Here is a 113,865-nt window from a genome sequence, read left to right on the forward strand (position 1 = left end):
CCCGGAGGCGGGCGGCGCCACCAGCGGCACCGTACCGACGGAGTGCCCGGCCGGGTTCTTCGTGGGCGGGCACCCGTGGCTGGAGCGGTACCTGACCGTCTCCTCCGACGGCTGCGCCGCGACCGGCACCAGCGGGGCGTGGCACAGCCTCACCGGGTCCTCCGGCGGCTGGCGGCAGGTCGAGTTCGACCTCGGCGCGTACGCCGGGAAGACCGCCGAGATCTCGATCAGCTACGTCACCGACCCGAGCACCGGCGGACGCGGCGTGCTGGCCGACCAGGCCGCGCTCGTCGTCGGCGGCACGGTGACCGGCACCGAGGGCTTCGAGGCCTCGCTGGGCGCCTGGCAGGTCGCGGGGCCGCCCCCGGGCAGCCCGGCCCTCCGCAAGGACTGGGCCCGCACCGGCACCCTGTTCCGCACCTACGGAGCCGTCACCACGGCCGACACCGTCCTGCTCGGCTTCGGCCTGGAACACCTCACCTCGGCGGCCGACCGGGCGGCTCTGGTGAGGAAGGCGCTGCGTGCCCTGGACGAGTGACCCGGCGGGTCGGCAGCGGCTGATGTCCTGTAGCGAAATCGGGTGATCCATCCCGTCGTCGCCGGGCGGTCCGTACCCCTACTGACGGGTACGGACCGCCATGCCGTGTATGGGCCGTCTCGATGTCACCCACGAGGCGTCGGAGAGGTAGGGTCGTAGGCGGTCGGGGACATCCCAAACACAGCTCGCCGGCACATCGGGCCGGCGTACCAACGAGGAGATCGGTTCGTGACGATCCGCGTAGGCATCAACGGCTTCGGCCGCATCGGTCGTAACTACTTCCGCGCGCTGCTGGAGCAGGGTGCAGACATCGAGATCGTGGCTGTCAACGACCTGGGTGACACCGCGACCACCGCTCACCTGCTGAAGTACGACACCATCCTCGGCCGCCTCAAGCAGGAGGTTACGCACACCGAGGACACCATCACCGTCGGCGACAAGACCGTCAAGGTCCTCTCCGAGCGCAACCCGGCCGAGATCCCCTGGGGCGAGCTGGGCGTCGACATCGTCATCGAGTCGACCGGCATCTTCACCAAGAAGGAAGACGCCGAGAAGCACATCACCGGCGGCGCCAAGAAGGTCATCATCTCCGCCCCGGCGAAGAACGAAGACGTCACCATCGTGATGGGCGTCAACCACGACACGTACGACCCGGCGAACCACCACGTCATCTCCAACGCCTCCTGCACCACCAACTGCGTGGCGCCGATGGCGAAGGTGCTCGACGAGAACTTCGGCATCGTCAAGGGCCTGATGACGACGGTGCACGCGTACACGAACGACCAGCGCATCCTGGACTTCCCGCACAAGGACCTGCGCCGCGCCCGTGCCGCCGCCGAGAACATCATCCCGACCACCACCGGCGCCGCCAAGGCCACCGCCCTGGTCCTGCCGCAGCTCAAGGGCAAGCTGGACGGCATGGCCATGCGCGTCCCGGTCCCCACCGGCTCCGTCACCGACCTGGTGGTCGAGCTCTCCCGCGAGGTCACCAAGGAAGAGGTCAACGCCGCCTTCCAGAAGGCCGCCGAGGGCGAGCTGAAGGGCTACCTCGAGTACACGGAGGACGCGATCGTCTCCTCCGACATCGTCAACGCCCCGGCGTCCTGCACCTTCGACTCCTCCCTGACCATGGTCCAGGAGGGCAAGAACGTGAAGGTCATCGGCTGGTACGACAACGAGTGGGGCTACTCCAACCGCCTCGTCGACCTGACGGTCTTCGTCGGCAACCAGCTCTGATCGCCTGACAGCAGGCATCTCGATGCGGTAGCAGGGCTCGGGCAGCGCAGGGTCGCGCTGTCCGGGCCCTGCCTCGCGTCCAGCACCACCAGCCCTCGTAGGATCACGAGCGATCAAGAGCCCCGGGAGCCTCTGCATGAAGACGATCGACGAACTCCTCTCCGACGGCGTGACGGGCAAGCGTGTCTTCGTCCGCGCCGATCTCAACGTGCCGCTGGACGGCACCACCATCACCGACGACGGCCGCATCCGCGCCGTGCTGCCCACCGTCAAGGCCCTCGCCGACGCGGGCGCGCGCGTGATCGTCGCCTCCCACCTGGGCCGCCCCAAGGGCGCCCCGGACCCGGCGTTCTCCCTGGCCCCGGCCGCCCAGCGCCTCGGTGAGCTGCTCGGCGCCGACGTCGCCTTCGCCGAGGACACGGTCGGCAGCTCCGCCGAGGCCGTCGTCTCCGGCCTCGCCGACGGCCGGGTCGCGGTCATCGAGAACCTGCGCTTCAACGCCGGTGAGACGTCCAAGGACGACGCCGAGCGCGCCGCCTTCGCCGACCGGCTGGCCGGCCTCGCCGACGTGTACGTGGGCGACGGCTTCGGCGCGGTGCACCGCAAGCACGCCTCGGTCTTCGACCTGCCCAAGCGACTGCCGCACTACGCCGGGTACCTCATCGCCACCGAGGTCGGTGTCCTGAAGAAGCTCACCGAGGACGTCAAGCGGCCCTACGTGGTCGCCCTCGGCGGCGCCAAGGTCTCCGACAAGCTCGCCGTCATCGACCAGCTGCTCGGCAAGGCCGACCGGCTGCTCATCGGCGGCGGCATGGCGTACACCTTCCTCAAGGCCAAGGGCTACGAGGTCGGCATCTCCCTCCTGCAGGAGGACCAGATCCCGGTCGTCACCGAGTACATCGAGCGCGCGGAGAAGAGCGGCGTCGAGCTGGTCCTCCCCGTCGACGTCCTGGTGTCGACCGAGTTCCCGGACCTGAAGACCAAGGCTCCGGCCAACCCCACCACCGTCGCCGCGGACGCCATCCCGGCCGACCAGGAGGGTCTCGACATCGGTCCCGAGACCCGCAAGCTGTACGCCTCGAAGCTCGCCGACGCGGCCACCGTGTTCTGGAACGGCCCCATGGGCGTCTTCGAGCACCCCGACTACGCCGAGGGCACCAAGGCGGTCGCCCAGGCCCTCGTCGGCGCCGACGGCTTCACCGTGGTCGGCGGCGGCGACTCCGCCGCGGCCGTCCGTACCCTCGGCTTCGACGAAAACGCATTCGGCCACATCTCGACCGGTGGCGGCGCCTCCCTCGAATACCTCGAGGGCAAGACGCTCCCCGGCCTCGCCGCACTGGAGGACTGACCCTCAATGAGTACCCGCACGCCGCTGATGGCGGGCAACTGGAAGATGAACCTCAACCACCTGGAGGCCATCGCCCACGTCCAGAAGCTCGCCTTCGCCCTGGCCGACAAGGACTACGAGGCCGTCGAGGTCGCCGTCCTGCCGCCGTTCACCGACCTGCGCTCCGTGCAGACCCTCGTCGACGGGGACAAGCTGCGGATCAAGTACGGCGCCCAGGACATCTCCGCCCACGACGGCGGCGCCTACACCGGCGAGATCTCCGGCCCGATGCTGGCCAAGCTGAAGTGCACCTATGTGGCGATCGGCCACTCCGAGCGGCGCCAGTACCACGCGGAGACCGACGAGCTGGTGAACGCCAAGGTCAAGGCGGCCTACAAGCACGGCCTGACCCCGATCCTGTGCGTCGGTGAGGAGCTGGAGGTCCGCGAGGCCGGCAACCACGTCCCGCACACCCTCGCCCAGGTCGAGGGCGGCCTGAAGGACCTCCCGGCCGAGCAGGCCGAGACCGTCGTGATCGCCTACGAGCCGGTGTGGGCCATCGGCACCGGCAAGGTCTGCGGCGCCGAGGACGCCCAGGAGGTCTGCGCGGCCATCCGCGGCAAGATCGCCGAGCTGTACTCGCAGGAGGTCGCCGACAAGGTCCGCATCCAGTACGGCGGCTCGGTCAAGTCCGGCAACGTCGCCGAGATCATGGCGCAGGCCGACATCGACGGCGCCCTGGTCGGCGGCGCCTCGCTGGACGCCGACGAGTTCGTCAAGATCGTCCGCTTCCGCGACCAGTGAGTATGCGCTAGCGGCGATACGTCGTACCCTTGCGGGGGCATGGTGGCCCACTCCACCGTGCCCCCGTCGTCCATCCGCATCCGAGGAAGTTGGTCCAGCCGTGGTTCTGGGGTTCTCCATCACCCTGCTCGTCTTCAGCCTGCTGCTGATGCTGCTGGTGCTGATGCACAAGGGGAAGGGCGGCGGCCTCTCCGACATGTTCGGTGGCGGCATGCAGTCCTCCGTCGGTGGCTCCTCGGTCGCCGAGCGCAACCTCGACCGGATCACCGTGGTGGTCGGTCTGCTCTGGGTCGCGTGCATCGTCGTGCTCGGGCTGCTGATGAAGGCCAACAACTGAAACGGTGACGCGCACGCGGCACGCACTTCTTCCCGTAAGGCCCCATGTTCGGGTCCGCGCTCCACGGCGCGGCCTATCATGGGGCCTGCGCCGTCGCAGCGGGCTCCGTGTAACTCCGCTCACTGGACGCGCGTTGGGCCTTACGTAGACTGAGGCGCTCGCAGCGAAGCGGAACGCCGACTCGCTTCGCGGCACCATCACGCAGGGAGTAACGACCGTGGCAAGTGGCAACGCGATCCGAGGAAGCCGGGTCGGGGCGGGGCCGATGGGCGAGGCCGAGCGCGGCGAGTCCGCGCCCCGTCTGCGCGTCTCCTTCTGGTGCTCCAACGGACACGAAACCCAGCCGAGTTTCGCCAGCGATGCGCAGGTGCCCGAGACCTGGGACTGCCCGCGCTGCGGCTTCCCGGCCGGGCAGGACCGGGACAACCCGCCGGACCCTCCGCGCATCGAGCCGTACAAGACGCACCTGGCGTACGTGCGCGAGCGGCGCAGCGACGCGGACGGCGAGGCGATCCTCGCCGAGGCGCTCGCCAAACTGCGGGGCGAGATCTAGGAATTGGACACCGGCCGGGCACCATGTGGGCGCCTGGCCGGACACGGTCCGGCCACCTCTGGCCACCTCCGGCCGGCGCCGAGCGCCGCCGTCCTCCTCGTCCGGTCGCCGCCGTCCTGATCAATTAGGTTGGGACCGGCAGCAGGGACAGGCACGAGAGAAGGCTGAAGCCCACATGAACGCAGACGGCCGTACCAGGCTCAACCAGACGCCCGAGTGGACCGCGCTGGCCAAGCACCGCGAGGAACTCGGCGAGACGCACCTGCGCGAGCTGTTCGCCGCCGAACCGGGCCGCGGTACCGGCTACACCCTCCGGGTCGGCGACCTGTATGTCGACTACTCCAAGCACCTCGTCACCGACGAGACGCTGCGGCTGCTGCGCGAGCTGGCCGCCGCCACCGACGTCTTCGGCCTGCGCGACGCCATGTTCCGCGGCGAGAAGATCAACGTCACCGAGAACCGGGCCGTCCTGCACACCGCGCTGCGCGCCCCGCGGGACGCGGTGATCGAGGTCGACGGCGAGAACGTGGTGCCGAAGGTGCACGCCGTCCTCGACAAGATGGCCGACTTCGCCGAGCGGGTCCGCTCCGGCGCGTGGACCGGCCACACCGGCAAGCGCATCAGGAACGTCGTCAACGTCGGCATCGGCGGCTCCGACCTCGGCCCGGCCATGGCGTACGAGGTCCTGCGCGCCTTCACCGACCGCGACCTGACCGTCCGCTTCGTCTCCAACGTCGACGGCGCCGACCTGCACGAGGCCACCCGCGACCTGGACCCGGCCGAGACGCTGTTCATCATCGCCTCCAAGACCTTCACCACGATCGAGACGGTCACCAACGCCACCTCCGCGCGCAGCTGGCTGCTGAGCGCCCTCGGTGACCGGGCCGCCGTCGCCAGGCACTTCGTGGCCCTGTCCACGAACGCCGAGAAGGTCGCCGAGTTCGGCATCGACCCGGCCAACATGTTCGAGTTCTGGGACTGGGTCGGCGGCCGCTACTCCTACGACTCGGCGATCGGCCTGTCGTTGATGATCGCCATCGGCCCGGCCCGCTTCCGGGAGATGCTCGACGGCTTCCGCCTCGTCGACGAGCACTTCCGCACCGCGCCCGCCGAGTCCAACGTGCCGCTGCTGCTGGGCCTGCTGGGCGTCTGGTACGGCAACTTCCTGGGCGCCCAGTCGCACGCGGTGCTGCCGTACTCGCACTACCTGTCGAAGTTCACCGCCTACCTCCAGCAGCTCGACATGGAGTCCAACGGCAAGTACGTCGGCCGGGACGGGCGCGAGGTCGACTGGCAGACCGGACCGGTCGTGTGGGGCACGCCCGGCACCAACGGGCAGCACGCCTACTACCAGCTCATCCACCAGGGCACCAAGCTGATCCCGGCCGACTTCATCGGGTTCGCCGAGCCGGTGGCCGAGCTGAGCGACGAGCTGAAGGCGCAGCACGACCTGCTGATGGCCAACTTCTTCGCCCAGACCCAGGCACTGGCCTTCGGCAAGACGCCGGACGAGGTGCGGGCGGAAGGGGTGCCCGAGGAACTGGTCCCCCACAAGACTTTCAAGGGCAACCACCCGACGACCACCGTCCTCGCGCGCGAGCTGACGCCGTCGGTCCTCGGCCAGCTCGTCGCCCTGTACGAGCACAAGGTGTTCGTGCAGGGCGCGGTGTGGAACATCGACTCCTTCGACCAGTGGGGCGTCGAGCTGGGCAAGGTGCTGGCCAAGCGGGTCGAGCCGGCGCTGACCGAGGGCGCCGGCGTGCCCGGCCTGGACGCCTCCACCCGGGCCCTGGTCGCCGCCTACCGGGAGTTGCGCGGCCGCGCGTGATGGGAGAGGGCCTCCCTGTGTAGACTCCCCGCGATCATGTCGCCATGACTCGGGGGAGGGCAACGTGGCTCGTTCGCCAGGGAGTTGGACGGGTGGAGACCTGACGGCGCGGGATCTGCTGCGCCCCGGGCGCGCGGCCCGCGCCGTGTTCCATCCGGTGTGGATCCCGGATGCGCTCGACCCGTCGATCGAGCGCCTCAAGCGGGTGCGGCTGATCGCCGGGACGATCGCGGCCGTCGGCGTCTACACCTACGTCGAGGGCGGCTTCGCCTTCGAGGAGATGCTGGAGAACATGCTGACGGCCTCCGCCGTCCTGCTGTTCATCACGCCGCTCACGGTCGGCGTGATGCTGTGGGTGTGGCGGCGCGGCGGCACGGTGCGGGCGCTGCGGACGCCGCTGCTCAACTCGCTGAAGCTGCTGCTGCTCTTCGTGGGCACCATCGTGCTCACGGTGTACCTGCTCCGCTCGGCGTCCCGCGCCGGCATGTTCGTGCTGGTGCTCGCGCCCCTGGCGTTCTGGCTGCTCGCCTTCGTGGCCCGCGGTGCCGTGTGCGTGTCCGGGAACTTCTTCGGCACCGCCGGTGTCCACCGCTGTCTGCCGCCGCTGCTCGCGACGGTGACGACCTGGCTGATGGCGCTCCCCGACCTGCTCACCGGCGATCTGCACGGCCTCGGTCTGACCTTGGGCATCGTCTTCATCCTGGGCGCGCCGGTCACGGTCACCGGCATCGCGCTGCTGGAGACCGGGCGGCTCAGGCGCCGGTACGGCATCCTGCTGGCGGCCCATCCGGCGATCCAGCCGCCGCTGCCGGGCCCGCCCCCGCCGATGCCGCCGACGGCACCGCCGTACCTGCCGCCGCAGGGGAACCCGTACGGCCACCCGTACGCGCCTCCGCGAAACGCCTACGGCCGGAATCCGTACGACCCGAGCCCGTACAGCCAGAATCCGTACAACCAGAGCCCGTACAACCAGAGCCCGTACAGCCAGAACCCCTACGACCCGGACTGCCGCTGACCGTCCGGCACGGTCACGCCACCGCGCTCAGCGTGTCCGCCGGCTGGCGCCGGGCCGCGCGGGACGCCGGCAGGGCGGACAGCGCCACCGCGCCGAGCACCGCGCCCGCGCCGAGGGCGAGCAGCAGCGCGGGGGAGGGGCTCCGGGCGATCCCGGCGCCGATGCCGCCGGAGGCGCCCTGCGCGTCGATCAGCCAGTGCGCGAGCGGAAACTTCGTGGCCGGCGTCGCCAAGGACCAGTTCGGCAAGTCGATCGGCGAGGACGCGGACTTCTTCCCCTTCCCGGCCGTCGAGGGCGGCGAGGCGCCCGTGGTCAGCGGCGGCGACGCGCCCGTCGTGCTGAAGGACGGCAGGCCTTCTGGAACACCGTGCTGATCTCGGTGCCGACCACGGTGCTGGTCGTGGTCGTCGCGGCGCTCGCCGGGTACGCCTTCGCCTGGCTGGACTTCCCCGGCCGCGACGCGGTCTTCCTGGTCGTGGTGGCGCTGCTGGTGGTGCCCGTGCAGATCGGCCTGCTGCCGGTGGCCGAACTCTTCGGCCGGCTGGGCCTGTTCGGCACGATCCCGGGGGTGGTGCTCTTCCACGTCGCCTGCGGGCTGCCGTTCGCCGTGTTCCTGCTGCGGAACTACTTCTCCGAGATGCCGAAGGAGATGCTGGAGGCCGCGCGGACGGACGGCGGCAGCGAGTGGGGATCTTCACCCGGCTCGTGCTCCCGGTGGGCCGGCCGGCCATCGCCAGCCTCGCCATCTCCCAGTTCCTGTGGGTGTGGAACGACATGCTGGTCGCCCTGCTGTTCGCGGACAGCTCCGCGCAGCCGCTGCCCGTGGAACTCCAGTCGCAGATCCGCCGGTTCGGCAGCGACATCGACGTCCTGGCACCGGGGGCGTTCCTGTCGCTGATCGTCCCGGTGGCCGTGTTCTTCGCGTTCCAGCGGCACTTCGGGCAGGGGGTGATGGCGGGGTCGGTGAAGTAGGGGGCTCCGGGAGTCTCTCGCCCCCGCCGCCCCTGCCCGTCCCGTCCCCTGGGGGCGGCGCCCCCAGACCCCCGCTTCGGCCTGGACGGCCTCGTCCTCAAACCCCCCAGAGGGGGTGCCCCCAGACGGGCTGGTATGCCGGCCCCTCCGGGGCTTGAGGAGCCGGGGGCGGGGGTGGAACACCTCTATGCGGACGCCGGTGGGTACAGGTCCCGTGGCAGCTGCGACGCCGCCGCCGCGTCCAGGAGCCACAGGGTGCGGGACCGCCCCCGCGCCCCCGCCGCCGGGGCCTGGATCTCGCCCGCCCCGGACAGGGCGATCGCCGCCGCCCGGGCCTTGTCCTCGCCGGCCGCCAGGAGCCATACCTCCCGGGCGGCGCGGATGGCCGGGAGGGTGAGCGTCACCCGGGTCGGCGGCGGCTTGGGGGAGCCGTGGACGCCGACCACCGCGCGCTCGGTCTCGCGGACCGCCGGCAGTTCCGGGAAGAGAGAGGCGACGTGCGTGTCCGGGCCCACACCGAGCAGCAGGACGTCGAAGGACGGCACCGGCGCGTGGTTCTCGGGCGCCGAGGCCCGGGCCAGCTCCTCGGCGTACGCCGCCGCCGCGGCGTCCACGTCGTCGCCGTGCGGCCCGTCCGACGCCGGCATCGCATGCACCCGCTCCGGGTCCAGCGGCACCGAGTCGAGCAGCGCCTCGCGGGCCTGCGTGACATTGCGCTCCGGATCGCCCTCCGGCAGGAACCGCTCGTCGCCCCACCACAGGTCCAGCCGGCTCCAGTCGACGGCGTCCCGGGCCGGCGAGGCCGCGAGCGCCGCCAGCAGGCCGTTGCCGTTGCGGCCGCCCGTCAGCACCACGGACGCCGAACCCCGGGAGGCCTGCGCGTCCACGATCTTGGTGAGCAGGCGGGCCGCGGCGGCCTGCGCCATCAGGTCCTTGTCGCGGTGCACGACCAGCTGGGGGGTGTGCGTGCTCACTTCGCCGCCGCCTTCCTCACCGGTGCCTCCTCCTGCGCCGCGTCCTTCGCGGGAGCTTTCGCAGCCGTCTCGACGGGAGCGGGGACCGCGACGGGTTCGCCCCCCGGGCCCCCGGGCCCTCCGGGTTCTCCTTTGGCGCTCGCGTCACCCGAACCCGCGTTCAACCGGTCCACGCCGTACCGCAGCGCCGACGCATAGGTGTCGTCCGGGTCGAGGCGCCGCAGCTCCTCCGCGATCAGCTCCGCGGTGTCCCGGCGCTTGAGCGCCACCGCGCGGTTCGGCTGGCCCTGGATGGAGAGATTGGCGAGGGTGCCGTCCCCCCGGTCCAGGACGATCGGGCCGCAGTCCGTGTCCAGGCGGACCGCCGTCAGGCCGGGCCCGGCGGACACCGACCGCCGCACGGGCACGTCCAGCCGGTCCGCGAGCCACATCGCCAGCAGCTCGCAGCTCGGGTTGAACTCCTCGCCCTCCACCTCGACGCCCTGCACCTCGCAGGCCACCTGGTCCAGGGCCGCCGCCAGCATCGAGCGCCACGGCGTGATCCGGGTCCAGGACAGGTCGGTGTCGCCGGGCGTGTAGGTGCCGGCGCGGGCGATCAGTTCCTCCACCGGCTGCTCGCAGGCGTAGGTGTCGGTGACCCTGCGCTGCGCCAGCGAGCCCAGCGGGTCGCTGGCCGGGTCCAGCGGCGCGTTCACCGGCCACCACACCACCACCGGCGCGTCCGGCAGGAGGAGGGGCAGGACCACCGACTGGGCGTGGTCGACCACCTCGCCGTGCAGCCGCAGCACCACCGTCTCGCCGGTACTGGCGTCCGCGCCGAGGCGCACCTCGGCGTCCAGCCGCGACTGCGTACGGTCCCGGGGCGAGCGGGAGACCCGCTTGATGACGACGAGCGTGCGCGAGGGATGCTCGTGCGAGGCGTCGCTCGCCGCCTTCAGCGCGTCGTAGGCGTTCTCCTCGTCCGTGACGACGACCAGGGTGAGCACCATGCCGATGGCCGGCGTGCCGATGGCCCGCCGCCCCTGCACCAGCGCTTTGTTGATCTTGCTGGCCGTGGTGTCCGTGAGGTCGATCTTCATGGCCGGCGCCAGCTCCGTCCGTCTCGCTCGAGCATGTCGTCCGCCTCGACGGGTCCCCACGTCCCGGCCGGATACCGGGCCGGCGTGCCGTGCCGGTCCCAGTACTCCTCGATCGGGTCGAGGATCTTCCAGGACAGCTCGACCTCCTCGGTGCGCGGGAAGAGGTTCGCGTCGCCGAGCAGCACGTCGAGGATGAGGCGCTCGTACGCCTCCGGGCTGGACTCGGTGAACGACTCGCCGTAGGCGAAGTCCATCGACACGTCCCGGATCTCCATCGAGGTGCCCGGCACCTTGGAGCCGAAGCGGACGGTGACGCCCTCGTCCGGCTGGACCCGGATGACGATCGCGTTCTGGCCCAGCTCCTCCGTCGCCGTGGTGTCGAAGGGGGAGTGCGGAGCGCGCTGGAGGACGACCGCGATCTCCGTCACCCGGCGGCCCAGCCGCTTGCCGGTGCGCAGGTAGAAGGGGACGCCCGCCCAGCGGCGGTTGTCGATCGCCAGCTTGATCGCCGCGTAGGTGTCGGTCTTCGACCTCGGGTCGATGCCCTCCTCGTCGAGGTAGCCGATGACCTTCGCTCCGCCCTGCCAGCCGGCCGCGTACTGGGCGCGTACGGTGTCCCGGCCCAGGTCCTTCGGCAGCCGGACCGCGCCGAGCACCTTGGTCTTCTCCGCGGCCAGCGCGTCCGCGTCGAAGGAGGACGGCTCCTCCATGGCGGTCAGCGCCAGGAGCTGGAGCAGGTGGTTCTGGATGACGTCCCGGGCGGCGCCGATGCCGTCGTAGTAGCCGGCCCGGCCGCCGATGCCGATGTCCTCGGCCATGGTGATCTGCACGTGGTCGACGTACGAGCGGTTCCAGATCGGCTCGAACATCGTGTTGGCGAAGCGCAGCGCCAGGATGTTCTGGACGGTCTCCTTGCCCAGGTAGTGGTCGATACGGAAGACCTGGTCCGGGGCGAAGACCTCGTGGACGATGGAGTTCAGCTCCTCGGCCGACCTCAGGTCGTGGCCGAACGGCTTCTCGATCACCGCGCGCCGCCAGGAACCGCCCGACTGGTCGGCCAGCCCGTGCTTCTTCAGCTGCTGGATCACCACGGGGAAGGACTTCGGCGGCACGGACAGGTAGAAGGCGAAGTTGCCGCCCGTGCCCTGCGCCTTGTCCAACTCCTCGATGGTGCCGCGCAGCCGCCGGAACGCCTCGTCGTCGTCGAAGGTGCCCTGGACGAAGCGCATCCCCTGGATGAGCTGCTGCCAGACCTCCTCGCGGAACGGGGTGCGGGAGTGCTCCTTGACGGCGTCGTGCACGACCTGGGCGAAGTCCTCGTGCTCCCAGTCGCGGCGGGCGAAGCCGACGAGTGAGAAGCCCGGCGGCAGCAGACCCCGGTTGGCGAGGTCGTACACGGCGGGCATGAGCTTCTTGCGAGACAGATCGCCCGTGACGCCGAAGATGACCAGACCCGACGGCCCCGCGATACGCGGGAGCCGTCGGTCTGCGGGGTCACGCAGCGGGTTGCTGCTTGACAAATTGTCAGCCCTCCGAGGGAGCGAGGCGCTTCAGCTCCGCCTCGGTCGACTTCAGCAGGTCGTTCCAGGACGCCTCGAACTTCTCGACGCCCTCTTCCTCCAGGAGCCGGACCACCTCGTCGTAGGCGATCCCGAGCTTCTCGACCGCGTCGAGGTCGGCGCGGGCCTGCTCGTAGGTCCCGGCGACGGTGTCGCCGGTGATCTCGCCGTGGTCCTCGGTGGCCAGCAGGGTGGCCTCCGGCATGGTGTTCACCGTGTTCGGCGCCACCAGGTCGGTGACGTACATGGTGTCGCTGTACGCCTTGTCCTTCACGCCGGTCGACGCCCACAGCGGGCGCTGCCTGTTGGCGCCCGCCTTCTCCAGCTCGGCCCAGCGGTCGGAGGCGAAGACCTCCTCGTAGGCCTGGTAGGCCAGGCGCGCGTTGGCGACGGCGGCCTTGCCGCGCAGAGCCTTGGCCTCGTCGGTGCCGAGCGCGTCGATCCGCTTGTCGATCTCGGTGTCCACGCGGGACACGAAGAAGGACGCCACGGAGTGGATCTGCGACAGGTCCAGCCCGCGCTCCTTGGCCTTCTCCAGACCGGTCATGAACGCGTCCATGACCTTGCGGTAGCGCTCCAGCGAGAAGATCAGCGTGACGTTGACGCTGATGCCGTTGCCGATCGTCTCGGCGATCGCGGGCAGGCCCGCCTCGGTGGCCGGGATCTTGATGAAGGTGTTGGGCCGGTCCACCAGCCAGGCCAGCTGCCGGGCCTCGGCGACGGTCGCCTTGGTGTTGTGCGCCAGGCGCGGGTCGACCTCGATGGAGACCCGGCCGTCCTTGCCCCCGGTGGCGTCGTACACCGGGCGCAGGATGTCGGCGGCGTCCCGGACGTCCGCCGTGGTGATCATGCGGATGGCCTCCTCGACGGTCACCTTGCGGGCCGCGAGGTCGGACAGCTGCTGGTCGTAGCCGTCGCCCTGGGAGATCGCCTTCTGGAAGATCGTCGGGTTGGTGGTGACGCCCACGACGTGCTGCTGGTCGATCAGCTCGGCGAGGTTGCCGGACGTGATCCGCTTGCGGGACAGGTCGTCCAGCCAGATCGCGACGCCTTCATCGGAGAGGCGCTTGAGTGCGTCTGTCATGGAATATGCATCTCCTACGTGTCGTATACGAGCGTCAGCGCTGGGCCGCGGCGATCGATTCCTTCGCCTTCTCGGCGACGTTCTCGGCGGTGAAGCCGAACTTCTCGAAGAGCACCTTGCCGTCGGCGGAGGCACCGAAGTGCTCCAGCGAAACGATGCGGCCGGCGTCCCCCACGTACTTGTGCCAGGTCAGACCCACGCCTGCCTCGACCGCGACACGAGCCCTCACGGACGGCGGCAGAACGCTGTCCCGGTACCCCTGGTCCTGCTCCTCGAACCACTCCACGCACGGCATCGACACCACGCGGGTGGGCACACCGTCGGCCTGGAGCCGCTCGCGCGCCTCGACGGCGACGTGCACCTCGGAGCCGGTGGCGATGAGGATCGCCTGCGGCGCGGCGTTCTGCCCGGAGGGCCCTTCGGCCTCGAACAGTACGTAGCCGCCCTTGGCCGCGTCGTCGTTCGGCTCGTACGTCGGCACGCCCTGCCGGGTGAGCGCCAGACCGTGCGGGGTGCCCTTGCCGAACTCCTTGGTCCAGCGCTGGAGGATCTCGCGCCAGGCGATCGCGGTCTCGTTGGCGTCGGCCGGGCGGACGACGTTCAGGCCCGGGATGGCGCGCAGCGAGGCCAGGTGCTCCACCGGCTGGTGGGTCGGGCCGTCCTCGCCCAGGCCGATGGAGTCGTGCGTCCACACGTACGTCACCGGCAGGTGCATCAGCGCCGACAGCCGCACCGCGTTGCGCATGTAGTCGGAGAACACCAGGAAGGTGCCGCCGTAGACGCGGGTGTTGCCGTGCAGCGCGATGCCGTTCATCTCCGCGGCCATCGCGTGCTCGCGGATGCCGAAGTGGATGGTGCGGCCGTACGGGTCCGCCTCCGGCAGCGGGTTGTCCGCCGGGAGGAAGGAGCTGGTCTTGTCGATCGTGGTGTTGTTCGAGCCGGCCAGGTCGGCGGAGCCGCCCCACAGCTCGGGGATCACCGCGCCGAGCGCCTGGAGCACCTTGCCGGACGCGGCGCGCGTGGCGACGCCCTTGCCCGTCTCGAAGACCGGGATCTTCTCCGCCCAGCCGGTGGGCAGCCCGCCCTTGGCGACCCGGTCGTACTCGGCGGCGCGCTCGGGGTTGTTGTCCCGCCACTGCTGGAAGGACTTCTCCCACACGGCGCGCGCGGCCCGGCCCCGGTCCAGCGCCTGCCGGGTGTGGGCGAGGACGTCGTCGGCCACCTCGAAGGACTTGGCCGGGTCGAAGCCGAGGACGCGCTTGGTGGCCGCGACCTCGTCCTCGCCGAGGGCCGAGCCGTGAGCGGCCTCGGTGTTCTGCGCGTTCGGGGCCGGCCAGGCGATGATCGAGCGCATGGCGATGAAGGACGGCCTGTCCGTGACCTTCTTCGCCTCCTGGATCGCGTCGTAGATCGCGTTCGGGTCCAGGTCGCCGTCCGGCTTCGGGGCGACGCGCTGCACGTGCCAGCCGTAGGCCTCGTACCGCTTGACCGTGTCCTCGGACACAGCGGTCTCGGTGTCGCCCTCGATCGAGATGTGGTTGTCGTCCCACAGCAGGACCAGGTTGCCGAGCTTCTGGTGGCCGGCCATCGAGGACGCCTCGGCGGAGATGCCCTCCTGGAGGCAGCCGTCACCGGCGATGCAGTAGATGAAGTGGTCGAACGGGGACTCGCCGACCGGCGCCTCCGGGTCGAACAGGCCGCGCTCGTAGCGGGCGGCCATCGCCATGCCGACGGCGTTGGCGACACCCTGGCCCAGCGGGCCGGTGGTGGTCTCCACGCCGGTGGTGTGGCCGTACTCGGGGTGGCCCGGGGTCTTCGAGCCCCAGGTCCGGAAGGACTTCAGGTCGTCCAGCTCCAGGCCGAAGCCGGCCAGGTACAGCTGGGTGTAGAGGGTCAGGGACGAGTGGCCGGCGGACAGCACGAAGCGGTCGCGCCCGACCCAGTCCGCGTCGGCGGGGTCGTGCCGCATCACCTTCTGGAAGAGGGTGTAGGCGGCTGGCGCCAGGCTCATCGCCGTACCCGGATGGCCGTTGCCGACCTTCTGTACGGCGTCGGCGGCCAGGACGCGGGCGGTGTCGACGGCCCGGCGGTCCAGTTCGGTCCACTCGAGGTCTGTGGTGGTCGGCTTGGTGCTCACCCTGAGTCAGGGCTCCTCTCCACATGTCGGATGCCGGTGCGTGTGGGCACCCACCGGCTGCCGGCGTTTGCGCATCGGCCGGCCGCTGCTGAGCCTACCCCCGTAAGTACGTGCGTTTTTCCCCCGGAATCCAGACTGCCGGGAGTCTTCGGAGTCCGCCTCCCGACTGGGCGAAACGGCATTCGGCAAGTGAATACGCAGGCGCTCATCTGACCGCTCATTCGACTCCCTGTACGCACGTCGGAGCACGCCCGCCAACACGACCCCACCCCCGCGAAGGGCGGGGTATGGGCAACGTCTAAAGTGGCGTGGTACGCGCGAGCCCCATTACCGCCGCTTCACACGGGGGGCTTGCTGGGATGTCTCTGTCAGGGGTGTGCGTGACGGCCGTTGAATCCCGTCCTGCGGGGGTTATCGGGACGAGCCAGAGCCCGAGTCACCGGCCGTTCGGGGCCCGTGTCAAGGCGTTCGTGGCGCTGACCAAGCCGCGGATCATCGAGCTTCTGCTGATCACCACCGTTCCGGTGATGTTCCTCGCCGAACAGGGCGTGCCGGACATGAAGCTGGTGCTGCTGACCTGTATCGGCGGCTACCTCTCCGCGGGCGGCGCCAACGCGCTCAACATGTACATCGACCGTGACATCGACGCCCTGATGGAGCGCACCTCGCAGCGCCCCCTGGTCACCGGGATGGTCAGCCCCCGCGAGTGCCTGGTCTTCGGCATCGCCCTCGCGGTGGTCTCGACGCTCCTGTTCGGCCTGACCGTCAACTGGCTGTCGGCCTGGCTGTCCCTCGGCGCCCTCCTCTTCTACGTCGTCGTCTACACGATGATCCTCAAGCGCCGCACCTCGCAGAACATCGTCTGGGGCGGCATCGCCGGCTGTCTGCCGGTCCTCATCGGCTGGTCGGCGGTGACCAACTCGATGTCCTGGGCGCCGGTCGTGCTGTTCCTGGTGATGTTCTTCTGGACGCCGCCGCACTACTGGCCGCTGTCCATGAAGGTGAAGGACGACTACGCGCGCGTGGGCGTGCCGATGCTCCCGGTGATCGCCTCCAACAAGGTCGTCGCCAAGCAGATCGTGATCTACAGCTGGGTGATGGTCGCGGTGTCCCTGCTGCTCACCCCGCTCGGCTACACCGGCTGGTTCTACACGGCGGTCGCCCTGCTGGCCGGCGGCATGTGGCTGTGGGAGGCGCACGGGCTGCAGAACCGCGCCAAGGCCGAGGTGACGGGCGCCAAGCTCAAGGAGATGCGGCTGTTCCACTGGTCGATCACCTACGTGTCGGTCCTGTTCCTGGCGGTCGCGGTGGACCCGTTCCTGCGCTGAGACACCCCTTCCCCGGCGGGCGGGGTGCGTGGCCAAGGCCACGCACCCCGCCCGTCGCCGTTTGATCTACCCGTCGGTAGCATCCTGACCATGGCAGACACGCAGCAGGTTGACGCGAAGGCCGAGCGCGAGGTGGCCCGACTGGCCCGGCGGATCGGCTCCTTCTCCAAGGCCCACGGCGGCGCCGAGGGCCAGGTGTCCTACCTCGGCCAGCGCGGCGCCCGGATCGTGCTCGTCGGCGAGGACGGCGGCTGGGGAGACGTGGTCGCGTCCTCGTACGCGATCGCCGAGAAGGCGGTGGAGAAGTCCGGGATCACCGTCCACGAGGCGTTCGACGGCGACTTCGCGGCGAAGGTGCGCACCGGGCCGTACGAGTGGTCGCGCATGGCGGGCATCCAGGTCGGCGGCCCGAGCAACACCTGACACCCGGTTCACCCGTTAGGACCGTAGGGGGCCGTGGCGGCACGGCCCGAGGAGACGGTCCAGTCACGGGGAGCCCGGATGATCGAAACGCCGTCCCTGGTGGACCAGTACTGCCACGGCGTACTGAGAACGGAGCTGGGCCTCGGCACCTTCGAGGCCCAGCTGGCCCGCACCGAGGGCCCGCCCGCGCCGGGCACCACCCTGTTCGACACCCAGACCGGGTTCGCGGTGCGCCGCTGGTGCCCGCCGCTGCTCGGCCTGGAGCCGCACTGCCCGCCCGCCCGCTATCTCGCCCGGCGCCGTGAACTGGGCGTCATGGAGGCCGACCGCAGGCTGCTGCGCGGCAGCGGCATCACCACCTACCTGGTCGACACGGGCCTGTCCGGGGACCTGACCGGGCCCGCCGAGCTGGCCGCGGCCGCGGCCGCCGACGCCCACGAGATCGTGCGCCTGGAACTGCTCGCCGAGCAGGTCGCCGACACCTCCGGCACCGTGGAGTCCTTCCTCGCCAACCTCGCCGAGGCGGTGCACGCGGCCGCGGCGCACGCCGTCGCCTTCACCTCCGTCGCCGGTGCCCGGCACGGCCTCGCCCTCGCCCCCGAGCCGCCGGGCGCCGGTGAGGTGCGGGGCGCCGCCGGGCGCTGGCTGGCCGGGCGCGAGGTCGGCGGGGAGCTGAGCGACCCGGTGCTGCTGCGCCACCTGCTGTGGATCGCCGTCGCCTCCAACCTCCCGCTCCAGCTGCACGCCGGGCTCGGCGAGCCGGGTCTGCGCATCGACCGCACCGACCCCGTCCTGCTCACCGACTTCGTCCGGGCCACCGCCGGACTCGGCACCGACCTGGTCCTGCTGCACGGCTACCCGTACCACCGGCACGCGGCCCACCTCGCCGGCGTCTTCTCGCACGTCTACGCCGACTCGGGCGCCGCCCTGGTGCGCACCGGCGCCCGTGCGGCGACCGTCCTCGCGGAGATCCTGGAGCTGGCCCCGTTCGGCAAGATCCTGTTCTCCAGCGGCGCCCAGGGCCTGCCCGAGCTGCACGTGGTGGGGGCCCGCCTGTTCCGCGAGGCCCTCGGCCGGGTGCTCGGCACCTGGGTGGCCGAGGGGGCGTGGTCCCTGGGCGACGCGCAACGGGTGGCCGGGATGATCGCGTCGGGGAACGCGGGCAGGGTGTACGGCCTTCACTGAGCTGCGGAGCGGGCGCACGGCCGGCCTGTGCGGCGGGTGTACGGGCGGGGCCGGGGTGCGGAGACTGGGCGGATGACGCCGACCGATGCCTTGCTCGACCGCTTCCTCACGGGCCTCGCACCGCTCGCCCCCGTCGCCGTCTGGGCGCACGGTTCGCTGGCGGGCGGCGACTATCAGGAGGGCCGCAGCGACCTCGACCTGATCGCCGTCCTGAAGCGTCCGGTGACGGCGCGCACCGCGTGGCGGGTGGGCGTGCTGCACGCGGGCCTGCGCGGAGCACCGCGGGCGGACCGGCTGCACTGCACGTATCTGACCCCGGCCACCGCGGCCGGCGCCGCGCGGCGGCATCTCACCTGGGCGCACGGGCGGCTCCTCAGGCGGCCGGTCACCCCCGTGGCCCGCCGTGAACTGCACGGATTCGGGCGTGTCCTGCACGGGGCGCGGCCCGCGGGGCTGCTGCCGCCGGTGCCGGACGAGGAGCTGGCCGGCTTCGTCGTCCGCGACCAGCGCGACTTCTGGCGGCCGGCCGTGCGCCGCCCGCACCTGTGGCGGCAGGAGGTCTGGGTCGACATGGGCCTGCTGACGTTCGCCCGCGCCACCGTCACCGTGCGCGAGAACCGGCTCGTCTCCAAGCGGGAGGCGCTGGCGGAACTGCCCGGACTGGGGGCGCCCGGCGCCGTCGTCGAGGACATCCGGCGGCGCCGCTACGGCGACCCCGCCCCGCCCACCGGGGAGTGGACCGCGCGCCGGGCCGAGCTGACCAGGGCCTACCTGGGACCGGCCATCGACGCGCTGGTGGCCTCGTACGACGGCTGAGCAGCCGCCCCCGGGAGCGGCGCCCCGGACGCGACCGGCGCCTCGGGGCGCTCGCGCAGCGACAGGACCACCAGCAGCACCGCGACCCAGGTCACGGCGGAGCCGAACATGTGCAGGCCGACCAGGACCTCCGGCAGGTCCGTGAAGTACTGCACGTATCCGATGACGCCCTGCGCGAGCAGGACCAGGAACAGGTCACGGGTGCGGGCCAGCGGCCCCTTGGGCGCGTCGACGGCCTTGAGCACGAACCACAGGGCGAACGTCAGCGTCACCACGACCCACGCCAGCACGGCGTGCACCTTGCTGACCGTCTCCCAGTCCACCGGCATCCGCGGGACCTCGCTGGAGTCGCCCGCGTGCGGACCGGCGCCGGTGACCACCGTGCCGACCAGGATCAGCAGCACCGAGGCGGCGACCAGAACCCACACCAGCTGCTGCACGGACCGGCCCACCAGCGGGCGCGGTGCCGCGTCGCCCTCCCGGGCGCGCTGCCACATCACCGTGGCGACGGCGATGAGCGCCGAGGTCGCCACGAAGTGGGCCGCGACCGTGTACGGGTTGAGTCCGACGAGCACCACGATGCCGCCGAGGACGGCGTTGCTCATCACGATCCAGAACTGCGCCCAGCCCAGCCGGGTCAGCCCGCGCCGGTACGGCTTGGTCGAGCGGGCGGCGATGATCGCCCAGCCGACCGCGGCGCACAGCACGTACGTCAGCAGGCGGTTGCCGAACTCGATGGCGCCGTGCAGGCCCATCTCGCGGGTGGCGGTGAGCGAGTCGTCGGTGCACTTGGGCCACGTCGGGCAGCCCAGGCCCGAGCCGGTCAGCCGGACGGCGCCGCCGGTGACGACGATGACCACCGCCATGACGAGCGCGGTGAGGGCCGCCCGCCGGACCGTCCGGGGGTCCGGCGTCCAGCGGGCGGCGATGAAGGCTAGGGGGTTGCGCACGGCGGCTGCGGCTCCGGCGCGGGTCTGGTTCGGCACGCGCTCCATGGTAGGCGGGGGCTTGTGCACGCTTTCACGAGGGTCGTCCATCGCGGGCTCTCCCGGTTCCCACGGCTCCTACAGCTCCCACGGCTCCCAGAGCTCCCGCTACTCCCAGCGGAAGAACTTCCCGGCCGCCGCCAGTCCGGCGACCGCCCACACGGCGAGGATCCCGAGGTCGCCCCAGGGCATCCCGGCGCCGTGCTGGAGCACGTCCCGCAGCCCGTCCGACAGGGCGGAGATGGGCAGCAGGCCCAGCACCGACTGCGCCGCGTCCGGGAACTTCGCCAGCGGGACGATGACGCCGCCGCCCACGAGCAGCAGCAGGAAGACCAGGTTGGCGGCGGCCAGCGTGGCCTCAGCCCTGAGCGTGCCCGCCATCAGCAGGCCGAGGCCGGAGAAGGCCGCCGTGCCGAGGACCAGCAGGAGCAGGACGGTGAACGGGTCGCCCTGCGGGGACCAGCCCAGCGCGAAGGCGATCACCGTCAGCAGCAGGACCTGGAGCACCTCGGTGACCAGGACGGACAGCGTCTTGGCGGTCATCAGGCCCCAGCGGGGCAGCGGCGAGGAGGCCAGCCGCTTCAGCACCCCGTACCGGCGCTCGAAGCCGGTCGCGATGGCCTGCCCGGTGAACGCCGTCGACATCACGGCGAGCGCCAGGACGCCCGGGGTGAGGAAGTCCACGGCCTCGCCGGCGCCGGTGTCGACGATGTCCACCGAGCTGAAGAGGACCAGCAGCAGCGTCGGAATGATCACCGTCAGCAGCAGCTGCTCGCCGTTGCGCAGCAGCATCCGCGTCTCCAGGGCGGCCTGGGCGGCGATCATGCGGGGGAAGGGCGCGGCGCCGGGCCTCGGCGCGTGGGTCCCCGTACCGGTGGTGGTCACGAGCGCAGCTCCTTGCCGGTCAGCTCCAGGAAGACGTCTTCCAGGGTGTGCCGCTCCACCGAGATCCGGTCCGGCATCACCCCGTGCTGGGCGCACCACGACGTCACCGTCGCGAGCAGTTGCGGGTCGACCTTGCCGGCGACCCGGTAGGACCCCGGCGTCAGCTCGGCGGCCGAGCAGTCGGCGGGCAGCGCCTTGAGCAGCGAGCCGATCTCCAGCCCGGGCCGGCCGGAGAACCGCAGGGTGTTCTCCGCGCCGCCGCGGCATAGCTCCTCCGGGGAGCCCTGGGCGACCACCCGGCCCGCGTCGATGATGGCGACGTCGTCGGCGAGCTGCTCGGCCTCGTCCATGTAGTGGGTGGTGAGGATCACCGAGACCCCGTCGGTGCGCAGGTCCCGGACCAGGTCCCAGGTGGCGCGGCGGGCCTGCGGGTCGAGACCCGCGGTCGGCTCGTCCAGGAAGACCAGCTCCGGGCGGCCGACCACGGCCATGGCGAGCGCGAGCCGCTGCTGCTGGCCGCCGGAGAGCCGGCGGTACGCGGTCCGGCCGCAGGAGCCGAGCCCGAGCCGCTCGATCAGGGCGTCCACGTCCAGCGGGTGCGCGTGCAGCTTCGCCATGTGCCGGAGCATCTCGTCGGCCCGCGCGCCGGAGTACACACCGCCGGACTGGAGCATCACGCCGATCCGGGGCCGCAGCCGGTCCGGCTCGCGTACCGGGTCCAGGCCCAGGACGCGCACCGTGCCGGAGTCCGGCCGCCGGTACCCCTCGCAGGTCTCGACCGTGGTCGTCTTGCCCGCCCCGTTGGGGCCGAGGACGGCGGTGACTCCCGCCCGGGCCACCAGGTCGAGGCCGTCCACCGCGGTCTTCGTGCCGTACCGCTTCACCAGGGCCTGGACCTGGACCACGGGCTCGCTTCGCATGGGTCACGAGTCTAGGGAGGGACGCGGCCCCTCAGGCGTGGGGGTGCGCGACGCCCTCCCCGCGGGGGCGGTGCAGCGGCAGCCACCGCTCGGCGTAGGCCACCGCGTCCGCCACCGGGAACAGCCGGGCGACGGCCGCGCCGACCGTGCCGCGGACGACGGGCCGGTCCCGTTCGAAGTCGTGGCCCAGCTCGTCGAAGCGCTCGGAGCTGATCGACACCTCGGTCACCCGCTCCCAGCCGTACGGCCCGGGCCGGACCACTTCGACCAGGGGGGAGCCGATCCGGTACTCGGCCAGGTGGAAGCTCGTGCAGCTGCCGTAGCCGACGCCCAGCAGCAGCACCCGGGCGCCCAGCCGCTCCAGCCGGGCCAGCGGGCTGCGCTCCCCGAGCCGGCAGTCGGTGGCGTGACCCTCGACGATCTCCGCCGCGCCCGGGCCGACCGCCGCGAAGGAGGTCTGCGGATGTGCGCTGCGCAGCGCGCCCGGCCAGGTGCGCACGGTCTCCGGTACGACGCCGACCCCGCGGGTGGGGGTGGTCCGGGGGTCGTACGGGGGCATCGCGGTCCGGATCGTGTCCCACCACTCCTCGGGCACCGGCGGCTGCCGCCACAGCGCCGGGTCGGAGAGGTCGCCGGTCTGGGTGGGGACGACCAGGGTGCCGTCCGGGCCGAGGGCGTCCAGCAGGCCCCGGACCACCGCGACGGGCCCGCCGCACACCCAGCCGAGGGAGCGGAGGGAGGAGTGGACCAGGAGGATCTCACCCGATCGGACGCCCAGCGCGCGCAGCTCGGCGGCGAGGGTGCCGCGGGTCACAAGAGGGCCGGTCGGAGGGGGTGCGGACATGGTCAGGGAGTCTTCCGGAGCGCGTCGCGACGCGCCACCTGTTTGATCGATCAGTGATCGTTTCCCCAGGTCAGATTAGGTTTACCTAAGTGATGCACGGCACCATCGGGCCGTTCGGGCGCCGCTTGCCCGGGTCCGATGAATTACGCAACAATGGCGTTGTGAAAAACGTCGGCGAGGCACCCCACGAGGAGCTCGCGACCGGTGAGCGGTCCACCCGCAACCGCGTCGCGCGATCCATCCTGGACCACGGGCCGTCGACCGTCGCCGAACTCGCCGGGCGCCTCGGCCTCACCCAGGCCGCCGTCCGCCGGCACCTCGACGCGCTGGTCACCGACGGCGTCGTGGAGGCCCGCGACCGCCGGGTCTACGGCACGCGCACGCGCGGGCGGCCCGCGAAGGTGTTCGCGCTGACCGACTGCGGACGGGACGCCTTCGACCAGTCCTACGACAAGCTCGCCGTGGACGCCCTGCGCTGGATCGCCGAGCAGGAGGGCGGGGAGCAGGCGGTCGCCGCCTTCGCCCGGGCCCGGATCTCCGCCCAGGCGGGCGCCTACCGCAGGGCCGTCGAGGCCGCCGCCCCGGGGCAGCGGACGGAAGCGCTGGCCAAGGCCCTGAGCGCGGACGGGTACGCTGCCACTGCGCGCAGCGCGCCCCGGCCCCAGCAGGGCGAACAGCTCTGCCAGCACCACTGCCCGGTCGCCCACGTCGCCGAACAGTTCCCGCAGCTGTGCGAGGCCGAGACGGAATTTTTCGCCGAGCTGCTCGGTACGCATGTGCAGCGGCTGGCGACCATCGCCCACGGCGACGGCGTCTGCACGACGTTTATCCCGAAGACTTCCAAGACACCCACGAAGACCCACACCGCTTCTGCAAGCACGGCCGGGAGGAACCCCGCATGACTCTCCCCACGGAGACTGCCCACCCTGAGCTCGAGGGCCTGGGCAAGTACGAATACGGCTGGGCCGACTCCGACGAGGCCGGTGCGTCGGCGCGTCGCGGTCTGAACCAGGACGTCGTCCGGGACATCTCCGCGAAGAAGAGCGAGCCGGAGTGGATGACCAAGCTCCGGCTCAAGGGCCTGCGGCTCTTCGAGAAGAAGCCCATGCCGAACTGGGGCTCGGACCTGTCGGGCATCGACTTCGACAACATCAAGTACTTCGTGCGCTCCACGGAGAAGCAGGCGGAGTCCTGGGAGGACCTGCCCGAGGACATCAAGAACACCTACGACAAGCTGGGCATCCCCGAGGCCGAGAAGCAGCGCCTCGTCGCCGGTGTCGCCGCCCAGTACGAGTCGGAGGTCGTCTACCACCAGATCCGCGAGGACCTGGAGGAGCAGGGCGTCATCTTCCTGGACACCGACACCGCGCTGAAGGAGCACCCGGAGCTCTTCAAGGAGTACTTCGGCACGGTCATCCCGGCCGGTGACAACAAGTTCGCCGCGCTGAACACCGCGGTGTGGTCCGGCGGCTCCTTCATCTACGTCCCGCCGGGCGTCCACGTGGAGATCCCGCTCCAGGCCTACTTCCGGATCAACACCGAGAACATGGGCCAGTTCGAGCGGACCCTGATCATCGTCGACGAGGGCGCCTACGTGCACTACGTCGAGGGCTGCACGGCGCCGATCTACAAGTCGGACTCGCTGCACTCCGCGGTCGTCGAGATCATCGTCAAGAAGAACGCCCGCTGCCGTTACACGACCATCCAGAACTGGTCGAACAACGTCTACAACCTGGTCACCAAGCGCGCCGTGGCCTACGAGGGCGCGACCATGGAGTGGGTCGACGGCAACATCGGCTCCAAGGTGACGATGAAGTACCCGGCCGTCTACCTGATGGGCGAGCACGCCAAGGGCGAGACCCTGTCCATCGCCTTCGCCGGCGAGGGCCAGCACCAGGACGCGGGCGCCAAGATGGTCCACATGGCCCCGAACACCTCGTCCAACATCGTCTCCAAGTCGGTGGCCCGCGGCGGCGGCCGTACGTCGTACCGCGGCCTGATCGAGATCGGCGAGGGCGCCCCGGGCGCCAAGTCCAACGTGCTCTGCGACGCGCTGCTGGTCGACACGATCTCCCGCTCCGACACCTACCCCTACGTGGACGTCCGCGAGGACGACGTGTCCATGGGCCACGAGGCGACCGTCTCCAAGGTCTCCGAGGACCAGCTCTTCTACCTGATGAGCCGCGGCCTGAGCGAGGACGAGGCGATGGCGATGATCGTGCGCGGCTTCGTCGAGCCGATCGCCAAGGAACTGCCGATGGAGTACGCGCTCGAACTCAACCGGCTGATCGAGCTGCAGATGGAGGGCGCGGTCGGCTGACCGCCCGCCGTCCCTCCCATCAAGCCCCTTACGTAACGGAAAGTGAGCACTACGACAGCCATGGCTGAGGCTCAGAACTCCCCCACTTCCGGCTCCGCTCCGGCGGGGGGAACCCCGCCGGTGGGCTCCACCACCGCCGGTGCGATCGCGGTGGCCGCCGAGGCGGAGTCGACCGTAGCGACGCGCATGAGCGCGCCCCCGTCCTTCGACGTGGCCGACTTCCCGGTCCCGCACGGCCGCGAGGAGGAATGGCGGTTCACGCCGCTGGAGCGGCTGCGCGGCCTGCACGACGGCACCGCCACCGCCACCGGCGAGGGCGTCAAGGTCGCCGTCGAGGCTCCCGAGGGCGTCACGGTCGAGACCGTCGGCCGCGACGACGCCCGGGTCGGCAAGGCCGGCACCCCGGTGGACCGCGTCGCCGCCCAGGCGTACTCGGCCTTCGCGCAGGCTTCGGTCGTGACCGTCCCCAAGGAGACCGTCCTCACCGAGCCCATCCGCGTCGCGGTGCACGGCGAGGGCGGCACCGCCTACGGCCACCAGGTCATCGAGCTGGGCGCCTTCGCCGAGGCCGTCGTGGTCATCGACCACACCGGTGACGCGGTGCTCGCCGCCAACGTCGACTACGTCCTCGGCGACGGCGCCAAGCTCACCGTCGTCTCCGTCCAGGACTGGGACGACAAGGCCGTGCACGTGGGGCAGCACAACGCGCTGATCGGCCGCGACGCCTCCTTCAAGTCGGTCGTCGTCACCTTCGGCGGCGATCTGGTCCGGCTGCACCCGCGCGTGCAGTACGCCGGTCCCGGTGGCGAGGCCGAGCTGTTCGGCCTGTACTTCACCGACGCCGGCCAGCACCAGGAGCACCGCCTCCTGGTCGACCACAACGTCCCGCACTGCAAGTCGAACGTCGTCTACAAGGGCGCGCTCCAGGGCGACGACGCGCACGCGGTGTGGATCGGCGACGTGCTCATCGAGGCCAAGGCCGAGGGCACCGACACGTACGAGATGAACCGCAACCTCGTGCTGACCGACGGCGCCCGCGTCGACTCGGTCCCCAACCTGGAGATCGAGACCGGCGAAATCGTCGGCGCCGGCCACGCCAGCGCCACCGGCCGTTTCGACGACGAGCAGCTCTTCTACCTGATGGCCCGCGGCATCCCGGAGCTGGAGGCCCGCCGGCTGGTGGTCCGCGGCTTCTTCGCCGAACTGGTCCAGCAGATCGGTGTCCCGGACATCGAGGAGCGCCTGATCGCCAAGATCGAGCAGGAGCTGGAGGCGTCGGTCGCATGACCTTCGTACGTGTCTGCGGAGCGGGCGAGCTGGAGGAGGACACCCCGAAGCGGGTGGAACTCGACGGCACGCCGATCTCCGTCGTGCGGACCGAGGGCGAGATCTTCGCGATCCACGACATCTGCTCGCACGCGAACGTCTCGCTCGCCGAGGGCGAGGTCGACGACTGCCACATCGAGTGCTGGCTGCACGGCTCGCGCTTCGACCTCCGGTCCGGCAAGCCCGACGCCCTCCCGGCGACGCGCCCCGTCCCCGTATACCCCGTAAAGATCGAAGGGGACGACGTGCTCGTCTCCCTCACCCAGGAGTCCTGAGGCACCCATGGCAACGCTTGAAATCCGAGACCTGCACGTCACCGTCGAGGCCGACAACGCCACGAAGGAAATCCTCAAGGGCGTCGACCTCACCGTGAAGCAGGGCGAGACGCACGCCATCATGGGCCCCAACGGCTCGGGCAAGTCGACCCTCGCCTACTCGCTCGCGGGTCACCCCAAGTACACGATCACCAGCGGCACCGTCACCCTCGACGGCGAGGACGTCCTGGAGATGTCCGTCGACGAGCGCGCCCGCGCCGGCCTGTTCCTCGCCATGCAGTACCCGGTCGAGGTCCCCGGCGTCTCGGTCTCCAACTTCCTGCGCACCTCCGCCACCGCCATCCGCGGTGAGGCCCCCAAGCTGCGTACCTGGGTGAAGGAGGTCAAGGAGGCCATGGAGCGCCTCAACATGGACCCCGCCTTCGCCGAGCGCAACGTCAACGAGGGCTTCTCCGGCGGTGAGAAGAAGCGCCACGAGATCCTCCAGCTGGAGCTGCTCAAGCCGAAGATCGCGGTCCTCGACGAGACCGACTCCGGTCTGGACGTCGACGCCCTGCGCGTGGTGTCGGAGGGCGTCAACCGCGTCCGCGAGACCGGCGAGGTCGGCACCCTGCTGATCACGCACTACACGCGCATCCTGCGCTACATCAAGCCGGACCACGTCCACGTCTTCGCCGCGGGCCGCATCGCCGAGTCCGGCGGTCCCGAGCTGGCCGACAAGCTGGAGGCCGAGGGCTACGAGGCATACACGAAGGGCGGCCCCGTGAGCGGAGCGAACTCAGGGGAGGATGTCGCGTGACACAGCTGCCGGGCCTCCTCGACACCGAGGCGATCCGCAAGGACTTCCCGATCCTGGACCGCGAGGTCCACGACGGGCGGAAGCTCGTGTATCTGGACAACGCGGCGACCAGTCAGAAGCCGCGCCAGGTGCTGGACGCACTCAGTGAGTACTACGAGCAGCACAACGCCAACGTCCACCGTGGCGTGCACGTCCTCGCCGAGGAGGCCACGGCGCTGTACGAGGGCGCGCGCGACAAGGTCGCGGAGTTCATCAACGCGCCCTCGCGCGACGAGGTGATCTTCACCAAGAACGCCTCGGAGTCGCTCAACCTCGTGGCGAACATGCTCGGCTGGGCCGACGAGCCCTACCGGGTGGACTCCGACACCGAGATCGTCATCACGGAGATGGAGCACCACTCCAACATCGTGCCGTGGCAGCTGCTCGCGCAGCGCACCGGCGCGAAGCTCCGCTGGTTCGGTCTGACGGACGACGGCCGACTGGACCTGTCGAACATCGACGAGGTCATCACGGAGAAGACCAAGATCGTCTCCTTCGTGCTGGTCTCCAACATCCTGGGCACCCAGAACCCGGTCGAGGCGATCGTGCGCCGCGCCCAGGAGGTCGGCGCGCTGCTCTGCGTCGACGCCTCCCAGGCCGCGCCGCACATGCCGGTGGACGTGCAGGCCCTCCAGGCCGACTTCGTGGCCTTCACCGGCCACAAGATGTGCGGTCCGACCGGTATCGGCGTCCTGTGGGGCCGCCAGGAGCTGCTGGAGGACCTGCCGCCCTTCCTCGGCGGCGGCGAGATGATCGAGACCGTCTCGATGCACTCCTCGACCTACGCCCCGGCACCCCACAAGTTCGAGGCGGGCACGCCCCCGGTCGCGCAGGCGGTCGGCCTGGGTGCGGCGATCGACTACCTCCAGTCGATCGGCATGGACAAGATCCTCGCCCATGAGCACGCGCTCACCGAGTACGCGGTGAAGCGGCTGCTGGAGGTCCCGGACCTGCGCATCATCGGCCCCGCGACGGCCGAGGAGCGCGGCGCGGCGATCTCCTTCGCCCTCGGCGACATCCACCCGCACGACGTGGGCCAGGTCCTCGACGAGCTGGGCATCGCGGTCCGGGTGGGCCACCACTGCGCCCGCCCCGTCTGCCTGCGGTACGGAATTCCTGCGACCACGCGAGCGTCGTTCTATCTGTACTCCACGCCGGCGGAGATCGACGCGCTCGTCGACGGCCTGGAGCACGTACGGAACTTCTTCGGCTGAGGGGCGTGCTGAACGGTGAAACTGGATTCCATGTACCAGGAAGTCATCCTGGACCACTACAAGAACCCGCACGGGCGGGGCTTGCGGGATGGCGACGCCGAGGTGCACCACGTGAACCCGACGTGCGGCGACGAGATCACCCTTCGCGTGAAGTACGACGGCACCACGATCAGTGACGTGTCGTACGAGGGCCAGGGCTGCTCGATCAGCCAGGCCAGCGCCTCCGTGCTGAACGAGCTCCTGGTCGGCAAGGAAGTGACCGAGGCGCGGAAGATCCAGGAGACCTTCCTGGAGCTGATGCAGTCCAAGGGCAAGATCGAGCCCGACGACGCGATGGAGGACATCCTGGAGGACGCGGTCGCGTTCGCCGGGGTGTCCAAGTACCCGGCCCGGGTCAAGTGCGCCCTGCTGAGCTGGATGGCCTGGAAGGACGCGACGTCCCAGGCGCTGGACGGCGCCGACGCCGAGAAGGAGACGGCATGAGCGAGACCGTGGAGATGAAGCCGGCCTCGGAGGAGGAGCTCCGCGAGGCCCTGATGGACGTCGTCGACCCCGAGCTGGGCATCGACGTCGTCAACCTGGGCCTGATCTACGGCATCCACGTCGACGACGCGAACATCGCGACCGTCGACATGACCCTGACCTCGGCGGCCTGTCCGCTGACCGACGTCATCGAGGACCAGGCCAAGTCCGCCACGGACGGCCTGGTCAGCGAGTTGCGCATCAACTGGGTCTGGATGCCGCCGTGGGGTCCGGACAAGATCACGGACGACGGGCGCGAGCAGCTGCGGGCGCTCGGGTTCAACGTCTGAGACGACGGTTCACGGGAACGGCGGCACCGGTGGGTGCCGCCGTTCCGCTGTGTCGGGCCGCCGCTTTATGTACGCTCGTACACATGGGATACCTGCTCCTGGCCGGAGCCATCGCCGCAGAGGTCGCCGCGACCACCGCCATGAAGTACAGCCACGGCTTCAGCAGACTGATCCCGTCCCTGCTGACGGCGCTGGGCTACATCGTCTCCTTCGCGCTGCTCGCCCAGACCCTGAAGACCGTCGCGGTGGGCACGGCGTACGCCATCTGGGCCGGCGTCGGCACCGCCGCGATCGCGACCATCGGCGTGGTCTTCCTGGGAGAGGGCATGACGGCGGTGAAGGCCACGGGGATCGCCCTGATCATCATCGGCGTCGTGGTCCTCAATCTGGGCGGGGGCCACTGATGTCGCCCCGCCGCTACGACCCGGAGCGCCGCCGGCGCATCATCGACGCGGCGATCCGGGTGGTGGGCGCCAAGGGCATCGCCGGCCTCAGCCACCGCACGGTGGCCGCGGAGGCCGACGTGCCGCTGGGCTCCACGACGTACCACTTCGCGACCCTCGACGACCTGCTGGTGGCCGCGCTGCGGCAGGCGAACGAGGGCTTCGCGAAGATCGTCGCACAGCACCCGGCCCTGGCGGACCCGGAGGCCGACCTCGCCGGTGAACTCGCCCGCGTCCTGGGCGAGTGGCTGGCCGGCGACCGCGAGGGCGTGGAGCTGGAGTACGAGCTGTACCTGGCCGCCCTGCGCCGCCCCGCCCTGCGCCCCGTGGCCGCCGAGTGGTGCGAGGGCGTCACCGACCTGCTCGCCCGGCGCACGGGCCCGGTGACGGCGCGGGCGCTGGTGGCCCTGATGGACGGGATCTGCTTGCAGGTGCTGCTGACGGACAGCCCGTACGACGAGGGGTACGCGCGCGAGATGCTGGCGCGGGTGATGGGCGGCGCGCGCCCGTCGGCCGGAGCACCGGCCGACTGATCATCGAACGCCCCGGCGCGGCGCACTCGCCGGCGCGACCGGCGCCCCGCATCCGACGGCCGCGGGTGTCGCCGTCCGCCCGGGGCAGCTGCGGGCGCCGTCCGTGCGGGATGGTCGTGGGCGCTGTCCGCATGGGGCGGTCGTGGGTGCCGTCCGCATGGGGCGGTAGCGGGCGTCGTTCCCTCCGGGTGGCTGCGAGGGCCGTCCGTGCGGGATGGTCGTGGGAGCCGTCCGCATGGGGTGGTCGTGGGTGCTGTCCGCATGGGGCGGTCGTGGGTGCCGTCCGCATGGGGCGGTAGCGGGCGTCGTTCCCTCCGGGTGGCTGCGAGGGCCGTCCGTGCGGGATGGTCGTGGGCGCTGTCCGCATGGGGCGGTCGTGGGAGCCGTCCGCATGGGGCGGTCGTGGGTGCTGTCCGCATGGGGTGGTCGTGGGTGCTGTCCGCATGGGGCGGTAGCGGGCGCCGTTCCCGCCAGGCTGTCGCGGGCGCCGTCTCCGCCGGGCTGTCGCGGGCGCCGTCCCGGGAACCGCCCCCCGGGGCTGCTCCCTTCGGACCCGCCCGGCACGTGAGACGCCCCGTGGCCCGGTTCGCCCAGGACGCCTCCCGCCGGTTAGGTTGCCCTCATGACCGACACGACTGCTTCCCGCACCACCGGTGCCGTGGCCGCCGGCCTCGCCACGATCGCCGCCGACGGCACCGTCCTGGACACCTGGTTCCCCGCCCCCGAGCTCGTCGCCGAGCCCGGCCCGTCCGGCACGGAACGGCTCTCCGCCGAGCAGGCCGCGGAGCTGATCGGCGGCGGCGCGACCGCGGCGATCGGCCCGGACGCCCGCCGGGGCGTCGAGGTGGTCGCGGTCCGCACGGTCATCGCCTCCCTGGCTGAGAAGCCGATCGACGCGCACGACGTCTACCTGCGCCTGCACCTGCTCTCGCACCGCCTGGTCAAGCCGCACGGCCAGAGCCTGGACGGCATCTTCGCCCACCTCGCCAACGTCGCCTGGACCTCTCTCGGCCCGGTCGCCGTCGACGACATCGAGAAGGTCCGCCTCAACGCGCGTGCCGAGGGCCTGCACCTCCAGGTCACCTCGATCGACAAGTTCCCGCGCATGACCGACTACGTGCTGCCCAAGGGCGTCCGCATCGCCGACGCCGACCGGGTCCGCCTCGGGGCGCACCTCGGCGAGGGCACCACCGTGATGCACGAGGGCTTCGTCAACTTCAACGCCGGCACGCTGGGCACGTCGATGGTCGAGGGCCGCATCTCCGCGGGCGTCGTGGTCGGCGACGGCTCGGACATCGGCGGCGGTGCCTCGACCATGGGCACCCTGTCCGGCGGCGGCAACGTGATCATCTCCATCGGTGAGCGCTGCCTGGTCGGCGCCGAGGCGGGCGTCGGCATCGCGCTCGGCGACGAGTGCGTGGTCGAGGCCGGCCTGTACGTCACCGCCGGCACCCGCGTCACGATGCCCGACGGCCAGATCGTCAAGGCCCGCGAGCTGTCCGGCGCCTCCAACATCCTGTACCGCCGCAACTCGGTCACGGGCACGGTGGAGGCCCGCCCGAACAACGCGGTGTGGGGCGGGCTGAACGAGATCCTGCACAGCCACAACTGATCACCGGCGGCCGGGTGCGCCGGCCGCCCCGTCGATCAGCGGTTCCGGCACGGTCCGGACGCGAGCGGCCCCGTCGGCGGCGGGGCCGCTTTCGCCTTTTCGGCCGTGACCGACGGCCGGCGGGCAGATTCCCGAGGCGGACCGTGACCTCGCGGTGGTTTTGACAGATGAACAGGTGGACGCAGGGTCCGATCAGACGCCGAACCGATGAGACGAGGGCCGGGTATGGCTGGGACGACGAACGAGCGGGCGCGGGCCGTGGCGCGGTGGCTGACCGGGGCGGGGGCGGCGGCTCTCGTGTGCTGGCTCCCGGTGGGGGCCGCGCACGCCGACGAGACGAACACCGCCTCGCACAACGGGCCCCGGGTCGGCCTGGTCAACGTCAACATCGGGCAGATCGACGACCCGGCGGAGGACGTGCTGGAGCACGCGCTGCTGCTGGGTGGCAGCCACAGCTGGCAGTAGCGTCCCCCGGATCTGGCGCCCACTGATCTGGCGCCCACCCGAAGGGGCCCACCCGGATCGGGCGTCCTCCTCCCCGATCAGGCGGCCACCAGCCGCTCGTACGCCGCCCGGAGACCGGCCGTGGTCTCCGGGCCGGCCGGTCGCAGCGGGGCGCGGACCGGTCCCGCGGGCAGGCCCAGGTCGTTGAGGAGGGCCTTGGCCGTGACCGTTCCCGGCAGGCCCGACGCCATCATCGCCTCGATCAGTTCGGACGCCCGCAACTGGAGCCGGGCCGCCTCCGCGGTGCGGCCCGCCGCGAAGGCGCCCAGGATGGCGTGGACGCGGTCCGGTACGACGTTCGCCACCGTGCTCACCCAGCCCGTGCCGCCCGTCGCGTACAGCCCGAGCGCGTGTTCGTCGCAGCCCGCGTAGTACGCCAGCTCCGTGCGGGCCAGCACCCGCTGGGCGCCCAGGACGTCGTACGAGCAGTCCTTCACCGCCACGACCCTCGGGTGCTCGGCGAGCCGGACCATCGTGTCCGGCTCGATGCGGGTGCCGGTGCGGCCCGGGATGTCGTACAGCATGACCGGCAGGCCGGACGCCTCCGCGACGTCCAGGAAGTGCGCCTCCAGCGCGTCCTGCGGGGGCTTGCTGTAGTACGGCGCCACCACCAGCAGGCCGTCGGCGCCGGACTTCTCCGCCGCCAGGGCCAGTTCCACGGTGTGCCGGGTGTCGGCCGTGCCCACCCCGGCCACCAGCGACACCTTGTCGCCGACCGCTTCCCGCACCGCCGTGATCAGTGCCGCCTTCTCGGCGTCCGTCGTCGTCGGCGACTCGCCCGTCGTGCCCGAGAGGACCAGCCCGTCGCAGCCGCGCTCCACCAGACCGGCGGCCAGCCGCTGGGCGCCGTCGAGGTCCAGGGCGCCCTCCTCGGTGAACGGCGTGATCATGGCGCAGAGGGAGCGGCCGAAGGGGGCGGCGCCGGGGCGGTGGTGCGTCGTCATGGACGTAGTGTCGGCAGAGCCATCGGTGAACTTAATTCTGCTACGAGCTGTTGTTAAGCGATGCTGAGCGGTGGGTGGGCGGGGTAGCGCCGGCCGACCGGGGTACCCGGGCGTTCCGAACCCGAGAGGAGGCGGAACACCGTGACCGGGACCATGGACACCAGGCCACCCGTGCACGACGAACACCACTCCGTGGGCGAACTCGTCGGGCAGGCCACCGAACAGCTCTCGCGGCTCGTGCGTCAGGAAGTGGCCCTCGCGAAGGCGGAACTGACCGCGAAGGGGCGGCGCGCCGGGCGTGGCGGCGGGCTGCTGGGCGCAGCGGGCGCCATCGCGTACGTCGGTCTGATCGCCCTGGCCGGCACGGCCACCGCCGCACTCTCGCTGGCGCTGCCCGTCTGGGCCGCGGCACTCATCGTGACGGCGGTGCTCTTCCTGGTCGCGGGCGTGCTGGCGATGGCCGGCCGTGCGCAGTTGCGCCGTGCCGCGCCCCCCACGCCCGAGGAGACCCTCGGCAGCGTCAGGGCCGATGTGGAGGAGATCAAGGAAAGGGCGTACCGATGACGGACGCGACGAGTGGGGACAGCACGCGGTCCGGCTCCTCTGCGGAGCCGGCGGCCGCGGGCGGGGCCAAGGGCCCCGACGAGCTGCGGCGGCAGATCGAGCAGACCCGCAGCCAGCTCGGCGACACGGTCGAGGAACTGGCCGGCATGGCGGACGTCAAGGGCCGCGCCAAGGCCCGTGCCGCCGACCTCAAGGACAAGGCCGGCGCGCTGACCGTGCAGCTGAAGAGTTCCGCCGCGCACGCCGGGCACACCGTGCAGGAGCGGGCGGGCCGGGCCGGTCACGCCGTGCAGCACCGGGCCGGGCGCGCGGGACACGGCGGCCGGCACAAGGCGGGCCGGGCCGGGCACGGCACCGTCCAGCACGACGCGCCGGGACCCGTGCACAGTGCCGTCCGGGCGGGGCGCGGCAGCCCTCGGACCCTGCTCGTCGCCGGGGCGGCCGCCGGCGCCGTCGTCGCCGCCGGTGTGCTGTGGCGGCGGCGCCACGGCCACCACTGAGCCGATCCCGCCCGCGCAAGGGGCCCCGGAACGCCGGGGCCCTTCGCGGTGCCCGGGAACCGGCCGCCGGAACACGGCGCCGGAAAGGCTTTGACCGGGCTTGACCTCAACCAAAGTCGAGGTCGGAGAGTGGTGCGCGCACACGACGATCACCGACCCGTGGAGGCCGGCATGACCCGCCGTACCGACGCACACCCCGACCTCGTCCGCCCGGACGTCGAGGCGCCCTTCTTCAGCACCTGGAACGTGGGCACCCCCGAACGCCGGCGCCGGGCCGTCGAGGCGATCGCCCGCACCTGGGAGAACCGCCCGTGGCCGACAGCCGGCCTGAAGAGCTACCACGTCTACGCCGGGCACGACGGCCGGACGCTCCTGCACCACTCCCAGTGGGAGACCGAGCAGGTCTACGAGGCCTTCTTCAAGACCCACCGGCAGGAGCGCAACGACGAGATCGACACGGCCGTGCCGGACATCGAGCGGCTGTGGCTCGGCCGGTACCGGCACCACCGCAGCCACCAGCGCGCGGCCGGGGACGACCGGACCGCGGGCGTGGTCGTCACCGTGCGGATCGACTTCGCACCGGAGGCGGCCGGGCGGCGCTCCGACTGGATCGACGCCGTCCTCAAGGCACTCGCCGACGACCGGGAGAACCACTCCGGCCTGATCGCCGCCCACTTCCACCTGAGCACCGACGGCAGCCACGTCCTCAACTACGCGGAGTGGGTGGACGCCGACGCCCACGAGCGGTCGCTGGCCGCGCCGTCGACCGCATCGTGGGAGCGGGTCCGGACGTTCCCGGGCCTGACGGGCAGCACCGTCGGCCGGTACGACCACGCCCTCGGCCTGGTGCCCGACTGAACCCGCTGCTCACGGGACGCACCCGCCCCCACGGAGGCGACCGCTACGGACGGAACCGCAGCACCTGCGGGTCGTGGTCGCTGATCTGGTCGTGGAACTCCGCGTTGACGTGCACGCTGTCGTAGGAGAAGTTCCCGCCGCGGCGGATCGACGGGCTGATCAGGATCTGGTCGAGAACCTGGCTGTTGCCCTGGTAGACGTACGAATAACGTTCGCTCGGCGGCAGGGACTTGACGGCCGACCACAGCGCGCCGCCGTCCTCCAGCAGGCGGGTCGTCCCGGAGAACTCGAAGTCGTTGATGTCGCCGAGGGCGATGACGTCCGCGTTCTTCTGAACGCCGAGTATCTCCTTGACGAAGGCGTTCACGGACTTCGCCTGGAGGTGGCGCTGCGTCTCCGAACCGCGCGTCGGCGGCTGGTACTGGGAGGTCAGGGACTGGTCGCCGCCCTTGGAGGCGAAGTGGTTGGCGATCAGGAAGACCGTCCGGCCCCGGAAGACGAACTCGCCGGCCAGCGGCTTGCGGCTGTTCTCCCAGGCAGGGTCGGCGGGGTCGACACGGCCCGGAGAGGCCGTCAGCGCCGCCTTGCCGCGCACCTCCGTCACCCCGGTGGCCGTCGTCGCGTCGCCGCCCGGGCGGTCGGTGAAGGAGACCCGGTCCGGATTGAACAGGAACACCTGGCGGATGTTGCCGCCGGGCTGGCCGCCGTCGGCCTTGTCCACCGGGTCGACGCCGCGCCACTCGTAGCGCGGGCCGCCGGCCGCCACGATCGCGTCGATCAGCTCGGCCATCGTCCGGTCCGCGGCCACCGTGCCGTCGTCCTTCGCGCCGCTGTTGTCCTGGATCTCCTCCAGCGACACGATGTCGGGCGAGGCGAGGTTGTGCACGATCGCGGCGGCGTGCGCGGCGAAGGTCCCGTCGGACGGGTCGAGGTTCTCGACGTTGTACGTCGCCACCGCCAGCTCGCCGTGCCGCTGCTCGCGCGTCGTCTCCCGCTCCAGGCCGCCCTCGCGCAGGGTGCCGAGCTCGTTCGCGACCAGTGTGTAGCCGCCGTACTGGCTGAAGTCCAGCGGGCCGGCGGTGGTCCCGGCGAGGGTGTCGCCCACGTGCGCGTCGGGGAAGTCGGCCGCCCTGCCCAGCGTCTGGATCTGGATCCGGCCGGTGTTCTGGGAGTCGTAGGAGCCGTAGACGGTGCCGCCGCGGCGGTTGCGGTGCTCCCACGGCTTCACCGTCACCCACAGCTCGGTGTACGGGTCGGTGGCGCCGACCACGCGGGCGTCGGCGACCTCGACGTTCATGCCCTCCAGCGACTCGTAGTAGTCCAGGGCGTACGTGCGCGGGCGCAACGGCAGGTGGTTGACGGAGCCGTTCGCGGACTCGTCCCCGGCGGGGGCGTAGGCGCGCGGCACCGACCGGGCGCGGATCGCCGTGGCCGCCGGGACCGGGTTGCCGCTGGAGACGACCGTCGCCGTCGGGCGGGTGATCTCGGTCAGCGACTGGTTCCCGGACGAGGTGCCGCCGGGGACGTACTCCGTCACCGTGCCGGAGACGGTGACCGCGTCGCCGGTGGCGACCTTCGGCGTGGAGCCGGTGTAGACGAAGACGCCCTCGCTGGTCGCCGGGTCGGCGTCCGGGGCCGGGTCCTGGATCCAGAAGCCCCTGGAGGAGCCGTAGGTGCGCACGCCGGTGACGATTCCGGCCACGTCCGTGACCTGCTTCCCGGCGTACGGGGAGATCCGGGTGGTGCCCTGGATGTCATGGATGCGCACGGCGTCGGCGGCGTGCGCGGGGGAGGTGACGGCGATCGTGGACGCGGAACAGACGGCGGCGACGGTGAGCGCGGCGAGGCGCGCGGACGGCTTGGTCGGCAAGGGGATCCCTCCGGGGACGTGACGGAGCGCCGGGACGAGGGCGGGACGCGGATGAGACGTCCTGGTGCGTGGGGCGCGAGGGGCGGTCGTGCCGTCGGGAACCTGAGTGAACACTTGTCCCCCCGCTTTCTACGCGCGTCAATCTCCTGTGTGGCCACGCCTGTTGTCAAGGTTTCGGCCATGTACGACGGCTGACGGGGAGATGAACCGGGCGGCATGGGTGGAAACCCGTCTAGGCTGAGCGGCTGAAGCCGTACGGCGTCCGGATGGCCGTACGGCGGTCAAGGCGTGCGCGAGGAGAAACAGCCGATGTCAGACAGCTCCACCCTGCCGCCGGTGCGGCTGCACCCCGAAGCGGAGCTGGCCCGGGACGCCCTGTCCACCCCGCTGCTGTCCCGCGCCGCCCGGCTCGCCCGCTGGGCCGGGCCGGACACCCGCGTCGACGCCGGGGGCGGGCTCGTGGAGGAGCAGCTTCCCGCGGCGGCCGAGGTGCTCGGACTCACCGGCGAGGACGCCGCGGCGTACGCGAGCGAGGCCTGGCGGGTCGCGGTGGACACCGGGCTCGTCGAGATCGTGGACGAGGAGGAGGGGACCGTCACGGCCGGCGAGGACCTCGCCCTGCTCACCGGCGGCTCCCCGCAGGAGGTGCTGGGCGTGTGGCTCGCCGCCCTGGACACGGTGGTCTCCGACGCGAGCGTGCCCGACCTCGGCGGCCTGGTCGACGCGATCGCCGAGGGCGACGGCGAGCTGGACCTGTCCTCCCTCGACTGGGACCCGGAGGCCGAGGCGGAGTTCCTCGACGGAGTGCTCGGCAACCTGTACCTGCTCACCGTCGGCGAGGACGGCCCCGAGGACACCGCGGTGCCGCTGCCGGCGCTGGCCGCCTCCGTGCTCGTGCCCAGCGACATGGGCGAGCCCACCAACGACGTGCTGGAGCAGGTGTCCGACGCGATGATGCGGCTGGACGACCAGTTCCGGCTGCTGGAGCCGATCGGCCTCGTCGCCTACCAGCCGGTCGACGAGGCCCTGATGGCCGACGCCGACGAGGAGCCCGCGGCGCCCGTCGACGACACCGACGTCTCCCGCTACGGCATGGTGCGGCTGACCCCGCTCGGCCTGTACGGGCTGCGGGCCCGCCTCCAGGAGGCCGGGTTCACGGCACCCGCGGTCGGCGACCTCGTCGACAAGGACGCCGACGCGCTGCTCGACGGCACGGCCGCCTACCCGTCGGCGGCGGCCCACGCCGAGACCGAGCAGTGGCTGGCCGGCCGCGAGCCCCTCGCCGCCGCCCGGGACCTGCTGGCGGCGGCGCGCGGCTCGGACGCCGGGGCGCCGCTGCGCCGGCTGCGCTGCCAGCAGGCGCTCTCCCTGGTCGGTGCCGACGCCGAGCCCGCGCTGCGCGAAGTCCTCGACGACTCCGAACTGGGCGGGCTGGCCCGGGTCTGGCTCACCGAGCACGGCGCCCGGGACGTGCCCGCCCCGCCGGAGGCCATGATCTTCTGGCTGACCATCGACACGGTGGCCGCGCAGCTCGCCGCCGAGGGCAACTCCGAGGAACTGCGCGCCCTGGTCGAGGGCCTCGCCCGGCAGCACAGCGGCTTCTTCGACACCGCGTGGCGCGTCGACCACCCGGCCACCGCGGACGTCCTGGAGGCGATGGGCCGGCTGCACCCGGACAAGAAGATCGCCAAGGAGGCCCGCAAGGCGGCCTTCAAGGCCCGGTCCCAGCAGGGGGGTTGAGCGACCAGGGCCGCGGGCGCCGGCACGCGGCGGTTCCGTAGGCGCCGGCGCCTGGTCGGCTACGGGTGTGCGTCGGCGGGCCGCGGGCGGTATGCGTCCGCACGCGGCCCGGATCGTACGCGTGGGTGGGCGGGCGCGTGGGCGGGTGCTCGGCGAGCCGATCCGCTCGGCGAGCCGGCCCGCGGGGCGGACGGCTCAGCGGGCTCGTGGCGTGGGCGGCCGGGTGTGTCCGGGGGGCGGGCCGGATTCACGGAAGCGGGCCCGGGGGCGTCGACCGGCGTTCAACCGGTGTTCAGCGCGGGGCGGGACGGTGTCGCCGACCGAGGTCCGCCACCCTCCACGGCCCGCCCACCGTCACAGGAGAAACCATGTCGCTCACCCGCAGGGACTTCGCCGGACGAACCGCGCTCTCCGGCGCCGGTGTCGCACTGGCGGGCAGCGTCGGCGCCCTCGCCTCCGCTCCCCAGGCGCTGGCCTCCACGGACACCGAGAGCGTGGGGGAGGACCACGGGCACGGCCGCGGGCACGGCCATGATCACGGGGTCGGCTACGGGCCGCTGCTGCCCGACCCGGACGGCATCCTCGCCCTGCCCGCCGGGTTCTCGTACCGCATCCTCACCCACTGCGGCAGGACCAGGCTGGAGTCCGGCGAGTTCACCCCCGCGGAGCACGACGGCACCGCCGCCTTCGACGGTCCGCGCGGCACCACCCTCCTGGTCAACAACCACGAGATGGACGGCCCCCGCTCCGGCCACGAGCACCCCGTCCCGCTCGCCGAGGGCCTCGTCTACGACCCCGCCGCCCCCGGCGGCTGCACCGTCGTCGAGGTGCGCCCCGACGGCCACGTCGCCGAATGGGTCGGCATCGCCGGCACCGCCAACAACTGCGCGGGCGGCTCCACCCCGTGGGGCACCTGGCTGACCTGCGAGGAGAACGCCGACCGGGCCGGCGAGAACGGCATGACCAAGGACCACGGCTACGTCTTCGAGGTCGACCCCGCCGACCGCCGCGCCAACCGCGACCCGAAGCCGCTGAAGTTCTTCGGCCGCTTCGAGCACGAGGCCGTCGTCATCGACCCCGGGCGCGGCCACGCCTACCTCACCGAGGACGCCGACGAGCCCAACGGCCTGTTCTACCGCTGGACCCCGCCGCGGGGCTTCGCCTACGGCCACCGCAGGCTGCGCGCCCTCGCCGACGACGCCGGCGTCCTCCAGGCACCCCGGTGCTTCGACTCCGGCGGCCGGTACGTCGACGACCTCTCCCGGGCCACGAGGACCGGCACCGTGTACGGCGTCGACTGGATCGACGTGCCCGACCGGGACGCCCGCACGGTCGCGGTCCGCGAGCAGTTCGGCCCTGGCGAGGTCACCCGGGCCCGCAAGCTGGAGGGCATGTGGTGGGGCGACGGCGGCGCCTACATCGTCTCCTCCTACGCCCGCGAGGAGGACAGCCCCGGCCGGCCGCAGGACGGCCAGGTCTGGTTCTACGACCCCAGGCGCCGCACCCTCACCCTGAAGGTCCTCCTCGGCGCCAACCCAGACCCGGCCGAGGACGGGCACTTCGACGGCCCGGACAACATCACCGTCTCTCCGTACGGCGGCCTGGTCGTCGCCGAGGACGGGGACGGCGTCCAGCACCTGTTCGGCGCCACCGACAGCGGCCGCACCTACCCCATCGCCCGCAACGAGCTGAACATCGGCACCGAGGAGGAGCCGGAGTACAGCGAGTTCACCGGCGTCACCTTCTCGCCCGACGGCCGCACCCTGTACGCCAACATCCAGGAACCGGGCATCATGCTCGCCATCACCGGGCCGTGGAAGCGGCAGAAGCGCCGGTAGCCGCGCAGAAGCTGACGGCGAATTAATTCGCTCGCCCGTCCCGGGGCCGCCCTTTTAGAGTGATGCACGTCCAGGTGCGAAGGCAGGACCTACTTCCACTGATAATGGGGCGGTCGCGGGTTCGAGTCCCGCCACCGGCACGACGCGCCGGTGTAGCTCAGGGGTCAGAGCACCACGTCGGTTCCGCCGGCCTCGATCTCTGGACACCACAATTCCATGCACCTCCCGGTGCGCAGGCTGCGGCTCCTTCTCTGCCAAAGAATCCAGGCCGCCGCCGACTTGATCTCGGGAGGCGCAGCATTTGGTGGGTGCCCGGTGCGCAGGCAGCGGATACTTCAGGACCGGATCCTTCACAGGGGTGCGGGTTCGAATCCCGTCACCGGCCCCGGGGCCGGTGTGGCGGAAGCGGAAGACGCGTCCGGCTTTTCTCCGCCGCCGACTCCGTCCTCGGGCACCTTCCTTCTGCTGTGCCTCCCTCCGAAAGGAATTCGGGGGAATTCACCATGGCGCGTTTCAACACCAAGGCCGCGAAGGCGCAGCCCGCTTCCCGCGTGACATCGACGGGGCGGATGCTGCGCACCTACGAGGGAGGCCGGGGCCGTGAGCGGGACGAGCGCTCCGAGCTGTTCCTGCTCGCCGTCGGGAACTTCGTGACGCAGGAGACCTTCTACGAGACCGGCGCCCACCGCGACGACCGCTTCGCGCGGCTGGTGCGCGAGCTGGCGGTCGCCGACCCGTCCTGGACGGCCGGTCTGCTGGGCTGGCTGCGCGGCGAGGGCAATCTGCGCACCGCCTCGATCGTGGGCGCCGCCGAGTACGTCAAGGCCCGCCTGGACGCCGGCGCCACCGACGGTCCCGCCAACCGGCAGGTCGTCGCCTCCGTCCTGCAGCGGCCCGACGAGCCCGGCGAACTGCTGGCCCACTGGACCGCGACGTACGGACGCGCCGTGCCCAAGCCGGTCAAGCGGGGCGTCGCCGACGCCGTACGGCGGCTCTACCACGCCAAGTCGCTGCTGAAGTACGACACCGCGTCCAAGGGCTACCGCTTCGGTGACATCCTCAACCTGGTGCACGCGTCGCCGGACCCGGACAAGCCGTGGCAGGGCGAGCTGTTCCAGTACGCCCTCGACCGCCGGCACCACCCGGACACGGCGGTGCCGCCCGCGTCGAACCGCGTCCTGACCGCGCACCGCGAGCTGATGGCGCTGCCCGTCGGGGAGCGCCGGGCGGTCGTCACGGCACCCGACGGCGCCGAGCGGCTCGCGGCGGCCGGGATCACCTGGGAGATGCTGGCGGGCTGGCTCCAGGGTCCGATGGACCGGGCGGCCTGGGAGGCGGTGATCCCGTCCATGGGGACGATGGCGCTGGTGCGCAACCTGAGGAACTTCGACGAGGCCGGGGTCCGCGACGAGGTCGCGGCGCAGGTGGCGGCGAGGATCAGCGACCCGGCGCAGGTGGCGCGCTCGCGGCAGTTCCCGTTCCGGTACCTGGCCGCGTACCGGCACGCGCCGTCGCTGCGCTGGTCGTACCCGCTGGAGCAGGCGCTCGGCCACTCGCTGGCCAACGTGCCCGCGCTGCCCGGCCGGACGCTGGTCCTGGTGGACCGCTCGGGCTCGATGTTCTACTCGCGCCTGTCGGACCGCTCGGAGCTGAACCGGGCCGACGCGGCGGCGGTCTTCGGCACGGCGCTGGCGCTGCGGGCGGCGAAGGCGGACCTCGTGGAGTTCGGGACGTCGAGCAACCGGGTGCCGTTCCGCCGGGGCGAGTCGGTGCTGAGGGTCCTGGAGCGCTTCGGCGACCTGGGCGGCACCGACACCACCGAGGCGGTGCGGCGCCACTACCGGAAGCACGACCGGGTGCTGATCGTCACCGACGAGCAGTACGCGTACAGCCGCCACGGCGACCCGACCGAGCAGGTACCGGCCGACGTGCCGGTCTACACCTGGAACCTGGCCGGGTACCGAGCGGGCCACGGTCCGTCGGGTACGGCGAACCGGCACACCTTCGGCGGCCTGTCGGACGCGGCCTTCCGCATGGTTCCGCTGCTGGAGTCGGCCCGGGACGCGGACTGGCCCTGGGCGGTCTGAACGCGGCGGCCCGCATCCCCGAGGGGTGCGGGTCCGCCGCGCTTGCGGCTACAGGGCCTGGGCGGCCGGCTTCACCATGCCGCGGACGGTGCGGGACTTCACGAAGTCGCCCATCGCGGTCATCTCCCACTCGCCGGAGAACTGACGGATCAGCTTCGCCATCATCACGCCCGTCTGCGGTTCGGCGCTGGTGAGGTCGAAGCGGACCAGTTCCTCGCCGGTGGCTCCGTCCAGGAGACGGCAGTAGGCCTTGGCGACCTCGGTGAACTTCTGGCCCGAGAAGGAGTTGACCGTGAAGACCAGGCCGGTGACCTCCTGCGGGAGCCGGCCGAGGTCGACGGTGATCACCTCGTCGTCGCCGCCGCCCTCGCCGGTGAGATTGTCGCCGGAGTGGCGGATGGCGCCGCCCACGATCTGGAGCTTGCCGAAGTAGCAGCTGTCGATGTGGTTGCGCTGCGGGCCGTAGGCGATGACCGAGGCGTCCAGGTCGATGTCCTTGCCGCGGTAGGCCGGCTCCCAGCCGAGGCCCATCTGGACCGAGGACAGGACCGGGCGGCCGCCCTTGACGAGGGAGACGGTCTGGTTCTTCTGGAGGCTGACCCGGCCCTTGTCCAGGTTGATCTTTCCGGCGCCCGGGGCGGGGGCGACCGGAGGGGCGGCGGGCGGCGCCGCGGTGACGGGCGGGGCCGGCGACGGGGCGGTGGCCGGCTGCGGCGGGGCCGCCTGCTGGGCCGGGGCGGCGGGCTGGGCCGGGGTGGCTGGCTCCTCCTCCACCGAGACGCCGAAGTCGGTGGCGATGCCGGCCAGGCCGTTGGCGTAGCCCTGGCCCACCGCCCGGGCCTTCCAGGCGCCGTTGCGGAGGTAGATCTCCACGATCACCAGGGCCGTCTCGGTGCCGAGCTGCGGGGGCGTGAAGGCGGCCAGCACGCTGTTGTCGTCGGCGTTGCGGATGGTGGCGGTGGGTTCGATGCCCTGGAAGGTCTGGCCGGCGGCGTCCGGGCTGGCGGTGACGACGATCTTCTCGATGCCCGGGGGGACGGCGGCGGTGTCGACCGTGATCGCGTCCGGGGCCGTGCCGCCGCCGGAGCGGTGGGTCACGCCCGGGCCGGCGGGCTGGTTGTAGAAGATGAAGTCGTCGTCGGAGCGCACCTTGCCGTCGGCGGTGAGCAGCAGGCCCGATACGTCTAGCCGCACAGGGGCGGTGACGTCCACCGTCACGCGGGCGGCGGAGAGAGGGATGTTCGAGCCGGGGGTCATAGCTGTCATGCCCCGTGAACGAGCGAGGGCGTTTTACCGTTCCCTTACCCGGCGGCCATTCGGGTTTCCGTGCGGGTGGGGGCGGTGCGGGTGGTGCGGGTCAGGGGGGATTCCGCCCCCGCCGCCCCTGCCCGTCCCCGGGGCTCCGCCCCGGACCCCGTTGTCGGCCTGGACGGCCTCGTCCTCGAACGCCGGACGGGCCGAGGGCCCGTGCCGTGGCTACTCCGGGACCACCACGATCTTGCGGCCCACCCCTGCCGCGAACTGTTCCGGGGCCTGCGGGTAGCGGTCCAGGGGGATGCGGTCGCTGATGAAGACGTCGGGGTTCAGGACGCCGTTCGCGAAGAGTTCCGCCGCGCGCTCGTAGCTGTGCAGGACCGCCATCGAACCCGTGATCGTGATCTCCTGGTTGTAGATGCGGTAGGGATCGATGGTCACGCGGTCGCGTAGTCGGCCACCCCGAACTGGAGGAAGGTGCCGGCCCGGGCGACCTGGTCCGGACCGTCCTGGATCGCCGCCGCGTTGCCCGTCGCGTCGATCACCACGTCCCAGCCCTGGGGGCGGTCCAGCTCGTCGGCGTTCGCCGCCGCCGACGAGACCCCGAGCGCGCGTGCCGTCTCCAGGCGGGCCGGGTTGATGTCGACCACGTCCACGCTCGCCGCGCCCGTGCGCTTGGCCAGTTCCAGCATCATCAGGCCCATCGTCCCCGAGCCGTAGATCAGGACGTGGGCGCCGAGACGGGACTGCAGGACGTCGTACCCCCGGACCGCGCAGGACAGGGGCTCGATCAGGGCCGCGTCCTGGGTGCGGACGTGCTCGCCTGGGTCTTGACCTCGCCGACCGCCGGGTCGGGCGTGGTCAGGCCGTGCTCGCGGGAGATGCCGTTGGCGCCGATGTACGCCAGGTCGACGACGAAGCCGGCCAGCATCTTCGTCGTCCAGTGGTCGACGGTGGCGAGCGTGCCCGAACGGACCGTCCGCCGAGCAGGAGCACGGAGGCGTCACCGGACTCGGCGAGCGCGCCCGCGACCGGCAGGGACGCGGTGACCACGGTCAGCTGCCGGTCCCGGGGGAGTGCCTCGGCGATGAGCTGGGGGGTGAAGCCCTCGTCGACGAAGACCGTCTCGGCGTCGCCGAGCAGGTCGGCCGCCGCGGCGGCGATCCGGCGCTTGTCGGGCACATGGCTGGTGGCGCGGAAGGCGAGGGTCGTCTCGAACCCGGCGCTCTCCACGGGATAGGCGCCGCCGTGGGTGCGGCGGACCAGGCCGTGGTCCTCCAGGGCGCGCAGATCGCGTCGTACGGTTTCCTTGGCCACACCCAGTTCGGCCGCGAGCGCGGTGACGTCGACCGAGCCGGTGGCGCGGGCGAGCCGCACGATCTCCCGCCGACGGTCCTCCGCCGTCCTCGGTCCCATCGCCTGCACCCGCCTTTCCGCCTGCGTGCCCGTTCGGGCCCGGTGTGGCCCATGGGGGAGGTTCTACAGCGGCGGTGCGGCTCTGACCAGGTCTGTTGCGGGGTCGATGCTGCCCGTTCGGGCCCGTTCCGGTCGGCGGGTGACCGGCGCGGACCTGGGGCGCGGCGGTGCGGGGCGTGGGTCCGGGCGCCGGCGGTGCCCGAACGGGGTGGCGGACGGGCCTGTTCGCTGCCCGTCCGCCTCTTCGCGTGGACGACTTTCGGTCAGTACGGCCAGATCGGCGGGTCGGTCACGAAGTGCCCGCCGAGGCAGGCGTGCGCCGGGTCGTCCGGGTCCAGCTCGCCCTGTTCGGCGATGAGCTTCTCGGCGTACGGCTCGGAGTCGTCCTGCGGCTCGTAGCCGAGCGCCCGCGCGGAGCCGAGGTCCCACCACAGGCGGGTGTTGGCGGAGGAGCCGTAGACGACGGTGTGTCCGACGTTCTCGGCGGTCAGGGCGGCGTGGAGGAGCCGGGCGCCGTCGGCCGGGCTCATCCACACCGAGAGCATGCGCACGCTGGTCGGCTCGGGGAAGCAGGAGCCGATGCGGACGGAGACGGTCTCCACCTGGTGCTTGTCCCAGTAGAACTGGGCGAGGTCCTCGCCGAAGGACTTGGACAGGCCGTAGAAGGTGTCGGGGCGGCGCGGGGTGTCCACCGGGATGAGCGGGTCGTCCCCCTGGGGCCGGGGGGTGTAACCGACGGCGTGGTTGGAGGAGGCGAAGACGATGCGGCGCACGCCTTCCTCGCGGGCCGCCTCGTAGAGGTGGTAGGTGCCCTCGATGTTCGCCTTGAGGATCTTCTCGAAGGGGGCTTCCAGGGAGATGCCCGCGAGGTGGATGATCGCGTCGACACCCCGGACCGCCTCGCGCACGGCGGCCCGGTCGGCGAGGTCCGCGGTGATCGCGTCCGGTTCGCCCTCGATCGGGCGCAGGTCGAGCAGGCGCAGGTGGTAGCCGAAGGCGGGAAGCAGGTTCCGCATCAGGCTGCCGAGGCCGCCGGCGGCGCCGGTGAGCAGAACGGTGCGGGGTGCGGGCATCCTCGGGTCTCCTTGACTCGCCGGCCGTACGTCCGGGTGGCGCGTGCGCCCAGGCGTACGTCCGAGTGCGCGTACGTCCATGTGCACATACGCCATTCATATGCGTGGACACGCTAAGAGGGGCGGGGTGACCCGTCAAGTGTCCCGCGGAAGCGGTCGATCCGCACGTGTGGCGCGCGCGGGTGCGCTTGACCGGCCGCGGCGGGGCGGCTTAGCGTGAGGCTGTTCAGAAATGTGGACGCAGGTCATGAATATGGAAATGGGAGAGTCCGTGACGTCAGCCCCGCCAGCCCCGCTCGCCGCCCGGCTCACCGTCCCCAGCGGGCCGCTCTTCTTCCCCGTCACGGCCTACGGCCCCGGCGGCGGGGTCGACCTCGACGTCTACCGCGCCCATGTGCGCCAGGGGGTGGACGCGGGAGCCGCCGCCGTGTTCGCCTGCTGCGGCACCGGGGAGTTCCACGCGCTCACGCCCGAGGAGTTCCAGGACTGCGTGCGCGCGGCCGTCGCGGAGACGGCCGGCCGGGTGCCCGTGGTCGCGGGCACCGGCTACGGCACCGCGCTCGCCGTCCGCTACGCCCGCCTCGCCGCCGAGGCCGGGGCGGACGGGCTGCTCGCCATGCCGCCGTACCTGGTCGCCGCGGGCCAGCAGGGGCTGCTGCGGCACTACCGCGAGGTGGCCGCGGCCACGCCCCTGCCGGTGATCGTCTACCAGCGCGACAACGCCGTGTTCACCCCCGCCACCGTCGTCGAACTGGCCCGCACGGACGGGATCGCCGGCCTGAAGGACGGGCTCGGCGACCTCGGCCTCATGCAGCGGATCGTCAGCGCGGTGCGCACCGAGGCCCCCGGTGACTTCCTGTACTTCAACGGGCTGCCGACCGCCGAGCAGACGCAGCCCGCCTACCGCGCCCTCGGCGTCCCGCTCTACTCGTCCGCGGTGTTCTGCTTCGCCCCCGGCATCGCCCTCGCCTTCCACCGGGCGCTGCGCGACGGCGACGAGGCCACCGTCCAGCGGCTGCTGGACGGCTTCTTCCGGCCGCTGGCCGAACTGCGCGCCCGGGGCCGCGGCTACGCCGTCTCCCTGGTCAAGGCCGGGGTGCGGCTGCGCGGTCTCGACGTGGGAGAGGTGCGTCCCCCGCTGCACGAGCCCGCCGAGGAGCACGTCAAGCAGCTCGCGCAGATCATCGAGCGCGGCCACGCGCTGACCGGGGAGGGCGCGTGAAGGCCTCGGCGTTCGTCTACCCCTGGGACGTCAACGGGGACCCGGAGGCGGCGCAGTCCATCGCCGCGACCGGCGTCCGGCAGGCGACACTCGCCGCCGCCTACCACTCCACCCGCGCGCTCACCCCCCGCCACCCGCGCCACCGCGTCGTCACCGCCGAGTACGCGGCCGTCCTCTACCCGCCCGGCCCCCGCTGGGCGGAACGGGAGCTGCGCCCGTACCCGGCAGGCGACTGGGCGCCCGGCGACGCCTACGCGCAGGCCGCCGCCGCGCTCGCGGACGCCGGCCTCGAGGTGCACACCTGGGTGGTGCTCGCGCACAACTCCCGCCTGGGCGCCGACCACCCGCACACCTCGGTCGTCAACGCCTACGGCGACCGCTACCCCTGGGCGCCCTGCATCGCGCAGCCCGCCACGCGCGCGTACCTGGTGGACCTGGCCGCCGAGGCGGCGGTGCGGCCCGGGGCGCGCGGCACCGAACTGGAGTCCCTCGGCTGGTACGGGCTCGCCCACCTGCACGCCCATGACAAGACCGGCGGCGTCGGACTCGGCGACGCCGGGCAGTACCTGATGTCGCTGTGCTTCTGCCCGGACTGCCGCGCGGGGTACGGCGAGCGGGGCCTGGACCCCGGCGAACTGGCCGCCGCCGTACGGGAGGCACTGGAGCCGGTGTGGCGCGGGGCGCCGTCCGACGGGGGCTGGGCCGGGGTGGAGAAGCTCCTCGGCCGGACGCGGGCGGGCGCCACGCGCGCGTGGCGGGACGACACCGCCCGCACGCTCCAGGAGGCGGCCGTCGCCGCGGTCCGCGCCGCCGCGCCCGACGGTTTCCAGGTGCTGCTGCACGCCGACCCGGTGTCGTACCACTGCGGCGCCAACGCCGGTGTCGACCCGGCGCACATCCTGTCCGTCGCGGACGGGGTCGTCGTGCCCTGCACCGGTGGCGCGGGCCTGCTGGCACCGTTCGCCGAGCAGGGCCGCGAGGGGGCCGTGCTCGCCGCCAACCTCACCATCGTCTCCGGGATGGGCGGCAGCCCCGGCACCCTCGCCGCCGACGCGGCACACGCGCGTGCGCTCGGGGCGACCGAACTGCGGCTGTATCACGCCGGGCTGGCGTCGGACGGCGACCTGGCGGCGGTGCGGTCGGCGCTGGCCGGGGGCTGAGCCGACGACCCCGCCGCCGTCACCGCGGCCGTCACCAGCAGGGCCAGGCCGGTGGCGGGCAGCAGCAGCGGCAGGGCGACCGTCTCCACCAGCGCCGCACCGGCGGCCAGGCCGAGCACGTTCGGCGCGAACACCAGCGTGTTGGCGGTGGCCGTGACCCGGCCCAGCAGCGGCTCCGGCGTGTGGTGCTGCACGGCGGTCGGCGTGGCGATCAACACCGCGGGCAGCCCCGCGCCGATCGCCGCGCCGGCCGCCAGCGCCACCGCCTCCGACGGCACCGCCCGCACCGCCACCGCCACGGACAGCAGCGCGATCCCGCACGCCGCGAACCGCCGCCCGCCCAGCCGCCGCAGTCCCGGCCCGGCCAGCAGGCCGGCCGCCACCGACCCGGCGCCCTGGACGGCGTACAGCACACCGGCGTAGGCGGGGGAGCGGCCGAGGGCGTCGACGACGGCGTAGGCGGTGGCGCCGTGGACGCCCGCGCAGAGCATCGTGGCGCCGCCCGCGAGGACCAGCGGGCGCAGCCGGGGGTGGCCCCACAGGTACCGGGCGCCCTCGGCCGTCCGCGTCCGCCAGTGCGCCGCGGGCCGCTGCGGCCGGGCCTCGCGGACCCGTAGCGCCGCGTACACGCCCGTGGCCAGCACGAACGTGGCCGCGTCGAGCAATGCCACACCCGCGCCGCCGTACGCCGCGTACACGCCCGCTCCGGCGAGCGGCGCCAGCAGCTTCATGCCCTCGTTGGCGGTCGTGCGCAGCCCGTTGAAGTCACCGAGCCGCCGCTTGTCGACGGCCGTGGCGACGAGCGCCGACTCGGCCGCGTCGTGGACGACGCCCGCGGCGCCGTACCCGAACAGCACCGCGAACAGCAGCCAGAGGCGGCCCGCCGAGTCGACGGCGAGGAGGGCGAGCACGAGGCCGGCCGGCAGCAGGTTCAGGCCGATCAGCAGAGGCTTGCGGCGGACCCGGTCGGCGAGCGTGCCCAGCGCCGGTCCGGCCAGGGCCGGCGCCCACAGGGCGAGCGTGCACAGCGCGGCCAGTCCGTCCGAGCCGGTGAGATCCTTCGCCCGCATGCCGGACGCCAGCCACAGCGCCGACGTGCCGAAACCGGAGACCAGCACCCCGGTGAGACACAGGCCCGCGGTGCGGTCGCGCAGCACACGGGCCACCGTCCAGGTCGTCGTTCGTGTCGTCGTCATACCTGGTCAGCGTTGCCCTGAGGAGGGTGCCCCGGGATCGGGCAGGTGCCCGAGAAACCCGCCGCGCGACCGATGACTTCTCCGGGCGCGGTCGGTCTACCTCCCAGGAGAGCACCCCAGGAGACCACCCGAGAGTCCCAGGAGAGCCCCAGAAGCGCGTCCCGCGAGAGCGCCTCAGGAGAGCACCTGAGGCCCCTGGGAGCATCCCGGCAGACCGACCCGCCCGGCGAGGAGCAGCAATGACGACCGACCAGCCCTTCGACACCCTCGACCTCGGCCCGCAGGCGCGTGCCGTCGCCCGCCTCGCGGACGGCGTCCCCGACGCCCGGCTCACCGACCCCACGCCCTGCCCCGGGATGACGGTGCGCAACCTGCTCGGTCACCTGGTCCACCTGGCCGCCGCCTTCCGCGACGCCGGACGCAAGGACCTGGGCGTCACCACCGACACCAGCCCCGAGGCGGCCGTGCCCGACATCGGGCCCGGCTGGCGCGAAGAGCTGCCGAAGGTGCTCGACGAGCTGGCCGAGGCATGGCGGGACCCGGCCGCCTGGACCGGCATGACCCGGGCCGGCGGCGTGGACCTGCCCGGCGAGGTCGCCGGTGCCGTCGCGGCCGACGAACTGGTGATCCACGGCTGGGACCTGGCCCGCGCGACCGGCCAGGACCACACCCCGGACCCGGCCGCACTCCAGGCCGCGTACGGACTCCTCCTCGCGTCGGCCGCGGAACCGGAGCGGGACGGCGGCATGTTCGGGCCCGTCGTCCCCGTCCCCGACGACGCGCCCCTGCTGGACCGCGCGGTGGGGCTGAGCGGACGGGACCCCCGCTGGACCCGGTGACACGGGGCCGCCGGGAGCCCCGCGGGAGAAAGCCCTTTCAACTTCCTTTGCCAGAACCATTGACGAACCGTCGCGCCGCTCCTACGTTCATCGCGTCGTACTCCGTACGTCATATATGAGACGCGATACGCGATATCCGAGAGGCGCGCATGACCTCTGTGCCCACGCCGATCCCCTCCCGCACGCAGTACGTGCTGGAGGAGATCAAACGCCGCATCCTCACCGGGCAGTTGACGCCGGGACAGGCCCTGGTCGAGACCGAGCTGGCCGCACGGTTCGGGGTGTCCAAGACCCCGGTGCGCGAGGCGCTCAAGACCCTGGCCGGCACCGGGCTGGTCGTGATGAGCCAGTACAAGGGCGCCACGGTGCGCATGGTGGACGCGGACATGGCGCGCGAGGTCTACGACGTGCGGCTGCTCCTGGAGCCGGAGGCGCTGCGGCGCGCGGTCCGGCGCGGCGCCGCCCTGGACGCCGCCCGTGACGCGCTGACCCGGGCCGACCGGGCCACCGACACCGCGGAACGCTCCCTCGCCAACCGCGAGTTCCACCGCGCCCTGTACGTGCCCTGCGGCAACCCGCTGCTCGGCCGGATGCTCGACGAGGTCCGCGACCAGGCGGCCCTGGTCTCCGCCGTCGCCTGGGCCGCCGACCCCTCCTGGGAGCGGGAGGCGCGCGAGCACCAGGAGATCCTGCGGCTGGCCCTCGCCGGCGACGCGGACGGCGCCGCGCGCGCCCTCTACGCGCACATCGCGTCGTTCGTCGAACGGGCCTTCCCCGAAGCGGACACCGTGGTCGGGGAAGCCCAGGAAGAGGACGGTCCGGCATGACAACGACGTTCGAGTCCCAGCGGGCGGCCCTGGCCGACGTGGTGGCGATCCCGGTGACCCCGTTCGCCGAGGACGGCTCCGTCGACCCCGGCACCTACCGGGCCCTGCTGCGCCGCCTGCTCGACGGGGGCATCACCACCCTCACCCCGAACGGCAACACCGGCGAGTTCTACGCCCTCACCCCGGCCGAGCGCCGCCTCGTCACCGAGCTGACGGCCGAGGAGGCCGGCGACCGGGCGGCCGTCCTGGTCGGCGTCGGCCACGACGTGCCGACGGCCGTCGCCTCCGCGCGGCACGCCCGCGAGCAGGGCGCCCAGATGGTGATGGTCCACCAGCCCGTCCACCCGTACGTCTCCCAGGGCGGCTGGGTCGACTACCACCGCGCAATCGCCGAGGCCGTCCCCGGGCTGGGCGTGGTCCCCTACGTCCGCAACCCCCGGCTCACCGGCGCCCGCCTCGCCGAACTCGCCGACGCCTGCCCCAACGTCATCGGTGTGAAGTACGCCGTCCCGGACGCCGCGCGGTTCGCCGCCTTCGCCCGCGACGCCGGACTGGACCGCTTCGTCTGGGTCGCCGGACTCGCCGAGCCGTACGCCCCCTCGTACTTCTCCGCCGGCGCCACCGGCTTCACCTCCGGGCTGGTGAACGTCGCCCCGGCCGTCTCGCGGAACATGATCGAGGCCCTCCGGGCCGGCGACTACCCGGCCGCCATGAAGGTCTGGGAGCAGATCCGCCGCTTCGAGGAACTGCGCGCCGAGGACGGCTCCGCGAACAACGTCACCGTCGTCAAGGAGGCGCTGGCCGCGCTCGGCCTGTGCCGCCGGGACGTGCGCCCGCCGAGCAAGCCGCTGCCCGAGGACGCGCGGACCGAGGTCGCCGCCATCGCCGCCGGGTGGTCGATATGAAGTCACCCGAGCAGCTGCGCAGCCACCAGTGGTACGGCACGGACGGACTGCGCTCCTTCAGCCACCGCGCCCGCACCCGCCAGCTCGGCTACCTGCCCGAGGAGCACCTCGGCAAGCCGGTCGTCGCGATCCTCAACACCTGGTCCGACATCAACCCCTGCCACGTCCACCTCCGCGACCGCGCCCAGGCCGTCAAGCGGGGCGTGTGGCAGGCGGGCGGCTTCCCGCTGGAGTTCCCGGTCTCCACGCTCAGCGAGACCTTCCAGAAGCCGACCCCCATGCTCTACCGCAACATGCTGGCCATGGAGACCGAGGAGCTGCTGCGCTCCTACCCGGTCGACGGCGCCGTCCTGCTGGGCGGCTGCGACAAGTCCACGCCCGCCCTGCTGATGGGCGCCGCCTCCGCCGACCTGCCCACCGTCTTCGTGCCCGCCGGCCCCATGCTCCCCGGCCACTGGCGCGGCGAGACCCTCGGCTCCGGCACCGACATGTGGAAGTACTGGGACGACAAACGGGCCGGCCTCATCGGCGACTGCGAGATGCAGGAGCTGGAGAGCGGCCTGGCCCGCTCGCCCGGCCACTGCATGACGATGGGCACCGCCTCCACCCTGACCGCCGCCGCCGAGGCCCTCGGCGTCACGGTGCCGGGCGCCTCCAGCATCCCGGCGGTCGACTCCGGGCACGACCGGATGGCCGCGAAGGCGGGCCTGACGATCGTCGACCTGATCCGCAAGGACCGCAGGCTCGGCCACATCCTCACCGCCGAGGCCTTCGAGGACGCGGTCACCACGGTCCTGGGCCTGGGCGGCTCCACCAACGCGGTCATCCACCTGATCGCCATGGCGGGCCGCGCGGGCGTGACCCTCACCCTCGACGACTTCGACCGCATCGCCCGCACGGTGCCGGTGCTGGCCAACGTGCGGCCCGGCGGACAGACGTACCTGATGGAGGACTTCCACTTCGCCGGCGGGCTGCCCGGCTTCCTCTCCCGCATCCCCGACCTGCTCCACCTGGACCGGCCCACCGTCTGCCACGACACCCTGCGCGAGCAGATCGCCGGCGCCCGGGTCCACGACGACGACGTCATCCGGCCCCGCGACAACCCGGTCGCCGCCGAGGGAGGGCTCGCCGTCCTGCGCGGCAACCTGTGCCCGGACGGCGCGGTCATCAAGCACATCGCCGCCGAACCGCACCTGCTCAAGCACACCGGCCCCGCGGTCGTCTTCGACGACTACCGGACGATGCAGCGGACCATCAACGACCCGTCGCTGGGCATCACCGCCGACAGCGTGCTGGTCCTGCGGAACGCCGGCCCCAAGGGCGGCCCGGGCATGCCCGAGTACGGCATGCTGCCCCTCCCCGACCACCTGCTCAAGCAGGGCGTGCGGGACATGGTGCGGATCTCCGACGCCCGCATGAGCGGCACCAGTTACGGCACCTGCGTGCTGCACGTGGCACCCGAGGCGTACGTCGGCGGACCGCTGGCACTGGTCCGCACCGGAGACCTCATCACCCTGGACGTCGCCGCGCGCACCCTCCACCTGCACGTGGACGACGCCGAGCTGGAGCGCCGCCGCGCCGACTGGGCGCCGCCGCCCGTGCCGTACGAACGCGGCTACGGAGCGCTCTACTTCGACCAGATCACCCAGGCCGACACCGGCTGCGACTTCGAGTTCCTCGCCCGCCCGGGCACGGTGCCGGACCCCTACGCGGGCTGACCCGCCCCCGGCCCCTGCGCCGGAGTCCCGCCACGCATACGTAGAAAGCGCTTCACCCCGTACGAGCCGCACCGAGAACGCACGACGTACGAGACACGACGTACGAGAACGGAGAACAGTCATGGCCCCAGCCGCAGCCGTGGCGAAGCCGCCCCCGCCACCCCGGCCGCGCCGTGCCTCCGCCACCCCGCGCAGGCTCCCGTACCTGCTCATCGCCCCGGCGGGCCTGCTGATGCTGGGCTTCATCGCCTACCCGGTCATCAGCGTCTTCTACTACAGCCTGCAGAACTACAACCCCACCAAGCCCTGGCGGAACGGGTTCGCCGGCTTCGACAACTTCACCCGCATCTTCACCGACGACCCGCTGTTCTGGGACACGCTGGTCTTCAGCGCCAAGTGGGTCTTCGTCGAGGTCGGACTGCAACTGCTGTTCGGGCTCGCCCTGGCCCTGATCGTCAACCAGACCTTCGTCGGCCGCGGGCTGGGCCGGGCCCTGGTCTTCTCCCCGTGGGCCGTCTCCGGCGTGCTGACCTCCGCGATCTGGGTGCTGCTCTACAACTCCCAGACCGGCATCACCCGCTACCTCGCCGACCTGGGCATCGGCTCCTACGGGACCAGCCTGCTCTCCGACACCTCCACCGTGTTCTCGGCGGCGGTCATCGCCGACCTGTGGCGCGGCGTGCCGTTCTTCGCGATCCTCATCCTCGCCGACCTCCAGTCCGTGTCGAAGGACCTGTACGAGGCCGCCGAGGTCGACGGGGCCAGCCGGTTCAAGCAGTTCTGGCACATCACCCTGCCCCATCTGAAGGACGCCATCATCCTGTCCACGCTGCTGCGCGCGGTGTGGGAGTTCAACAACGTCGACCTGCTCTACACCCTGACCGGCGGCGGGCCCGCGGGCGAGACCACGACCCTGCCGCTGTACGTCGCCCACACCAGCGTCGACGCCCACGACTTCGGCTACGCGTCGGCCCTGACCACGGTCGCGTTCGTGATCCTGCTCTTCTGCTCGATCGTCTATCTGCGGCTGAGCAAGTTCGGAGGCGAGACCAAGTGATCACCAAGGAGGCCACCAAGGCCGCCCCCGCCCTCGCCCCCGTGCCCGCCACCCCCGGCCCGCCGCGGTCGGCGAAGAAGCGCCCCGCCTGGGACGAGGTGCCCCGCTGGCAGATCTACCTGCCGCTCGGCGTCTACCTGGTCTTCACCCTGATCCCGTTCTACTGGATCCTGCTCTTCTCCCTGCGCCCCTCCGGCTCCACCTCGCTGGTGCCGTGGCCGATGACCTTCGACCACTTCGAGAAGGTCTGGACGGAACGGAGCTTCGGCACCTACTTCGAGAACAGCGTGCTCGTCGGTGTCGCCACCCTGGTGATGACCACGGTCGTCGCGCTGGCCGGCGGCTACGCCCTGGCCCGGTTCGACTTCAGGATCAAGCGGGCGTTCATGCTGGGGCTGCTGTGCTCCCAGTTCGTGCCGGGCGCGCTGCTGCTGGTCCCGCTGTTCGAGATCTTCGCCGAGCTCCAGCTGATCAACTCGCTGGGCAGCGTCATCGTCGCGGAGACGGTCTTCCAGCTGCCCCTGTCGATGATCCTGATCAGCAACTTCATCAAGAACGTGCCGTACTCCCTGGAAGAGGCCGCGTGGGTCGACGGCTGCGGCCGGTTCCGCGCCTTCCGCATCGTCGTGCTGCCGCTGCTGCGGCCCGGCCTGATCGCCGTCGGCTCCTTCGCCTTCGTGCACTCCTGGAACCACTTCCTGTTCGCCCTGATGTTCCTCAACAACCAGGACAAGCAGACCATCCCGGTCGGTCTGAACAGCCTGATGAGCGCGGACAGCGTCGACCTCGGCGCGCTGGCCGCCGGCGGCATCATCGCGGCCGTGCCCGTGGTGATCGTGTTCGCCTTCATCCAGAAGTGGCTGATCACGGGCTTCAGCGCGGGGGCGGTGAAGGGATGACGGGCGCGGGAAGCGAGCGGAAGGAGACACGGATGCGCAGGACACGCAGAACACGCGGAGTCCTCCAGATCACCGCCGTCGCCGTGCTGCTGGGCGCGCTCGGCACCCCGGCCGGGGCCGACTCCCGCGACCTCGGCACCCCGGCCGGGGCCGATTCCCGCGACCTCGGCACCCCGGCCGGGGGCGACTCCCGCGACCCCGGCCGCGACACCCTCGCACCGGACGACGGCTGGGCGGCGGCCGAGGGCGGCACCACCGGCGGTTCCGCCGCCGACGACGCCCATGTCTTCACGGTCACCGACCGGGCCGGGCTGGTGCGCGCCCTGGACGGCGGCAGCGACACCCCGAAGATCATCCGGATCGCCGGGACGATCGACGCCAACACCGATGACACCGGCCGCCGCCTGGACTGCGCCGACTACGCCACCGACGGCTACTCCCTGAAGAAGTACCTGGCCGCCTACGACCCCCGCACCTGGGGCTCCGCCAGGCCCAGCGGTCCCCAGGAGGACGCCCGCCGGGCCTCCGCCGCCCGGCAGGCCGAACGGATCGTGCTGCCCGTCGGTTCCAACACCACCCTGGTCGGCCTGGGCGACGACGCCGTCCTGAAGGGCGCGAGCCTGAAGGTCGAGAACGCGGACAACGTCATCGTCCGCAACCTCGAACTCCGCGACGCCTACGACTGCTTCCCCGCCTGGCAGCCCAACAGCGGCGGCCTCGGCGACTGGAAGGCGGCGTACGACAACCTGTGGCTCAAGGGCGCCACCCACGTCTGGGTCGACCACGTGACCGCGAGCGACAAGGGCCACCCGGACCAGAAGGAGCCGGTCCACTTCGCCCGCAACCTCCTGCGCCACGACGGCCTGCTGGACATCACCAACGGCTCCGACCTGGTCACCGTCTCCTGGAGCCGGTTCTCCGGCCACGACAAGGCGATGCTCATCGGCAACGGCGACTCGGCCACCGGCGACCGCGGAAAGCTCCGGGTCACCCTGCACCACAACGAGTTCGACTCCCTCGTCCAGCGCGCGCCCCGGGTCCGCTTCGGGCAGGTGCACCTCTACAACAACCGGTACGTGGTCCGCGACGGCACCGCCTACCGCTACTCCCTCGGCATCGGCACCGAGTCCGCGGTGTACGCCGAGAACAACGCCTTCACCACGCCCGCCCACGTGGAGGTCGCCGACCTGGTCAAGAGCTGGAACGGCAGCGCCCTGCACCAGAGCGGCACCCTCTTCAACGGCTATCCGGTGGACCTGCTCGCCATCCACAACGCCTACAACTCGGGCAGCGAGCGCGACCTGAGCGCCGACGTCGGCTGGACGCCCGTCCTGCACGGGAAGGTCGACAGCGCCGCCGCGGCCGACCGGGCGGTGGCCCGCGGCGCCGGTGCGGGGAGGCTGCCATGAGCGCACCGCTGCCCGTCGTCCTCGCCGGCGCCCGCGGCCACGGCCGCTGGCACGTCGCCAACCTCCGCAGGCTCCAGGACGCGGGCCTGGTCCGGCTGACCGGCATCTGCGAACTCACGCCGCTGACCGAGGAGGAGTACGGCGGCCCCCTCCCCGAGCAGTCCGCCGACTTCGGCGCCCTGCTGGACGCCACCGGCGCCCGGATCGCCGTGGTCTGCACGCCGATCCCGACCCACACCGATCTGGCGCTCACCGCCGCCCGCCGGGGTGTGCACCTGCTGCTGGAGAAGCCCCCGGCGCCGTCGTACGCCGAGTTCCGGCGGATGGCCGACGGGGTCGCCGAGGCCGGTGTCGCCTGCCAGATCGGCTTCCAGTCGCTGGGCTCGCACGCCGTGCCCGCGATCCGCGAACTGGTCGCGGAGGGCGCGATCGGCGAGGTCGTCGGGATCGGCGGGGCAGGCGCCTGGGTGCGCGACGAGGCCTACTTCCGGCGGGCGCCCTGGGCGGGCCGGCGGCGGCTGGACGGCGCCGACGTGGTCGACGGGGCGCTGACCAACCCCCTCGCCCACGCCGTCGCCACCGCCCTCGCCCTGGGCGGCTGCACCCGCGCCGAGGACGTCACCGGCATCGAGACCGAGCTGAGCCACGCCAACGACATCGAGGCCGACGACACCTCCTGCGTCCGGATCGGCACCACGCGGGGGCACCGGGTCACCGTCGCCGCGACCCTGTGCGCCGAGCGGCCCGCCGAACCATATGTCCTGGTGCACGGCACCAGCGGCCGGATCACCTTCTGGTACAAGCAGGACCGCGTCCTGCTCCAGCGCGCCGGCCACGGCCCCGAGGAGTACGACCACGGCCGCACCGACCTGCTGGAGAACCTGGTCGCCCACCTCACCGCCGGCGAGGCGCTGCTGGTCCCGCCGGAGGAGACCGGCGCCTTCATGACCGTCGTGGAGGCGATCCGGCGGGCCCCCGACCCCGAGCCGCTGCCGGCCGCGGCCTGGCGCCGGATCGACGCCGAGAACCGCCGGGTGGTGCCCGGCGTCGACGGCCTCGTCGCGGCCGCCGCCGACACCCTGTCCCTCTACTCCGAGCTGGGCGCCCCCTGGGCCCCGGCGCCCGCCGCCCGGCGGGAGGTGAGCACCCGATGACCACCACCGGCTCCCCGGTGCTGCGCGTGGCGGGCCGCCCCGTCGCCCGCTACGTCACCCGTCCGGAACTGCCCGCCCGGCTCTCCCCGCGCCCCTATCTGCACCCCGTCACCACCCTGGCCGGCACGGCGGTCACCGAGCTGAGCCCGGCCGACCACGCACACCACCTCGGCGTCGGTGTCGCCGTTCCCGACGTCGAGGGGCACAACTTCTGGGGCGGTCGCACCTTCGTCCGCGACCAGGGGCCGACCGAGCTGGACAACCACGGCGCCCAGCGGCACACCACGTTCGCGCTGCGCGACCCCGACGGCTTCGTCGAGGAACTGCGCTGGGTCGGCGCCGGCACCGAGCTGCTGCGCGAGCGCCGCACGGTCGCGGCCACCGGGCTCACCGACCGGGCCTGGGCCCTGGACCTCACCTTCTCCCTCACCAACATCACCGCCGGTCCGCTCAGCATCGGCAGCCCCGCCACCAACGGGCGGCCCGGCGCGGCCTACGGCGGCTTCTTCTGGCGGGCCCGCAAGGAGGACGCGGCCCCGGACGTCTTCACCGCCGACGCAGCCGGCGAGGCGGAGGTCCACGGGCGGGGCGCCGACTGGCTGGCGCTGGTGGGCTCCACCTGGTCGCTGGTGTTCGCCGGGGCGACCGACCGGACCCGGCGGGACCCGTGGTTCGTCCGCACCGAGGAGTACCCGGGCGTCGGTTCCTCCCTCGCCCACGACACGCGGCTGACGGTCGCGCCCGGCGACACCCTCGTCCGCCGGATCGTCACGGTCGTCGCCGACGGCCGGCTGGAGAGGGACGGCGCCGCCGCCCTCGTGCGGAAGGCGGTGAGCCCGTGAGCACGGAGACGGAAGGCGCTGCGGCCGTGCGCGCCGAGACGGAAGGCGGTGAGCCCGTGAGCACGGAGACGGAAGGCGCTGCGGCCGTGCGCGCCGAGACGGAAGGCGGTGAGCCCGTGAGCGCCGAGACGTACCGCAACCCCGTCCTCGACGCCGACTGGTCCGACCCGGACGTCGTCCGCGTCGGCGACGACTTCTACCTGACCGCCTCCAGTTTCGGCCGCGTCCCGGGCCTGCCCCTGCTGCACTCCCGCGACCTGGTCAACTGGACCCTGGTCGGGCACGCCCTGGAGCGCCTGGAACCGGCCGAGGCCTTCGCCGTGCCCCGGCACGACTGCGGGGTGTGGGCGCCGTCCCTGCGCCATCACGACGGCCGCTTCTGGATCTTCTGGGGCGATCCCGACCACGGCATCTACCAGGTCAACGCCCCTGACGTGCGGGGCCCGTGGACCGACCCGCACCTCCTCAAGGCAGGCAAGGGCCTGATCGACCCCTGCCCCCTGTGGGACGAGGAGACCGGCGAGGCCTACCTGGTGCACGCCTGGGCCAGGTCCCGCTCCGGCGTCAAGAACCGCCTCACCGGTCACCGCATGCACCCGGACGGCACCGCACTCCTCGACGAGGGCACGGTGATCGTCGACGCCGACCGCATCCCCGGCTGGTTCACCCTGGAGGGCCCCAAGCTCTACCGGCACGACGGCTGGTTCTGGATCCTCGCCCCCGCCGGGGGAGTGGAGACCGGCTGGCAGGGCGCCCTCCGGGCCCGCGACTTCTTCGGGCCGTACCAGGAGAGGGTCGTCCTGGAGCAGAAGGACACCGACGTCAACGGGCCGCACCAGGGCGGCTGGGTGCGCACGGCGTCCGGCGAGGACTGGTTCCTGCACTTCCAGCAGCGCGGCGCCTACGGCAGGGTGGTCCACCTCCAGCCGATGCGCTGGGGTCCGGACGGCTGGCCGGTGCTCGGCACCGACGGCGCGCCCGTGGCCGAGCACCGCCGCCCCGCCCTGCCGCCGCAGCCGCCGGCCGCGCCCGCCACCGACGACGACTTCCCCGGCGGACGGTTCGGCCGCCAGTGGCAGTGGACGGCCAACCCCGGCGACGGCTGGGCCGTCCGGCACTCCGGCGACGGGCTGCGCCTGGCCTGTGTCCGCTCCGCCGACACCCACGACCTGCGCCGGGTGCCGAACGTCCTCACCCAGCGGCTGCCCGGCGCGCCGTCGGCCGTCGAGGTGGAACTGCGCCTGGACAGCGAGGAGCCGGGCGCGCGGGCCGGACTGGTCGTGCTCGGGGACGCCTACCGCTGGATCGGGCTCCAGCGGGGCGCGGACGGGGCGGTGCACCTGGTGCACCGGTTCGTGGAGCAGGTGGCGGAGGCCGAACGGGACGCCGACCATCCGCTGCCCGTACCCGGGGCACGGGTCCGGCTGCGGATCGAGCTGGGCGCCGGGGCCCGCTGCCGTTTCGCCTACGACCTCGGTGACGGCCCGCGTCCGACCGGGCAGGTCTTCGCCGCCACCCCCTGGCGCTGGGTGGGGGCCCTGCTCGGCCTGTTCGCGCTCGCCCCGGCCGGCCGGGGGCCCGCCGGAGCGGCCACCTTCACCCGGTTCCGGATCACCACCGACTGAACACAGCCCACCCGTACGCCTGTTGGGAGCCGCAATGACGCACCTCCGTAGCAAGCGCTTGCCGGGAACCGGCAGAACCCTGGCCGCCGTCCTCGGCCTGGTCGCCGCCCTGGCCCTCGGGGCGGCCGGGGAGGTGCGGGCCGCCGCCCCGGCCGCCGAGCCGGCGGCGGCGCCCCCGCACCGCCTCACCGACCGGCCGCACGGTTTCGCCTCGCTGGCCGGCGGCACCACCGGCGGCGCCGGCGGCCGGGTCGTCACCGTCACCGGCCAGGCCGCGCTGGCGAAGTACGCGGCGGCCGAGGAGCCGTACGTCATCCGGGTGGCGGGCTCGATCGCCGTACAGCCCTTCGGCTCCGAGATCGTGGTCGCCTCCGACAAGACGATCATCGGCGTGGGGGACACCGGCGAGATCGTCCACGGCGAGCTGCACCTGAAGCCCGGCACGCACAACGTGATCATCCGCAATCTGACGATCCGCGACAGCCATGTCGAGGGCGACTGGGACGGCAAGACCAACGACTTCGACGCCATCCAGATGGACTCCGTCCACCACGTCTGGATCGACCACAACCACTTCACGCACATGGGCGACGGGCTGCTCGACATCCGCAAGAACAGCCGCTACCTCACCGTCTCCTACAATCGGTTCACCCACCACAACAAGGCGCTGGGCATCGGCTGGACGGACGACGTCGAGACCGAGATCACCATCGACCACAACTGGTTCGCCGGCACCAAGCAGCGCAACCCGTCCGCCGACAACTGCGCCTACGCCCACCTGTACAACAACTACCTCTCGGCGCAGCCGGCCGACGGCGACCCCGTGTGGACGTACGGGAACTGGGCGCGCGGCGAGACCGAGATGGTCATCGAGAACAGCTACTACGACGGTGTCCAGCACCCCTACCAGGCGGACGCCACCGCCGAACTGGTGCAGCGGGGCTCGGTCCTGAAGGACACGACCGGCCGTCACGACAGCTGGGGCACCGCCTTCGACCCGCGGGACTTCTACGACTACCGGCTCGACCCGGCGGCAGCCGTACCGGCGCTGGTCAAGCGTTTCTCCGGGCCGCAGAAGCAACTCGGCACCCACTGACCCCCACGCGAGCAGTACCTCACCCCTTCCGTTGGATCCAGAAGAAGAGAGCCGACCAATGAAGATCAGCATGCGTACCAGCAGAACAGGCAGGCGCCGGACACCTGCCGTCGTCGCCCTGGGGGCCGTGCTCGCACTGACCGCCACCGCCTGCGGTGACGACGGCAGCGGGGCGGGCGGCGCGGGCGCCGAGGGCAGCGGCACCGGCAAGATCGTCTTCTGGGACAACAACGGCGGTGTCCGCACCGACATCTGGAAGGAGATCATCGCCGACTTCGAGAAGGCCAACCCGGACATCGACGTCGAGTACGTCGGGATCGCCGCCACCGAGTACCAGTCCAAGGTCGACACCGCCATCCAGGCCGGCGGACTCCCCGACGTCGGCGGTGTCGGTGCCGCCATGCTGGCCGGCTTCTCCGCGCAGGGCGCGCTGGAGCCGCTGGACGACCGGCTCGCCGGGTCCGCCCTGGACGGCAAGCTCAACAAGGACATGATCGAGTCCATGAAGGCGGCCGGCGGCGGCGACGGCACCCTGTACTCGGTGCCGACCTCCGCCAACAACGGCGTCCTGTACTACCGCACGGACCTGTTCCGGAAGGCCGGTCTGGAGGCGCCGACGACCTGGGACAAGTTCTACAAGGCCGCCGAGAAGCTCACCGACGTCTCGGACAACGAGTTCGGCTACACCATCCGCGGCGGCTCGGGCTCCGTCGCCCAGGCGCTCGACGCGATGTACGGGCAGTCGGGCATCACCTCGTTCTGGGACGCCGACGGCAAGAAGACCACCGTCAACGACCCGAAGAACGTCGAGGCGCTGGAGAAGTACGCCGGTCTCTACAAGGACGTCACGCCGGCGGCGGACGTGAACAACGACTTCACCAAGATGGTCGCGCAGTGGGACACCGGCACCATCGGCATGCTCAACCACAACCTGGGCTCCTACCAGGACCACGTCAAGGCGCTCGGCACGGAGAAGTTCCGCGGCATTCCGCAGCCCGTGGGGCCCGGCGGCAAGCGGGTGCAGGTGTCCAACCCGGTGGACGGGCTGGGCATGTTCAAGAGCTCCAAGAACAAGGAGGCGGCCTGGAAGTTCATCGAGTTCGCCGCCTCGCACGAGTCGAACTCGAAGTTCAACAAGTCGGCGGGGCAGGTGCCGTCGAACGTGGAGGCCGCGAAGGACGCCTGGATCGCCGAGGCGGAGCCGACGAAGCTGGCCGCCCAGGCGCTGAGCGACGGGTCGACCACGATCGTGCAGCTGCCGTACTACCTGCCGGACTGGAACACGCTGTCCAAGTCGGAGAGCGAGTCGGCGTTCCAGAAGGTGCTGCTGGGGGACATGACCGCGAAGGCGTTCCTCGACGGGCTGGCCGAGAAGCTGAATGAGGCGCAGGCGGAGTGGACGGAGCAGATGGGTTAGTTCGTCGCGGTTCACCGTGGGGCGGTCCGTGGTCCGCGGGCTGCGGGCCGTCCCGGGCTGGGCGCGCGGTCCCTTCCTCGCGCCCCTGGAGAGTCGTCCCACAACCTCGACGGAAAGGCACAGGTGTGTCGCTCACCCGAAGGCAGGTCGCCGCTGCGGCCGTTGCCGCTCTCCCTCTCGGCGGTGCCGTGACCGGCACCGCCCGGGCCGCCGGCTGGCGCCCCCGCACCCTCCACATCGCCGGTGATTCCACCGCCGCGCAGAAGTACGCCGACGCCGCTCCCGAGACCGGGTGGGGCATGGCGCTGCCGTTCTTCCTGCACCGGGACCTTCCGGTCGCCAACCACGCCGTGAACGGGCGGAGTTCCAAGAGCTTCGTCGACGAGGGGCGGCTCGACGTGATCCTCCGGGAGATCCGGGCCGGCGACTTCCTGGTCATCCAGTTCGCGCACAACGACCAGAAGAAGGAAGACCCCAGCCGCTACACCGAGCCCTGGACCACGTACCAGGAGCACCTGCGGCTGTACGTCGACGGCGCCCGGGCCCGTGGTGTGCGGCCGGTGCTCGTCACCCCCGTGGAGCGGCGGCGGTTCGACGCCGCCGGTCACGCCGTGTCGAGTCACGGCGAGTACCCGGCGGCGATGCGGGCGCTCGCCGCCGAGGAGGGCGTGGCGCTGCTCGACGTCCAGGCGCTGTCGCTCGCGCTGTGGCAGCGGCTCGGTGTGGAGGGCACGAAGACGCACTTCAACTGGACCGAGACCGAGCAGGACAACACGCACTTCAATCCGCCGGGTGCGATCGAGGTGGCCCGGCTCGTCGCCCGTGAGCTGCTGCGCACCCGGGTGCTGGCGCACCGGGACGTGCGCCGGCTGGACGAGCGGATTCCCGAGTCCTGGATCAGCTGGCCCGCACAGGGCATCGCGTAACACCCCAGACCCGTAGAAGGAGAGCCGCACCATGAACAGATCGATATGGCATGGGCATGCCATGAAGAGAGCCGCCGTGCTGGCCGGCTGCACCGCCCTCGTGCTGTCCCTCACCGGGACCACCGCCCAGGCCCGCGACCGGCACGGGGACCCCGCCCGGCAGACCCTGCCGGCCGGTGACGGCTGGGCCTCGTACGGCTCCGGCACCACCGGCGGGGCCGCGGCCGACCCGGAGCACGTGTACACCGTCCGCACCTGGCCCGAGTTCAAGGCCGCTCTCGCCGCCGGGGGCGGCGTGCCCAGGATCATCAAGGTCAAGGGCATGATCGACGCCGTCGCCGACGGCTGCGACGCCTTCGCCGCGCCCGGCTACGACTTCGACGCCTACCTGGAGAAGTACTCCCCGGAGAACTGGGGCAGGGACACCGACCTGGAGGCCGAGCCCGACGACAGCCCCGAAGGGCTGCGCCGCGCCTCCGCCGCGCGGCAGGACGCGGCCATCAAGGTGAACGTGCCCTCCGACACCACCATCATCGGCGTCGGCCGGGGCGCCGGGTTCAAGGGCGCCAGCCTCCAGATCAAGGGCGTGGACAACGTCATCGTCCGCAACCTGACCCTCGAGAGCCCCGTCGACTGCTTCCCGCAGTGGGACCCCACGGACGGCAGCAAGGGCAACTGGAACTCCGAGTACGACAGCGCCGTGGTGTACGGCTCCACGCACGTCTGGCTGGACCACAACACCTTCACCGACGGCGACCACCCGGACAGCGCGGCGCCCACCTACTTCGGCATGCTGTACCAGCAGCACGACGGGCAGCTGGACATCGTCCGCGGCGCCGACCACGTCACCGCGTCCTGGAACGTCTTCACCGAGCACGACAAGACGATCCTGATCGGCAACAGCGACAGCGAGTCCGCCGCCGCCACCGACCGCGGGCGGCTGAAGGTGACCTTCCACCACAACCTGTTCAAGGACCTCGTCGAGCGCGCCCCGCGGGTCCGCTTCGGCCAGGTCGACGTCTACAACAACCACTTCGTGGCCGACGAGAAGTACTCCTACAGCTTCGGCATCGGCAAGGAGTCCCAGCTCGTCGCCGAGCACAACGCCTTCACGCTGCCGGAGGGCACCAGCCCCGCCAAGGTCCTCAAGCGGTGGAACGACTCGCCGCTCACCGCCGCCCACAACCGGGTCAACGGCCGGAGCGTCGACCTGATCGCCGCGCACAACGCGCAGAACCCGGGCACGCCCCTCAGGTCCGGCGCGGGCTGGACCCCCACCCTGCGGACCGCGGTCCACCCGGCCTGGGCCGTCCCGCTGATCGTCGGCCACGGCGCGGGCGCCGGACGGCTGCGCTGACGCCCCCCGAACCGGGCCGGGGCGCCCGCACCGCCCCGGCCCACCCGGCACGCACTCCGAAGGAGCACCCGCATGCACCGACCCGACCTCACCCGCCGGGGTTTCCTCCTGGCGACCGCCGGCACGGGCGCCGCCCTGGCCCTCACCGCCGGCCCCGCCTCGGCCGGGACCGGCCCGCGCCCGTTCGGCCGCCACGGCTCACCGGCCGCCCGCCGCACCCCGAGGACCCTGTACGTCGACCCGCACGGCCGCGGCGACTTCACCTCCGTCCAGGCCGCCGTCACCGCCGCCGGCAGCGGCTGGACGCTGGTGATCGCACCGGGCACCTACCGGGAGACGGTCGCCGTCGGCACCGACCGCACCGACATGACCTGGATCGGCGCGGGAGAAGACCCGCGCGACGTCGTCGTCGTGTACGACAACGCGGCCGGCACCCCGAAACCGGGCGGCGGCACCTACGGCACCAGCGGCTCGGCCACCACCACGGTGCGCGCCGACGGCTTCACCGCCCACCGGATCACCTTCGCCAACGACTGGCTGCGCGCCGACCACCCCGGTTTCAGCGGCACCCAGGCCGTCGCGATCAAGGTGATGGGCGACCGCTCCGCCTTCCACCACTGCCGCTTCCTCGGCCACCAGGACACCCTGTACGCCGACAGCCGCGACCGGACCCTGTTCGCCCGCCAGTACTACGCCCACTGCCACATCGAGGGCGACGTCGACTTCGTCTTCGGCCGGGCCACGGCGGTCTACGAGCACTGCCACTTCCGCACCCTGACCCGCACCGACCTCTCCGGCGCCCCGTACGGCTTCGTGTTCGCGCCGTCCACCGTGGGCGACAACCCGCGCGGCTACCTCGTCACACGAAGCCGCGTCACCAGCGAGGCCCCCGACGGCTACTACAAGCTGGCCCGCCCCTGGGTGCCCAGCTCCGACACCACCGCCCGCCCCATGCTCACCGTGCGCGAGACCCACCTGGGGCGGGGCATCGACGCGGTCGCCCCGTACGCGAGCATGCGCGACGCACACCCGTGGCAGGAGCAGCGCTTCCGGGAGTACCGCAACACCGGACCCGGTGCCGTCGTCACCGTCCCCGGCAACCGCCCCCAGCTGACCCGTGCCGAGGCCGCCGCGCACACCAGGGAGGCGTACCTCGGCGACTGGCGGCCGTATGACCGCCGGTGAGCTGCCCGGGTTCCACGAGGCGCTCAAGGACGAGCTGACCTTTCCGCTCGCCTGGGGCACCGCCCCGATCCGGGACTTCGCCACCTGGCGGCGTGCCGCCCGCGCCAAGGTCGAGGAACTGCTGCTGGTCGGCCGGCAGGAGGCCACGCCGTACGCGCCCGAGTTCGGCGCCCGCGAGGAGGGGGACGGCTGCACCCGGGAGCTGGTGACCGTCTCCCTCACCCGGTACGCGCGGGTCCCCGGCGCCCTGCTCACCCCGCACGGCACCGGGCCCTTCCCCGCGGTGCTGCTCCTGCACGACCACGGCTCCCGGTTCGACATCGGCAAGGAGAAACTGGTCCGCCCCTGGTACGACCGCGCCCGGCTCGCCGCCGCCGAGGAGTGGGCGGAGCGCAACTACGGCGGGCGCTTCCTCGGCGACGAACTCGCCCGGCGCGGCCATGTCGTGCTCTGCTTCGACGCTCTCGGCTGGGGCGACCGGGGACCGCTCGCCTACGAGGGCCAGCAGGCCCTGGCGAGCACCCTCTTCCACCTCGGCGTCTCCCTGGCCGGGCTGCTGGCCCGGGAGGACGAACGGGCCGCCGGCTTCCTCGCCGGCCTGGACCGGGTGGACGCCCGGCGGGTCACCGCCCTCGGGTTCTCCCTGGGCGGCTACCGGGCCTGGCAGACCGCCGCGCTCAGCGACCACATCGCCGCCGCGGCGAGCGTGTGCTGGATGACCGGCCTGAAGGAGATGCTGGTGCCCGGCAACAACGTGCTGCGCGGGCAGTCGGCGTTCCACATGCTGCATCCCGGGCTCGCCCGCCACCTCGACCTGCCGGACGTGGCGAGCATCGCCGCGCCCCGGCCGATGCTGTTCCTCGGCGGCGCCCGGGACCCGCTGTTCACCACCGAGGGCGTGGCCGCCGCCTACGCGAAGCTGCGCGCCGTCTGGCGCTCCCGCGGCGCCGGCGCCCGGCTGCGCACTCAGCTGTGGCCGGACGCCGGGCACGCCTTCACGGTGCGGATGCAGGACGCGGTCTTCGGGTGGCTGGACTCGGTCAGCGGCCGTACGCGGCCAGCAGCCGGCCGTACTCCTCCCCGGTGACCGGGACGACCGTGCCGTGGCGGGGGCTGGCCGGCAGTTCGAAGCCGGCCGACGGGGTCCACCGGCCCGAGGCGAGGTCGGTGGTCTCGAAGGGGACGTAGCCGCGGCCGCCGTACTCGTCGACGAACAGGTACCACTTCTCCTCGGTGTTGGACCTGAACACCGTCGGCCCCTCGCCGCGCTCCATCGCCCCCCGGCCGATGCAGTCGGCGACGAAGTCGTACGAGGTGTCGGTCAGGGACGCCGACCTCTCCGCGGTGATGAACTTCGAGCAGGGCGAGCCGGACGAGGGGTCGCGCTCGTCCTTGGTGTACCGGTAGTAGGTGCCCCGGTGCTCGGCCACCGTGGAGTCGATGACCGAGTAGCCCGGGTCGTTCCAGACCCTGGCCTCGCTGAAGGTGCGGAAGTCCTTCGTCGTGGCGTACAGCATCTTGTTGTACGTCGATCCGGTGTGGCCGGGGTCGTCCTCGGCGTAGAGCTTCGAGGCCCAGAAGACGACGTAGGCGCCCAGCGAGTCGTCCCAGTAGGCCTCCGGTGCCCAGGCGTTGCCCGCGTTGTCCGGGGCGACCCGGACCAGCCGCTGGTCGGTCCAGTTCACCAGGTCCGTGGATTCCCAGACCATGACCGACCTGCTGCCGTGCCGCTGCACCTCGTCCCAGCTGCCGCTGCTGCCCCGGTACATCCGCAGGTCGGTGGCGATGAGGTAGAACCGGTCGCCGTCGGGGGAGCGGATCACGAACGGGTCGCGCAGGCCCTTCTCGCCGATCGTGGAGGTCAGCACCGGCTCGCCCGCGTTCAGCTCGCGCCAGTGCAGGGCGTCGTTGCCGCGGCTGAGGGCGTAGCGGATCTGTTCGCCGTCGGCGGTGCCCTCGCCGGTGAAGTAGGCGAAGAGGTAACCGGCGTACGTCGGGGATCCGGGCGGCTTCCGAGCCTGTGCCTGGGCGGCCGGCGGGGTCGCGAGCAGAGCGAGGAGCAGGGCGAGGAACGGTGCCAGGAGCGTGCGGGACGAGCGTCGACGCATGAGGGTTCCTGTGGGTGCCTGGGGGATTCTGTTGGATGGCGCGCCCTCAGAGTGTCACCACCGGGGAGCGAGGCGTCAACGGGACGGCGGCATCCGGAAGTTTCGGGGGCGGACAGGAGAACGCCCCCGCCGGTCGTCACCGGCGGGGGCGTTCGGCGGGCCGGCCGAGTGGGGGCTCGGACGGCACCGACCGGCCCGGGGGGCGGGCCGGTGGATCAGGTGGCTCGGACGGTCACTCGTAGCTGATGTCCGAAGCGGTGAAGTTGCACGTCTTGCCGGACGGACCGGCCGGGGAGAGCTTCTTGGGCTCCTTGCCGGTGTTGTTGCCCTCGAAGCGGACGCACGTCTCGGTCTTCTTCTTGCCGTCGCCGTGGATGCGGACGTTGCGCAGGGCCGCCGTGTCGCCGTAGTTCTGGTTGACGCCGACGATCGACTTGCCGGGCGCGGTGATGTCCACGTCGTTGATGATGATCGTGCGCGGGTACTGCTTCTTGCAGTTGCCGCAGGAGCGCACCAGCTTGCCGAAGTTCTCGGCCCGGAACTTCGAGACGACGAGCTTGCCCGCGCCGTTGAACTGGAGCACCTTGTCGTCGGCGTTCTTCGCGCCGCCGCCGTACACCTTGTACACGGACGAGGGCGAGGTGCCCTTGAAGCTGGCGGCGTCCTCGCCGACGTCCAGCCACCACACGTTCTGCAGGGTGCAGGACCCCTTGCAGTGGACGCCGTCGGCGGCGGGGGTGCCGATGATGACGTTCTTCAGCGTGGCGCCGTCCGCCAGTTCGAAGACCGGGTCCTGGCCCTCGTCCTGGCTGCCGCCGCCCAGGGCGCCGGTGCCGTAGAACTTCTTCATCCCGCCGTCGTACGTTCCCTTGACCGGGATCGTCGACGAGACGGGCTTGCTGCCGGTGTCCGCGGGCCAGGACGACGCGGCACCCGCGGTGGACAGCATCGTCGTGGTGACGATGGCCGCACCGGTGAGGCCGAAGGCAGCGGTTCCGGCGATCACAGCCCGCCGCCCGGTGACCCGGCGGCGGTGTCGGACGCGCTGTTCAGCTCGTGCAGTCATGCCCAATTCCTTGCGTGGGGAGAGGATCTTCGCGCTTCCTGGTCGCCACCGGCGCGGAATGGGTTGCCGTGTTCTCAGAAGTTCTTCACGAGCCGCCGTCGCGGGGCGCGAAGCCGCCCTCCACCGACAGCCGTCCGGACCCGGCGGCGGCCGTCGCGCTGTAGCGGTCGCCCTGCGCGTCCCGGTCGCCGCGCGCGTGGTTGTACTGGCCCGCGAACATCCACTCGCCCGGCGGGACGGTACGGCCCGGCTTGAGCGTCCACCGGTGGACGAGGAAACCGTCCCGCTCGTCGACCGTGAAGGTGAAGTCCTCCTCCGGCAGCGCCCGCCAGGCGCCGGTCGAGGCGACCCCGCCGGTCTGCGCCACCCTCAGTTCGACGGTGAGCGCGGTCAGGGGCTCATCGGTCCTGAGCGTGACGTTGCTCTGCGCCCAGAACTCGTTGCTGTGCGGGTCCACCGAGCCGTCCGACCACAACGGGCCGTCCTCGACGGCGGAGGCGGGCGGCCGGGCGGTCCCGGTCCCGGTCCCGCTCCCGGGGCCGGTCCCCGACGAGGCAGGGGGCCGGGAGGAGGCGGGGGCGTCCGGGGCCTTCGTCGCGGGCGCGGTGCTTTCAGGCGGGCCGGCCGGCGGTACGGGCGCCCGGCCGGTGGCGCCCTCAGGTGACGGCGCTGGGGTCGGCGAGGCGGCGACCGAGCGCTGTGGGGGAGCGTCGTCCTTCACCGCGGACGCGACCGCGTAGCCGCCGACCACGAGGACCCCGGCCACCGCGGCCGTCGCCCCGGCCACCCGCGCCCAGCCCAGCAGCGGCGGACGCGTCGCCCGGTGATGCCCGGAGTGGTCCTGGCCCGCCATGCCGCGTTCCACCCGGGCCAGGATGCGCGCCCGGTCGGGCTGGTGGGCCCCGGCCGCCTCGTGCAGCCGGGCGCGCAGGTCCTCGTCCACGTCCCGCTGCCCGGTCATCCGTTCCTTCCCGCGGCCCCACCGCTGCGCGCGATCACCGCGTGCACCCGCTTCGGAGCCGCCTGCGGGCCGAGCAACCGCTGCAACTCGGCCATTCCCTTCGACGTCTGGCTCTTCACCGTACCCACCGAGACGCCCAGGGCGAGCGCCGTGTCCTTCTCGGAGAGGTCGAACGCGTGCCGCAGTACCACGCACGCCCGCTTGCGGAACGGCAGCCGGCGCAGCGCCTCCTGCACGTCCACCACCCCCGCGACGTCCGGGTTCTCCGTCCTCTCCTCGCGCTGGGACCAGAACAGGGCGATCCGTCTGCGCTCGCGCACGGCGGTGCGGATGCGGGTACGGGCGAGATTGGCGACGACCCCCCGGGCGTACGCCGCCGGGTGGTCGGCCGCGCGGACCCGGTCCCAGCGGTGCCACACGGCCAGCAGGGCGTCCGCCGCCAGGTCGTCGGCGGCGTCCGGCTCGCCCGTCAGCAGATGGGCGAGCCGGGAGAGTTCGGCGTGGTGGCGCTCGAAGAAGGCGTGGAACTCCACGGAGGCGGCGTCGTCGACGACTGTGCCCACGGGCGGATTCTCCTCGCAGCGGCTTCCCCGGCGTCGAACAGCCGTGCGCCGGGCCGGAATCCGGAACTGTAGCAGCGTCGGACGTACCGACCGTACGGTGTGTCGAACGCCGTATGACGGACCGAACCCGCCGGGGAGCGCTAGCGCGTGAGCGCCGCCTTCATCATCGCCTTGGCCACCGGGGCCGCCAGGCCGTTGCCGCTCACCTCCGAGCGGGCCGCGTCGGACTGCTCGACCATGACCGCCACGGCCACCTCCTCGCCCGTGGAGTCGGACTTGGCGTACGAGGTGAACCACGCGTACGGGGTCTTGCTGTTGTTCTCGCCGTGCTGGGCCGTGCCCGTCTTGCCGCCCACCGTCGCGCCCGGCATCCGGGCGTTGGAGCCGGTGCCCTCCTCGACCACGGTCTGCATGGCCGACCGGAGCTGCTCGGCGGTGGAGGAGCTGACGACCTTCTTGGTGTCGGCGTCGCCGTAGTCCCGCAGGACGTCGCCGCCGCTGTCGGTGATCTGCGACACCATGTGCGGTGAGACCAGCTTGCCGCCGTTGGCTATGGCCGCCGACACCATGGCCATCTGGAGCGGCGTCGCCGTCACGTCGAACTGGCCGATGCCGGTCAGGGCGGTCTCCGGGCGGTTCATGTCCTGCGGGTACACGCTGGTGTAGGCCCGCACCGGCACGTCCTGCGACTCGTCGTTGAAGCCGAACCGCTCGGCCGTCTCGCGCAGCTCGTCCTGGCCCAGGTCGACCGCCATCTTCGCGAAGACGTTGTTGCAGGAGTACCGCAGCGCGGTGCGGATCGTGGCGTTCTCGCAGGGGGCGCCGGGGTTCTCGTTGGGCAGCACGCGGGAGGTGTCCGGCAGCGTGTACGGGGCCGGGCTGTCGGTCCGCTCGTCCACCGAGCCGTACAGGCCGTTCTCCAGCGCGGCCGCCGCCACGACCAGCTTGAACGTCGAGCCCGGCGGCAGCGGCTGCCGCAGCGCCCGGTTGGTCAGCGGCTTGTCCTCGTCCCCGGTGAGCCGCTCCCACGCCTTCCCGGCGGTGCTGGCGTCGGTCAGCGACGACGGGTCGTACGACGGGGTCGACACCACCGCGAGGATCCGGCCGGTCTTCGGGTCGATGGCGACGGCCGCGCCCTTCTTGCCGCCGAGCGCCTCGAACCCGGCCTTCTGCACCGCCGGGTCGATCGTCGTGACCACGTTGCCCGGCTCGGCCCGCCGGTTGGTGACCGTGTCCAGCACGGTCTTCAGCCGCGGATCGGTGCCGTTGAGCACGTACTGGTAGATGCCCTCCAGCTGGGTCGGCGCGTAGGCCTGCGAGGCGTAGCCCGTCACGGCCGCGTACAGCCTGCCGTTCTCGTACGTCCGCTTGTAGGCGAGGTCGCCTCCCTCCGTGCGCGCCGAGCCGGTGATCGACTCCCCGGCCACGATGATGTCGCCCAGCGGCTCCGCGTACGTCTCGATCGCGTTGCGCCGGTTGTCCTTGTCGTCCGCCAGAGCATCGCCCTTGTAGAACTGCACCCAGGTCGCCCTGACCAGCAGAGCGAACACCAGGAACAGCGTGAAGACCGCTGCTCGCCTGATTGTCTTGTTCATCCCGCTGACAAGACGAGCGGGCGGAGGCGAATCGTTCCCTTCCATCCGTGTCCGGCCGGTTTTCTCATGCCCCGTTCATGAACCCGGCCTCGTAGGCGCGGATCACCGCCTGGGTGCGGTCCCGGCTGCCGGTCTTCGCCAGCACGGCCGCCACGTGCGACTTCACGGTGGCCGCGCCGACCCCCATCCGGCCGGCGATCTCCGCGTTGGTCAGGCCCGTCGCCATCAGCCGCAGCACCTCGCCCTCGCGCCCGGTGAGCCGCGCCGCCCACTGCGGCGGCGCCGGGTACGCGCGTGCGTGCTCGGCGGCCAGGGTCCGTACGGCCGACGGGAACAGCAGCGTGTCGGTGCGCGCCACCAGCCGCACGGCCTGTACGAGGGTGTCGGCGTCGGCGCGCTTGAGCAGGAACCCGGCGGCGCCGGCGCGCAGCGCGTCGTACACGTAGGAGTCGTTCTCGAAGGTGGTCACGACGACGATCCGGGGCGGCTCGGCGAGCGTGGCGAGGATCTGCTCGGTGGCGCGGATGCCGTCGGTCTCCGGCATGCGGACGTCCATCAGGACGACGTCGGGCCGCGTCTCGCGCACCACGGACACCGCTTCGGCGCCGGTGGCCGCCTCCCCGGCGATCTCCACGTCGGACTCGGCGGAGAGGATGGCGCGCAGGGCGCTGCGGACCATGCGCTCGTCGTCGGCGAGGACGACCCTGATCGGCGTGCGGGTCATGCGGGTCCCTTCGTGCTGGGCTCTGCTGCGGCCCCGTGGGCCGCCGGGCGGGCGGGCCCCGTCAACGGCAGTCGTACGCGCAGCCGCCACGTCCCGGCCTCGGCACCCGCCCGCGCCGCGCCGCCCAGCAGCCGGGCCCGGTCCGCGATGCCGCGCAGACCGTGGCCGCCGCCGGGCCGGGAGACGGGGGCGCCGCTGAGCGGATTCTCCACGGTGATCTCCAGCCGGGTGTCCGTGGCCGAGATCCGCAGGGCGACGGCGACCCGGTCGCCGCCGTGTCTGAGGGCGTTGCTCAGCCCCTCCTGCACGATGCGGTACGCCTCCCGGGAGATCAGCGGCGGGAGCGCCGCGGGATCGGCCGAGACCGTCGCCGTCACCCGCGGGCCGGCCGCGCGGGTGCGGCGCAGCAGCCCGTCGAGGTCGGCGGCGAGGGTGGGCGCCGGGGCGGTCCCCGGTGCGTCGCCGTCCCGGAGCAGGCCCAGCACGGCGTCCAGTTCACCGACCGTGCGCCGGGTGGTGTCCTCGATCGCGGAAAGCGCCTCGCGGACGAACTCCGGGTCGGTGTCGAGCAGCCGCCGCGCCGCGCTCGCCTGGAGCGTGACCGCGCTCAGCGCGTGCCCGACGGAGTCGTGCAGTTCGCGCGCGAGCCGGTTGCGCACGGCCAGGTCGGCGGCGCGCGCCTCGGCCGCCGCGAGCCGGTCCTCGGGGGAGGGGCCGAGCAGCACGGGCGCCCAGCGGGCCAGCAGCGCCCCGCAGCCGGCGGCGCATCCGGCGAGCGCGAGCAGCGTCGCGGCGCCCGCGACCGGCGCCAGCGCCAGTGCCCAGGCCTGGTCGAAGACCTCCGGCAGGCCGAGCCGGCTGCCGCGCAGGCCCGCGAGGACGGGCAGCACGATCAGCACGACGGCGAACGGCGGTACGGCCAGGGACATTCCGGCGACGATGCCGCCGACGCCCAGGTGCAGCGTGTACCAGGCAGCCGTCCGCGCCCGCTCGCCCCGGGTCCGGGCGGGCCCGTAGGCGAGCCGGTCCGCGTCGACGCCGCACAGCCACCGCACGGCCGCCGCCTCCAGCGGCCGGGTCAGGGGGAACAGCGAGGTGAGGGCCGCCAGCGGCAACCCGGCCGCGAAGGCGGCCAGTTGCAGCGGGAACGAACCGAAGACGACCCGCTCCCCGGCCAGCGGCCCGATGACGACCTCGCCGACGAGGACGTACGGCATGGCGAGCGCGCCGCCCAGGATCAGATGGACCCAGCGCAGCCGCGCCCGCCGGCCGAACAGCAGGCGGGCGAACGCCGTCACGGCCGCCTCGGAGCGGTGGCCCCGGCCGACCGCTCCGCCAGCCAGTGCGCGCAGACGGCGGCGATCAGGAAGCCGACGATCATCTGGCCAGCGTAGGCGAGGTTCATCAGCTGTGTCGGCCGGTCGGCCGGGTCGTCCACGCCGGGGACGGAGGCGAGCATCATCCAGCCGCCCCAGCAGGCGACGGCGCCGGATCCCACCCACATCAGGGCGAGCGGCACGGCCACGGGCAGCACCCGGCCGCGGCGGAAGGCGAGCAGGACGGCCCCGGCGGCGGCCATGGCGAGGAAGCCGACGTACATGGCCTCCAGGACGTGGAAGTCGCTGGTCCGGTTCGCTGCCGTGCCCTCGGCCAGCCCCGCGGTCCCACCGCAGGCCCAGATCAGGCGGAGGGTGAGGGGGAACAGAGCGAGGAGCGCCGCCGCCGAGGCGATCGCCCGCTGGGCCCCGCCCGTCACGCCGGACGGCAGCTCCCACACCCGGCCCCGCCACAGGTGCCCCCAGCGGTCACGGGCGTACAGCACGAACAGCGTGCCGAGTGCCAGCCCCTGCGCGATGAACCCGCCGTACACGACCCCGAACACCCAGTCCTCCAGGAACGGCTCCCGCCTCGGGTCGGACGCCGTGGCGACGTCACCGGTGAACAGCCGCGCGAGGAGCTGGAGCGGGAACCCGGCCATGATCGGGGCCAGCAGCCCGGTGGCGGCCCACACCGGGAACGCCAGCAGCCAGGCCGGCACCCTCAGCCCCCAGGGCCGGGTCAGCACCAGCGCCAGCACGATGACGCACCCGTCCATCAGCACGGTCAGGCCGTTGGCCACGGCCAGCTCCACCCGGTGGTCCAGCAGCGCACTGCCCTCGGGAATCCCGATCCGGCTCCCGGCGATCCAGGCGGCCTTGAGTCCGAGGTACGGCAGGCTGGCGACGACGGCGACCGCCCGCAGCACCCGGCGGGCACGGGAGAGGCCGGCCGGGGACGGGTGCGGAGAGGACGGGCGGGACGGGGGAGCGGCGGGCACGGGGGAGGCGAGTGGCTGCGTCATGCCCTCCACGCTCCCGTGCCCGGGCGCCCGGCACCTCCTGCGCCGCGACGATCCTCCTCCGCCGCGCGGGGGAGGGGCGCCTCGGCACGGGGGAGGGCACCCGGCGAGGACGGGCGGTGGTTCAGCCCGGCAGCACCAGCACGAACTCGTCGATCTCCCGGCCCCGGGCCTGCGCGTAACCGCCGGCCCGCGCGGTGATCCGGAAGCCGCACTTCTCCAGCACCCGCAGCGACCCCGCGTTGTCCGCCGCCGCGCGCGCGTACAGCGGGCGCTCCGGCACCTCGGCGAGCAGCGCCCGCAGCGCGGCCGTCGCCACACCACGCCCCCAGTACGCGCGGTCCACCCAGTAGGTGACCTCGCGCTCGCCCGGCTCCCCGTACACCGCCGCGCTGCCGACCACGTCGCCGTCGGCGAGGATCGCCCGCACCACGTCGTCCGACGCCCTCGTCCGCTTCCAGTGGGCGTCGAAGGCGTCCCGGTCCGCCGGGTCCTTCGGGGTGAAGGCCGCCATGTGCAGCGCTTCCGGGTCGTTCATCTGCCGGTAGAAGACCGGCAGATCGCTGTCGTGGACCGCGCGCAGTGCGATGTGCATGCCGCGGAGCCTATTTTCAGAGCCTGCGGGTGGCCAGCGTCAGCCGGTCGCGCGCGTCGAACAGGGCGTCCTTCACCATCTGTTCGTGCGCCGGCGTCAGCCGCGCCACCGGCACCGAGCAGCTGATCGCGTCCCGCGCGGGGGTGCGGTAGGGAATCGCCACGCCGAAGCAGCGCAGCCCCAGCGTGTTCTCCTCGCGGTCCACGGCGAAGCCCTGCTCCCGCACCTGGCGCAGCTCCTCGATGAGCTTCTCCCGGTCGGTGACGGTGTTCTCGGTGAGCGCCGGGAGGGTCTCCGGCAGCAGCTTGCGGACCTGCTCGTCGGAGTACGTGCTCAGCAGCGCCTTGCCGAGCGACGTCGAGTGGGCGGGCAGGCGACGGCCGACCCGGGTGAACGGCCGCAGGTAGTGCTGGGACTGCCGGGTGGCCAGGTAGACGACGTTGGTGCCGTCCAGCCGGGCGAGGTGGATGGTCTCGGTGGTGTCGTCCGAGAGCCGGTCCAGCGTCGGCCGGGCCGCGGCGACCACCTCGTCGCCGTCGATGTACGAGGTGCCGACCAGCAGCGCCCGTACGCCGATGCCGTACCGGGTGCCGGTCGCGTCCGTCTCCACCCAACCCAGCTCGACCAGGGTGCGCAGCAGCATGTACAGGCTGGACTTGGGGTAGCCGACCGCCTCCTGGACGGACGCGAGGGAGTGCATCCCGGGACTGCCGGCGAAGTACTCGAGCAGTTCCACGGTCCGCACCGCGGACTTGACCTGCGCCCCGCCGCCTGCCTCGCCTGCCGACATCGCCCTCGACCCCTTCGTTCGACGGGTAGCTGGAGTTATAGTCTCCACGTTCATCATCAGAGACAGCGTTCAGTATATCGAACGTCCCTAGAAGTGCCCCAGATGTGGAGGGACTCGCGGTGGCAGCAGCACCAGTCTGGAGTGTCGACCCCCGTACCGGGAAGCAGCGGGAACAGGTTGCGGTGGAGGCCACAGCCCAGGAGGTGGATCTCGCCGTCGGGGCCGCGCACGCGGCGCGCGACGCCCTGGCCGACCGCACGGTCCGCGCCGCCTTCCTGCGCACCGCCGCCGACGAGCTGGAGGCGGCGAAGGACGGCCTGGTCGAGACCGCCGACGCGGAGACCGCGCTCGGCCCGGTCCGGCTCACCGGCGAACTCGCCCGCACGTGTTACCAGCTCAGGGCCTTCGCCGGCATAGTCGACGAGGGCGCCTTCCTCGACGTCGTCATCGACCACCCCGACGACACGGCGACCCCGCCCGTCCCGGACCTGCGCCGCTACAAGGTGCCCCTCGGGGTCGTCGCCGTCTACTCGGCGTCCAACTTCCCCTTCGCCTTCTCCGTGCCCGGCGGCGACACCGCCAGCGCGCTCGCGGCCGGCTGCCCGGTCGTGGTCAAGGCCCACCCCGACCATCCGGCGCTGTCCGAGCTGGTCGCGGCGGTACTGCGGCGGGCCGCGGCCCGGCACGGCATTCCGGAGGGTGTCGTCGGGCTGGTCCACGGCTTCGAGGCGGGCATCGAGCTGATCAAGCACCCGCTGGTCGCCGCGGCCGGCTTCACCGGGTCCGTCCGGGGCGGCCGGGCGCTGTTCGACGCGGCGGCGGCCCGTCCGGTCCCGATCCCCTTCCACGGCGAACTGGGCTCCCTGAACCCGGTCGTGGTCACCGAGGCGGCGGCGGCCGAGCGGGCGGAGGCCATCGGCGCCGGGCTGGCCGGCTCCATGACGCTGGGCGTCGGGCAGTTCTGCGTCAAGCCGGGCCTGGTCCTGGTGCCGTCCGGTGCGGCGGGCGACGGCCTGGTCAAGTCGCTCACGGAGGCGGTCAGCGACAGCGAGGCCGGTGTCCTGCTGGACCACCGCATGCGGGACAACTTCGTCGCCGGGGTGGCCGAGCGGGCGGCGCTGCCCGACGTGGACTCCCCGGTCACGCCGGGTGCGGGCGGTGAGCACACCGTCAGCGCCGGGTTCCTGACCGTGCCGGCGGCGCGGCTGGCCGCCGGGGGCGAGCACGAGCTGCTGCTGGAGGAGTGCTTCGGGCCGGTCACCGTGGTGGCCCGGTACGAGGACGAGGCGGAGGTCCGGTGGGTGCTGACGCGACTGCCGGGCAACCTGACGGCGACCGTGCACCTCTCCGCCGAGGAGGCCGCGGGGGAGGGGCGCGGCGCCGAGCTTCTCGCCGAGCTGACGCCTCTCGCCGGGCGCGTGCTGGTGAACGGCTGGCCGACCGGGGTGGCCGTGGCGCCGTCCCAGCACCACGGCGGGCCGTACCCGGCGACGACGTCGACGTCCACGTCGGTGGGCGGGACGGCGATCGAGCGCTGGCTGCGGCCGGTGGTGTACCAGGGGGCGCCGGAGGCACTTCTTCCCGAAGAACTGCGGGACGACAATCCGCTGGGGCTGCCTCGCAGGTTCAACGGTCGCCTGGAGCGGTAGCGCCGCGCCCCCGAAGGGGCGTTCTCATAAGCGTTCCTTGGGCGGAGCACGCGGAAATCCGCAATGGACGGGGAGGTCTCGGGGCCTCAGAGTGGTGTCATGGAGACCTTCGAGAGCCTCGTCCGCGCCGAGTTCGACCCGAAGAACACCTATCTGAACACCGCCGGCACCGGGCTGCTGCCCGCCCGTACGGTCGTCGCGGTGCGGGACGCCGTGGCGTCCTCGGCGACCGGCCAGCCGTTCGACATGTTCGCCGACGTGGAGGCGGGCCGGGCGGCGTTCGCCCGGATCGCCGGGGTTCCGGTCTCCCGGGTCGCCGCCGGGGCGTCGGTCGCCACCTACAGCGGGCTCGTCGCGGCGTCGCTGCGCCCGGGGGCCGAAGTCCTCACCGCCGAGGGGGACTTCAGCTCCCTGGTGAACCCCTTCCACGTCCGCGGCGACCTGAAGGTGCGCATCGTGCCGCTGGAGCGGCTGGCCGAGTCGGTCGGCCCGGACACGGCGCTCGTCGCCGTCAGTTCGGTGCAGTCCGCCGACGGCCGGATCGCCGACCTGGCGGCGCTGCGCGACGCGGCCCGGGCGCACGGCGCGCGGACCCTGATCGACGTCTCGCAGTCCGCGGGATGGCTGCCGGTGCCCGCCGACGACGTGGACTACGTGGCGGCCGTCGCCTACAAGTGGATGCTCTGTCCGCGCGGCGTCGCCTTCCTCGTCGTCCCCGAGGACCTCGGCGGGCTGACCCCGCTGTTCGCCGGCTGGGCGGCGGGGGAGCGCCCCTGGGACAGCACCTACGGCCCGGTCGAGGAACTCGCCCACTCCGCGCGCCGGTTCGACGAGAGCCCCGCGCTGCTGGCGTACACCGGGGCCCGGCACTCGCTGGCGCTGATCGAGGAACTGGGCGTGGACGCCGTGCGCGCCCACGACCTCGCCCTCGCCGACCGGTTCCGGGCGGGACTCGGCTCGCTGGGCCACGAGCCGGTGCCCGCGCCGGGGTCCGCGATCGTCTCGGTGCCGGGACTCGGCCACCGGCAGGGCGAGGTGAGCCGCGCGGGCGTGGAGGTCTCCGACCGCGCGGGCAACCTGCGGGCCGCGTTCCACGTGTACAACACCGCGGCGGACGTGGACCGGCTGCTGGACGTGCTGGCCGGCTGACGGGCCGACGGCCCGGACACGAGCAACCGGGCCGGTGCCTCTCGTCCCACACGAAGAGGCACCGGCCCGGTGGTCAGACCGCGGTCACTTCACCGGAGTGAAGTCCCGCGCGCCGATGAACTCCGGACGCCGGATCGGCGCCGCGAACGGCTCCACCGCCGTGTTCTCCACGCTGTTGAACACGATGAAGACGTTGCTGCGCGGGAAGGGCGTGATGTTGTCGCCCGAACCGTGCATGCAGTTGCAGTCGAACCAGGTCGCCGAACCGGCCTTGCCCGTGAAGAGCTTGATGCCGTGCTCGGAGGCCATCTTGGTCAGCGCCTCGTCGGAGGGCGTGCCCGCGTCCTGCATCTGCAGCGACTTCTTGTAGTTGTCCTTGGGCGTGGCCCCCGCGCAGCCGAGGAACGTCTTGTGCGACCCCGGCATGATCATGAGCCCGCCGTTGGTGTCGTAGTTCTCGGTCAGCGCGATCGAGACGGACACCGTGCGCATCCGGGGCAGACCGTCCTCGGCGTGCCAGGTCTCGAAGTCCGAGTGCCAGTAGAAGCCACTGGCGCCGAACCCCGGCTTGACGTTGATCCGCGACTGGTGGACGTAGACGTCCGAGCCGAGGATCTGCCGGGCCCGGCCGAGGACCCGCTCGTCGCGCACCAGATTCGCGAAGACCTCGCTGATCTTGTGCACCTCGAAGACGGACCGGATCTCCTTCGACTTCGGCTCGACGATCGAGCGCTCGTCGGCACGGATCTCCGGGTCGGTCACGAGCCGGTTCAGCTCGGCGCGGTAGACGTCGACCTCGTCATCGGTGATCAGCTGATCGATGGCGAGGAAGCCATCCCGCTCGTAGGACTGGAGGTCGCCGGGCGCGATCGGCCCGGGCGCGTCGGGCGCGCCCCAGACGACCGGGTCCTGCCGGGGAACGGACACCTCGGTGGTGCCGCGGCTGGGATAGAGATCGGTGACGGTCGTCGCGGTCACAGTGACTCACACCTCCTCGGTGAGCAGCGGGTAAACGCCGTTCTCGTCGTGGTCCTCCCGTCCGGTCACGGGCGGATTGAAGACACAGATGCAGCGGAAGTCCTCCTTCACGCGCAGCGTGTGCCTCTCGTGCCCGTCCAGGAGGTACATGGTGCCGGGCGTGATGGTGTACGTCTGCCCGGTCTCGCGGTCGGTCAGCTCGGCCTCGCCCTCCACACAGACGACGGCCTCGATGTGGTTGGCGTACCACATCGACGTCTCCGTACCCGCGTACAGGATCGTCTCGTGCAGGGAGAAGCCGACCTTCTCCTTGGCGAGCACGATCCGCTTGCTCTCCCACGTGCCGGACGCGGATTTCACGTGCCGGTCGGTGCCTTCGATGTCCTTGAACGAACGGACGATCACGGTGTTGCGATGCCTCCTAGGTGGGTGTTGCGTGAGTCCGGCGGACGGGACGCCCGCCGGACGGGTCAGGCGGTCTCGCGTACGGCGCGGGCGAGGGTCTTCAGGCCCTCGTCCAGCTCGTCGGGGGTGACGGTGAGGGCCGGGAGCAGTTTCACGACCTCGCTCTCCGGGCCGGACGTCTCGATCAGCAGACCGAGCTCGAAGGCGCGCTTGGCGACCTTGCCGGCCCGCTCCTTGTCGTGGAACTCCATGCCCCAGACCAGGCCTCGGCCGCGGTACTCCTTGACGTCGGCGAGGTTCTCCTCGGTGATGGAGATCAGGTGCTGCTCGACCTGCTCGCCGCGGGTGCGGGTCTGCTTCTCCATCGCCGACCCGTCGGCCCAGTAGGCCTCCAGGGCGGCGGTCGCCGTGACGAACGCCGGGTTGTTGCCGCGGAAGGTGCCGTTGTGCTCACCCGGCTCCCAGATGTCCAGCTCGGGCTTGAACAGGGTCAGCGCCATGGGCAGGCCGTAGCCGCTGATCGACTTGGAGACGGTGACGATGTCCGGCGTGATGCCCGCCTCCTCGAAGGAGAAGAACGCGCCGGTACGGCCGCAGCCCATCTGGATGTCGTCCACGATCAGCAGCATGTCCTGCCGCTCGCACAGGTCGGCCAGGGCGCGCAGCCACTCGGCGCGGGCCACGTTGATGCCGCCCTCGCCCTGCACCGTCTCGACGATCACGGCGGCCGGCTTGTTCAGGCCGGAGCCCTGGTCCTCCAGCAGCCGCTCGAACCAGAGGAAGTCCTCGACCGTGCCGTCGAAGTAGTTGTCGAACGGCATCGGCGTGCCGTGCACCAGCGGAATGCCGGCGCCGGCCCGCTTGAAGGCGTTGCCGGTGACGGCGAGCGAGCCCAGCGACATGCCGTGGAAGGCGTTGGTGAAGGACACGACCGACTCGCGGCCCTTGACCTTCCGGGCCAGCTTCAGCGCCGACTCCACGGCGTTGGTGCCCGTCGGGCCCGGGAACATGACCTTGTACGGCAGGTCGCGCGGGCGCAGGATCAGGTTCTGGAAGGTCTCCAGGAAGCGGCGCTTGGCGGTGGTCGACATGTCGAGCCCGTGCGTGACGCCGTCCCGTTCCAGGTAGTCGATCAGCGCCCGTTTCAGCACGGGGTTGTTGTGCCCGTAGTTGAGGGAGCCCGCTCCGGCGAAGAAGTCGAGGTACTCGTGGCCGTCCTCGTCGTACATGCGGCTGCCGTGCGCACGGTCGAAGACTGTGGGCCAGCCGCGGCAGTAGCTGCGTACCTCGGACTCCAGGGTCTCGAATACGCTCAGGTCGGGCTGGGTGATGGTCACGACGAATCGCTCCTCGTTGCGTGAGGTCTGTGGCAGGGGAGGTCGAACAGAAGTCGGTGGGGCGGCGCGGCGCCGGCTCAGGCCGGCTGCAGCGGGCCGATGCGGTACAGCACCTCGGGGTCGTGCGGACCGTCCGGGAACACGTCGGTGTCGAACAGCACCTCGCGCTCCAGCCGGGCGCCGTGGCGCTCGGCGAACGCGGTGAACAGCCGCTCGGACGCGGTGTTGCCCGGGCTGATGGTGGTCTCGACGGTGGTCAGCCCGCGGTCCGCCAGGGTCCGCGCGACCAGCCCGTCGAGCAGCGAGGCGGCGAGCCCGCGCCCGCGGTACGCCTCGTCGACCGCCACCTGCCACACGAGCAGGGTGTCCGGCCGGTCCGGCCGTACGTAGCCGGTGATGAAGCCGACCGGCTCCCCGCGCTCGTCGCGGACGACGGCCGAGGTGGCGGCGAAGTCGCGGCACCACAGCAGATAGCTGTAGGACGAGTTCAGGTCGAGGACCTTGGAATCCCTGGCTATCCGCCACAGAGCGGCGCCGTCCGCCACTCTCGGGCGATCGATTTGCAGGTCTGCTTGTGCGGCAGTCATGCAAATTGAATTTACCGAGAGAAATTCAAAATTGCATCGCCGAAGGGGGTTACGGATGGGCGGCTCATGTGTTATCACGCGGGCGCGTAGGTCCGCGCGAGAGCTCAGGGATTTGGGCGATTTGCCCCGGAAATATGGGGCGAACCGGACGCCATGTGGAACGGGTCACAATCATGTAACCCGTGTGAAGCCCGTCCGAAATGCCGACCTTGGGTCTGCCGAATCTTTGTGTTTAGCTTCCCGAAAAGCGGGCATAAGAACTACGGGAAGCTACCCCGGAGGAATTCCATAAATCTGCTTGTCGGAGGTTGGGGAATTACTTCGAATTCAGCCAGGCGTTCTCGACGGCCACACGGGCGGCTTCCGCATCGGCCGGCAGGCCCTTCTCCGTCAGGGCGGCACCGAGCGCCGCCAGGCACCCGTGCACGGTCCCGAGGGCCGCGTCCGGCCCGTAGTGGTTGACCCGGATCATCTCCTTGGCCAGCGCGCCCCCGCCCGCGGCCAGCGGCAGCGCCGGGTCGGACGCCAGCGCACGCGCCACCAGCTCCGAGGCGTCGATCCCCGCCGGCGCCCGCAGCGTGGTCGCGACCGGCGCCGCCTCGCGGGCGTCGTGCACGTACGGCTCCAGCCCCCCGCCCAGCGCGAGCGCCCCGGCCCGGGTGGCCGCCGCGGCCGCCGCGTGCCGCGCCATCACCGCGTCCGGCCCCGCCGCCTCGATCCGCTCGACGCACGCCTCCAGGGCCAGCATCTCCAGCTGCGCCGGAGCGTGCAGCAGCGCCGTGCGCCCGCCGTCGATCCAGCGCTCCTTCCAGTCCAGCAGCGACAGGTACGACCGGCGCGGTGCCCCGGGGTTCGCGGCCATCCGCGCCCACGCCCGCTCGCTCACCGACACCGCCGACACGCCTGCCGGGCCGCCCATCGCCTTCTGGGCCCCGATCACGCACAGGTCCACGCCCCACGCGTCCGGCAGCAGCGGCTCGGCGCCCACGGAGGCGACGGCGTCCAGATAGAACAGCGCGCCGTGCTCCTTGACCACCTCGCCGATCTCCGCCACCGGGTTGGTGTTGCCGGTCGCCGCCTCCGCGTGCACCAGCGACACGAAGTCGATCTCCGGGTGCTCGTCGAGGGCCGCACGGACCCGCTCCGCCGTCACGGCCGTGTGGAACGGCACGGACAGGTCGTGCACCGTCGCGCCGCAGTCCCGCAGCCAGTTCCCGAACGTCTGGCCGTACGGCCCGGTGATCACGTTCAGCGCCACGGTGTCCGGCCCGGCCGTCCCGCGGATCGCGCCCTCCAGCGGCAGCAGCGCCTCGCCCTGCATGATCACGACGTCCTGGGTGGTGCCGAGCAGCCGCGCCACCCGGTCCTCGATCGAGGCGAAGCGGCCGGCGCTCAGCGGTGCGAGGTCCAGGAGGGGGTGGGTCACGGCGCTGCTCTTTTCCATCACGGACGGGGTGTACGGAGTTCGATCACGGACAGGATGTACGGAGCGTATGCAGTCGAGAGTAACCGCGGCCCCTCGGCCCACTCGCGCCGGAGGGCATCCGTTGCGACACCCCCACGGCCGGAATCGTGGCTTCCGCCCTGGCGGCGGTGATCGACGGGCTGGTGGGCCGGGCCCGTGTCCGCCCTCCTGCTGCTCGCACTGGTCGCCGTGGTGTCGGCCGTCGTCCTCACCCGCCGCGGCGACCGGACGCCCGTGCACCGCACGCCCGTGCGCGCCGGACCGGCGCCCTTCGGCTCCGGGAGCCCCGCCCGGCGCCCGGCTTTGCGTCCTCGCCGCGGCCGCCGCGGCGCCGCGCCGGCGGCCCTCGTGCTGTACGCGTGGGGCGCGCCGTGCCTGGCGTTCGCCGCGATGCGGGCGGAGGGCGGTGCGGCACGGGCTCCGCTCCGCTCCCGCCCTGCCGGACCACCGGGCATCCGGGCCTCTCCGGGCACGTCGTGGGCGCCGTCGACCGTTCGATCTCCCCTCTGCCGCTCCGGTTCCGCCGCGAGACCGCCGACGGCGACGGCTGCGCCTCGGACGAGGCCCCCGGCTACACGTCGACCCCGGCGTCGCCGTCCTGGCCCCCACCGCCGCCGCGAGCGCCGTGGCGGCCGGACACGCCACGGAACTGCGCGCCCGGGCCGCGGCCCGATCCGGCGACGGGCCGGGCCGGACGGCCTCCCGAGCCACCGTCTAAGGTGCGGAACATGAGCGATCGCGCGGTGCTGCACGTGAAGGGTCGGGTGCTCGTCGGGCCGGAGGAGATCCGCGACGAATTGTGGGTCGTCGACGGCCGGATCTCCTACGACCGCCCCACCGGAGCCGGTGACATACGCACGGTGGAGGGCTGGGCGCTGCCCGGTCTGGTCGACGCGCACTGCCACGTGGGCCTCGACCGGCACGGCGCGGTCCCCGAGGACGTCGCCGAGAAGCAGGCGCTGACCGACCGGGACGCCGGCACGCTGCTGATCCGCGACGCGGGCTCGCCCTCCGACACCCGGTGGATCGACGACCGCGAGGACCTGCCGAAGATCATCCGGGCCGGCCGGCACATCGCCCGCACCCGCCGCTACATCCGCAACTACGCCTGGGAGGTCGAGCCCGAAGACCTCGTCGCCCATGTCGCCCAGGAGGCCCGCCGGGGCGACGGCTGGGTCAAGCTGGTCGGCGACTGGATCGACCGCGACCTCGGCGACCTGTCGGCCTGCTGGCCGCGCGGCGCGGTGGAGGCGGCCATCGCCGAGGCCCACCGCCTGGGCGCCCGCGTCACCGCGCACTGCTTCGCCGAGGACTCCCTGCGCGATCTGGTCGAGGCCGGCATCGACTGCGTCGAGCACGCCACCGGCCTGACCGACGACACGATCCCGCTGTTCGCCGAGCGCGGCGTCGCCATCGTCCCCACCCTGGTCAACATCGCGACGTTCCCCAGGCTCGCCGACGGCGGCGAGGCCAAGTTCCCGCGCTGGTCGGAGCACATGCGCCGGCTGCACGCCCGCCGCTACGACACCGTCCGCAACGCCTACGACGCCGGCATCCCGGTCTACGTCGGCACCGACGCGGGCGGCTCCCTCCCGCACGGCCTGGCGGCGGCGGAGGTCGCCGAGCTGGTCACCGCGGGCATCCCGCCCGTCCGGGCGCTGGCCGCCACGACCTGGGCCGCCCGGGAGTGGCTGGGCCGGCCCGGCCTGACCGAGGGGGCACCGGCGGACCTGGTGGTCTACGAGGCGGACCCGCGCGCCGACGTGCGCGTGCTCGGCGCTCCGCGCCGGGTGGTGCTGCGCGGGCGGGTCGTCGGATAGCCGACGCGAGTGACGTGGGGGAACACCCGTGCCGGGTGATTCGAAAGATCTGTCGAAGTATCCACGATGGGGTGAAGTGCCCTCGGATCGCTGACGGTCCGCGGCGGGCGGGGACATCCTTTCCGGGTCCCGAGCACATCGCTCATGCGTGCCCCGCACGCATGTCTCCCTGGGGGGTCCCACCACGTGAACCGCAACACCTTCCGCATGCCCGCACGCCGCCTGGTCACCGCCGCGGCGGCCACGGCCCTGGCCGCCGGTCCCGCGGCCCTGGCCGGCGCGGGCACCGCGCACGCCACCGACGAGCAGGGCCGCGCGGGCGCCGTCGTGCTGCGCGCCGGGCTGGACGTCGGCCTGCTCAACAAGACCGTGCAGGTCCCGCTCGCGGTCTCGCTCAACGAGGTGCAGGCGCCTGGCAGCGCGCGCAGGACCGCGCTGACCGCCACGCTCGACGGCGTCGACGGCGGCAGGCCCTTCAGCGTGCTCCGCGCGGACGTCGCGGACGCGAAGGCGACGGTGACCGGCACCAAGGCCGAGGGCAGCACCGAGCTGGCCCGCGCCAGGGTCCACCTGCCCGGCCTGCCGCTGCTGTCCCTCATCGAGGTCGAGAAGGTCACGTCCCGTGCCACCTGCGAGGCCGGCCGGCAGCCGGTCGCGGACGCGAACCTGCTCGGGTCGGTCACGGTCCTCGGCAAGAAGGTCACGCTGACCACCGGCGGCCCGACCGACGTCAAGGTGCCGGGCGTGGGCGAGGTGCGGCTCGACCTGTCGAGGACGGAGACCACCTCCCGCACGGCCGCCGCCACCGCGCTCGAACTGAAGGTGTCCGTCGACCCGCTGGACCTGAACGTGGCCGAGGTCGACGGCACGGTCACCCTGGCGAAGGCGACCTGCGAGGCGCCGGCCGCCGAGGACGCGCCCGAGCCGCCGCCCGCGGAAGCCGGGGGGCCCGGGGAGCCGGTGGCCGACGTCAAGCCCCAGGGCGCGCCCGCCCGGGCCGGCCTGGCCGAGACCGGCGGCAGCTCGGCGACGCCGTACGTGGCCGCCGGCGCCCTCGCCCTGGTGGTGGCGGGCGGCGGCACTCTGGTCCTGGCCAGGCGCAGGAGGAGTTGACCACCCGCAGCGCGGCCCGGAGGGCGGCGGCCCGACGGCCGGCCATGCATCCCGGGAACCGGTGGCCCGGCGGGGCGCGGGGACCGGCCGGGGCACAGCCGTCCGGCCCCGCTTCCCCCTCCGGCCGAGCGGAAGGCGCAGTGGGGACCGCCGCACCCTGAAGAAGGCGTTTGGCGGGTCGCGTCCGAGACTGCCCAGGAAGACCAGGTCAGCACGTCGGAACACGGAGGAGGTGTCCGCCCGGCTCGCCTCCGCCAACGTGAAACCGCACGTCAGAGAGCTGGTGTGACCGGTTCCCGGGGTACGCACGCTGGTCGTGGGCGGCAGTTCGCCAAAACGTCCGCGGAGCGGGAGACCCAGGCAAGATCGTCCTCACTGGTACTTCCTGTACCTCACCTACTCACTGGTTTTTCGACGGCAGGAGGCTGGTCTACGCTTCCGCAGGCGCCGACCATCCGGGCCGGCGGGCTGGGAGAGGTAGACATGCCGCAAGCGGGACACGCCGTGCCCTCGGCCGGGGGGCCGGTGCGGAGGGCGCTCAGCGCGGTGGAGGAAACGGCCCGCATGGAGGCGGTGCGCCGCTACGACATCCTCGACACCCCGCCGGACGGCGCGTTCGACCGTGTCGCGGCGATGGCCGCCCGGCTGTTCGACGTGCCGGTGGCGAGCGTGACGATCGTGGACGAGGACCGGATCTGGTTCAAGGCCGCCCACGGGGTGGAGGGCGTGAGCGAGATCAACCGGGAGCCGGGCCTGTGTGGCTCGGCGATCCTCTCCGACGAGGCCATGGTGATCCCCGACACTCTCGCCGACCCCGTCGCCTGCAACAACGGCCTGGTCACCGGTCCGATGGCGGTCCGTTTCTACGCCGCCGCCCCGATCATCACGCATGACGGGCACCGGCTGGGCACGGTCAACATCCTCGACACCCGGCCGCGCTCGGTCACCGAGGACGACACCGCCACCCTCGCGGACCTGGCCGCGATCGTGCTGGACGAGATGGAGATGCGCCTGTCGGCTCTGAACGCCCTGCGCCTGGAGCAGGAGCGGCGCCGGGTGCAGGAGGAGGCCCGGCAGCGCGCGGAGCAGGACAAGAGCGTCATCCAGACGTTCGCCTCCACCCTCCAGCGCACCCTGCTGCCGCCGACGCTTCCGGTGGTGGCCGGGCTGGAGCTGGCCTGCCACTACATCACCGCATCCCCGCAGGACGTGGGCGGTGACTTCTACGACGTCTTTCCCCTGGGCGGGAAGAAGTGGGCGTTCTTCCTCGGGGACGTGTGCGGCAAGGGGCCCGAAGCCGCCGCCGTAACGTCCCTGACCCGCTACACCCTGCGCGCCGCCGCATTGATCGACCCGGACCCCGACGTGGTCCTCACTTCGCTGAACACGGCGCTGCTGCTCGACCCGGCTATCGGCAGCCGGTTCTGCACGGCCGTCTTCGGCGTCCTCGAGCCGCACGAGCAGGAGGGCTTCACCGTCACGGTGTCCACCGGCGGCCACCCCCCGGCCTACCACCTGCGCGGCCGGGGGACGGTGGAAGGGGTGCGCCCCCAGGGCGGCATGCTCATCGGCGCCTTCGCCGAGGCGCGCTTCGCCTCTCGCACCTTCCACCTCGCCCCTGGCGAAGGGCTGCTGCTGTACACCGACGGGCTGACCGAGGCCCGCGCCGCCGGCGGCGAAATGCTCGGCGAAGCGGGCCTGACCGGCTTCCTCACCGCCCGCACCGCACCCAACAGCGCCACGGCAGTCATCGAAGACACGGTCGCCCTCATCGAGTCCCTGCCCGAGAGCGCCGGTGACGACATCGCCCTGCTGGCCCTGTCCGTGCCCCCCACCGACGCCGTGGCCGACGGCGTCACCGCCGCCGCCCACACCATCGCCCCCGCCGACGAGAAGCCGGAGAGCCGAACGTGACCGACTTCCGCCTCACCCCGCAGCACACCGACGACGGCCTGGCCCTCGCCGGCATCGCAGGGGAACTCGACTTCTCCACCGCCCCGGACCTGCGCACCCAGGCACTGGCCCTGATCGAGCAAGGTCACCGCCACCTGATCCTGGACCTTGAGGCCGTCACCTTCTGCGACTCCTCCGGCTTCAGCGCCCTGGTCGGAATCTGGCGCTGCGCCACGGCAGCCGACGGAACCCTGGTCCTTTCCGCCGTCCCCGACCGGCTTCAGCGGATGCTGGACCTCACCGGCCTGAGCACCCTGCTGCCCGTCTACCCCACCGCCGCCGACGCCCTCACCGCGCGCACCCGCAGCCAGGACACGGCCACCGCGTGACCCCGCCCTGCGGCGGCAGACGGCCAGCGCAGCCACAAGGGACGGCACCATCGCCACGCGGACAGCCGCACCAGCGCCCCCGTGGAACGCGCTGATCAGGCGAACCGCCTACATGCGTCCGAGAGGGGGTGGCGCTGAGGTGGGAGGCTCCTTCGCACCGCATCCGCCCCGTCGGCGACGACGGTCGAGCCACCCCACCAAGCGTGCGGCCCTCATCGGCGAGGGCGACGTGATCGGCCAGGCCGTCATGTGCGAGGCGGAGGTGTCAGCGCCCGTTCCAGCGCCCGCAGGAAGCCGTCCGTCGTGTCCCGGTCCCGCACCGCCAGCCGCAGCCAGTCCTCGCCGAGCCCCGGGAACGTGTCCCCGCGCCGGACCGCGTAGCCGAGGCCGCGCAGCCGGTGGCGTACGGCCGCGGCGTCCGGCAGCCGGACCAGGACGAAGGGGCCCTCCGCGGGTTCCGCGACCCGCAGTCCCGCCGGGGCGAGCCCGCGCAGTCCGGCGACGAGATGGGCGCGGTCGGCGGCGACGCGGTGGGCTGCGTGCCCGGCCTCCGCGAGCGCCCGCGGGGTCACGCACGCCTCGGCCGCCGCGAGCGCGGGCGTGGACACCGGCCACAGCGGCTGGGCCCGCTGGAGTTCCGCGACGGTCTCCGGCGCCGCCAGCACGTAGCCGATGCGCAGCCCGGCCAGTCCCCAGGTCTTGGTCAGGCTGCGCAGCACGACGAGGCCAGGCACGTCCGTGTGCCCGGCCAGCGCCTCCCGCTCGCCCGGCACGGCGTCCATGAACGCCTCGTCCACGACCAGCGTCCGCCCGGGACGGGCCAGTCGGCGGAGCGTGGCCGCCGGGTGCAGCACCGACGTCGGGTTGGTCGGATTGCCGACCACCACCAGGTCGGCGCCTTCGGGCACCGCCGCCGGGTCGAGCCGGAAGCCGTCCCCGGCCCGCAGCAGCACCCGGTCCACGCTGTAGCCCGCGTCCCGCAGCGCCGCCTCCGGCTCGGTGAACTGGGGGTGGACGACGACCGGCCGGCGCACCTTCAGCGCCCGCGCCAGCAGCACGAACGCCTCCGCCGCGCCCGCCGTCAGCAGCACCCGCTCCGCCGGCAGCCCGTGCCGCGCCGCCACCGCCGCCCGCGCGGCCCGGCCGTCCGGGTAGGCCGCCAGCGAGCTGAGCGAGGCGGCGATGTGCTCGCGCAGCCACGGCGGCGGGGTGTCCGCGCGGACGTTCACCGCGAGGTCCACCAGCGCCGCGCCGTCGTCGCGGACCTCGGCGTCCCCGTGGTGCCGCAGGTCGGGCCCGGCCGCCCCGGGCTCAGTGGGCGTGGGAGTGGACATGACCGTGTCCGTGATGGTGGTGGCCGTCGTCGTCGGGGTGGAAGTGCGGCTGCTGCGGCAGCCCCACCTTGTCCTCGAAGCCCGGCAGCGCGACCCGGTACACGCAGGAATCGCAGTTCATCCGCAGATCGCCCCCGACGGCCTCCTCGTACCGCTCCCACACCAGGTCCAGCAGCTCCTGCTCGGGCCCGATGACGTCCGCCGAGCGCACCTCCGCCTCCGGGTGCGCGGCGGCCCACTCCCCGGTCTGCTTCCGCACCCGGTCCGGCAGGATGCCGGTGAACAGGAAGTACGGCAGGACCACGATCCGCCGTGCCCCCAGCTTCAGGCACCTCTCCAGGCCGCCCGGCACGTCCGGCTTCGCCAGCGACACGAACGCCGTCTCCACACCGGCGTACCCGCGCCCCTCCCACAGCAGCCGCGCCGCCTTGAACACCTCCGCGTTGGCGTCCGGGTCCGTCGAGCCGCGCCCGACCAGCAGCACGGTCACCTCGGAGCGGTCCCAGGAGGGGTCGGCCGCCTCGTCCAGCCGCCGCTCCAGCACGCTCAGCAGCGCCGGGTGCGGGCCCAGCGGACGGCCGTAGGCGTACGAGATCCCGGGGTGGCGCTCCTTCTCGCGGGCCAGCGCGGCCGGGATGTCGCCCTTGGCGTGCCCGGCGGACACCAGCATCAGCGGCACCGCGGCGAACCGGCGTACGCCCCGCTCCACCAGCTCGGTGACCGCCTCGCCCAGCGGCGGCGGGGACAGCTCGATGAAGCCGCCGGCGACGGGCAGTTCGGGGTGGCGGCGGCCCAGTTCCCGTACGAAGTCGCGGAACGCCTCGGCTCCGGCCTCGTCCCGGGTGCCGTGGCCGGCGATGAGCAGGGCGGGCGGCGTGGTCACAGTTTCTCCTCGGCAGAAGCGGTGTGGTACAGCAGGGCGTTGAGCGCGGCGGCGGCGACCGCCGACCCGCCCTTCTCGGACACGTTGCTCACGGCGGGCAGCCCGCTCTCGCGCAACGCGGCCTTGGACTCGGCGGCGCCGACGAAACCGACGGGCAGCCCGATGACGAGCGCCGGATCGGCGCCCAGGGTCAGCAGCTCCTCCAGCGCGGTGGGCGCACAGCCGATCACCCACAGCGCCCCGGGGCCGACCTGTTCGTACGCCAGCCGCATCGCGTGCGCCGAACGTGTCAGGCCGGGACCGGACTCGGCGTCCTTCAGCCGGCAGACGGTCTCCCGCCGGGTGATCCCGGCCGCGACCATCTCCACGTCGGCCACGACGGGCGCCCCGGCGTGTAGCGCGGCATGCGCCCGCACCAGCTCGGCCTCGTCCATCACCAGGTCGGTGGCGTACTCCAGGTCGGCGGCGGAGTGGATGACGCGCTCCACCACCGCCCGGGTCAGCGGCGGGAAGTGCGAGGTGTCCAGGCGGGCGCGCAGCCGCCGGAAGGACTCCTGCTCGATGGGGTGGACGACGCGGTTCACTTCGGCTCCTCCGGTCCCGCGGCGGAGCCGCTCGTCGATGCGGCCTGCCAGCGGTAGCCGCGCGGGGTCACCATCCGCCCCGCGATCTCACGGGTGGCGGTGTTGCCCACCGTCACCACGGTCATCATGTCGACCGTGGCCGGGTCGAGTTCCGCCAGCGTGGTCAGCCGGCTGGACTCGTCGGCGCGGGAGGCGTTGCGCACGATCCCGACCGGCGTGGCCGGCTCCCGGTGCCCGGCCAGGACGGCCAGGGCCTTGGGCAGCTGCCAGTCGCGGCCCCGGCTGCGCGGGTTGTAGAACGTCACCACGAGGTCGGCCTCGGCCGACGCCCGCACCCGCCGCTCGATGACCTCCCACGGCGTGTGCAGGTCGGACAGGCTGATGGAGACGTGGTCGTGGCCGAGCGGCGCCCCCAGGATCGCCCCGGCCGCCAGCGCCGCCGTCACGCCCGGCACCCCGACCACGTCGATGTCGTCGGAGGCCTCGGCGAGCGCGGGAGACGCCATGGCGTACACGCCCGCGTCCCCGCTGCCGATCAGCGCGACGGCCTGCCCGCGCCGGGCCTCCTCGACGGCCGTCCGGGCCCGCTCCTCCTCGGCGCCGAGCCCCGACTGGAGGACCCGGGTGCCGGGCCGCAGCAGGTCGCGGATCTGGTCGACGTACTGGTCGAGCCCGACCAGCACGGACGCCCGCCGCAGCTCCGCCGTCGCGCGCGGCGTGAGCAGGTCCCGGGCGCCCGGCCCGAGCCCGACCACCGCGAGCCGGCCACGCCCCGGCCGCCGTACGACGGCGCAGGTCGCCATGGCGGGCCGGCCGTCCGGGCGCCGCGACTTGCGCTTGGGCACCAGCAGTTCGCCCCCGCCGGCCAGCGCCGCGGCCTCGGCGACGGACGGCGTGCCGACGGCGGCCAGCGGCGCGTCGGACGGGTTGGGCACGGCGACCCCCGCCAGCCGTTCGGCGGAGTACGTCACCACGGGCACGCCGAGCCGCTCGGCCGCCGCGAGAACGCCCGGCTCCTCCGCCTTGGCGTCCACCGTGGCCAGTTCGGCGACGGACGCGGCGGCCAGGCCGGCGTCCCGCAGGGCGGCCTCGACCAGAGCGAGCACCTCGTCGGCCGGGACACCCCGGGAGGCGCCGACGCCCACCACGAGCGACGGCGGGCGCAGCACGACCTCCCGCTCGGCGCACTCGGTCAGACGGTCCGTCAGACGGATCGTGTACCGGCCCTCGGCGGCCAGTGGCAGCGGCGGCAGCGGCCAGGGCACCTCGGCCGCGAGCGCCACCGGCTCCCCGTCCAGCAGCGCCCGCGACACCCCGGCGACATCGCCCTCGACGGGCAGTCCGAGGGTGTCCAGGCCGGGCAGGCCGGCCGCATCGGTCGCGGTGGTGACCACCGGCTCGGCGCCCAGCACCTCGCCCACCTCGCGGGCCAGCTCATTGGCCCCGCCGCCGTGCCCGCCGAGCAGCGACACGGCGAACCGCCCGCCCTCGTCGACGCACACCACACCGGGGTCGGTCCGCTTGTCCGCCAGCAGCGGGGCCACCAGCCGGACCACGGCTCCCGTGGCCAGGAAGCACACGAGCCGGTCGCACTCGGCGAAGGCGGTCCGCACGGCGTCCGCCACGGGGCCGTCGTACACGCGCGTCCGGTCCGGCCACGCCGCGGCCAGCCGGTCCCGCGCCACCGCTCCCGCCGCGGTGGCGGAAATGAGGCCGATCACTGGGCTACTCCTTCGGTACGGGCGTGAGGTCTGACGCCCCACAGCAGGAAGACGGGATTGGTCGCCGCGAGCCGGGTCACGTCCCCGGGCAGCGGCGCGAGCCGGGAGGATTGGAGCAGCACGCCGTCGCACTCCAGCCCGGCGTCCAGCAGCGCCCGGCGGGCGGCCGGCACCCGGTCGAGGGCGGCCAGCGCCACGACCACGGCCCGCCGCGCGCGCCGCGCGCACGCCGCGACCACGGCGGGCAGCTCGCGCCCACCGCCGCCGACGAACACGGCGTCGGGGTCGTCGAGGCCGGACAGCGCCGAGGGCGCCGTCCCGTGCACCACCCGCAGGTCGACGCCGTGCGCGGCGGCGTTGGCGCGGATCCGCCGCACGCCGTCGAGCGTCTTCTCGACCGCGGTGACGGCGGCGCCCAGCCGCGCGCACTCCACGGCCACCGACCCCGAGCCCGCGCCGACGTCCCACACCAGGTCGCCCGGCCGGGGCCCGAGCCGGGCCAGTGCCAGCGCCCGCACCTCGAATTTGGTGATCATCGAGTCGCGGTGGGCGAACGCGGCCTCGTCCAGCGCCCACCGGCCGGGCCCGGCCGGCGTCCCCGCGACCGTGCGCACCGGGCCCAGCGCCCGCGCCTCGTCCAGGCACAGCACCACGCTCACCGCCGGTCCCCAGTCCCGGGCGGCGGCCTCGGCGGGCGTCACCCGCTCCACCCGCTCGTCCGCGGAACCCAGCGCGGAGGCCACGACGAGCACCCGGGCGTCCGCCCCGAGCGCGGCCCCCAGCTCCGCCGGCCCCGCGCCCGGCCCGGTCAGCACGGCGACCTTGGGGTGGGACCGGCACAGGTTCACCGCCGTGCGCAGGTCCCGCCCGTGCGCGCTGGCGACCACGGCGTCGTCCCAGGGCAGCCCGGCCCGCGCGAACGCGGCGGCGACGGAGGACACGCCCGGCCGGACGTCCAGCCGCTCCGGTCCGAACCGCTCGGCCAGCACCCGCACGATCCCGAAGAACCCCGGGTCGCCGGAGGCCAGCACGACCACCGGCCGCCCCTCGGCCGCATAGCCCTCGATGGTGTCGAGCGCGGGCGCGAGCGGCCCCAGCACGACCCGCTCGGCCCCGTCCGGCAGCCGCACGGCGTCCAGGTGCCGCCGGCCGCCCACCACCAGTTCGGCACCGGCGAGGACGTCGTCGGCGGGCGCCGCCCCCGTCCCCGTACCGACCACGGTGATCACGTGTTCGCACCCCGTTCACGCAGCGCCCGGCGGGCCTGCGGGTCGGCCCTGCGGTAGCCGTGGAAGTGGCCCGGGTGGTACAGGTGCGAGCGGGTGCCGTGCGCGTCCAGGGCCGGCCCGACCAGGAACAGCGTGTGCTTCCACAGCTTGTGCTCCTTGACCGTCTCCTCCAGCGTGCCGATCGTGCACTTCACGACCAGTTCCTCCGGCCAGGTCGCCTGGTACGCGACGACGACCGGGGTGGTGGTGGGGTAGCCGCCCTCCAGCAGCTCGCGCACCAGCTGGCCGCTGCGGGCGGCCGACAGGAAGACCGCCATGGTCGTCCCGTGCTTCGCGAACTCCCGGACCTCCTCGCCGGGAGGCATCGGCGTCTTGCCGCCGCCCAGCCGGGTCAGCACGACGGACTGCGCGACCTCCGGGACGGTCAGCTCCCGCTGCGCCAGCGCCGCGACCGCCGAGAAGGCGGACACGCCGGGCACCACCTCGGTGGCGATACCGATCTCCGCGCACCGGTCGAGCTGCTCCTGCGTCCCGCCCCACAGCGCCGGGTCGCCGGAGTGGATGCGCGCGACCTTCAGCCCGCTCTCCCGGGCGCGGCGGTAGACGGCCACCACGTCCTCCAGCGACATGGTCGCCGAGTCCAGCACCTCCGCGTCCTCACGCGCGTGCTGGAGGACCTCCGCCTGGACCAGGCTGGCCGCCCAGATCACGACGTCGGCCTCGGCGATGGCGCGCGCGGCACGGAACGTCAGCAGATCGGCGGCGCCGGGGCCGGCACCGACGAAGGTCACCTTGCCGGCGGGGGCGTCGGCCATGGGAATCGGTCCTTTCTCGCAGGGGCGGTCCCTGCGGGGCGGTCGGGGTGGGTCGGGTCGGTCAGCGGCTGTCACGCGTGCGCGGGCCGGTGCGGATCGGATACGAAGGGCACATGGCGGTCTTCGTCGCGCTCGGCGCGTTCCTGATGACGCTGGCCGGCGGCTGGACGGCACACCGCGTGACCGACCGCCGCCATCTGGTGCTGGGCCTGGCCGGCGGGCTGATGCTCGGGGTCGTGGGCCTGGAGCTGCTGCCGGAGTCCCTGGAGGCGGCCGGCACCGAGGTGCACGGCGTACCGGCGGCCCTGCTGCTCTTCGTCGGCGGCTTCCTGCTCGCTCATCTGGTGGAACGTCTGCTCGCCCACCGGCAGGCCGCGCACGGCGCGGCGGAGAGCGGTCCGACGGCTCTGCCGTCGGACCGCACCCCGAGGTCGGCCTCACCGCCGCCGCCGCGATGGTCGGGCACAGCGCGATGGACGGCGTGGCCATCGGGGCGGCCTTCCAGGTGGGCGGCGGCATGGGCGCCGCCGTCGCGGTCGCCGTGATCGCGCACGACTTCGCGGACGGCTTCAACACGTACACGCTGACGAGGGTGTACGGAAACGCCCGACGCCGCGCGCTCACGATGCTGTTCGCGGACGCGGTGGCGCCGGTGGCGGGCGCGGCCTCCACCCTCCTGGTGACGATTCCGGAGCCCCTGCTCGGCGGCTATCTCGGACTGTTCGGCGGAGCGCTGCTCTACCTCGCGGCGGCCGAGATCCTGCCCGAGGCCCACCACGCGCACCCGGCCCGTTCGACGCTGCTGTGCACGATCGGGGGAGTGCTGTTCATCTGGCTCGTGGTGGGCGCCGCGCACTGACCGCGGCTCCCGCACCGACCGCGGCTCCCGCACCGGCCACGGTCCGGTACGGCTCACAGCTTGCCGCCCCGGCCGCCGTCGCGCCGGGCGGGCGCGATCAGCGTCGACAGGTACGGCAGCGGGCCCCCGGCCAGCTCGGCGGCCGGCCGGACCGACTCCTCCGGCAGCCCGAGCGCCGACCCCCACACCGCGCCGTCCAGCCGCCCGGACTCCCGCAGCGCCTCGGCGACCTCGGCGGCCTGCCGGCCGAACTTGTAGGCGACGACCGTGCCCGGCCCGTGCAGCGCGTCCTTGAGCGCGGCGGCCCCGGCGGTGACCGGCACCAGCGTCAGCGGCTCCGTACCCTCGGTCAGCACGGCCCCGGAGCGCGCCGCGAGGTCCTGCATGGCGGTGATGCCCGGCACGGTCTCCACGGCGGTCCCCGGCACCAGCGCGGCGACGGTCTGCGCCAGGTAGGTGAACGTCGAGTACACGTTGGGATCACCGATGGTGGCGAAGGCGACGTACCCGTGGGCCCGCAGCAGCCCGGCCACCCGCTCGCCGGCCGCGTCCCAGGCGGCCTCGCGCCGCGCCCGGTCGGTGCGCTCGTTGAGGGCGAACACCACCCGCACGACCTTCTCCTCGGGCACGTAGTGCAGCACGGTCGCCTCGGCCCGCCCGCGCTCGCCGCTGTCCATGACGGGCACCACGACGACGTCGGCGGCCCGCAGCGCGTTGACCCCCTTGACGGTGACCAGCTCGGGGTCCCCCGGCCCGACCCCCACTCCGACCAGCCTGCTGCTCATGACGTCCGGCACCTCTCCACGAACCGACGGGCGACACCGGGCTCGGCCGCCCAGTGCGTGTGCAGATAGCTCGCGTGCACACCGCGCTGTACAAAACCTTCGACGCGCCGCTCGGGCGCCCGCACACCCCACGCGGGCGCGGCCCCGGCCCCCGGCTCCACCACGGTCCGGTGGAACTCGTGCCCCCGCAGCCGCGTCCCGGCGACGGCCAGCGCGCTGTCGGTCACGGCCACGGCGTCCCGGTACCCGAGCGTGAGCCGCTCCGACATCCGCGCGGAGGCGTCCAGCACCCCGCACATCGGCAGCCCGTCCAGCTCCCGGCACAGGTACAGCAGCCCGGCGCACTCGGCGGCGACCGGAGCGCCGGACTCGGCGAGTTCGCGGACGGCCCTGCGCAGCGGTTCGTTGGCGGACAGCTCACCGGCGTAGACCTCGGGGAAGCCCCCGCCGATCACCAGTCCGCCCGTCCCCTCGGGCAGCCCCTCGTCCCGCAGCGGATCCACGACGACCACCTCGGCCCCGGCGGCGGCGAGCAACTCGGCGTGCTCGGCATAGGAGAACGTGAACGCGGCCCCACCGGCGACGGCGACCCGCTTCAGCCCGTCCGGCCCTTGAGGACAAGGCCGCTCAGGCTGAACCGAGGGCCTGGGGGCCGAGCCCCCGGGGCCGGGAGCGGGAAGGGGCGGCGGGGGCGAGCAAACCGGGGAGAGCGAAACCGGGGAGACAGGGGAGACCGGGGAAATTGGGGAGACCGGGGAGACGGGGGAATCCAGTGCCGCACCGGCGTCCCAGGCCGCGCAGTCCAGCCCCCCGGCGCTCCGCGCCAGCCCCACCAGCGCCTCCACGTCACACCCGGCGGCGACCTGCGCGGCCATCGCCGCGACGGCCTCGACCGCCTGCGCCCGCCGCTCGGCGACCGGCACCAGCCCCAGATGCCGCGACGGCGTGTCCACCTGCGGCACCCGCCGCAGCACCCCCAGCACCGGCACCCCGGCGGAGTCCAGCGCCTCCCGCAGCAGCGCCTCGTGCCGATCGGAGGCGACCTTGTTGAGGACCACGCCCCCGACCCGCACCTCCGGGTCCCAGGACGCGAACCCGTGCACCAGCGCCGCCACCGACCGCGACTGCGACGACGCGTCGACGACCAGCACCACCGGCGCCCGCAGCAGCTTGGCGACATGAGCGGTGGACGCCAGTTCCCCTTCCCCCGCGGCCCCGTCGTACAGCCCCATCACACCCTCGACGACGGCGATGTCACAGCCGCGCGCCCCGTGCAGGAACAGCGGAGCCACCAGCTCCGGCCCGCACAGGTACGCGTCGAGGTTCCGCCCCACGCGCCCGGTGGCGAGCGCGTGGTACCCGGGGTCGATGTAGTCCGGCCCGACCTTGTGCGGGGACACGGCCAGCCCGCGCCCCGCCAGGGCGGCCATCAGCCCCGTGGCGACGGTGGTCTTGCCGCTGCCCGAGGAGGGCGCGGCGATCACCAGCCGGGGGACGGACGAGGACATCACCACTCGATGCCCCTCTGCCCCTTCTGCCCGGCGTCCATGGGGTGCTTCACCTTGGACATGTCGGTCACCAGGTCGGCGAAGCCGACCAGCTTCTCGGGCGCGTTCCGCCCCGTGATCACGACATGCTGGGTCCCCGGCCGGTCCCGCAGCACGGAGACGACCTCGTCCGTGTCCACCCACCCCCAGTGCATCGGGTAGGCGAACTCGTCCAGCACGTACAGCCGGTACGTCTCGCTCGCCAGGTCACGCTTGACCTGCTCCCAGCCCTCCCGGGCCTTCTCCTCGTTGCTGACGTTGTCCCCCTGGAGGTCGCGCTGCACCCAGGACCAGCCCTCGCCCATCTTGTGCCAGTCGACGGTGCCGCCCTCGCCGGAGGCGCCGAGCACGCGCAGCGCGTTCTCCTCGCCGACCTTCCACTTCGCCGACTTGACGAACTGGAACACCCCGATCGGCCACCCCTGGTTCCAGGCGCGCAGCGCCAGCCCGAACGCGGCGGTCGACTTGCCCTTGCCGATGCCGGTGTGCACGACGACCAGCGGCCGGTTGCGCCGCTGCCGTGTCGTCAGACCGTCGTCGGGTACGACCGTCGGCTTCCCCTGCGGCATTACGCGGCCCTCCTGTTGCCCTGAACGTCCTTCACCAGACCGGCGATCGAGTCCGCCCGCAGCTCGTCGAGCGTCACCGCCGTACCGCCCAGCCCGGCCGCGAGCTTCCCCGCGAGCCCCAGCCGCACCGGTCCCGCCTCGCAGTCCACGACCACCGACGCGACCCCCTCGGCCGCGAACAGTCCCGCCGCCCGCGCGGCCAGCCTCACCGGCTCCGGGCCGCCGGTCGCCCGCCCGTCCGTCACCACCACGACCAGCGGCCGGCGCGCCGGGTCCCGCAGCCGTTCCACGCGCAGCACCTCGTGCGCCCTCAGCAGCCCGGCCGCCAGCGGCGTCCGCCCGCCCGTCGGCAGCGACTCCAGCCGCGCGGCGGCGGCGTCGACGGACGACGTCGGCGGCAGCGCCACGTCGGCCGCCGACCCGCGGAAGGTCACCAGCCCGACCTTGTCCCGCCGCTGGTAGGCGTCGAGCAGCAGCGACAGCACGGCACCCTTCACGGCACTCATCCGCTGCCGCGCGGCCATCGAGCCGGAGGCGTCCACGACGAACAGCACGAGGTTGCCCTCGCGGCCCTCCCGCGTCGCCTGCCGCAGATCGTCCCGGCGCACCACCAGCCCCGGCCCGCTGCGCCCGCGCGAGCGCTGGTGCGGGGCCGCCGCCTGCACGGTCGCCGCCAGGTGCAGCCTGGTCAGCGCACCCCGCGGCCGCCGGGCCCCGGTCGTCCGCCCGTGCTCGGTCCGCGCCCGCGACCGCCGCCCGGCCGTGCCCTCCCCGATGCCGGGCACGCTCAGCACCTTGGCGCGGAACGGCTCCGCGGCCCGTGCGGCGGACTGCTCGCCCGCGCCGGAAGCCCGCGGCTCACCGCCCTCACCGGCCTCGGGCCGCGCGGCGGTGTCACCGTCCTGCGGGCCGGCGTCGGGGGACGGCTGCCCACCGCCCCCACCGCCGCCGCCGGGACCGTCCGGGCCCGGGTCGGGATCGTCGTCCCCGGAGGTCTCCTGTTGGCCGGCGAGGGTCTCGTCGAGCTTGTCCTCGTCCAGCCCCGGCGCGTCGAACGGATTGCGCCGCCGCCGGTGGGGGAGTGCCAGCAGCGCCGCCTGGCGCACGTCCTCGGCGAGCACGTCGGTCCGTCCCGCCCAGGCCGCCAGCGCGGTCGCCGTGCGCGCCATCACGATGTCGGCCCGCATCCCGTCCACCTCGAAGGCGGCACAGGTCGCCGCGATCTGCCGCAGCGCCCCGTCGCCGAGGCGCACCGACGGCAGCAGCTCCCGCGCCGCCACGATCCGCGCCCGCACGGCGGCCTCCTCCTCGGCCCAGCGCGCCGCGAAACCGGCCGGATCGTCGTCGTACGCAAGCCGTCGCCGCACCACCTCCACGCGCTGATCGGGCTCCCGGGAGGCCGCGACCTCCACCGTCAGCCCGAACCGGTCCAGCAGCTGCGGCCGCAGCTCGCCCTCCTCGGGGTTCATGGTGCCGACCAGCAGGAACCGGGCGGCGTGGCGTACGGAGACGCCCTCCCGCTCCACGTACGAGGCGCCCATCGCCGCGGCGTCCAGCAGCAGGTCGACCAGGTGGTCGTGGAGGAGGTTGACCTCGTCCACGTAGAGGATCCCGCGGTGCGCGTCGGCGAGCAGGCCCGGCTCGAAGGCCTTCACGCCCTCCGCGAGCGCCCGCTCGATGTCCAGGGCGCCGACCAGCCGGTCCTCGGAGGCGCCGACGGGCAGCTCGACCATCCGCGCCGGGCGTTCGACTCCCGCGCCCGGCTCGTGCGGTCCGTCCGGGCACCCCGGATCGGGTGCCTGCGGGTCACAGGAGAAACGGCAGCCGGGGACCACGGCGACCTCGGGCAGCAGCGCCGACAGCGCCCGCACCGCCGTGGACTTCGCGGTGCCCTTCTCGCCGCGCACCAGCACACCGCCGACCGCCGGGGACACGGCGTTCAGCAGCAGCGCCAGGCGCAGGTCGTCCTGGCCGACGACGGCCGTGAACGGAAACGGGGTGGTCACTGGTCGTCACCCTCCAAGTCGCCCTCCAGCTCCAGGTAGGTGGCGCGCAGCCGCTCCAGCGTCTCGGCGTCCGGTTCGGCCCACAGGCCGCGGTCGGCGGCCTCCAGCAGCCGTTCGGTGATGCCGCGCAGCGCCCACGGGTTGGACTTCTTCATGAAGTCCCGGTTCTCCGGGGCGAAGACGTACTCCGCGCTGAGTTTCTCGTACATCCAGTCGTCGACGACCCCCGCGGTGGCGTCGTACCCGAACAGGTAGTCCACCGTCGCCGCCATCTCGAAGGCGCCCTTGTAACCGTGCCGCCGCATCGCCGCCATCCAGCGCGGGTTGACCACCCGGGCGCGGAAGACGCGGTGCGTCTCCTCGCCCAGCGTGCGGGTCTTGACCTGGTCGGGAGTGGCCGAGTCACCCACGTACGCCTCGGGGCTCTCACCCGTCAGGTGCCGCACCATCGCCACCATGCCGCCGTGGTACTGGAAGTAGTCGTCGGCGTCCACGAGGTCGTGCTCGCGGGTGTCGACGTTCTTCGCGGCGACGGCGATCCGCTTGAACGCCGTCTCCATGTCGCCGCGCGCCGCCCGCCCGTCCAGCCCGCGCCCGTAGGCGTAGCCGCCCCAGACGGCGTAGACCTCGGCCAGGTCCGCGTCCGACCGCCAGTTCCGGGCGTCGATCAGCGGCAGCAGGCCGGCCCCGTACGCCCCCGGCTTGGAGCCGAAGATCCGGGCCGTGGCCCGGCGCCGGTCGCCGTGCTCGGCGGTGTCCGCGTCGGCGTGCGCCCGTACGTGGTTGGACTCGGCGGGCTCGTCCAGCTCGGCCACCGTCCGCACCGCGTCGTCGATCAGCGCGACGACGTGCGGGAACGCGTCCCGGAAGAAGCCGGAGATGCGCACGGTCACGTCGATGCGCGGCCGGCCCAGCTCCTCGAGGGGCACCACCTCGAAGCCCGTCACCCGGCGCGAGGCGTCGTCCCACACCGGACGGCAGCCCAGCAGCGCCAGGATCTCGGCGATGTCGTCGCCCTGGGTGCGCATGGCGGACGTGCCCCACACCGTCAGGCCGACGGACTCCGGATACTCGCCGGTGTCGTTCAGGTACCGCTGCACCAGGGAGTCCGCCAGCGACTGGCCGACCTCCCAGCTCAGCCGGGACGGGATCGCCTTGGGGTCGACGGAGTAGAAGTTCCGGCCGGTCGGCAGCACGTTCACCAGGCCGCGCGTCGGCGAACCCGACGGCCCGGCCGGGACGTAACCGCCGTCCAGCGCCCGCAGGATGTGCCCGATCTCGTCCGTGGTCCGGGCCAGCCGCGGCACGACCTCGGTGCACGCGAACTCCAGCACCGCGACGGCCTCCGGAAGTTCGGTGCCGAGCACCTCCCGGACCAGCGGGCGGCTCTCCGCGACCGCCCAGTCACGCTCCTCCATGCCCTCCGCGATCCGCCGGCACAGCTGCTCCAGCAGGTCGATCGCGTCGGCGCCGGTCCGGGACGGCCCCGCCACCAGGTCGGTCAGCTCGACCGGCACCTTCACCGGTGCGCCCGGCTCGGCCAGCAACTCCTTCTCCACCAGGCCGAAGTGCCCCGCCAGCGACGCCCTGAGGCCCGGCAGCGCGTTCGCCTGCCCGCCCCACACCTGAGAGGCGCGCAGCACGGCCAGCACCAGGTTGACGCGCGGCTCACCGACCGGGCCGCCGCCCAGGACATGCAGGCCGTCGCGGATCTGCACGTCCTTGATCTCGCACAGGTAGCCGTCGATGTGCATGACGAACTCGTCGAACTCGTCGTCGTCCGGCTGCTCGTCGACGTGCAGGTCGTGGTGCAGCTCGGCCGCCTTGACCAGCGTCCAGATCTGCGCGCGCACGGCCGGCGCCTTGGCCGGGTCCAGGTCGGAGACGAGCGCGTACTCGTCGAGCAGCTGCTCCAGCTTGGCCAGGTCGCCGTAGGTGTCGGCCCGCGCCATCGGCGGTACGAGGTGATCGACCACGGTCGCGTGCCCGCGCCGCTTGGCCTGGGTGCCCTCGCCGGGGTCGTTGACGATGAACGGGTAGATCAGCGGCAGCTCGCCGAGCACGGCGTCCGGCGCGCACCCGGCGCTCAGCCCCAGCCCCTTGCCCGGCAGCCACTCCATCGTGCCGTGCTTGCCCATGTGCACGACGGCGTCGGCGCCGAAGCTGTTCTCCAGCCAGCGGTAGGCCGCCAGGTAGTGGTGGGACGGCGGCATGTCGGGGTCGTGGTAGATCGCGATCGGGTTCTCCCCGAAGCCGCGCGGCGGCTGGATCATCACGACGACGTTCCCGAACCGCAGCGAGGCGAGCACGATGTCGTCCCCGTCGACGTACAGCGAGCCCGGCGGCTCGCCCCACGCCTCCAGCATGGCTTCCCTGAGTTCCGGATCGAGCCCGTCGAACCACTCCCGGTAGTCGGCCAGCGGCACCCGCGCGGGCGCCGCCGCCAACTGGTCCTCCGTCAGCCACTCCACGTCGTGGCCGCCGGCCTCGATGAGCCGGTGGATCAGCTCGTCGCCGCCGGAGGGGTACTCGGTGAGGGAGTACCCGGCGTCCCGCAGCGCGTCCAGGACCCGGACGGCCGACGCCGGGGTGTCCAGGCCGACCGCGTTGCCGACGCGGGAGTGCTTGGTCGGGTACGCCGTGAAGACCAGCGCCAGCTTCTTGTCCGCGTTCGGCTTGTGCCTGAGCGCCGCGTGCCGCACGGCGATCCCGGCGACGCGCGCGGCCCGCTCGGGGTCGGCGACGTAGACCGGGACGTCGGCGCCGCCCTCGCCGGCCTGCTCCTTGAAGGAGAACGGCACCGTGATCAACCGGCCGTCGAACTCCGGGATCGCCACCTGCATCGCCGCGTCCATGGGGGAGAGGGCGGCGTCCGACTCCTCCCAGGCCGCCCGCGAGGAGGTCAGGCAGAGCCCCTGCAGCACCGGGACGTCCAGGTCCGCAAGCGCCCCGATGTCCCAGGCCTCCTCGTCACCGCCCGCCGACGCCTGCGAGGCGTGCGTGCCGCCGGCCGCCAGAACGGTGGCGACCAGGGCGTCGGCCCGGCCCAGGATCTCGTACAGCTCCGGGTCGGCGCCGCGCAGCGAACCGCAGTACACCGGCAGCGCGTTGGCGCCGCGCGCCTCGATCGCGTCGCACAGCGTGTCGACGAAGGCGGTGTTGCCGCTCAGCTCGTGCGCACGGTAGAAGAGCACGCCCACGGTCGGGCGGCCCGCCACCCGGGCGCGCTCCCCGCGTACGCCGTACTCGGGCATCTTGCGGGGCTCGTCGAAGCCCTCGCCGGTCAGCAGCACGGTGTCGGACAGGAACCGGGCCAGCTGCGTGAGGTTGGCGGGCCCGCCCTCGACCAGGTAGCGCAGCGCCTCCGCCACCACACCGGCCGGCACCGACGACTCGGCCATCAGCTCCGCGTCCGGCACGGCCTCGCCGCCCAGCAGCACGGTCGGGATGCCGGACGCCTTCAGCGCGGCGAGCCCGTCCTCCCAGGCCCGCTTGCCGCCCAGCAGCCGTACGACGGCGATGTCGGCGCCCTGGACCAGGCCCGGCAGCTCCTCCCGGACGTCCACCCGGGTCGGGTTGCCGATCCGGTACGCGGCCTCGGAGGCTCGTGCCGCCAGCAGATCCGTGTCGGCGGTCGACAACAACAACACTGTGCTCATGCGGGCGCTCCCGGTGGAATGAAGGGCAGTCCTTGTGGCGCGCCGGACTCGATGAGCCGCCACAGCGCGTCCGTGTCCGCGTGCTGTTCGATCAGGTCGCCGAGCCGGTCGAGCTGCTGCTCGCGCAGCGCGGCGAAGCAGGTGTCGGGGGCCGGCACGAAGCGGCGGCCCGCGGCGGCGGCCACCTCGCGCAGGAACGCCCGCCGGAATCCGTCCGACTCCAGCGAGCCGTGCCAGTGCGTGCCCCAGGTCTGGCCGACCCGGCAGCCGTCCAGGCTGCGTCCACCGCCATCGGAGATGAACGCTTCGCCACCGAGGACCTCGGCGACCCCGTGGTGGATCTCGTAGCCCTCGACCTGCTCGCCGAGGGCCTCGCCCGCGGGCCGGGTGAGGGTCTTCTCGCGGGCGAACCGCACCCGCACGGGCAGGACGCCGAGCCCGTCGACGTGGCCCCGGCGGCTCTCGACGTCGTCCTCGATGTGCTCGCCGAGGAGCTGGAAGCCGCCGCAGACGCCGAGCAGGGGCCGCTGCTCGGCGGCCCTGCGGACGAGGGCGTCCGCCAGGCCCCGCTCCCGCAGCCACTCCAGCGCCCGGACCGTCCCGCGTGTCCCCGGCACGACCACCAGATCGGCGTCGGCCAGCTCCTCCGGCCGGTCCACGAACCGCACCACGACGCCCGGCTCGGCGGCCAGCGCGTCCACGTCCGTGAAGTTGGACATCAGCGGGACCGCGCAGACGGCGACCCGCAGCACGTCCTCGCCGAGCGGCGGCGCGACGACCGACTCCCGCACCGTCCCCCGCAGGGAGATCCGCAGCCCGTCCTCCTCGTCGATGCCGAGCCCGTGCCGGAAGGGCAGGACGCCGTACGTCCGCCGCCCGGTGAGGTTCCGGAGCATGTCGAGGCCCGGCTCCAGCAGCGACACGTCGCCCCGGAACTTGTTGACGAGGAACCCGGCGACCAGGGCCTGGTCCTCGGGCGCCAGCAGTGCCACCGTGCCGAAGAAGGACGCGAACACACCCCCGCGGTCGATGTCGCCGACGACGAGGACGGGGAGCCCGGCCCCCCGGGCGATCCCCATGTTCACGATGTCGGTCCGGCGCAGGTTGATCTCCGCCGGACTGCCCGCCCCCTCACAGATCACCGCGTCATACGTGCCCCGCAGCTCGGCGAGGCAGTCCAGCACGGTGCCGAGCAGCTTCTGCTGCCGCCCGCCGTGGTAGCCGCGCGCGCTCAGCTCCCCGACCGGCTTGCCGAGCAGCACCACCTGGCTGCTCCGCTCGCCGCCCGGCTTGAGCAGCACCGGGTTCATCAGCGCGGTCGGCTCCACGCGGCAGGCCTGGGCCTGCATGGCCTGCGCCCGGCCGATCTCCGCGCCCTCGCGGGTGACGAAGGAGTTGAGCGACATGTTCTGCGCCTTGAAGGGCGCCACCTTCACGCCCTGCCGCACCAGCCAGCGGCAGATACCGGCCGTGACGACGCTCTTGCCGGCGTCGGAGGTGGTGCCGGCGACCAGGAGCCCACCGTTCATGACGTCCGTCCTTTCGTGACCACCCGGCGTGCCAGCAGCCGCGCGCCGGCGCACACGCCGAGCGCCAGCCAGCCCACGCGCCGGGAGAGCCGTACGGCCCGGTCGATGTCGTCGGCCCGGACGGCGCGTCCCGCCGCCCCGTTGAGCACGGGCCGGTGCTCCACCCGGCCGCCGTAGGAGAGCGTCCCGCCCAGCCGCACGCCCAGGGCACCCGCGAACGCGGCCTCCACGGGACCGGCGTTGGGGCTCGGATGCCCGTCCGCGTCGGCGCGCCAGGCCCGGACGGCGCCGCGCGGATCGCCGCCGGCCACGGTGGCCAGGGCGGCGGTGAGCCGGGCGCCCGGCCAGCCGGCCAGGTCGTCGAGGCGGGCGGAGGCCCAGCCGTAGCGGCGGTACCGGGAGGACTTGTGGCCGACCATGGCGTCGAGGGTGTTCACGGCCCGGAAGCCCAGCAGGCCCGGCACGCCGCCGACGGCGCCCCACACCAGCGCGCCGACCACCGCGTCGGAGGTGTTCTCGGCGACGGACTCGACGACGGCCCGGGCGATCCCGTCGGCGTCCAGCGCCTGTGGATCCCGGCCGCACAGGTGCGGCAGCCGCGCCCGGGCGGCCTCGACGTCCCCGGACCGCAGCGCGCGCCCGATCGCACCGGCCTCGCGGGCGAGCGAGGTCCCACCGACGACGGCCCAGGTGGCGGCGCCGGTCAGCGCGACGGAGGCGGCGGGGGAGGTGCGGACGGCCCGTGCGGCGGCGGCCCCGAGGGCGACGGCGCCACCGGCGCACACGGCCGTGTGCAGCGCGCCCCAGCCGCGGTGGTCGCGCCACAGCACCCGTTCCACGGCACCGGCGGCCCGCCCGAACGCGGCGACCGGGTGCCCGCGGCGCGGATCGCCGAGGACCAGGTCGCCGAGCAGGCCGGCGGCGGCGCCGTACGCGAAGACGCGTTCGGCCCGCATCGGTTCAGCCGAGCGTGCGGAAGGGCGAAGTGTCGCGGGTGTTCCTCGGTCGGCAGCAGCCGTGCATGGCGATTGTCCTCACTCAGGGTGTCCGCGCCCTGGTTCGACGAAATCGGCGGTGAGAGTTCCTGGCTCCCGGGGGACGAGCCCCCGGTGACAGTGGCGGGACCGCGCCGGATTCGCACCGGCTTCCTCTCCTGCCGCCGTATTGGCTCGGGAAGTCCACCACGGCCCGCGAACACCCGTCAACTTGCCGTTGACCTGCGAGGGGGGAGTGTGCGGAGCCCCACACCCGGGAGGTGTGCGCGGGCACGCGAAAGGGGTGCGGGACGGTGCTGTCCGTCCCGCACCCCTCCCGGTGCCCTGGGTCAGGCGACGATCAGATAGATGCCGTACGCCACCGCCGCCGCGCACGCCGCGAAGCAGGCGTAGGCGCCGGTGACGGCGAGGGCCGCGCCGCCGCCCTGCTCCGCGGCCCGCTCCTTGCGGGCGAGGCCGGCGATGCCGAGGACGAACAGGCCCACCAGGGCCACGGTGGTCACGAGACTGACCCCGAAGACGGAGCCGAGGGCTGCCCAGTCGATCTTCATGGTGCTTACTCCTGCGGGCTCAGACGGTGGTGGTCGACGGGGTCTTGGCGTCGCGGACGTCGCCCTGGGCCGGGACGGTGGCCACCAGCTCCTCGGCGGCGGACGTGGGCGGCGGGGTCACGGCGGCCACGGCCTGGGTCACCACACCGGTCTGCGCGGGCTCGTGGTCGTTGACGTTGGTGTGGTCGACCACCTCGCGCCGGGAGATCTTCCAGATCGCGGCGCTGGAGACGACGAGGAAGACCGCGACGGCCGCCGTGCCCCAGTCGCCGAAGCCGGTGACCCACTCCGCGACGGCGGCGACCAGGGCCGCGGCCGGCAGCGTCAGGCCCCAGGCGACGAACATCCGGGTGGCCGTGGACCAGCGGACCACACCGCCCTTGCGGCCGAGACCCGAGCCCATCACCGCGCCGGAGACGGAGTGCGTGGTGGAGAGGGAGAAGCCGAGGTGGGAGGAGGCCAGGATGACCGTGGCCGCGCTGGTCTGGGCGGCGAAGCCCTGCTGCGGCTGGAGGTCGGTCAGGCCCTTGCCCATGGTGCGGATGATCCGCCAGCCGCCGAGGTAGGTGCCGAGCGCGATGGCGATGCCCGCGGAGAGGATGACCCACATGGGCGGGTCCGAGTCGGGGGCGAGGGCGCCACCGGTGACCAGGGCCAGGGTGATGACACCCATCGTCTTCTGGGCGTCGTTGGTGCCGTGGGCCAGCGAGACCAGGCCCGCGGAGGCGATCTGCCCGGCGCGGTAGCCCTTCTGGGCCGCCTGCGTGCCGTCGGACTTCTTGCCCAGCTTGTACGTCAGCCGGGCGCCGAGCATCGCCGCGAGGCCCGCGACCAGCGGGGCGGCGATCGCCGGGATCAGGACCTTGGTGACGAGCACGTCGCCGTTGACCGCGCCGATGCCGGCCGAGGCGACGGCGGCACCGATGAGACCGCCCATGAGGGCGTGCGAGGAGCTGGACGGGAGCCCGACCAGCCAGGTCAGCAGATTCCAGAGGATCGCGCCGACCAGTGCGGCGAAGATGACCTCGGGACGGATGCCGGTCTCGTCGACGAGACCCTTGGAGATGGTGTTGGCGACCTCCACCGAGAGGAAGGCGCCCACCAGGTTGAGGACGGCGGACATGGCCACCGCGACCTTGGGCCTCATGGCGCCCGTGGAAATGGTCGTGGCCATCGCGTTCGCGGTGTCGTGGAAACCGTTCGTGAAATCGAACGCGAGTGCGGTTACCACCACAATCGCGAGGATCAGCGAGAAGCTTTCCATTTACCCAGGCAATCGTTCGAGGTCGTTGGCGCGTCGAACGTAGGTAACGTGGGTGAACGGAAGATGAACTGGGCGGGGCTTCACGGTGTCCGGAAGCGGGGTCGCCGCTACCGCGCGGCCCGCCCCCGGCCCGTAGGGCCGCCCGCGTCCGCCTGATTCCGGCCGTTACCGGGGGTCAGCCGCCCGGGCGGACGCTTTCAGCCGAACCGGGGACCCGTCGAGGAGACGTTGGTCACCCGGCAGGGTGCAGCCGTCGGGACACGTCGCCCGTCGGGGGGACTCGTCGCCGGCCTGAGAGCCGACGGAGTGCCAGGTCACGCCCCTTTCCGGCGGCCGGCTCCGGCCTCCGGCAGCCCGCCCGGCGGCGCTCCGGCGGGCGCGCCTGGCAGGATCGCCGCGAGGCCGGTCGACGGCGGGGCGACGGGGGCGCGCGAGCGCCCTGGAGGAGGTGCCGGTGGTGACGGAGGCACGCGGCGGGCGGGCGGGCGAGAACGCGCGGGAAGACGCTCGCGAGAACGCGCGGGAGGGCGTCTGCGAGGAGGAGGCGCAGGCCTGGGAGGCGCTGGTGGCGACGGCCCGGCGCACGGTGGCCGACGGTCTGGTGGTCGGCACGTCCGGCAACGTCTCGGTGCGGGTCGGGGACACCGTCCTGGTCACGCCCTCGGGTGTGCCCTACGACCGGCTGACGCCGGACGACGTGACCGGCGTCGGCCTCGACGGGCGGCAGGTGCGCGGGACGCTGGTGCCCACCAGCGAACTGCCCATGCACCTCGCCGTGTACCGCAGCACCGGGGCCCGCGCGGTCGTCCACACCCACGCGGTGCACGCGACCGCCGTCTCGACCCTCGTCCGGGAGCTGCCGCTCGTCCACTACATGGCCGCCGCGCTCGGCGGACCCGTCCGCGTCGCCCCGTACGCGACGTACGGCACCGGTGAACTGGCCGAGCACATGCTCCGAGCCCTCGCCGACCGCTCCGGCTGCCTCCTTCGGAACCACGGCACCATCACCTACGGCGCCACCCTCGACCAGGCCTACGACCGCACCGCCCAACTCGAGTGGATGTGCCGCCTGTGGCTGACCGCCTCCTCGGTCCCGGGCCTGACACCGTCCCTGCTGACCGAGTCCCAGCTGGCGGAGGTGAGCGAACGCCTGCGGGGGTACGGGCAGCCGGGCTGAGCGGGCCGCCCCCGCGCCGTGCTTCCGCGCCGCGCCCCTGCGCCGGCCCCCTCCATCGCCCCGTACCGCTGCCCTGTCCCGCGCCGTGCCCCCTCCGTGCCCCCGTCCCCGTCACTCCGCCCCCGCCCCCCACTGGCCGGAGGCGGGGTCCACCTGGACACTGGAGGGCGTGCGCACTGTCACCGCGACGGCCGCCGCCGTCACCGCAGCCCTGGCAGCCGGCGCAGCGAGCGTCGCCGCCGGCCGTCTCGCCGGCGACGCCGCGCTCAAGGCGCCGCCCGGCCGGCCCCTGCCCACCGAACCCCGGCTCACCGTGCACGGCACCGCGGCCGGGCAGATCACGCTCACCCGGGACCTGGCCGCACTGCGGCCCGGCCGGTACGGCCTCGCCGCCGACGGCACCCACGCGGTCGTCGGCCCGGTCCTGCCCACCGCGTCGCACCCCGCCGACACCGTCGTACGCCGCCTCGAAGCCGTCACCCACGGCACCCTGCGGGCCGGCGACAAGGCGTGGCTCACCCCGAACCTGTACGTCGGCGACCCCGGTACGGCCCTCGGTCTGGACCACACCGACGTCGAGGTCCCCGGCGAACTCGGCGCCCTCCCGGCCTGGTTCCTGCCCGGAGCCCGCGGCACCTGGGTGATCGCCGTGCACGGCCTGGGCGGCACCCGCGAACACGCCATGAACCTCATGGCCCTGCTGAGCCGCATGCACTTCCCGGTTCTCGCCCTCGCCTACCGAGGCGACGTCGGCGCACCCCGGTCGCCCGACCGGCTCCACCACTTCGGCGAGACCGAGTGGCGGGACCTGGACGCGGCCATCCGCTACGCCCTCGGCCACGGAGCCCGCCGGGTCGTCCTGCTCGGCTGGTCCACCGGCGCCACCATGGCGCTGCGCGCCGCCACCCGCTCCGGCGTGCGCGACAGCATCTCCGGACTCGTCCTGGACTCCCCGGTGCTCAACTGGGAGGCGACCCTGCGCGCCCTGGCCGCGGCCCGCCGCACCCCCGGCGCGCTGATGCCGCTGGCCGTCCGCGCCGCCCAGGGCCGCACGGGCCTGGCCGCCGACCGCGCCGGCACCGCCGCCGAGCACGACAGCCTCGGCGTCCCGGCCCTGCTCTTCCACGGACCGGGCGACACGGTGGCGC

Annotated in this window: 98 protein-coding genes, 8 pseudogenes and 1 riboswitch (2 of these 107 running past the window's edge); of the genes and pseudogenes, 59 read left to right on the top strand and 47 right to left on the bottom strand. The window is 72.9% G+C overall.

The window, feature by feature from the left end:
• The 8 genes from ACLGIH_RS26215 to ACLGIH_RS26250 form a co-directional block, all read left to right on the top strand.
• Positions 1-538 carry the final stretch of a M14 family metallopeptidase gene (locus ACLGIH_RS26215; RefSeq protein ID WP_416527742.1) on the top strand. 2,462 nt of this gene lie to the left of the window's left edge, so the window shows 538 of its 3,000 coding nt (coding positions 2,463-3,000); its start codon lies beyond the left edge, outside the window; it ends in the stop codon at positions 536-538.
• Between the two features lie 228 nt (positions 539-766).
• The gene (gene gap, locus ACLGIH_RS26220) at positions 767-1,774 is read left to right on the top strand and encodes a type I glyceraldehyde-3-phosphate dehydrogenase (protein ID WP_416527743.1); all 1,008 of its coding nucleotides are present in this window, start codon (positions 767-769) and stop codon (positions 1,772-1,774) included.
• 136 nt (positions 1,775-1,910) lie between these two features.
• The gene (locus ACLGIH_RS26225; protein WP_416527744.1) at positions 1,911-3,122 is read left to right on the top strand and encodes a phosphoglycerate kinase; all 1,212 of its coding nucleotides are present in this window, start codon (positions 1,911-1,913) and stop codon (positions 3,120-3,122) included.
• A 6-nt stretch (positions 3,123-3,128) separates the two neighbouring features.
• Positions 3,129-3,905 (top strand): triose-phosphate isomerase, encoded by a 777-nt coding sequence (gene tpiA, locus ACLGIH_RS26230; protein WP_416527745.1) that lies wholly within the window; start codon positions 3,129-3,131, stop codon positions 3,903-3,905.
• 100 nt (positions 3,906-4,005) lie between these two features.
• Positions 4,006-4,242, top strand: a complete 237-nt coding sequence (gene secG, locus ACLGIH_RS26235) for a preprotein translocase subunit SecG (RefSeq protein WP_416527746.1) — start codon at positions 4,006-4,008, stop codon at positions 4,240-4,242.
• 217 nt (positions 4,243-4,459) lie between these two features.
• Complete coding sequence (locus ACLGIH_RS26240; protein ID WP_416527747.1) at positions 4,460-4,795, top strand: RNA polymerase-binding protein RbpA; 336 nt, start codon at positions 4,460-4,462, stop codon at positions 4,793-4,795.
• Positions 4,796-4,970: 175 nt separating this feature from the next.
• Positions 4,971-6,623 carry a glucose-6-phosphate isomerase gene (pgi, locus tag ACLGIH_RS26245; protein WP_416527748.1) on the top strand — a complete coding sequence of 551 codons (1,653 nt, stop codon included), beginning with the start codon at positions 4,971-4,973 and terminating at the stop codon, positions 6,621-6,623.
• Between the two features lie 64 nt (positions 6,624-6,687).
• Positions 6,688-7,638, top strand: coding sequence for a hypothetical protein (locus ACLGIH_RS26250; RefSeq protein WP_416527749.1), 951 nt, complete (start codon positions 6,688-6,690; stop codon positions 7,636-7,638).
• A gap of 13 nt (positions 7,639-7,651) precedes the next feature.
• Here the strand turns inward: ACLGIH_RS26250 and ACLGIH_RS26255 are convergent.
• Positions 7,652-7,846, bottom strand: a pseudogene (locus ACLGIH_RS26255) (hypothetical protein); the annotation flags it as partial.
• Between ACLGIH_RS26255 and ACLGIH_RS26260 the strand changes: the two are divergent.
• Both ACLGIH_RS26260 and ACLGIH_RS26265 read left to right on the top strand, forming a co-directional pair.
• Positions 7,845-7,991: pseudogene (locus ACLGIH_RS26260) on the top strand (carbohydrate ABC transporter substrate-binding protein); the annotation flags it as partial. The pseudogenes ACLGIH_RS26255 and ACLGIH_RS26260 overlap by 2 nt on opposite strands.
• Positions 7,988-8,610, top strand: a pseudogene (locus ACLGIH_RS26265) (carbohydrate ABC transporter permease); the annotation flags it as partial. The pseudogenes ACLGIH_RS26260 and ACLGIH_RS26265, both read left to right, overlap by 4 nt.
• A 185-nt stretch (positions 8,611-8,795) precedes the next feature.
• Here the strand turns inward: ACLGIH_RS26265 and pgl are convergent.
• From pgl to tkt, 5 genes are read right to left on the bottom strand one after another with little or no spacing between them, the layout of a single operon-like run.
• Positions 8,796-9,584 (bottom strand): 6-phosphogluconolactonase, encoded by a 789-nt coding sequence (gene pgl / locus ACLGIH_RS26270; RefSeq protein ID WP_416527750.1) that lies wholly within the window; start codon positions 9,582-9,584, stop codon positions 8,796-8,798.
• Positions 9,581-10,663: a glucose-6-phosphate dehydrogenase assembly protein OpcA gene (opcA, locus tag ACLGIH_RS26275; protein ID WP_416527751.1), complete on the bottom strand. Its 1,083-nt coding sequence runs from the start codon at positions 10,661-10,663 to the stop codon at positions 9,581-9,583. The genes pgl and opcA overlap by 4 nt, the downstream gene beginning before the upstream one ends.
• Positions 10,660-12,183 (bottom strand): glucose-6-phosphate dehydrogenase, encoded by a 1,524-nt coding sequence (gene zwf, locus ACLGIH_RS26280; RefSeq protein WP_416527752.1) that lies wholly within the window; start codon positions 12,181-12,183, stop codon positions 10,660-10,662. The genes opcA and zwf overlap by 4 nt, the downstream gene beginning before the upstream one ends.
• 4 nt (positions 12,184-12,187) lie before the next feature.
• Positions 12,188-13,306, bottom strand: a complete 1,119-nt coding sequence (gene tal, locus ACLGIH_RS26285; protein WP_416527753.1) for a transaldolase — start codon at positions 13,304-13,306, stop codon at positions 12,188-12,190.
• Between the two features lie 34 nt (positions 13,307-13,340).
• Positions 13,341-15,443, bottom strand: a complete 2,103-nt coding sequence (gene tkt, locus ACLGIH_RS26290; RefSeq protein ID WP_416527754.1) for a transketolase — start codon at positions 15,441-15,443, stop codon at positions 13,341-13,343.
• Positions 15,444-15,802: 359 nt separating this feature from the next.
• On the opposite strand from tkt, the gene ACLGIH_RS26295 reads away from it, so the two are divergent.
• The 4 genes from ACLGIH_RS26295 to ACLGIH_RS26310 all read left to right on the top strand — a co-directional run bounded on the left by ACLGIH_RS26295 (position 15,803) and on the right by ACLGIH_RS26310 (position 19,195).
• Positions 15,803-16,771 carry a heme o synthase gene (locus ACLGIH_RS26295; RefSeq protein ID WP_416527755.1) on the top strand — a complete coding sequence of 323 codons (969 nt, stop codon included), beginning with the start codon at positions 15,803-15,805 and terminating at the stop codon, positions 16,769-16,771.
• Positions 16,772-16,861: 90 nt separating this feature from the next.
• A complete protein-coding gene (locus tag ACLGIH_RS26300; protein ID WP_416527756.1) occupies positions 16,862-17,194 on the top strand; it encodes a hypothetical protein in 333 nt (110 codons plus the stop codon).
• A 78-nt stretch (positions 17,195-17,272) separates the two neighbouring features.
• Positions 17,273-18,379: an amidohydrolase family protein gene (locus tag ACLGIH_RS26305; protein WP_416527757.1), complete on the top strand. Its 1,107-nt coding sequence runs from the start codon at positions 17,273-17,275 to the stop codon at positions 18,377-18,379.
• A gap of 72 nt (positions 18,380-18,451) precedes the next feature.
• Entirely contained in the window at positions 18,452-19,195 is a 744-nt protein-coding gene (locus tag ACLGIH_RS26310; protein WP_416527758.1) for a nucleotidyltransferase family protein, read from the top strand.
• Here ACLGIH_RS26310 and ACLGIH_RS26315 read toward each other — a convergent pair.
• The 4 genes from ACLGIH_RS26315 to ACLGIH_RS26330 form a co-directional block, all read right to left on the bottom strand.
• Positions 19,147-20,190 (bottom strand): COX15/CtaA family protein, encoded by a 1,044-nt coding sequence (locus ACLGIH_RS26315; RefSeq protein ID WP_416527759.1) that lies wholly within the window; start codon positions 20,188-20,190, stop codon positions 19,147-19,149. The genes ACLGIH_RS26310 and ACLGIH_RS26315 overlap by 49 nt on opposite strands.
• Positions 20,191-20,289: 99 nt before the next feature.
• Entirely contained in the window at positions 20,290-21,006 is a 717-nt protein-coding gene (locus ACLGIH_RS26320; protein WP_416529478.1) for an ABC transporter permease, read from the bottom strand.
• Positions 21,007-21,062: 56 nt separating this feature from the next.
• Entirely contained in the window at positions 21,063-21,986 is a 924-nt protein-coding gene (locus tag ACLGIH_RS26325; RefSeq protein ID WP_416527760.1) for an ABC transporter ATP-binding protein, read from the bottom strand.
• 31 nt (positions 21,987-22,017) lie between these two features.
• A complete protein-coding gene (locus ACLGIH_RS26330; protein WP_416527761.1) occupies positions 22,018-22,830 on the bottom strand; it encodes an AAC(3) family N-acetyltransferase in 813 nt (270 codons plus the stop codon).
• A 161-nt stretch (positions 22,831-22,991) separates the two neighbouring features.
• On the opposite strand from ACLGIH_RS26330, the gene ACLGIH_RS26335 reads away from it, so the two are divergent.
• The 12 genes from ACLGIH_RS26335 to ACLGIH_RS26390 all read left to right on the top strand — a co-directional run bounded on the left by ACLGIH_RS26335 (position 22,992) and on the right by ACLGIH_RS26390 (position 32,668).
• Positions 22,992-23,732, top strand: coding sequence for a helix-turn-helix transcriptional regulator (locus ACLGIH_RS26335; RefSeq protein WP_416527762.1), 741 nt, complete (start codon positions 22,992-22,994; stop codon positions 23,730-23,732).
• Positions 23,729-25,150 (top strand): Fe-S cluster assembly protein SufB, encoded by a 1,422-nt coding sequence (sufB, locus tag ACLGIH_RS26340; RefSeq protein ID WP_416527763.1) that lies wholly within the window; start codon positions 23,729-23,731, stop codon positions 25,148-25,150. The genes ACLGIH_RS26335 and sufB overlap by 4 nt, the downstream gene beginning before the upstream one ends.
• A 150-nt stretch (positions 25,151-25,300) precedes the next feature.
• Entirely contained in the window at positions 25,301-26,437 is a 1,137-nt protein-coding gene (gene sufD / locus ACLGIH_RS26345; RefSeq protein ID WP_416529479.1) for a Fe-S cluster assembly protein SufD, read from the top strand.
• Positions 26,434-26,751, top strand: a complete 318-nt coding sequence (locus ACLGIH_RS26350) for a non-heme iron oxygenase ferredoxin subunit (RefSeq protein WP_416527764.1) — start codon at positions 26,434-26,436, stop codon at positions 26,749-26,751. Before sufD ends, ACLGIH_RS26350 begins: the two co-directional genes overlap by 4 nt.
• A gap of 7 nt (positions 26,752-26,758) precedes the next feature.
• Positions 26,759-27,550 carry a Fe-S cluster assembly ATPase SufC gene (gene sufC, locus ACLGIH_RS26355; RefSeq protein WP_416527765.1) on the top strand — a complete coding sequence of 264 codons (792 nt, stop codon included), beginning with the start codon at positions 26,759-26,761 and terminating at the stop codon, positions 27,548-27,550.
• Entirely contained in the window at positions 27,547-28,803 is a 1,257-nt protein-coding gene (locus ACLGIH_RS26360) for a cysteine desulfurase (RefSeq protein ID WP_416527766.1), read from the top strand. The genes sufC and ACLGIH_RS26360 overlap by 4 nt, the downstream gene beginning before the upstream one ends.
• A 15-nt stretch (positions 28,804-28,818) precedes the next feature.
• Positions 28,819-29,286, top strand: coding sequence for a Fe-S cluster assembly sulfur transfer protein SufU (gene sufU, locus ACLGIH_RS26365; protein WP_416527767.1), 468 nt, complete (start codon positions 28,819-28,821; stop codon positions 29,284-29,286).
• Positions 29,283-29,615 carry a metal-sulfur cluster assembly factor gene (locus ACLGIH_RS26370; protein WP_030403776.1) on the top strand — a complete coding sequence of 111 codons (333 nt, stop codon included), beginning with the start codon at positions 29,283-29,285 and terminating at the stop codon, positions 29,613-29,615. The genes sufU and ACLGIH_RS26370 overlap by 4 nt, the downstream gene beginning before the upstream one ends.
• An 83-nt stretch (positions 29,616-29,698) precedes the next feature.
• Positions 29,699-30,019, top strand: coding sequence for a DMT family transporter (locus tag ACLGIH_RS26375; RefSeq protein WP_416527768.1), 321 nt, complete (start codon positions 29,699-29,701; stop codon positions 30,017-30,019).
• Complete coding sequence (locus ACLGIH_RS26380) at positions 30,019-30,591, top strand: TetR/AcrR family transcriptional regulator (RefSeq protein WP_416527769.1); 573 nt, start codon at positions 30,019-30,021, stop codon at positions 30,589-30,591. The genes ACLGIH_RS26375 and ACLGIH_RS26380 overlap by 1 nt, the downstream gene beginning before the upstream one ends.
• A 622-nt stretch (positions 30,592-31,213) precedes the next feature.
• Entirely contained in the window at positions 31,214-32,203 is a 990-nt protein-coding gene (gene dapD / locus ACLGIH_RS26385) for a 2,3,4,5-tetrahydropyridine-2,6-dicarboxylate N-succinyltransferase (RefSeq protein ID WP_416527770.1), read from the top strand.
• A gap of 225 nt (positions 32,204-32,428) precedes the next feature.
• Positions 32,429-32,668 (top strand): hypothetical protein, encoded by a 240-nt coding sequence (locus ACLGIH_RS26390; protein ID WP_416527771.1) that lies wholly within the window; start codon positions 32,429-32,431, stop codon positions 32,666-32,668.
• A 77-nt stretch (positions 32,669-32,745) separates the two neighbouring features.
• Here ACLGIH_RS26390 and dapA read toward each other — a convergent pair whose 3' ends face one another.
• Positions 32,746-33,651: a 4-hydroxy-tetrahydrodipicolinate synthase gene (gene dapA, locus ACLGIH_RS26395; RefSeq protein WP_416527772.1), complete on the bottom strand. Its 906-nt coding sequence runs from the start codon at positions 33,649-33,651 to the stop codon at positions 32,746-32,748.
• A gap of 141 nt (positions 33,652-33,792) precedes the next feature.
• Here dapA and ACLGIH_RS26400 point away from each other — a divergent pair, with 141 nt between their 5' ends.
• The 3 genes from ACLGIH_RS26400 to ACLGIH_RS26410 all read left to right on the top strand — a co-directional run bounded on the left by ACLGIH_RS26400 (position 33,793) and on the right by ACLGIH_RS26410 (position 35,573).
• Complete coding sequence (locus ACLGIH_RS26400; RefSeq protein WP_416527773.1) at positions 33,793-34,215, top strand: phage holin family protein; 423 nt, start codon at positions 33,793-33,795, stop codon at positions 34,213-34,215.
• Complete coding sequence (locus ACLGIH_RS26405; RefSeq protein WP_416527774.1) at positions 34,212-34,715, top strand: DUF3618 domain-containing protein; 504 nt, start codon at positions 34,212-34,214, stop codon at positions 34,713-34,715. Before ACLGIH_RS26400 ends, ACLGIH_RS26405 begins: the two co-directional genes overlap by 4 nt.
• Positions 34,716-34,886: 171 nt before the next feature.
• Positions 34,887-35,573: an antibiotic biosynthesis monooxygenase gene (locus tag ACLGIH_RS26410; RefSeq protein WP_416527775.1), complete on the top strand. Its 687-nt coding sequence runs from the start codon at positions 34,887-34,889 to the stop codon at positions 35,571-35,573.
• 43 nt (positions 35,574-35,616) lie between these two features.
• Here ACLGIH_RS26410 and ACLGIH_RS26415 read toward each other — a convergent pair whose 3' ends face one another.
• Positions 35,617-37,443, bottom strand: a complete 1,827-nt coding sequence (locus ACLGIH_RS26415; protein WP_416527776.1) for an endonuclease/exonuclease/phosphatase family protein — start codon at positions 37,441-37,443, stop codon at positions 35,617-35,619.
• A 309-nt stretch (positions 37,444-37,752) separates the two neighbouring features.
• On the opposite strand from ACLGIH_RS26415, the gene ACLGIH_RS26420 reads away from it, so the two are divergent.
• The 3 genes from ACLGIH_RS26420 (at position 37,753) to ACLGIH_RS26430 (ending at position 43,108) form a co-directional block, all read left to right on the top strand.
• Positions 37,753-39,183, top strand: coding sequence for a hypothetical protein (locus ACLGIH_RS26420; protein ID WP_416527777.1), 1,431 nt, complete (start codon positions 37,753-37,755; stop codon positions 39,181-39,183).
• 368 nt (positions 39,184-39,551) lie between these two features.
• The gene (locus tag ACLGIH_RS26425) at positions 39,552-41,021 is read left to right on the top strand and encodes an alkaline phosphatase PhoX (protein ID WP_416527778.1); all 1,470 of its coding nucleotides are present in this window, start codon (positions 39,552-39,554) and stop codon (positions 41,019-41,021) included.
• A 503-nt stretch (positions 41,022-41,524) separates the two neighbouring features.
• On the top strand, positions 41,525-43,108 hold the full coding sequence (locus ACLGIH_RS26430) for a TROVE domain-containing protein (protein ID WP_416527779.1): 1,584 nt from the start codon (positions 41,525-41,527) through the stop codon (positions 43,106-43,108).
• 48 nt (positions 43,109-43,156) lie between these two features.
• Here ACLGIH_RS26430 and ACLGIH_RS26435 read toward each other — a convergent pair whose 3' ends face one another.
• From ACLGIH_RS26435 to ACLGIH_RS26450, 4 genes and pseudogenes are all read right to left on the bottom strand, one after another.
• Entirely contained in the window at positions 43,157-44,365 is a 1,209-nt protein-coding gene (locus ACLGIH_RS26435; RefSeq protein WP_416529480.1) for a TerD family protein, read from the bottom strand.
• A 219-nt stretch (positions 44,366-44,584) separates the two neighbouring features.
• Positions 44,585-45,183: pseudogene (locus ACLGIH_RS26440) on the bottom strand (zinc-binding dehydrogenase); the annotation flags it as partial.
• Positions 45,162-45,778: pseudogene (locus ACLGIH_RS26445) on the bottom strand (DeoR/GlpR family DNA-binding transcription regulator); the annotation flags it as partial. The pseudogenes ACLGIH_RS26445 and ACLGIH_RS26440, both read right to left, overlap by 22 nt.
• Before the next feature lie 263 nt (positions 45,779-46,041).
• Positions 46,042-46,851: an NAD-dependent epimerase/dehydratase family protein gene (locus ACLGIH_RS26450; RefSeq protein ID WP_416527780.1), complete on the bottom strand. Its 810-nt coding sequence runs from the start codon at positions 46,849-46,851 to the stop codon at positions 46,042-46,044.
• A 253-nt stretch (positions 46,852-47,104) separates the two neighbouring features.
• Here ACLGIH_RS26450 and ACLGIH_RS26455 point away from each other — a divergent pair, with 253 nt between their 5' ends.
• The gene (locus ACLGIH_RS26455; protein ID WP_416529481.1) at positions 47,105-48,073 is read left to right on the top strand and encodes a 5-dehydro-4-deoxyglucarate dehydratase; all 969 of its coding nucleotides are present in this window, start codon (positions 47,105-47,107) and stop codon (positions 48,071-48,073) included.
• A complete protein-coding gene (locus tag ACLGIH_RS26460) occupies positions 48,070-49,233 on the top strand; it encodes a hypothetical protein (RefSeq protein WP_416527781.1) in 1,164 nt (387 codons plus the stop codon). The genes ACLGIH_RS26455 and ACLGIH_RS26460 overlap by 4 nt, the downstream gene beginning before the upstream one ends.
• Here the strand turns inward: ACLGIH_RS26460 and ACLGIH_RS26465 are convergent.
• Positions 49,170-50,429: an MFS transporter gene (locus tag ACLGIH_RS26465; protein ID WP_416527782.1), complete on the bottom strand. Its 1,260-nt coding sequence runs from the start codon at positions 50,427-50,429 to the stop codon at positions 49,170-49,172. The genes ACLGIH_RS26460 and ACLGIH_RS26465 overlap by 64 nt on opposite strands.
• Before the next feature lie 239 nt (positions 50,430-50,668).
• On the opposite strand from ACLGIH_RS26465, the gene ACLGIH_RS26470 reads away from it, so the two are divergent.
• From ACLGIH_RS26470 to ACLGIH_RS26545, 16 genes and pseudogenes are all read left to right on the top strand, one after another.
• Positions 50,669-51,268 (top strand): TIGR03086 family metal-binding protein, encoded by a 600-nt coding sequence (locus ACLGIH_RS26470; protein WP_416527783.1) that lies wholly within the window; start codon positions 50,669-50,671, stop codon positions 51,266-51,268.
• A 149-nt stretch (positions 51,269-51,417) separates the two neighbouring features.
• Complete coding sequence (locus tag ACLGIH_RS26475; protein ID WP_416527784.1) at positions 51,418-52,095, top strand: GntR family transcriptional regulator; 678 nt, start codon at positions 51,418-51,420, stop codon at positions 52,093-52,095.
• Complete coding sequence (locus ACLGIH_RS26480) at positions 52,092-53,000, top strand: dihydrodipicolinate synthase family protein (RefSeq protein WP_416527785.1); 909 nt, start codon at positions 52,092-52,094, stop codon at positions 52,998-53,000. The genes ACLGIH_RS26475 and ACLGIH_RS26480 overlap by 4 nt, the downstream gene beginning before the upstream one ends.
• Positions 52,997-54,718, top strand: a complete 1,722-nt coding sequence (gene araD / locus ACLGIH_RS26485; protein ID WP_416527786.1) for an L-arabinonate dehydratase — start codon at positions 52,997-52,999, stop codon at positions 54,716-54,718. Before ACLGIH_RS26480 ends, araD begins: the two co-directional genes overlap by 4 nt.
• 121 nt (positions 54,719-54,839) lie before the next feature.
• A complete protein-coding gene (locus ACLGIH_RS26490) occupies positions 54,840-55,775 on the top strand; it encodes a carbohydrate ABC transporter permease (protein ID WP_416527787.1) in 936 nt (311 codons plus the stop codon).
• Positions 55,772-56,674, top strand: a complete 903-nt coding sequence (locus ACLGIH_RS26495) for a carbohydrate ABC transporter permease (RefSeq protein ID WP_416527788.1) — start codon at positions 55,772-55,774, stop codon at positions 56,672-56,674. The genes ACLGIH_RS26490 and ACLGIH_RS26495 overlap by 4 nt, the downstream gene beginning before the upstream one ends.
• Positions 56,675-56,706: 32 nt before the next feature.
• Entirely contained in the window at positions 56,707-58,083 is a 1,377-nt protein-coding gene (locus ACLGIH_RS26500) for a pectate lyase family protein (protein ID WP_416527789.1), read from the top strand.
• Entirely contained in the window at positions 58,080-59,237 is a 1,158-nt protein-coding gene (locus ACLGIH_RS26505; RefSeq protein WP_416527790.1) for a Gfo/Idh/MocA family protein, read from the top strand. Before ACLGIH_RS26500 ends, ACLGIH_RS26505 begins: the two co-directional genes overlap by 4 nt.
• Entirely contained in the window at positions 59,234-60,079 is an 846-nt protein-coding gene (locus ACLGIH_RS26510) for a DUF6807 domain-containing protein (protein WP_416527791.1), read from the top strand. The genes ACLGIH_RS26505 and ACLGIH_RS26510 overlap by 4 nt, the downstream gene beginning before the upstream one ends.
• A gap of 116 nt (positions 60,080-60,195) precedes the next feature.
• The gene (locus ACLGIH_RS26515; protein ID WP_416529482.1) at positions 60,196-61,704 is read left to right on the top strand and encodes a glycoside hydrolase family 43 protein; all 1,509 of its coding nucleotides are present in this window, start codon (positions 60,196-60,198) and stop codon (positions 61,702-61,704) included.
• A gap of 34 nt (positions 61,705-61,738) precedes the next feature.
• Positions 61,739-62,794, top strand: a pseudogene (locus tag ACLGIH_RS26520) (pectate lyase family protein); the annotation flags it as partial.
• Between the two features lie 64 nt (positions 62,795-62,858).
• Positions 62,859-64,217, top strand: a complete 1,359-nt coding sequence (locus ACLGIH_RS26525; RefSeq protein ID WP_416527793.1) for an ABC transporter substrate-binding protein — start codon at positions 62,859-62,861, stop codon at positions 64,215-64,217.
• Positions 64,218-64,342: 125 nt separating this feature from the next.
• Complete coding sequence (locus tag ACLGIH_RS26530; protein WP_416527794.1) at positions 64,343-65,143, top strand: rhamnogalacturonan acetylesterase; 801 nt, start codon at positions 64,343-64,345, stop codon at positions 65,141-65,143.
• 31 nt (positions 65,144-65,174) lie between these two features.
• Entirely contained in the window at positions 65,175-66,500 is a 1,326-nt protein-coding gene (locus ACLGIH_RS26535) for a pectate lyase family protein (protein WP_416527795.1), read from the top strand.
• Between the two features lie 72 nt (positions 66,501-66,572).
• Positions 66,573-67,685, top strand: coding sequence for a pectinesterase family protein (locus ACLGIH_RS26540; RefSeq protein WP_416527796.1), 1,113 nt, complete (start codon positions 66,573-66,575; stop codon positions 67,683-67,685).
• Positions 67,672-68,772 carry a dienelactone hydrolase family protein gene (locus ACLGIH_RS26545; RefSeq protein WP_416527797.1) on the top strand — a complete coding sequence of 367 codons (1,101 nt, stop codon included), beginning with the start codon at positions 67,672-67,674 and terminating at the stop codon, positions 68,770-68,772. The genes ACLGIH_RS26540 and ACLGIH_RS26545 overlap by 14 nt, the downstream gene beginning before the upstream one ends.
• On the opposite strand, the pseudogene ACLGIH_RS26550 reads toward ACLGIH_RS26545, so the two are convergent.
• The 10 genes and pseudogenes from ACLGIH_RS26550 to ACLGIH_RS26595 form a co-directional block, all read right to left on the bottom strand.
• Positions 68,735-69,793: pseudogene (locus tag ACLGIH_RS26550) on the bottom strand (glycoside hydrolase family 43 protein); the annotation flags it as partial. The gene ACLGIH_RS26545 and the pseudogene ACLGIH_RS26550 sit on opposite strands and share 38 nt — an antisense overlap.
• A 232-nt stretch (positions 69,794-70,025) precedes the next feature.
• On the bottom strand, positions 70,026-70,859 hold the full coding sequence (locus tag ACLGIH_RS26555; protein ID WP_416527798.1) for a pectate lyase: 834 nt from the start codon (positions 70,857-70,859) through the stop codon (positions 70,026-70,028).
• An 85-nt stretch (positions 70,860-70,944) separates the two neighbouring features.
• Entirely contained in the window at positions 70,945-71,820 is an 876-nt protein-coding gene (locus ACLGIH_RS26560) for a hypothetical protein (RefSeq protein ID WP_416527799.1), read from the bottom strand.
• Entirely contained in the window at positions 71,817-72,383 is a 567-nt protein-coding gene (locus tag ACLGIH_RS26565) for a SigE family RNA polymerase sigma factor (protein WP_416527800.1), read from the bottom strand. Before ACLGIH_RS26565 ends, ACLGIH_RS26560 begins: the two co-directional genes overlap by 4 nt.
• Before the next feature lie 140 nt (positions 72,384-72,523).
• On the bottom strand, positions 72,524-73,978 hold the full coding sequence (locus tag ACLGIH_RS26570; RefSeq protein WP_416527801.1) for a peptidoglycan D,D-transpeptidase FtsI family protein: 1,455 nt from the start codon (positions 73,976-73,978) through the stop codon (positions 72,524-72,526).
• Positions 73,979-74,042: 64 nt separating this feature from the next.
• Positions 74,043-74,702 carry a response regulator gene (locus tag ACLGIH_RS26575; protein WP_416527802.1) on the bottom strand — a complete coding sequence of 220 codons (660 nt, stop codon included), beginning with the start codon at positions 74,700-74,702 and terminating at the stop codon, positions 74,043-74,045.
• Complete coding sequence (locus tag ACLGIH_RS26580; RefSeq protein WP_416527803.1) at positions 74,699-76,000, bottom strand: sensor histidine kinase; 1,302 nt, start codon at positions 75,998-76,000, stop codon at positions 74,699-74,701. Before ACLGIH_RS26580 ends, ACLGIH_RS26575 begins: the two co-directional genes overlap by 4 nt.
• Complete coding sequence (locus tag ACLGIH_RS26585; protein WP_416527804.1) at positions 75,997-77,043, bottom strand: hypothetical protein; 1,047 nt, start codon at positions 77,041-77,043, stop codon at positions 75,997-75,999. Before ACLGIH_RS26585 ends, ACLGIH_RS26580 begins: the two co-directional genes overlap by 4 nt.
• A 121-nt stretch (positions 77,044-77,164) precedes the next feature.
• A complete protein-coding gene (locus ACLGIH_RS26590; RefSeq protein ID WP_416527805.1) occupies positions 77,165-77,635 on the bottom strand; it encodes a GNAT family N-acetyltransferase in 471 nt (156 codons plus the stop codon).
• Positions 77,636-77,651: 16 nt separating this feature from the next.
• Entirely contained in the window at positions 77,652-78,425 is a 774-nt protein-coding gene (locus ACLGIH_RS26595) for an IclR family transcriptional regulator (RefSeq protein ID WP_416527806.1), read from the bottom strand.
• Positions 78,426-78,544: 119 nt separating this feature from the next.
• On the opposite strand from ACLGIH_RS26595, the gene ACLGIH_RS26600 reads away from it, so the two are divergent.
• The gene (locus ACLGIH_RS26600; protein WP_416527807.1) at positions 78,545-80,074 is read left to right on the top strand and encodes an aldehyde dehydrogenase (NADP(+)); all 1,530 of its coding nucleotides are present in this window, start codon (positions 78,545-78,547) and stop codon (positions 80,072-80,074) included.
• A gap of 63 nt (positions 80,075-80,137) precedes the next feature.
• Positions 80,138-81,223, top strand: a complete 1,086-nt coding sequence (locus ACLGIH_RS26605) for an aminotransferase class V-fold PLP-dependent enzyme (RefSeq protein WP_416527808.1) — start codon at positions 80,138-80,140, stop codon at positions 81,221-81,223.
• A gap of 84 nt (positions 81,224-81,307) precedes the next feature.
• On the opposite strand, the gene thpD is transcribed toward ACLGIH_RS26605, so the two are convergent.
• The 5 genes from thpD to ACLGIH_RS26630 form a co-directional block, all read right to left on the bottom strand.
• On the bottom strand, positions 81,308-82,201 hold the full coding sequence (thpD, locus tag ACLGIH_RS26610) for an ectoine hydroxylase (protein WP_416527809.1): 894 nt from the start codon (positions 82,199-82,201) through the stop codon (positions 81,308-81,310).
• A 6-nt stretch (positions 82,202-82,207) separates the two neighbouring features.
• Positions 82,208-82,606: an ectoine synthase gene (locus ACLGIH_RS26615; RefSeq protein WP_416527810.1), complete on the bottom strand. Its 399-nt coding sequence runs from the start codon at positions 82,604-82,606 to the stop codon at positions 82,208-82,210.
• Positions 82,607-82,671: 65 nt separating this feature from the next.
• Positions 82,672-83,943: a diaminobutyrate--2-oxoglutarate transaminase gene (ectB, locus tag ACLGIH_RS26620; RefSeq protein WP_416527811.1), complete on the bottom strand. Its 1,272-nt coding sequence runs from the start codon at positions 83,941-83,943 to the stop codon at positions 82,672-82,674.
• Positions 83,944-84,020: 77 nt separating this feature from the next.
• Complete coding sequence (gene ectA / locus ACLGIH_RS26625) at positions 84,021-84,530, bottom strand: diaminobutyrate acetyltransferase (RefSeq protein WP_416527812.1); 510 nt, start codon at positions 84,528-84,530, stop codon at positions 84,021-84,023.
• Positions 84,531-84,846: 316 nt separating this feature from the next.
• Positions 84,847-85,956, bottom strand: coding sequence for a pyridoxal-phosphate-dependent aminotransferase family protein (locus ACLGIH_RS26630; RefSeq protein ID WP_416527813.1), 1,110 nt, complete (start codon positions 85,954-85,956; stop codon positions 84,847-84,849).
• A gap of 767 nt (positions 85,957-86,723) precedes the next feature.
• Here ACLGIH_RS26630 and ACLGIH_RS26635 point away from each other — a divergent pair.
• The 4 genes from ACLGIH_RS26635 (at position 86,724) to ACLGIH_RS26650 (ending at position 91,210) form a co-directional block, all read left to right on the top strand.
• Positions 86,724-87,815, top strand: coding sequence for an amidohydrolase family protein (locus tag ACLGIH_RS26635; RefSeq protein ID WP_416527814.1), 1,092 nt, complete (start codon positions 86,724-86,726; stop codon positions 87,813-87,815).
• A gap of 186 nt (positions 87,816-88,001) precedes the next feature.
• On the top strand, positions 88,002-88,928 hold the full coding sequence (locus tag ACLGIH_RS26640; RefSeq protein WP_416527815.1) for an SCO1860 family LAETG-anchored protein: 927 nt from the start codon (positions 88,002-88,004) through the stop codon (positions 88,926-88,928).
• A gap of 483 nt (positions 88,929-89,411) precedes the next feature.
• Entirely contained in the window at positions 89,412-90,842 is a 1,431-nt protein-coding gene (locus ACLGIH_RS26645; RefSeq protein WP_416527816.1) for a PP2C family protein-serine/threonine phosphatase, read from the top strand.
• Positions 90,839-91,210, top strand: a complete 372-nt coding sequence (locus tag ACLGIH_RS26650) for an STAS domain-containing protein (protein WP_416527817.1) — start codon at positions 90,839-90,841, stop codon at positions 91,208-91,210. The genes ACLGIH_RS26645 and ACLGIH_RS26650 overlap by 4 nt, the downstream gene beginning before the upstream one ends.
• A gap of 245 nt (positions 91,211-91,455) precedes the next feature.
• On the opposite strand, the gene cobC is transcribed toward ACLGIH_RS26650, so the two are convergent.
• The 6 genes from cobC to cobM are packed head-to-tail and all read right to left on the bottom strand — an operon-like array spanning position 91,456 to position 97,776.
• Positions 91,456-92,544, bottom strand: a complete 1,089-nt coding sequence (gene cobC, locus ACLGIH_RS26655; RefSeq protein ID WP_416527818.1) for an Rv2231c family histidinol phosphate aminotransferase CobC — start codon at positions 92,542-92,544, stop codon at positions 91,456-91,458.
• A complete protein-coding gene (locus ACLGIH_RS26660; RefSeq protein ID WP_416527819.1) occupies positions 92,522-93,427 on the bottom strand; it encodes a sirohydrochlorin chelatase in 906 nt (301 codons plus the stop codon). Before ACLGIH_RS26660 ends, cobC begins: the two co-directional genes overlap by 23 nt.
• Positions 93,424-94,011, bottom strand: a complete 588-nt coding sequence (locus ACLGIH_RS26665; protein ID WP_416527820.1) for a precorrin-8X methylmutase — start codon at positions 94,009-94,011, stop codon at positions 93,424-93,426. Before ACLGIH_RS26665 ends, ACLGIH_RS26660 begins: the two co-directional genes overlap by 4 nt.
• Complete coding sequence (gene cobJ / locus ACLGIH_RS26670; protein WP_416527821.1) at positions 94,008-95,732, bottom strand: precorrin-3B C(17)-methyltransferase; 1,725 nt, start codon at positions 95,730-95,732, stop codon at positions 94,008-94,010. The genes ACLGIH_RS26665 and cobJ overlap by 4 nt, the downstream gene beginning before the upstream one ends.
• Positions 95,729-96,961, bottom strand: coding sequence for a precorrin-6y C5,15-methyltransferase (decarboxylating) subunit CbiE (gene cbiE / locus ACLGIH_RS26675; protein ID WP_416527822.1), 1,233 nt, complete (start codon positions 96,959-96,961; stop codon positions 95,729-95,731). The genes cobJ and cbiE overlap by 4 nt, the downstream gene beginning before the upstream one ends.
• Positions 96,958-97,776: a precorrin-4 C(11)-methyltransferase gene (gene cobM / locus ACLGIH_RS26680; RefSeq protein WP_416527823.1), complete on the bottom strand. Its 819-nt coding sequence runs from the start codon at positions 97,774-97,776 to the stop codon at positions 96,958-96,960. Before cobM ends, cbiE begins: the two co-directional genes overlap by 4 nt.
• A 113-nt stretch (positions 97,777-97,889) precedes the next feature.
• Here cobM and ACLGIH_RS26685 point away from each other — a divergent pair.
• Positions 97,890-98,635 (top strand): annotated as a pseudogene (locus ACLGIH_RS26685) (ZIP family metal transporter).
• A gap of 53 nt (positions 98,636-98,688) precedes the next feature.
• Here the strand turns inward: ACLGIH_RS26685 and cobI are convergent.
• The 9 genes from cobI to ACLGIH_RS26730 form a co-directional block, all read right to left on the bottom strand.
• On the bottom strand, positions 98,689-99,420 hold the full coding sequence (gene cobI / locus ACLGIH_RS26690; protein ID WP_416527824.1) for a precorrin-2 C(20)-methyltransferase: 732 nt from the start codon (positions 99,418-99,420) through the stop codon (positions 98,689-98,691).
• Positions 99,417-100,928: a cobyrinic acid a,c-diamide synthase CobB gene (locus ACLGIH_RS26695; protein WP_416527825.1), complete on the bottom strand. Its 1,512-nt coding sequence runs from the start codon at positions 100,926-100,928 to the stop codon at positions 99,417-99,419. The genes cobI and ACLGIH_RS26695 overlap by 4 nt, the downstream gene beginning before the upstream one ends.
• The gene (gene cobO / locus ACLGIH_RS26700; RefSeq protein WP_416527826.1) at positions 100,928-101,536 is read right to left on the bottom strand and encodes a cob(I)yrinic acid a,c-diamide adenosyltransferase; all 609 of its coding nucleotides are present in this window, start codon (positions 101,534-101,536) and stop codon (positions 100,928-100,930) included. Before cobO ends, ACLGIH_RS26695 begins: the two co-directional genes overlap by 1 nt.
• Positions 101,536-103,542, bottom strand: coding sequence for a putative cobaltochelatase (locus ACLGIH_RS26705; RefSeq protein WP_416527827.1), 2,007 nt, complete (start codon positions 103,540-103,542; stop codon positions 101,536-101,538). The genes cobO and ACLGIH_RS26705 overlap by 1 nt, the downstream gene beginning before the upstream one ends.
• Positions 103,539-107,201, bottom strand: a complete 3,663-nt coding sequence (gene cobN, locus ACLGIH_RS26710) for a cobaltochelatase subunit CobN (protein ID WP_416527828.1) — start codon at positions 107,199-107,201, stop codon at positions 103,539-103,541. The genes ACLGIH_RS26705 and cobN overlap by 4 nt, the downstream gene beginning before the upstream one ends.
• Positions 107,198-108,730, bottom strand: a complete 1,533-nt coding sequence (locus tag ACLGIH_RS26715) for a cobyric acid synthase (RefSeq protein WP_416527829.1) — start codon at positions 108,728-108,730, stop codon at positions 107,198-107,200. The genes cobN and ACLGIH_RS26715 overlap by 4 nt, the downstream gene beginning before the upstream one ends.
• The gene (locus ACLGIH_RS26720) at positions 108,727-109,686 is read right to left on the bottom strand and encodes a cobalamin biosynthesis protein (protein ID WP_416527830.1); all 960 of its coding nucleotides are present in this window, start codon (positions 109,684-109,686) and stop codon (positions 108,727-108,729) included. Before ACLGIH_RS26720 ends, ACLGIH_RS26715 begins: the two co-directional genes overlap by 4 nt.
• A 100-nt stretch (positions 109,687-109,786) precedes the next feature.
• Positions 109,787-109,906: riboswitch (cobalamin riboswitch) on the bottom strand.
• 148 nt (positions 109,907-110,054) lie between these two features.
• Positions 110,055-110,276, bottom strand: coding sequence for a hypothetical protein (locus tag ACLGIH_RS26725; RefSeq protein WP_416527831.1), 222 nt, complete (start codon positions 110,274-110,276; stop codon positions 110,055-110,057).
• Positions 110,277-110,295: 19 nt separating this feature from the next.
• On the bottom strand, positions 110,296-111,540 hold the full coding sequence (locus ACLGIH_RS26730) for an inorganic phosphate transporter (RefSeq protein WP_416527832.1): 1,245 nt from the start codon (positions 111,538-111,540) through the stop codon (positions 110,296-110,298).
• 457 nt (positions 111,541-111,997) lie between these two features.
• On the opposite strand from ACLGIH_RS26730, the gene ACLGIH_RS26735 reads away from it, so the two are divergent.
• Positions 111,998-112,717: a class II aldolase/adducin family protein gene (locus tag ACLGIH_RS26735; protein ID WP_416527833.1), complete on the top strand. Its 720-nt coding sequence runs from the start codon at positions 111,998-112,000 to the stop codon at positions 112,715-112,717.
• A 169-nt stretch (positions 112,718-112,886) separates the two neighbouring features.
• On the top strand, positions 112,887-113,865 hold the 5' portion of the coding sequence (locus ACLGIH_RS26740; RefSeq protein ID WP_416527834.1) for an alpha/beta hydrolase family protein. Its footprint extends 149 nt past the window's final position; 979 of the gene's 1,128 nt are visible here — the first part of the coding sequence; the start codon lies at positions 112,887-112,889; its stop codon lies off the right edge, out of view.

Origin of the sequence: Streptomyces hamibioticus (assembly GCF_047946815.1) — a bacterium.
GTDB lineage: Bacteria > Actinomycetota > Actinomycetes > Streptomycetales > Streptomycetaceae > Streptomyces.

What these genes read in the sequence shown, in the direction of transcription:
- ACLGIH_RS26225 (WP_416527744.1), top strand. Translation starts at nt 1,911, where the DNA reads ATGAAGACGATCGACGAACTCCTCTCCGACGGCGTGACGGGCAAGCGT.
- tpiA (WP_416527745.1), top strand. Translation starts at nt 3,129, where the DNA reads ATGAGTACCCGCACGCCGCTGATGGCGGGCAACTGGAAGATGAACCTC.
- pgi (WP_416527748.1), top strand. Translation starts at nt 4,971, where the DNA reads ATGAACGCAGACGGCCGTACCAGGCTCAACCAGACGCCCGAGTGGACC.
- opcA (WP_416527751.1), bottom strand. Translation starts at nt 10,663, where the DNA reads ATGAAGATCGACCTCACGGACACCACGGCCAGCAAGATCAACAAAGCG.
- tal (WP_416527753.1), bottom strand. Translation starts at nt 13,306, where the DNA reads ATGACAGACGCACTCAAGCGCCTCTCCGATGAAGGCGTCGCGATCTGG.
- ACLGIH_RS26295 (WP_416527755.1), top strand. Translation starts at nt 15,803, where the DNA reads ATGTCTCTGTCAGGGGTGTGCGTGACGGCCGTTGAATCCCGTCCTGCG.
- ACLGIH_RS26300 (WP_416527756.1), top strand. Translation starts at nt 16,862, where the DNA reads ATGGCAGACACGCAGCAGGTTGACGCGAAGGCCGAGCGCGAGGTGGCC.
- ACLGIH_RS26305 (WP_416527757.1), top strand. Translation starts at nt 17,273, where the DNA reads ATGATCGAAACGCCGTCCCTGGTGGACCAGTACTGCCACGGCGTACTG.
- ACLGIH_RS26310 (WP_416527758.1), top strand. Translation starts at nt 18,452, where the DNA reads ATGACGCCGACCGATGCCTTGCTCGACCGCTTCCTCACGGGCCTCGCA.
- ACLGIH_RS26315 (WP_416527759.1), bottom strand. Translation starts at nt 20,190, where the DNA reads ATGGAGCGCGTGCCGAACCAGACCCGCGCCGGAGCCGCAGCCGCCGTG.
- ACLGIH_RS26320 (WP_416529478.1), bottom strand. Translation starts at nt 21,006, where the DNA reads ATGATCGCCGCCCAGGCCGCCCTGGAGACGCGGATGCTGCTGCGCAAC.
- ACLGIH_RS26325 (WP_416527760.1), bottom strand. Translation starts at nt 21,986, where the DNA reads ATGCGAAGCGAGCCCGTGGTCCAGGTCCAGGCCCTGGTGAAGCGGTAC.
- ACLGIH_RS26330 (WP_416527761.1), bottom strand. Translation starts at nt 22,830, where the DNA reads ATGTCCGCACCCCCTCCGACCGGCCCTCTTGTGACCCGCGGCACCCTC.
- sufB (WP_416527763.1), top strand. Translation starts at nt 23,729, where the DNA reads ATGACTCTCCCCACGGAGACTGCCCACCCTGAGCTCGAGGGCCTGGGC.
- ACLGIH_RS26350 (WP_416527764.1), top strand. Translation starts at nt 26,434, where the DNA reads ATGACCTTCGTACGTGTCTGCGGAGCGGGCGAGCTGGAGGAGGACACC.
- sufC (WP_416527765.1), top strand. Translation starts at nt 26,759, where the DNA reads ATGGCAACGCTTGAAATCCGAGACCTGCACGTCACCGTCGAGGCCGAC.
- ACLGIH_RS26370 (WP_030403776.1), top strand. Translation starts at nt 29,283, where the DNA reads ATGAGCGAGACCGTGGAGATGAAGCCGGCCTCGGAGGAGGAGCTCCGC.
- ACLGIH_RS26375 (WP_416527768.1), top strand. Translation starts at nt 29,699, where the DNA reads ATGGGATACCTGCTCCTGGCCGGAGCCATCGCCGCAGAGGTCGCCGCG.
- ACLGIH_RS26380 (WP_416527769.1), top strand. Translation starts at nt 30,019, where the DNA reads ATGTCGCCCCGCCGCTACGACCCGGAGCGCCGCCGGCGCATCATCGAC.
- dapD (WP_416527770.1), top strand. Translation starts at nt 31,214, where the DNA reads ATGACCGACACGACTGCTTCCCGCACCACCGGTGCCGTGGCCGCCGGC.
- ACLGIH_RS26390 (WP_416527771.1), top strand. Translation starts at nt 32,429, where the DNA reads ATGGCTGGGACGACGAACGAGCGGGCGCGGGCCGTGGCGCGGTGGCTG.
- dapA (WP_416527772.1), bottom strand. Translation starts at nt 33,651, where the DNA reads ATGACGACGCACCACCGCCCCGGCGCCGCCCCCTTCGGCCGCTCCCTC.
- ACLGIH_RS26405 (WP_416527774.1), top strand. Translation starts at nt 34,212, where the DNA reads ATGACGGACGCGACGAGTGGGGACAGCACGCGGTCCGGCTCCTCTGCG.
- ACLGIH_RS26410 (WP_416527775.1), top strand. Translation starts at nt 34,887, where the DNA reads ATGACCCGCCGTACCGACGCACACCCCGACCTCGTCCGCCCGGACGTC.
- ACLGIH_RS26420 (WP_416527777.1), top strand. Translation starts at nt 37,753, where the DNA reads ATGTCAGACAGCTCCACCCTGCCGCCGGTGCGGCTGCACCCCGAAGCG.
- ACLGIH_RS26425 (WP_416527778.1), top strand. Translation starts at nt 39,552, where the DNA reads ATGTCGCTCACCCGCAGGGACTTCGCCGGACGAACCGCGCTCTCCGGC.
- ACLGIH_RS26430 (WP_416527779.1), top strand. Translation starts at nt 41,525, where the DNA reads ATGGCGCGTTTCAACACCAAGGCCGCGAAGGCGCAGCCCGCTTCCCGC.
- ACLGIH_RS26435 (WP_416529480.1), bottom strand. Translation starts at nt 44,365, where the DNA reads ATGACCCCCGGCTCGAACATCCCTCTCTCCGCCGCCCGCGTGACGGTG.
- ACLGIH_RS26450 (WP_416527780.1), bottom strand. Translation starts at nt 46,851, where the DNA reads ATGCCCGCACCCCGCACCGTTCTGCTCACCGGCGCCGCCGGCGGCCTC.
- ACLGIH_RS26455 (WP_416529481.1), top strand. Translation starts at nt 47,105, where the DNA reads ATGGAAATGGGAGAGTCCGTGACGTCAGCCCCGCCAGCCCCGCTCGCC.
- ACLGIH_RS26465 (WP_416527782.1), bottom strand. Translation starts at nt 50,429, where the DNA reads ATGACGACGACACGAACGACGACCTGGACGGTGGCCCGTGTGCTGCGC.
- ACLGIH_RS26470 (WP_416527783.1), top strand. Translation starts at nt 50,669, where the DNA reads ATGACGACCGACCAGCCCTTCGACACCCTCGACCTCGGCCCGCAGGCG.
- ACLGIH_RS26475 (WP_416527784.1), top strand. Translation starts at nt 51,418, where the DNA reads ATGACCTCTGTGCCCACGCCGATCCCCTCCCGCACGCAGTACGTGCTG.
- ACLGIH_RS26480 (WP_416527785.1), top strand. Translation starts at nt 52,092, where the DNA reads ATGACAACGACGTTCGAGTCCCAGCGGGCGGCCCTGGCCGACGTGGTG.
- araD (WP_416527786.1), top strand. Translation starts at nt 52,997, where the DNA reads ATGAAGTCACCCGAGCAGCTGCGCAGCCACCAGTGGTACGGCACGGAC.
- ACLGIH_RS26490 (WP_416527787.1), top strand. Translation starts at nt 54,840, where the DNA reads ATGGCCCCAGCCGCAGCCGTGGCGAAGCCGCCCCCGCCACCCCGGCCG.
- ACLGIH_RS26500 (WP_416527789.1), top strand. Translation starts at nt 56,707, where the DNA reads ATGCGCAGGACACGCAGAACACGCGGAGTCCTCCAGATCACCGCCGTC.
- ACLGIH_RS26505 (WP_416527790.1), top strand. Translation starts at nt 58,080, where the DNA reads ATGAGCGCACCGCTGCCCGTCGTCCTCGCCGGCGCCCGCGGCCACGGC.
- ACLGIH_RS26510 (WP_416527791.1), top strand. Translation starts at nt 59,234, where the DNA reads ATGACCACCACCGGCTCCCCGGTGCTGCGCGTGGCGGGCCGCCCCGTC.
- ACLGIH_RS26525 (WP_416527793.1), top strand. Translation starts at nt 62,859, where the DNA reads ATGAAGATCAGCATGCGTACCAGCAGAACAGGCAGGCGCCGGACACCT.
- ACLGIH_RS26535 (WP_416527795.1), top strand. Translation starts at nt 65,175, where the DNA reads ATGAACAGATCGATATGGCATGGGCATGCCATGAAGAGAGCCGCCGTG.
- ACLGIH_RS26540 (WP_416527796.1), top strand. Translation starts at nt 66,573, where the DNA reads ATGCACCGACCCGACCTCACCCGCCGGGGTTTCCTCCTGGCGACCGCC.
- ACLGIH_RS26545 (WP_416527797.1), top strand. Translation starts at nt 67,672, where the DNA reads ATGACCGCCGGTGAGCTGCCCGGGTTCCACGAGGCGCTCAAGGACGAG.
- ACLGIH_RS26555 (WP_416527798.1), bottom strand. Translation starts at nt 70,859, where the DNA reads ATGACTGCACGAGCTGAACAGCGCGTCCGACACCGCCGCCGGGTCACC.
- ACLGIH_RS26560 (WP_416527799.1), bottom strand. Translation starts at nt 71,820, where the DNA reads ATGACCGGGCAGCGGGACGTGGACGAGGACCTGCGCGCCCGGCTGCAC.
- ACLGIH_RS26570 (WP_416527801.1), bottom strand. Translation starts at nt 73,978, where the DNA reads ATGAACAAGACAATCAGGCGAGCAGCGGTCTTCACGCTGTTCCTGGTG.
- ACLGIH_RS26575 (WP_416527802.1), bottom strand. Translation starts at nt 74,702, where the DNA reads ATGACCCGCACGCCGATCAGGGTCGTCCTCGCCGACGACGAGCGCATG.
- ACLGIH_RS26585 (WP_416527804.1), bottom strand. Translation starts at nt 77,043, where the DNA reads ATGACGCAGCCACTCGCCTCCCCCGTGCCCGCCGCTCCCCCGTCCCGC.
- ACLGIH_RS26590 (WP_416527805.1), bottom strand. Translation starts at nt 77,635, where the DNA reads ATGCACATCGCACTGCGCGCGGTCCACGACAGCGATCTGCCGGTCTTC.
- ACLGIH_RS26595 (WP_416527806.1), bottom strand. Translation starts at nt 78,425, where the DNA reads ATGTCGGCAGGCGAGGCAGGCGGCGGGGCGCAGGTCAAGTCCGCGGTG.
- ACLGIH_RS26605 (WP_416527808.1), top strand. Translation starts at nt 80,138, where the DNA reads ATGGACGGGGAGGTCTCGGGGCCTCAGAGTGGTGTCATGGAGACCTTC.
- ectA (WP_416527812.1), bottom strand. Translation starts at nt 84,530, where the DNA reads ATGACTGCCGCACAAGCAGACCTGCAAATCGATCGCCCGAGAGTGGCG.
- ACLGIH_RS26635 (WP_416527814.1), top strand. Translation starts at nt 86,724, where the DNA reads ATGAGCGATCGCGCGGTGCTGCACGTGAAGGGTCGGGTGCTCGTCGGG.
- ACLGIH_RS26645 (WP_416527816.1), top strand. Translation starts at nt 89,412, where the DNA reads ATGCCGCAAGCGGGACACGCCGTGCCCTCGGCCGGGGGGCCGGTGCGG.
- cobC (WP_416527818.1), bottom strand. Translation starts at nt 92,544, where the DNA reads ATGTCCACTCCCACGCCCACTGAGCCCGGGGCGGCCGGGCCCGACCTG.
- cobM (WP_416527823.1), bottom strand. Translation starts at nt 97,776, where the DNA reads ATGGCCGACGCCCCCGCCGGCAAGGTGACCTTCGTCGGTGCCGGCCCC.
- cobI (WP_416527824.1), bottom strand. Translation starts at nt 99,420, where the DNA reads ATGAGCAGCAGGCTGGTCGGAGTGGGGGTCGGGCCGGGGGACCCCGAG.
- ACLGIH_RS26695 (WP_416527825.1), bottom strand. Translation starts at nt 100,928, where the DNA reads ATGTCCTCGTCCGTCCCCCGGCTGGTGATCGCCGCGCCCTCCTCGGGC.
- cobO (WP_416527826.1), bottom strand. Translation starts at nt 101,536, where the DNA reads ATGCCGCAGGGGAAGCCGACGGTCGTACCCGACGACGGTCTGACGACA.
- cobN (WP_416527828.1), bottom strand. Translation starts at nt 107,201, where the DNA reads ATGAGCACAGTGTTGTTGTTGTCGACCGCCGACACGGATCTGCTGGCG.
- ACLGIH_RS26715 (WP_416527829.1), bottom strand. Translation starts at nt 108,730, where the DNA reads ATGAACGGTGGGCTCCTGGTCGCCGGCACCACCTCCGACGCCGGCAAG.
- ACLGIH_RS26720 (WP_416527830.1), bottom strand. Translation starts at nt 109,686, where the DNA reads ATGCGGGCCGAACGCGTCTTCGCGTACGGCGCCGCCGCCGGCCTGCTC.
- ACLGIH_RS26725 (WP_416527831.1), bottom strand. Translation starts at nt 110,276, where the DNA reads ATGAAGATCGACTGGGCAGCCCTCGGCTCCGTCTTCGGGGTCAGTCTC.
- ACLGIH_RS26730 (WP_416527832.1), bottom strand. Translation starts at nt 111,540, where the DNA reads ATGGAAAGCTTCTCGCTGATCCTCGCGATTGTGGTGGTAACCGCACTC.